Origin of the sequence: Kitasatospora cinereorecta, assembly GCF_024172095.1 — a bacterium.
Taxonomy (GTDB): Bacteria; Actinomycetota; Actinomycetes; order Streptomycetales; family Streptomycetaceae; genus Kitasatospora; species Kitasatospora cinereorecta.
In genome coordinates this window covers 335,378-448,379 of sequence record NZ_JAMZDX010000006.1, presented here as the reverse complement: position 1 = coordinate 448,379, position 113,002 = coordinate 335,378, and the positions used below count along the sequence as shown (strand labels likewise).

At 72.5% G+C, this 113,002-nt stretch carries 99 protein-coding genes, 4 tRNA genes and 2 pseudogenes (2 of these 105 cut by a window edge); 51 read left to right on the top strand and 54 right to left on the bottom strand.

The features are described 5' to 3' along the window. Positions 1 to 519: the 5' portion of an SLATT domain-containing protein gene (locus FHR36_RS31395; RefSeq protein WP_380232488.1), read on the bottom strand. The gene continues 267 nt to the left of window position 1, outside the view; the window shows 519 of its 786 coding nt (coding positions 1-519); its start codon is at positions 517 to 519; its stop codon lies beyond the left edge, outside the window. Between the two features lie 337 nt (positions 520 to 856). On the opposite strand from FHR36_RS31395, the gene purD reads away from it, so the two are divergent. From purD to FHR36_RS31375, 4 genes are all read left to right on the top strand, one after another. Continuing rightward, positions 857 to 2,101: a phosphoribosylamine--glycine ligase gene (gene purD, locus FHR36_RS31390; protein ID WP_253802690.1), complete on the top strand. Its 1,245-nt coding sequence runs from the start codon at positions 857 to 859 to the stop codon at positions 2,099 to 2,101. A 437-nt stretch (positions 2,102 to 2,538) separates the two neighbouring features. After that, positions 2,539 to 4,026, top strand: coding sequence for a hypothetical protein (locus FHR36_RS31385; RefSeq protein ID WP_253802688.1), 1,488 nt, complete (start codon positions 2,539 to 2,541; stop codon positions 4,024 to 4,026). A gap of 134 nt (positions 4,027 to 4,160) precedes the next feature. Then, positions 4,161 to 5,699 carry a N,N-dimethylformamidase beta subunit family domain-containing protein gene (locus FHR36_RS31380; RefSeq protein WP_253802685.1) on the top strand — a complete coding sequence of 513 codons (1,539 nt, stop codon included), beginning with the start codon at positions 4,161 to 4,163 and terminating at the stop codon, positions 5,697 to 5,699. Between the two features lie 59 nt (positions 5,700 to 5,758). Continuing rightward, on the top strand, positions 5,759 to 6,655 hold the full coding sequence (locus tag FHR36_RS31375; protein WP_253802683.1) for a phosphoribosylaminoimidazolesuccinocarboxamide synthase: 897 nt from the start codon (positions 5,759 to 5,761) through the stop codon (positions 6,653 to 6,655). A 106-nt stretch (positions 6,656 to 6,761) separates the two neighbouring features. Here FHR36_RS31375 and FHR36_RS31370 read toward each other — a convergent pair whose 3' ends face one another. The 7 genes from FHR36_RS31370 to FHR36_RS31340 all read right to left on the bottom strand — a co-directional run bounded on the left by FHR36_RS31370 (position 6,762) and on the right by FHR36_RS31340 (position 11,290). Continuing rightward, positions 6,762 to 7,376 (bottom strand): response regulator transcription factor, encoded by a 615-nt coding sequence (locus FHR36_RS31370; protein ID WP_253802681.1) that lies wholly within the window; start codon positions 7,374 to 7,376, stop codon positions 6,762 to 6,764. After that, positions 7,373 to 8,659, bottom strand: a complete 1,287-nt coding sequence (locus FHR36_RS31365; RefSeq protein WP_253802679.1) for a sensor histidine kinase — start codon at positions 8,657 to 8,659, stop codon at positions 7,373 to 7,375. Before FHR36_RS31365 ends, FHR36_RS31370 begins: the two co-directional genes overlap by 4 nt. Positions 8,660 to 8,752: 93 nt before the next feature. Then, complete coding sequence (locus FHR36_RS31360; protein WP_253802677.1) at positions 8,753 to 9,547, bottom strand: ABC transporter permease; 795 nt, start codon at positions 9,545 to 9,547, stop codon at positions 8,753 to 8,755. Beyond that, entirely contained in the window at positions 9,544 to 10,515 is a 972-nt protein-coding gene (locus tag FHR36_RS31355) for an ABC transporter ATP-binding protein (protein ID WP_253802676.1), read from the bottom strand. Before FHR36_RS31355 ends, FHR36_RS31360 begins: the two co-directional genes overlap by 4 nt. A gap of 148 nt (positions 10,516 to 10,663) precedes the next feature. Next, positions 10,664 to 10,736, bottom strand: a tRNA-Gly gene (locus tag FHR36_RS31350). Positions 10,737 to 10,773: 37 nt separating this feature from the next. Next, a tRNA-Gly gene (locus FHR36_RS31345) sits at positions 10,774 to 10,846 on the bottom strand. A 126-nt stretch (positions 10,847 to 10,972) separates the two neighbouring features. After that, positions 10,973 to 11,290: a histone-like nucleoid-structuring protein Lsr2 gene (locus FHR36_RS31340; RefSeq protein ID WP_253802674.1), complete on the bottom strand. Its 318-nt coding sequence runs from the start codon at positions 11,288 to 11,290 to the stop codon at positions 10,973 to 10,975. Positions 11,291 to 11,713: 423 nt separating this feature from the next. Here FHR36_RS31340 and purS point away from each other — a divergent pair, with 423 nt between their 5' ends. From purS to FHR36_RS31315, 5 genes are all read left to right on the top strand, one after another. Continuing rightward, entirely contained in the window at positions 11,714 to 11,968 is a 255-nt protein-coding gene (gene purS, locus FHR36_RS31335; RefSeq protein ID WP_253802672.1) for a phosphoribosylformylglycinamidine synthase subunit PurS, read from the top strand. Continuing rightward, complete coding sequence (gene purQ / locus FHR36_RS31330; RefSeq protein WP_253802669.1) at positions 11,965 to 12,642, top strand: phosphoribosylformylglycinamidine synthase subunit PurQ; 678 nt, start codon at positions 11,965 to 11,967, stop codon at positions 12,640 to 12,642. The genes purS and purQ overlap by 4 nt, the downstream gene beginning before the upstream one ends. Further along, on the top strand, positions 12,642 to 14,897 hold the full coding sequence (gene purL / locus FHR36_RS31325) for a phosphoribosylformylglycinamidine synthase subunit PurL (protein ID WP_253802667.1): 2,256 nt from the start codon (positions 12,642 to 12,644) through the stop codon (positions 14,895 to 14,897). The genes purQ and purL overlap by 1 nt, the downstream gene beginning before the upstream one ends. A gap of 107 nt (positions 14,898 to 15,004) precedes the next feature. After that, positions 15,005 to 15,805: a sterol carrier family protein gene (locus FHR36_RS31320; RefSeq protein ID WP_253802665.1), complete on the top strand. Its 801-nt coding sequence runs from the start codon at positions 15,005 to 15,007 to the stop codon at positions 15,803 to 15,805. 86 nt (positions 15,806 to 15,891) lie between these two features. Next, entirely contained in the window at positions 15,892 to 16,635 is a 744-nt protein-coding gene (locus FHR36_RS31315) for a maleylpyruvate isomerase N-terminal domain-containing protein (RefSeq protein ID WP_253802663.1), read from the top strand. Between the two features lie 20 nt (positions 16,636 to 16,655). Here the strand turns inward: FHR36_RS31315 and FHR36_RS31310 are convergent, their stop codons facing one another. From FHR36_RS31310 to FHR36_RS31290, 5 genes are all read right to left on the bottom strand, one after another. Then, on the bottom strand, positions 16,656 to 17,498 hold the full coding sequence (locus tag FHR36_RS31310) for a DUF3152 domain-containing protein (protein ID WP_253802660.1): 843 nt from the start codon (positions 17,496 to 17,498) through the stop codon (positions 16,656 to 16,658). Positions 17,499 to 17,639: 141 nt separating this feature from the next. After that, positions 17,640 to 18,509, bottom strand: a complete 870-nt coding sequence (locus FHR36_RS31305) for a nucleic acid/nucleotide deaminase domain-containing protein (RefSeq protein ID WP_253802658.1) — start codon at positions 18,507 to 18,509, stop codon at positions 17,640 to 17,642. Between the two features lie 16 nt (positions 18,510 to 18,525). Beyond that, positions 18,526 to 19,251, bottom strand: a complete 726-nt coding sequence (locus tag FHR36_RS31300; RefSeq protein ID WP_253802656.1) for an SUKH-4 family immunity protein — start codon at positions 19,249 to 19,251, stop codon at positions 18,526 to 18,528. Positions 19,252 to 19,291: 40 nt separating this feature from the next. Next, positions 19,292 to 20,230 (bottom strand): nucleic acid/nucleotide deaminase domain-containing protein, encoded by a 939-nt coding sequence (locus FHR36_RS31295; RefSeq protein WP_253802654.1) that lies wholly within the window; start codon positions 20,228 to 20,230, stop codon positions 19,292 to 19,294. Next, positions 20,227 to 21,132, bottom strand: coding sequence for a WXG100-like domain-containing protein (locus FHR36_RS31290; RefSeq protein ID WP_253802652.1), 906 nt, complete (start codon positions 21,130 to 21,132; stop codon positions 20,227 to 20,229). The genes FHR36_RS31295 and FHR36_RS31290 overlap by 4 nt, the downstream gene beginning before the upstream one ends. 125 nt (positions 21,133 to 21,257) lie before the next feature. On the opposite strand from FHR36_RS31290, the gene FHR36_RS31285 reads away from it, so the two are divergent. Beyond that, on the top strand, positions 21,258 to 23,033 hold the full coding sequence (locus FHR36_RS31285; RefSeq protein WP_253802650.1) for a WD40 repeat domain-containing protein: 1,776 nt from the start codon (positions 21,258 to 21,260) through the stop codon (positions 23,031 to 23,033). A 98-nt stretch (positions 23,034 to 23,131) separates the two neighbouring features. Here the strand turns inward: FHR36_RS31285 and FHR36_RS31280 are convergent, their stop codons facing one another. Together FHR36_RS31280 and fbaA are read right to left on the bottom strand one after the other, a co-directional pair. After that, positions 23,132 to 23,545: a DUF3151 domain-containing protein gene (locus FHR36_RS31280; protein ID WP_253802648.1), complete on the bottom strand. Its 414-nt coding sequence runs from the start codon at positions 23,543 to 23,545 to the stop codon at positions 23,132 to 23,134. Positions 23,546 to 23,631: 86 nt separating this feature from the next. Then, positions 23,632 to 24,654, bottom strand: a complete 1,023-nt coding sequence (fbaA, locus tag FHR36_RS31275; RefSeq protein ID WP_253802646.1) for a class II fructose-bisphosphate aldolase — start codon at positions 24,652 to 24,654, stop codon at positions 23,632 to 23,634. A gap of 290 nt (positions 24,655 to 24,944) precedes the next feature. Between fbaA and FHR36_RS31270 the strand changes: the two genes are divergently transcribed. Beyond that, the gene (locus FHR36_RS31270) at positions 24,945 to 25,655 is read left to right on the top strand and encodes a DedA family protein (RefSeq protein ID WP_253802643.1); all 711 of its coding nucleotides are present in this window, start codon (positions 24,945 to 24,947) and stop codon (positions 25,653 to 25,655) included. 72 nt (positions 25,656 to 25,727) lie between these two features. Here FHR36_RS31270 and pyrE read toward each other — a convergent pair whose 3' ends face one another. The 6 genes from pyrE to FHR36_RS31240 all read right to left on the bottom strand — a co-directional run bounded on the left by pyrE (position 25,728) and on the right by FHR36_RS31240 (position 32,256). Continuing rightward, positions 25,728 to 26,264 carry an orotate phosphoribosyltransferase gene (gene pyrE, locus FHR36_RS31265; protein WP_253802641.1) on the bottom strand — a complete coding sequence of 179 codons (537 nt, stop codon included), beginning with the start codon at positions 26,262 to 26,264 and terminating at the stop codon, positions 25,728 to 25,730. A gap of 21 nt (positions 26,265 to 26,285) precedes the next feature. Continuing rightward, positions 26,286 to 27,176 (bottom strand): SRPBCC domain-containing protein, encoded by an 891-nt coding sequence (locus FHR36_RS31260; protein ID WP_253802639.1) that lies wholly within the window; start codon positions 27,174 to 27,176, stop codon positions 26,286 to 26,288. A gap of 139 nt (positions 27,177 to 27,315) precedes the next feature. Beyond that, positions 27,316 to 28,998: a spermine/spermidine synthase domain-containing protein gene (locus FHR36_RS31255; protein ID WP_253802637.1), complete on the bottom strand. Its 1,683-nt coding sequence runs from the start codon at positions 28,996 to 28,998 to the stop codon at positions 27,316 to 27,318. Positions 28,999 to 29,077: 79 nt separating this feature from the next. Continuing rightward, on the bottom strand, positions 29,078 to 29,662 hold the full coding sequence (locus tag FHR36_RS31250) for a DUF2617 family protein (RefSeq protein WP_253802635.1): 585 nt from the start codon (positions 29,660 to 29,662) through the stop codon (positions 29,078 to 29,080). A gap of 354 nt (positions 29,663 to 30,016) precedes the next feature. Continuing rightward, the gene (locus FHR36_RS31245; protein ID WP_253802633.1) at positions 30,017 to 31,177 is read right to left on the bottom strand and encodes a pyridoxal phosphate-dependent aminotransferase; all 1,161 of its coding nucleotides are present in this window, start codon (positions 31,175 to 31,177) and stop codon (positions 30,017 to 30,019) included. Between the two features lie 239 nt (positions 31,178 to 31,416). After that, positions 31,417 to 32,256 (bottom strand): Eco29kI family restriction endonuclease, encoded by an 840-nt coding sequence (locus FHR36_RS31240; RefSeq protein ID WP_253802631.1) that lies wholly within the window; start codon positions 32,254 to 32,256, stop codon positions 31,417 to 31,419. Positions 32,257 to 32,627: 371 nt separating this feature from the next. Between FHR36_RS31240 and FHR36_RS31235 the strand changes: the two genes are divergently transcribed. The 3 genes from FHR36_RS31235 (at position 32,628) to FHR36_RS31225 (ending at position 35,632) form a co-directional block, all read left to right on the top strand. Beyond that, positions 32,628 to 33,722 carry a DNA cytosine methyltransferase gene (locus tag FHR36_RS31235; RefSeq protein WP_253802629.1) on the top strand — a complete coding sequence of 365 codons (1,095 nt, stop codon included), beginning with the start codon at positions 32,628 to 32,630 and terminating at the stop codon, positions 33,720 to 33,722. Between the two features lie 4 nt (positions 33,723 to 33,726). After that, positions 33,727 to 34,587: a very short patch repair endonuclease gene (locus FHR36_RS31230; RefSeq protein WP_253802628.1), complete on the top strand. Its 861-nt coding sequence runs from the start codon at positions 33,727 to 33,729 to the stop codon at positions 34,585 to 34,587. Between the two features lie 190 nt (positions 34,588 to 34,777). After that, complete coding sequence (locus FHR36_RS31225; protein WP_253802627.1) at positions 34,778 to 35,632, top strand: IS5 family transposase; 855 nt, start codon at positions 34,778 to 34,780, stop codon at positions 35,630 to 35,632. 37 nt (positions 35,633 to 35,669) lie between these two features. Here the strand turns inward: FHR36_RS31225 and FHR36_RS31220 are convergent, their stop codons facing one another. After that, on the bottom strand, positions 35,670 to 36,065 hold the full coding sequence (locus FHR36_RS31220; protein ID WP_253802625.1) for a contact-dependent growth inhibition system immunity protein: 396 nt from the start codon (positions 36,063 to 36,065) through the stop codon (positions 35,670 to 35,672). Between the two features lie 271 nt (positions 36,066 to 36,336). On the opposite strand from FHR36_RS31220, the pseudogene FHR36_RS31215 reads away from it, so the two are divergent. The 4 genes and pseudogenes from FHR36_RS31215 (at position 36,337) to FHR36_RS31200 (ending at position 41,998) form a co-directional block, all read left to right on the top strand. Beyond that, positions 36,337 to 37,175, top strand: a pseudogene (locus tag FHR36_RS31215) (IS5 family transposase). A 147-nt stretch (positions 37,176 to 37,322) separates the two neighbouring features. Continuing rightward, positions 37,323 to 39,725 (top strand): ATP-binding protein, encoded by a 2,403-nt coding sequence (locus FHR36_RS31210; RefSeq protein WP_253802623.1) that lies wholly within the window; start codon positions 37,323 to 37,325, stop codon positions 39,723 to 39,725. Between the two features lies 1 nt (position 39,726). Continuing rightward, positions 39,727 to 41,400: a DEAD/DEAH box helicase family protein gene (locus FHR36_RS31205; protein ID WP_253802621.1), complete on the top strand. Its 1,674-nt coding sequence runs from the start codon at positions 39,727 to 39,729 to the stop codon at positions 41,398 to 41,400. A gap of 7 nt (positions 41,401 to 41,407) precedes the next feature. Next, complete coding sequence (locus tag FHR36_RS31200) at positions 41,408 to 41,998, top strand: hypothetical protein (RefSeq protein ID WP_253802619.1); 591 nt, start codon at positions 41,408 to 41,410, stop codon at positions 41,996 to 41,998. 127 nt (positions 41,999 to 42,125) lie between these two features. Here the strand turns inward: FHR36_RS31200 and FHR36_RS31195 are convergent. The 4 genes and pseudogenes from FHR36_RS31195 to FHR36_RS31180 all read right to left on the bottom strand — a co-directional run. Beyond that, positions 42,126 to 42,881 (bottom strand): annotated as a pseudogene (locus FHR36_RS31195) (aminotransferase class I/II-fold pyridoxal phosphate-dependent enzyme); the annotation flags it as partial. 163 nt (positions 42,882 to 43,044) lie between these two features. Continuing rightward, a complete protein-coding gene (locus FHR36_RS31190; RefSeq protein WP_253802617.1) occupies positions 43,045 to 43,608 on the bottom strand; it encodes a type III secretion system chaperone family protein in 564 nt (187 codons plus the stop codon). Between the two features lie 151 nt (positions 43,609 to 43,759). After that, on the bottom strand, positions 43,760 to 46,363 hold the full coding sequence (gene clpB, locus FHR36_RS31185; protein WP_253802615.1) for an ATP-dependent chaperone ClpB: 2,604 nt from the start codon (positions 46,361 to 46,363) through the stop codon (positions 43,760 to 43,762). A gap of 117 nt (positions 46,364 to 46,480) precedes the next feature. Further along, entirely contained in the window at positions 46,481 to 47,386 is a 906-nt protein-coding gene (locus tag FHR36_RS31180) for a LysR family transcriptional regulator (protein ID WP_253802612.1), read from the bottom strand. Between the two features lie 70 nt (positions 47,387 to 47,456). On the opposite strand from FHR36_RS31180, the gene FHR36_RS31175 reads away from it, so the two are divergent. The 4 genes from FHR36_RS31175 to FHR36_RS31160 all read left to right on the top strand — a co-directional run bounded on the left by FHR36_RS31175 (position 47,457) and on the right by FHR36_RS31160 (position 52,459). Further along, positions 47,457 to 48,545, top strand: a complete 1,089-nt coding sequence (locus FHR36_RS31175) for a TDT family transporter (RefSeq protein ID WP_253802609.1) — start codon at positions 47,457 to 47,459, stop codon at positions 48,543 to 48,545. Between the two features lie 723 nt (positions 48,546 to 49,268). Further along, complete coding sequence (locus tag FHR36_RS31170; protein WP_253802607.1) at positions 49,269 to 50,246, top strand: LuxR C-terminal-related transcriptional regulator; 978 nt, start codon at positions 49,269 to 49,271, stop codon at positions 50,244 to 50,246. Between the two features lie 280 nt (positions 50,247 to 50,526). Beyond that, a complete protein-coding gene (locus FHR36_RS31165; RefSeq protein WP_253802605.1) occupies positions 50,527 to 51,486 on the top strand; it encodes a LuxR family transcriptional regulator in 960 nt (319 codons plus the stop codon). Beyond that, positions 51,479 to 52,459, top strand: coding sequence for a LuxR C-terminal-related transcriptional regulator (locus FHR36_RS31160; RefSeq protein WP_253802603.1), 981 nt, complete (start codon positions 51,479 to 51,481; stop codon positions 52,457 to 52,459). The genes FHR36_RS31165 and FHR36_RS31160 overlap by 8 nt, the downstream gene beginning before the upstream one ends. A 37-nt stretch (positions 52,460 to 52,496) precedes the next feature. Here FHR36_RS31160 and FHR36_RS31155 read toward each other — a convergent pair whose 3' ends face one another. Continuing rightward, positions 52,497 to 53,123 (bottom strand): TIR domain-containing protein, encoded by a 627-nt coding sequence (locus tag FHR36_RS31155; RefSeq protein WP_253802601.1) that lies wholly within the window; start codon positions 53,121 to 53,123, stop codon positions 52,497 to 52,499. Positions 53,124 to 53,503: 380 nt separating this feature from the next. Between FHR36_RS31155 and FHR36_RS31150 the strand changes: the two genes are divergently transcribed. Further along, a complete protein-coding gene (locus FHR36_RS31150; protein ID WP_253802599.1) occupies positions 53,504 to 53,641 on the top strand; it encodes a hypothetical protein in 138 nt (45 codons plus the stop codon). 103 nt (positions 53,642 to 53,744) lie between these two features. Here FHR36_RS31150 and FHR36_RS31145 read toward each other — a convergent pair whose 3' ends face one another. The 5 genes from FHR36_RS31145 to dnaK all read right to left on the bottom strand — a co-directional run bounded on the left by FHR36_RS31145 (position 53,745) and on the right by dnaK (position 59,149). Then, a complete protein-coding gene (locus FHR36_RS31145; RefSeq protein WP_253802596.1) occupies positions 53,745 to 54,737 on the bottom strand; it encodes a helix-turn-helix domain-containing protein in 993 nt (330 codons plus the stop codon). Between the two features lie 204 nt (positions 54,738 to 54,941). Continuing rightward, positions 54,942 to 55,445 carry a heat shock protein transcriptional repressor HspR gene (locus FHR36_RS31140; protein ID WP_253802594.1) on the bottom strand — a complete coding sequence of 168 codons (504 nt, stop codon included), beginning with the start codon at positions 55,443 to 55,445 and terminating at the stop codon, positions 54,942 to 54,944. 7 nt (positions 55,446 to 55,452) lie between these two features. Beyond that, positions 55,453 to 56,595 carry a molecular chaperone DnaJ gene (gene dnaJ / locus FHR36_RS31135; RefSeq protein WP_253802593.1) on the bottom strand — a complete coding sequence of 381 codons (1,143 nt, stop codon included), beginning with the start codon at positions 56,593 to 56,595 and terminating at the stop codon, positions 55,453 to 55,455. Positions 56,596 to 56,720: 125 nt separating this feature from the next. Beyond that, positions 56,721 to 57,308 carry a nucleotide exchange factor GrpE gene (gene grpE / locus FHR36_RS31130; protein ID WP_253802592.1) on the bottom strand — a complete coding sequence of 196 codons (588 nt, stop codon included), beginning with the start codon at positions 57,306 to 57,308 and terminating at the stop codon, positions 56,721 to 56,723. Then, on the bottom strand, positions 57,305 to 59,149 hold the full coding sequence (gene dnaK / locus FHR36_RS31125; protein ID WP_253802591.1) for a molecular chaperone DnaK: 1,845 nt from the start codon (positions 59,147 to 59,149) through the stop codon (positions 57,305 to 57,307). Before dnaK ends, grpE begins: the two co-directional genes overlap by 4 nt. 283 nt (positions 59,150 to 59,432) lie before the next feature. Between dnaK and FHR36_RS31120 the strand changes: the two genes are divergently transcribed. The 5 genes from FHR36_RS31120 to FHR36_RS31100 all read left to right on the top strand — a co-directional run bounded on the left by FHR36_RS31120 (position 59,433) and on the right by FHR36_RS31100 (position 66,472). Further along, positions 59,433 to 61,652, top strand: coding sequence for a (Fe-S)-binding protein (locus tag FHR36_RS31120; RefSeq protein WP_253802590.1), 2,220 nt, complete (start codon positions 59,433 to 59,435; stop codon positions 61,650 to 61,652). Between the two features lie 99 nt (positions 61,653 to 61,751). Beyond that, positions 61,752 to 62,879 carry a LamG domain-containing protein gene (locus tag FHR36_RS39640; RefSeq protein ID WP_301330886.1) on the top strand — a complete coding sequence of 376 codons (1,128 nt, stop codon included), beginning with the start codon at positions 61,752 to 61,754 and terminating at the stop codon, positions 62,877 to 62,879. 194 nt (positions 62,880 to 63,073) lie between these two features. Then, the gene (manB, locus tag FHR36_RS31110; protein ID WP_253802589.1) at positions 63,074 to 64,222 is read left to right on the top strand and encodes a mannose-1-phosphate guanylyltransferase; all 1,149 of its coding nucleotides are present in this window, start codon (positions 63,074 to 63,076) and stop codon (positions 64,220 to 64,222) included. Between the two features lie 221 nt (positions 64,223 to 64,443). Further along, positions 64,444 to 65,475: a Yip1 family protein gene (locus FHR36_RS40130; RefSeq protein ID WP_253802588.1), complete on the top strand. Its 1,032-nt coding sequence runs from the start codon at positions 64,444 to 64,446 to the stop codon at positions 65,473 to 65,475. A 106-nt stretch (positions 65,476 to 65,581) separates the two neighbouring features. Next, positions 65,582 to 66,472 carry an alanyl-tRNA editing protein gene (locus tag FHR36_RS31100; RefSeq protein ID WP_253802587.1) on the top strand — a complete coding sequence of 297 codons (891 nt, stop codon included), beginning with the start codon at positions 65,582 to 65,584 and terminating at the stop codon, positions 66,470 to 66,472. A gap of 119 nt (positions 66,473 to 66,591) precedes the next feature. Here the strand turns inward: FHR36_RS31100 and dcd are convergent, their stop codons facing one another. Continuing rightward, positions 66,592 to 67,167 carry a dCTP deaminase gene (gene dcd / locus FHR36_RS31095; protein WP_253802586.1) on the bottom strand — a complete coding sequence of 192 codons (576 nt, stop codon included), beginning with the start codon at positions 67,165 to 67,167 and terminating at the stop codon, positions 66,592 to 66,594. A gap of 93 nt (positions 67,168 to 67,260) precedes the next feature. Continuing rightward, on the bottom strand, positions 67,261 to 67,482 hold the full coding sequence (locus tag FHR36_RS31090) for a hypothetical protein (RefSeq protein ID WP_253802585.1): 222 nt from the start codon (positions 67,480 to 67,482) through the stop codon (positions 67,261 to 67,263). A 174-nt stretch (positions 67,483 to 67,656) separates the two neighbouring features. On the opposite strand from FHR36_RS31090, the gene FHR36_RS31085 reads away from it, so the two are divergent. Further along, a tRNA-Gly gene (locus tag FHR36_RS31085) sits at positions 67,657 to 67,730 on the top strand. Between the two features lie 110 nt (positions 67,731 to 67,840). On the opposite strand, the gene FHR36_RS31080 is transcribed toward FHR36_RS31085, so the two are convergent. Then, positions 67,841 to 69,244: a hypothetical protein gene (locus FHR36_RS31080; protein ID WP_253802584.1), complete on the bottom strand. Its 1,404-nt coding sequence runs from the start codon at positions 69,242 to 69,244 to the stop codon at positions 67,841 to 67,843. Positions 69,245 to 69,431: 187 nt separating this feature from the next. Further along, positions 69,432 to 70,598 (bottom strand): damage-control phosphatase ARMT1 family protein, encoded by a 1,167-nt coding sequence (locus tag FHR36_RS31075; protein ID WP_308199686.1) that lies wholly within the window; start codon positions 70,596 to 70,598, stop codon positions 69,432 to 69,434. A gap of 126 nt (positions 70,599 to 70,724) precedes the next feature. Here FHR36_RS31075 and FHR36_RS31070 point away from each other — a divergent pair, with 126 nt between their 5' ends. Next, on the top strand, positions 70,725 to 71,282 hold the full coding sequence (locus FHR36_RS31070; protein WP_253802582.1) for an SRPBCC family protein: 558 nt from the start codon (positions 70,725 to 70,727) through the stop codon (positions 71,280 to 71,282). Positions 71,283 to 71,297: 15 nt separating this feature from the next. Here the strand turns inward: FHR36_RS31070 and FHR36_RS31065 are convergent, their stop codons facing one another. After that, a complete protein-coding gene (locus FHR36_RS31065) occupies positions 71,298 to 73,421 on the bottom strand; it encodes a hypothetical protein (RefSeq protein ID WP_253802581.1) in 2,124 nt (707 codons plus the stop codon). A gap of 188 nt (positions 73,422 to 73,609) precedes the next feature. Here FHR36_RS31065 and FHR36_RS31060 point away from each other — a divergent pair, with 188 nt between their 5' ends. The 3 genes from FHR36_RS31060 to FHR36_RS31050 all read left to right on the top strand — a co-directional run bounded on the left by FHR36_RS31060 (position 73,610) and on the right by FHR36_RS31050 (position 77,313). Then, positions 73,610 to 74,347, top strand: a complete 738-nt coding sequence (locus tag FHR36_RS31060) for an ATP-binding cassette domain-containing protein (RefSeq protein WP_253802580.1) — start codon at positions 73,610 to 73,612, stop codon at positions 74,345 to 74,347. Next, complete coding sequence (locus FHR36_RS31055) at positions 74,334 to 76,664, top strand: YhgE/Pip family protein (RefSeq protein ID WP_253802579.1); 2,331 nt, start codon at positions 74,334 to 74,336, stop codon at positions 76,662 to 76,664. Before FHR36_RS31060 ends, FHR36_RS31055 begins: the two co-directional genes overlap by 14 nt. A 64-nt stretch (positions 76,665 to 76,728) precedes the next feature. After that, positions 76,729 to 77,313, top strand: coding sequence for a TetR/AcrR family transcriptional regulator (locus FHR36_RS31050; RefSeq protein WP_253802578.1), 585 nt, complete (start codon positions 76,729 to 76,731; stop codon positions 77,311 to 77,313). A gap of 33 nt (positions 77,314 to 77,346) precedes the next feature. On the opposite strand, the gene FHR36_RS31045 is transcribed toward FHR36_RS31050, so the two are convergent. Then, a complete protein-coding gene (locus FHR36_RS31045; protein WP_253802577.1) occupies positions 77,347 to 78,255 on the bottom strand; it encodes an oxidoreductase in 909 nt (302 codons plus the stop codon). Positions 78,256 to 78,324: 69 nt separating this feature from the next. Between FHR36_RS31045 and FHR36_RS31040 the strand changes: the two genes are divergently transcribed. The 4 genes from FHR36_RS31040 to FHR36_RS31025 all read left to right on the top strand — a co-directional run bounded on the left by FHR36_RS31040 (position 78,325) and on the right by FHR36_RS31025 (position 82,743). Next, the gene (locus tag FHR36_RS31040) at positions 78,325 to 79,347 is read left to right on the top strand and encodes an ArsR/SmtB family transcription factor (RefSeq protein ID WP_253802576.1); all 1,023 of its coding nucleotides are present in this window, start codon (positions 78,325 to 78,327) and stop codon (positions 79,345 to 79,347) included. Between the two features lie 140 nt (positions 79,348 to 79,487). Continuing rightward, positions 79,488 to 80,588 (top strand): sugar ABC transporter substrate-binding protein, encoded by a 1,101-nt coding sequence (locus FHR36_RS31035; RefSeq protein ID WP_253802575.1) that lies wholly within the window; start codon positions 79,488 to 79,490, stop codon positions 80,586 to 80,588. A 41-nt stretch (positions 80,589 to 80,629) separates the two neighbouring features. Beyond that, a complete protein-coding gene (locus tag FHR36_RS31030; RefSeq protein WP_253802574.1) occupies positions 80,630 to 81,415 on the top strand; it encodes an ATP-binding cassette domain-containing protein in 786 nt (261 codons plus the stop codon). Between the two features lie 59 nt (positions 81,416 to 81,474). Beyond that, complete coding sequence (locus tag FHR36_RS31025) at positions 81,475 to 82,743, top strand: sugar ABC transporter permease (RefSeq protein WP_253803222.1); 1,269 nt, start codon at positions 81,475 to 81,477, stop codon at positions 82,741 to 82,743. 59 nt (positions 82,744 to 82,802) lie between these two features. Here the strand turns inward: FHR36_RS31025 and FHR36_RS31020 are convergent, their stop codons facing one another. From FHR36_RS31020 to FHR36_RS31000, 5 genes are all read right to left on the bottom strand, one after another. Continuing rightward, a complete protein-coding gene (locus FHR36_RS31020; protein ID WP_253802573.1) occupies positions 82,803 to 83,468 on the bottom strand; it encodes an NAD(P)-dependent oxidoreductase in 666 nt (221 codons plus the stop codon). Between the two features lie 28 nt (positions 83,469 to 83,496). Continuing rightward, positions 83,497 to 84,408 carry an RNA polymerase sigma factor SigJ gene (gene sigJ / locus FHR36_RS31015; RefSeq protein ID WP_253802572.1) on the bottom strand — a complete coding sequence of 304 codons (912 nt, stop codon included), beginning with the start codon at positions 84,406 to 84,408 and terminating at the stop codon, positions 83,497 to 83,499. Positions 84,409 to 84,546: 138 nt separating this feature from the next. Continuing rightward, a complete protein-coding gene (locus FHR36_RS31010; RefSeq protein WP_253802571.1) occupies positions 84,547 to 85,278 on the bottom strand; it encodes a sulfite exporter TauE/SafE family protein in 732 nt (243 codons plus the stop codon). A gap of 82 nt (positions 85,279 to 85,360) precedes the next feature. Beyond that, positions 85,361 to 85,792 carry a nuclear transport factor 2 family protein gene (locus FHR36_RS31005; RefSeq protein WP_253802570.1) on the bottom strand — a complete coding sequence of 144 codons (432 nt, stop codon included), beginning with the start codon at positions 85,790 to 85,792 and terminating at the stop codon, positions 85,361 to 85,363. A gap of 161 nt (positions 85,793 to 85,953) precedes the next feature. Next, positions 85,954 to 86,745 carry a GNAT family N-acetyltransferase gene (locus tag FHR36_RS31000; RefSeq protein WP_253802569.1) on the bottom strand — a complete coding sequence of 264 codons (792 nt, stop codon included), beginning with the start codon at positions 86,743 to 86,745 and terminating at the stop codon, positions 85,954 to 85,956. A gap of 107 nt (positions 86,746 to 86,852) precedes the next feature. Between FHR36_RS31000 and FHR36_RS30995 the strand changes: the two genes are divergently transcribed. The 4 genes from FHR36_RS30995 (at position 86,853) to FHR36_RS30980 (ending at position 88,980) form a co-directional block, all read left to right on the top strand. Beyond that, positions 86,853 to 87,308 (top strand): MerR family transcriptional regulator, encoded by a 456-nt coding sequence (locus tag FHR36_RS30995; protein WP_253802568.1) that lies wholly within the window; start codon positions 86,853 to 86,855, stop codon positions 87,306 to 87,308. Between the two features lie 20 nt (positions 87,309 to 87,328). Beyond that, positions 87,329 to 87,655, top strand: a complete 327-nt coding sequence (gene trxA, locus FHR36_RS30990) for a thioredoxin (protein WP_301330885.1) — start codon at positions 87,329 to 87,331, stop codon at positions 87,653 to 87,655. Positions 87,656 to 87,717: 62 nt separating this feature from the next. Next, positions 87,718 to 88,269, top strand: a complete 552-nt coding sequence (locus FHR36_RS30985; protein ID WP_253802565.1) for a GNAT family N-acetyltransferase — start codon at positions 87,718 to 87,720, stop codon at positions 88,267 to 88,269. 93 nt (positions 88,270 to 88,362) lie between these two features. Next, positions 88,363 to 88,980, top strand: a complete 618-nt coding sequence (locus FHR36_RS30980) for a flavodoxin family protein (protein ID WP_253802563.1) — start codon at positions 88,363 to 88,365, stop codon at positions 88,978 to 88,980. A gap of 4 nt (positions 88,981 to 88,984) precedes the next feature. Here the strand turns inward: FHR36_RS30980 and FHR36_RS30975 are convergent, their stop codons facing one another. Beyond that, on the bottom strand, positions 88,985 to 89,725 hold the full coding sequence (locus tag FHR36_RS30975; protein ID WP_253802561.1) for an aquaporin: 741 nt from the start codon (positions 89,723 to 89,725) through the stop codon (positions 88,985 to 88,987). A gap of 175 nt (positions 89,726 to 89,900) precedes the next feature. Between FHR36_RS30975 and FHR36_RS30970 the strand changes: the two genes are divergently transcribed. Next, the gene (locus tag FHR36_RS30970; RefSeq protein ID WP_253802559.1) at positions 89,901 to 90,686 is read left to right on the top strand and encodes a MerR family transcriptional regulator; all 786 of its coding nucleotides are present in this window, start codon (positions 89,901 to 89,903) and stop codon (positions 90,684 to 90,686) included. Between the two features lie 40 nt (positions 90,687 to 90,726). On the opposite strand, the gene FHR36_RS40125 is transcribed toward FHR36_RS30970, so the two are convergent. Then, positions 90,727 to 91,704: a helix-turn-helix domain-containing protein gene (locus tag FHR36_RS40125; RefSeq protein ID WP_407660874.1), complete on the bottom strand. Its 978-nt coding sequence runs from the start codon at positions 91,702 to 91,704 to the stop codon at positions 90,727 to 90,729. 224 nt (positions 91,705 to 91,928) lie between these two features. Here FHR36_RS40125 and FHR36_RS30960 point away from each other — a divergent pair, with 224 nt between their 5' ends. The 4 genes from FHR36_RS30960 (at position 91,929) to FHR36_RS30945 (ending at position 96,667) form a co-directional block, all read left to right on the top strand. Further along, complete coding sequence (locus FHR36_RS30960; protein WP_253802555.1) at positions 91,929 to 93,215, top strand: hypothetical protein; 1,287 nt, start codon at positions 91,929 to 91,931, stop codon at positions 93,213 to 93,215. 208 nt (positions 93,216 to 93,423) lie between these two features. Continuing rightward, positions 93,424 to 94,086, top strand: a complete 663-nt coding sequence (locus FHR36_RS30955; protein ID WP_253802553.1) for an RNA polymerase sigma factor — start codon at positions 93,424 to 93,426, stop codon at positions 94,084 to 94,086. Continuing rightward, positions 94,083 to 95,408 carry a hypothetical protein gene (locus FHR36_RS30950; RefSeq protein ID WP_253802551.1) on the top strand — a complete coding sequence of 442 codons (1,326 nt, stop codon included), beginning with the start codon at positions 94,083 to 94,085 and terminating at the stop codon, positions 95,406 to 95,408. Before FHR36_RS30955 ends, FHR36_RS30950 begins: the two co-directional genes overlap by 4 nt. A 203-nt stretch (positions 95,409 to 95,611) precedes the next feature. Beyond that, positions 95,612 to 96,667, top strand: a complete 1,056-nt coding sequence (locus FHR36_RS30945) for a TolB family protein (RefSeq protein ID WP_253802549.1) — start codon at positions 95,612 to 95,614, stop codon at positions 96,665 to 96,667. A gap of 65 nt (positions 96,668 to 96,732) precedes the next feature. Here FHR36_RS30945 and FHR36_RS30940 read toward each other — a convergent pair whose 3' ends face one another. After that, complete coding sequence (locus FHR36_RS30940) at positions 96,733 to 98,226, bottom strand: aminopeptidase P family protein (protein ID WP_253802548.1); 1,494 nt, start codon at positions 98,224 to 98,226, stop codon at positions 96,733 to 96,735. Positions 98,227 to 98,364: 138 nt separating this feature from the next. Next, a complete protein-coding gene (locus FHR36_RS30935) occupies positions 98,365 to 99,714 on the bottom strand; it encodes a PP2C family protein-serine/threonine phosphatase (protein ID WP_253802547.1) in 1,350 nt (449 codons plus the stop codon). Between the two features lie 405 nt (positions 99,715 to 100,119). Between FHR36_RS30935 and FHR36_RS30930 the strand changes: the two genes are divergently transcribed. After that, positions 100,120 to 100,791: a bifunctional DNA primase/polymerase gene (locus tag FHR36_RS30930; protein ID WP_253802545.1), complete on the top strand. Its 672-nt coding sequence runs from the start codon at positions 100,120 to 100,122 to the stop codon at positions 100,789 to 100,791. Between the two features lie 164 nt (positions 100,792 to 100,955). Here the strand turns inward: FHR36_RS30930 and FHR36_RS30925 are convergent, their stop codons facing one another. The 4 genes from FHR36_RS30925 to FHR36_RS30910 all read right to left on the bottom strand — a co-directional run bounded on the left by FHR36_RS30925 (position 100,956) and on the right by FHR36_RS30910 (position 105,094). After that, complete coding sequence (locus FHR36_RS30925; RefSeq protein ID WP_253802543.1) at positions 100,956 to 101,936, bottom strand: DUF5926 family protein; 981 nt, start codon at positions 101,934 to 101,936, stop codon at positions 100,956 to 100,958. A 73-nt stretch (positions 101,937 to 102,009) separates the two neighbouring features. Then, the gene (locus tag FHR36_RS30920) at positions 102,010 to 102,501 is read right to left on the bottom strand and encodes an ATP-binding protein (protein ID WP_253803218.1); all 492 of its coding nucleotides are present in this window, start codon (positions 102,499 to 102,501) and stop codon (positions 102,010 to 102,012) included. Between the two features lie 357 nt (positions 102,502 to 102,858). Beyond that, positions 102,859 to 103,683, bottom strand: a complete 825-nt coding sequence (locus FHR36_RS30915; protein ID WP_253802541.1) for a glycerophosphodiester phosphodiesterase — start codon at positions 103,681 to 103,683, stop codon at positions 102,859 to 102,861. A 79-nt stretch (positions 103,684 to 103,762) separates the two neighbouring features. Then, a complete protein-coding gene (locus FHR36_RS30910) occupies positions 103,763 to 105,094 on the bottom strand; it encodes a purine-cytosine permease family protein (RefSeq protein WP_253802539.1) in 1,332 nt (443 codons plus the stop codon). Positions 105,095 to 105,503: 409 nt separating this feature from the next. Between FHR36_RS30910 and FHR36_RS30905 the strand changes: the two genes are divergently transcribed. After that, entirely contained in the window at positions 105,504 to 107,156 is a 1,653-nt protein-coding gene (locus FHR36_RS30905; RefSeq protein ID WP_253802537.1) for a S1C family serine protease, read from the top strand. Positions 107,157 to 107,239: 83 nt separating this feature from the next. Further along, a tRNA-Ser gene (locus FHR36_RS30900) sits at positions 107,240 to 107,328 on the top strand. 136 nt (positions 107,329 to 107,464) lie between these two features. Here FHR36_RS30900 and FHR36_RS40120 read toward each other — a convergent pair. Beyond that, positions 107,465 to 108,358: an SsgA family sporulation/cell division regulator gene (locus tag FHR36_RS40120; protein WP_253802536.1), complete on the bottom strand. Its 894-nt coding sequence runs from the start codon at positions 108,356 to 108,358 to the stop codon at positions 107,465 to 107,467. Continuing rightward, positions 108,355 to 109,245 carry an RNA polymerase sigma factor gene (locus FHR36_RS30890; protein ID WP_253802534.1) on the bottom strand — a complete coding sequence of 297 codons (891 nt, stop codon included), beginning with the start codon at positions 109,243 to 109,245 and terminating at the stop codon, positions 108,355 to 108,357. Before FHR36_RS30890 ends, FHR36_RS40120 begins: the two co-directional genes overlap by 4 nt. Before the next feature lie 493 nt (positions 109,246 to 109,738). Here FHR36_RS30890 and FHR36_RS30885 point away from each other — a divergent pair, with 493 nt between their 5' ends. Beyond that, the gene (locus FHR36_RS30885) at positions 109,739 to 111,103 is read left to right on the top strand and encodes an FAD-binding oxidoreductase (protein ID WP_253802532.1); all 1,365 of its coding nucleotides are present in this window, start codon (positions 109,739 to 109,741) and stop codon (positions 111,101 to 111,103) included. Positions 111,104 to 111,741: 638 nt separating this feature from the next. Here FHR36_RS30885 and FHR36_RS30880 read toward each other — a convergent pair. Further along, a complete protein-coding gene (locus tag FHR36_RS30880; RefSeq protein WP_253802530.1) occupies positions 111,742 to 112,695 on the bottom strand; it encodes an EamA family transporter in 954 nt (317 codons plus the stop codon). Between the two features lie 129 nt (positions 112,696 to 112,824). Here FHR36_RS30880 and FHR36_RS40115 point away from each other — a divergent pair, with 129 nt between their 5' ends. Next, positions 112,825 to 113,002, top strand: the 5' end (the start) of a protein-coding gene (locus FHR36_RS40115; RefSeq protein WP_253802528.1) for a DUF1906 domain-containing protein. 878 nt of this gene lie beyond the right edge of the window; only the first 178 of its 1,056 coding nucleotides appear in the window; its start codon is at positions 112,825 to 112,827; its stop codon lies beyond the right edge, outside the window.

Genomic DNA, 113,002 nt, shown 5'->3' with positions numbered 1-113,002 from the left:
GGGGCCGAGCACCTCGCGCACGCACTCCGAGGCCCAGTCGAACTGGAAGGCCTCCAGGCGCCGTTGCAGCGCCTGCGAGGTGGACACGTCCCGCATCCAGCCGGAGGTCAGCCCGAAGGCCCGGTCGGCCAGCAGGCAGGCCGCGGACAGCGCCAGCCCCGCGTAGCCGTACTCCAGCGCCCGGTCCAGCGTCCCGGTGAGGGCGACCAGCGGGCCGGCGACCCCGCCGACCGCGAAGACGGCCGAGCCGAAACGCAGCACCCGGGCCCACCGCCGCTTCCAGACCCGGTCCCTGCGGTACCACTCGATCGCCTCGACCGCCCGCTCCTCCGACCAGCGGTAGAGCTCCTCCAGCCGCTCGGCCGGCTCGCCCCAGTCGCCCAGCGGGAACTGGCGGGCGCTCAGGTCGGTGCGGCGACGGGTCGGGGTCCGTCCGGTGGCGGGCAGGACGGGCGGGTCGTCGTCCCCGACCTCCTTGCCCCAGGCACTTTCCTCGGGCTGCATTTCCGGCTGGCTCACCTGTGGCGCTCCCTGTGGCGGTGTGACGGCGGAGGCCCGGCGGTCACCGGGACTGACGGTAGAGGTTTCTGACTGTGTGTGGGGCTGACAGTGTGTCGAAGCACTTCTTACCGCCAAATGGCTGACCGTGGGGCCGCTTCCCCGGTGATCGTTATGGGAATTCACGTCCGGAACGCGAGGTGAGAGGGTTTCGGCGGGTGGCTGGATTTCACTCTTCCGAGCGAGGTGAAGTGCGGCCGCCAACCTGACTCCACGCGGGTCTTGGATGTTCCTCCAACTCCGGAGCGGGCATAGCGCCTGCTATTGGAGGTTCCACCAGCGACTACCCTTGCCAAGCGTGAAGGTCCTCGTCATCGGCGGCGGCGCCCGCGAACACGCCCTGTGCCGCTCCCTGTCCCAAGATCCCGACGTGACCGAGCTCCACTGCGCCCCGGGCAACGCCGGGATCGCGCAGGTGGCGACGGTCCACCCGGTCGACCAGCTGGACGGCGCGGCCGTCACCGAGCTGGCCCGGGAACTCGCCGCCGACCTGGTCGTGGTCGGCCCGGAGGCCCCGCTGGTGGCCGGCGTCGCCGACCCGCTGCGCGCGGCCGGCATCCCGGTCTTCGGCCCCTCCGCCGAGGCCGCCCAGCTGGAGGGCTCCAAGGCCTTCGCCAAGGACGTGATGGCCGGCGCCGGCGTCCCCACCGCCCGCTCCTACGTCTGCCTCACCGCCGAGGAGGCCGCCGAGGCCCTCGACGCCTTCGGCGCCCCCTATGTGGTGAAGGACGACGGCCTGGCCGCCGGCAAGGGCGTCGTGGTCACCTCCGACCGCGCGGCCGCCCTGGCCCACGCCGCGAGCTGCGACCGCGTGGTCATCGAGGAGTACCTCGACGGCCCCGAGGTCTCGCTGTTCGCGATCACCGACGGCACCACCGTGCTCCCGCTGGTCCCCGCCCAGGACTTCAAGCGCGCCCTGGACGGCGACGAGGGCCCCAACACCGGCGGCATGGGCGCCTACTCCCCGCTGCCCTGGGCCCCCGAGGGCCTGGTCCAGGAGGTGCTGGACACCGTCCTGCAGCCCACCGTGGACGAGCTGCGCCGTCGCGGTACTCCCTTCTCCGGCCTGCTGTACGCCGGCCTGGCACTGACCGGCCGCGGCACCCGGGTGATCGAGTTCAACGCCCGCTTCGGCGACCCGGAGACCCAGGTCGTGCTGGCCCGGCTGCGCACCCCGCTGGCCGGCGTCCTGCTCGCCGCCGCCAAGGGCACCCTGGCCGAGCTGGAGCCGCTGCGCTGGAGCGACGGCGCCGCCGTCACCGTGGTGATGGCCTCCGAGGGCTACCCCGCCGCGCCCCGCACCGGCGACCCGATCGACGGCCTCGCCGAGGCCGAGGCCGACGGCACCGCCTTCGTACTGCACGCCGGCACCCGGTTCGGCGCCGACGGCGAGGTGCTCACCGCGGGCGGCCGCGTCCTGTCGGTCACCGCGACCGGCGAGGACCTCGCCGAGGCCCGCGCCAAGGCCTACCGGGGGGTCGAGCGGATCTCCTTCAAGGGCGCCCAGCACCGCACCGACATCGCCGCCAAGGCCGCCGGCTGACCCGCCGCCGACCAGGCCTTTCGCGGGGCGCTGCGCCCGGACTACCCGTCCGGACGCAGCGCCCCGCGGCGTTCCCGGACCGGGCCCGCCGTCCCGGCCGGGGGAAGAATTCCAGTCCTTCGGGTGATGTCTTGGGGATCCGGCTGACGGGCCACCGGTACCGGTCGTAGGGTGCGCTGGGTCGCGATGGCCCGGGGTGGTGCCGTCGCCCCCGCCGCTCGTGGCGGGGCCGCACCGGGGGGATGCTGGGGACGCGGTGGCACCCGCGCCCGTCACCAGGACGGGTGGAATCCGCGGCGAACCGGAACACCGGTCCGCACGCGGGCGTCAAAACTGTCAGAAGTGCCACGCACCATGCATCAACGGGGGCGGTGATGGCCGTTTCCCGTACCGGTATTGATCGTTTCCCATCGGCTGCGAAGGGGGTGACGCGTCGGATGGCCGCTGTCGACGCCGCACGCGCACGTGCCCAGGCCGTTCTGCGGGTCCGCGGACGGGCCCTGGCCGCCGCCGTCCTGCCCGCCGCCGTCGCGGTGGTGCTCATAGCCGGGCGGTTCACCGGCCGGATCGGCGCGCCCGGATCCCCCGACGCCCCGGCCTGGGACGCCGTCCGCTGGGCGGTCGCCGCCGTCGCCGCCCTGGCGCTGCTCACCGCCGCCCTGGTGGCCCGCTCGCACCGCCGGGCCGTCCCCCCGGCCACCCCGACCGTCCCGCTGGACACCTCCTGCGCCCCCGAGCTGTACCGGCTGATCGGCGAACTCGCCGAACGGCTGGAGGTGCCCGCCCCCTCCGCCATCGCCCTCACCCCGGACTGCGACAGCTGGCTGGAGGAGCCGCCCGGCCCGGCCGACCGGCACCATCGGACGCCCGCACCGGTCCTGGTGATCGGCTCGCCCTTCCTGTGGTGGATGCGCGCCGGCGAGCTGCGCGCCCTGCTGGCCCCCGTGGTGGCCGGCACCGCCGCCGCGGCCGACCCCGAGATCGCCGCCGCCCGCCGCTTCCTGCGCAGCCTGGACGCCGCGATCGACGGCGGCCGCAAGGGCCCCGCCGCCCTGGTCGACCGGATCAACCGGGCCCTGCTGGCCGCCTGCCGCGAGCACGCCTCCGAACTGGAACGGGCCGCCGCGGCCTGGGCCTCCGAGCACGCCAGGGCCGTCGACTACGGCCTGCGGATCGCCGCCCAGGAACAGGTCGGCCTGGCCTACGCCGGCTGGGACCGCCTGCTCACCCGGGTCGCCCTGCCCGCCTGGCGGCTCGGCCGCCACCCCGCCCACCTCAACGCCGGCGTGGTCGCCGCCCTCACCGACCTCTCCCGCCGCGACCGGCTCGCCGACGGCTACGAGACCCGCCTCGGCGACCGGCCCGCCTGCGACCTGCTCGAGGAGCCCGGCGACATCGACGCCGCCGTCTCGCTGCTCGCCGCCGAGCTGCTGCACGAAGTCCCCGCCGCGGGCTGGCGCGCGCTCGACTGGACCGACTACCCGCGCGACGTGGTCGACCGCGGCTGGCGGGTCCAGGCCGCCGCCCTGCAGGCCGCCCTCGGCGACGACCGGGCCGCCCGGCCCACCCTCGCCCGGCTGCTGGCCCGGCTGGCGGCCGGCGAGGCCGAGCAGCTGGCCGCCGCACTGGCCGGCCAGGTGGCGCGCGCCGCCAAGGTCGCGCCCCCGCTGCCACCCGTGCGCAGCGGACGCGAGCTGCTGGTCGAACACGTCACCGCGACGGTCTGCTGCGCCGCGGTGGACGCCGGCTCCGCGACCCCCGGCCTGGACTGGCTGGACGGCCCGGTCCTGCTGCTGGACGGCCGCCGCGCCGACCTCGCGGCCGCCGTGGTCGGCGCGGTCGAACACGGCGAGGACAAACCCTTGCGCACTTGGCTGGAGCGGGCCGGGGTGCGGCTGGAACGCCCGGTACGGCTCTCCGGCTGACGACGGCGGTTGCCGAGTACCAGTTGCTACGGTGGGGTGACGCAGCGCCATCGGGGTGTGGTGTGCTGGACCACACGCACATCCGCGTGGCAATTGCCAACTCCCGGCGGATGGGCCAGTGGTGGGGAGGGCGCGTGGGGACGGAACGCAATCGGCGGTGGGAGTCCGGCACGCTGGCGCACGGCGTGTCCGACCCGTTCGGCCAGGGACCGCTGCCCTGGCTGCGCAGCCCGGACGCGTACCGGGCCGAGGGCGAGGCAGCCGTCCCCTGGTACGTCAGCGTGGACGCCCCCGGCCAGCACCCGCCGCCCGGCACCCGGCCCGCCCCGCCGGTCGGCACCCCCCGCAACTCCGACGACGTCGACCAGCAGATCAAGGGCTTCGCCTCGGCCGGAGTGATCCGCCCCGGCGGCGCGGTCGACCTCCGGGTCACCGTCAACCCGCCCCGCGAGTTCCAGGTCGACGTCTACCGGATCGGCCACGACGGCGGCGACGGCGCCCGCCAGGTGCACTCCAGCCCGCTGATCGCCGGCATGGCCCAGGCCGCCCCGCTGGTGGTAGGCCGCACCGTCTCCTGCCACCACTGGTGGCAGTCCTGGCGGCTGCAGATCCCCCCGGACTGGCGGCCGGGCGCCTACGTCGCCGTGCTCACCACCGCCGACGGCCGCGACCGCAGCCACATCCCGTTCACCGTCCGCGACCCCGCCGACCGGCTGCACGCCGCCGAACTCCTCCTGGTCATCCCCGACGTCACCTGGCAGGCCTACAACCTCTTCCCCGAGGACGGCCACCAGGGCGCCAGCCTCTACCACGCCTGGGACGGCACCGGCCGGCTGCTCGGTGAGGCCGAGGCCGCCGTCACCGTCTCCTTCGACCGCCCGCACGCCGGCGCCGGCCTGCCGCTGCACGTCGGCCACGCCTACGACTTCATCCGCTGGGCCGAGCGCTACGGCTACGACCTCGCCTACGCCACCGCCACCGACCTGCACGCCGGCCTGGTCGACCCGACCCGGCACAAGGCCCTGGTCTTCCCCGGCCACGACGAGTACTGGTCCGAGCCGATGCGCCGCGCCGTCGAACGCGCCCGCGACGGCGGCACCTCGCTGGTCTTCCTCTCCGCCAACACCATGTACTGGCGGGTCGACCTCACCCCCGGCGCCTCCGGCGAACCCCACCGGCTGCTCAACTGCCGCAAGCGCCAGAAGCTGCCCCCGGACAGCCCCGCCGCCGGCGCCCCCGGCAGCGCCAGCGCCCTGTGGCGCGACGCCGGCGAACCCGAGCAGCACCTGCTCGGCCTCCAGTACGCCGGCAGCGTCCCCTCGCCCGTCCCGCTGATCGCCCGCAACACCTCCCACTGGCTCTGGGAGGGCACCGGCCTGCACGACGGCGACCCGTTGCCCGGCCTGGTCGCCGGCGAGGCCGACCGCTACTTCCCCAAGGTCGCGCTCCCCGAGCACACCGAGCGGATCCTGCTCGCCCACTCCCCGTACCGCGACTCGGCCGGCCGCACCACCCACCAGGAGACCTCGCTCTACCGCGCCCCCAGCGGCGCGTATGTCTTCGCCGCCGGCACCTTCGCCTGGTCGCCCGCCCTGGACCGGCCCGGCCACACCGACGAGCGGATCCAGCGGGCCACCGCCAACCTGCTGGACCACCTCTGCAAGGAGGGCTGACCTGCGCCGTGAAAGACTCGGCCGCACAGCTCCCCTTCCTTTTCCCCTGAGGACTGACCTTGAGCGGATTTGTCACCAAGCCCGAGCCGGTCCAGGTGCCCGGCCTGGTCCACCTGCACACCGGCAAGGTGCGCGACCTGTACCGGGCCGAGAACGGCGACCTGGTGATGGTGGCCAGTGACCGGACCTCGGCCTTCGACTGGGTGCTGCCCAACGAGATCCCCGACAAGGGCCGGATCCTCACCCAGCTGTCGATGTGGTGGTTCGAGCGGATCGCCGACCTGGTCCCCAACCACGTGGTCTCCACCGACGTCCCGGCCGGCGCCCCCGCCGACTGGGCGGGCCGGACGATGATCTGCCGCAGCCTGGAGATGGTCCCGGTCGAGTGCGTCGCCCGCGGCTACCTCACCGGCTCCGGCCTCAAGGAGTACGAGGCCGACCGCACCGTCTGCGGCATCGCCCTCCCGGACGGCCTGGTGGACGGCTCCGAGCTGCCCGCGCCGATCTACACCCCGGCGCTGAAGGCCGAGGTCGGGGAGCACGACGAGAACGTCTCCTACGAGGAGACCGCCCGCCGGGTCGGCGCCGAACTGGCCGCCACCCTCCGGCAGACCACGCTCGCCGTCTACGGCCGCGCCCGGGACATCGCCCGTGAGCGGGGGCTCATCCTGGCCGACACCAAGTTCGAGTTCGGCCTGCTGGACGGCGAGCTGGTGATCGGCGACGAAGTGCTCACGCCGGACTCCTCGCGCTACTGGCCCGCCGACGAGTGGAAGCCGGGGCAGAGCCAGCCCTCCTTCGACAAGCAGATCATCCGCAACTGGCTCGCCTCGCCCGCCTCCGGCTGGGACCCCAAGGGCGAGCTGCCGCCGCCGGCCCTCCCGGCGGACGTCGTGGAGCACACCCGGGCGCGGTACATCGAGGCGTACGAGCGCCTCACCGGCCTCAGCTGGTAGGGGTAACCGAGTAGGGGCGCGAGGAACTGCGCGACCAGCCATCGCTCTTCCTGAGCTGTCGGCCGGTCGCGCAGTTCCTCGCGCCCCTGTTCGCTCGCCCGAACTCTCAGATCCAGCCGTGCTCGCGGGCGATCCGGACCGCCGCGTGCCGGTTCTCCGCGCCGAGTTTGGTGGCCGCCGAGGACAGGTAGTTGCGGACCGTCCCGGGGGAGAGCGCCGCCCGGGCGGCGATGTCCGCGATCGAGGTGCCGTGGGCGGCGAGCTCCAGGACGTCGGTCTCGCGCGGGGTGAGCGGGCTGTCGCCCGCGCTGATCGCGTCGGCGGCCAGCTCGGGGTCCACGTACCGCCCGCCGGCCCGGACGGTACGGATGATTCCGGCCAGATCCGACGCGGAGACGGTCTTCGGCAGGAAGCCGCGGACACCGACCTCCAGGGCGCGCTTGAGGTACCCGGGCCGCCCGTGCCCGGTGACGATCATCGTGCGGCACTCGGGCACCCGTCGCCGCAGCTCGGCGGCCACCTCGATGCCGTCCAGCCCGGGCATCTGCAGGTCGAGCACGGCGACGTCCGGCCGGTGGGCGGCGGCCATGGCGAGGGCCTCCGGCCCGGAGGCGGCCTCGGCGACCACCGTGATGTCGTCCTCCAGCGCGAGCAGGGCGGCCAGTGCGCCGCGGATCAGGTGCTCGTCGTCGGCCAGCAGCACACGGACGGGGTCGGTCATCGGGTCGGCACCTCCGGGGCCGGCAGGGCGGGCGGCAGGGCGAGCGGCAGGGTGGCGGTGACCTTGAAGGTGCCCGGGTCGGCGGCGGGGACGTCCAGCGCGCCGCCGTACGCGCAGAGCCGTTCCCGCAGGCCGGCCAGGCCGCTCCCACCCGGGTCGGCCCCGGTCGGGTCGGCCCCGCGCTGGGCGGGCACCGCCCGTACGCCGTCGTTCTCGACCTCCAGCACGACGGCCCCGTCGGCGGTCCGGAGCCGGATCGCGCAGCGGGCGGCCTCGCTGTGCCGCAGGACGTTGGTGGCGGCCTCGCGGACCACCCAGCCCAGCACCGACTGGACGGTGACGGGCAGCGCGGCGGGATCCGTGGTGAAGGCCAGCTCGCAGGCGACGTCGGCGGCGCGCAGCACCGCCCGGGCGCCTGTCACCTCGGCCTGGAGGTCGGCGCTGCGGTAGCCGCGCACCACCTCGCGCACCTCGCGGTGCGACTCCTGGGCGATCCGCTGCACCTCGGTCATCTGGTCGGCGGCCTCCGGGCGGCCCCGGCGGGCGAGTTGGACGGCCAGTTCGCTCTTCAGCGCGATCGTGGTGAGGTTGCGGCCGAGCACGTCGTGCAGGTCGCGGGAGAAGCGCAGCCGCTCCTCGGCGACGGCCAGCCGGGCCTGGGTCTCGCGGGCGGCGTCGAGCTCCCACACCACCCGGGCCATCCAGGCGGAGCTGCGGTAGGTGACGCCGCCGAGCAGCGCGCCGAGCGCGGAGCCGATCAGCAGGCCGAGCACGGCGAACGGTGACAGGCCGGCCACCAGCAGCGGGACGGCGGTCAGGGCCAGGCCCACCAGTCCGGTGGCCGCCGCGCGGGCCGGTGCGAGGCCCAGCGAGGCGGAGGCGAGCCAGAAGGACACGGTGACGGTCAGGACACCGGGGGAGAAGGCCGCCGGCCCGTCCGGACCGGGGTGCGGGCCGACCACCAGGGTGGCCGTACCGACCGCCAGCGCGAGCGCGCCGGCGGCGCAGATCCAGCCGGTCGGGCGGGCGCGGCGGCCCAGGTAGGCGGGCAGGGTGACCCGGAACAGCGCCACGTTGGCGGCGGCGGCCAGCACGCTGCCGAACACGGCCACCCGGACGGCGAGCGGCGAGATCTCGTTCCTGCCGACCAGGCCGCCCAGCAGGCTGAGCGTGACCAGCGGCTGGGCCACCGCCACCGAGTACAGCGACCAGCGGACCAGCAGCTCGGTGCGCTGCGGCTTGCCGGTGGCCCGCCAGCGGCGGACCGGTCGTGCCACGTCCACGTGCTCCCCTCCCGATCGGGCTCCTTCTTACCAGCCGGGCGTTACCAGCCGGGCGCCGCAGTACGGACCCGGCTGCCGCACCGAGCGCCCGGTTCAGCGCCGGGGCTCCCAGCGGAACCAGCGGTGGGCGGCCCAGACCGCGACCAGCGCCCACGCGGCGGCGAGCAGCAGCGCCGGGGCGGCGGCGGACCAGGTGCCGAGGAAGCCGGTGGCGGGCACCGAGCCGTCGCCGCCGAACCAGCCGATCCGGATCAGCCGCAGGGCCGGGGTGGTGGGCAGCAGCCGGCAGACGGTCGCCAGCCCGTCCGGCATGGTCTCCAGCGGGAACAGCACGCCCGAGCCGAACTGGGCGACCAGCAGCACCGGCAGCGTGGTGAGCCCGGCGCTCTCGACGGTCCTGGTGAAGGCGCTGGAGAGCGCCGCCAGCGGGATCAGCAGGGCGAGCGCCAGCACCAGTCCGGCCAGCAGCAGCACCGGGTTGACCGGCGCGGGCAGGTCCAGCAGCGCGGTGGAGGCCGCCCCGAGCACGGCCAGCTGCAGCACGGCGAGGACGACGGCGGGGACGGCGGTGCCGAGCAGGATCTCGCCGTCCCGGGCCTCGCCGGTGCGCAGCCGCTTGAGCACCAGCTCGCTGCGGCGGCCCACGTACGCGGCGGTGAGCGTGTAGTAGACGACGAACAGCAGGACGATCCCGGCCAGGCCGCCGACCAGGGCGGCGTGCAGGTCCAGCCCGGGGCTGGTGGCGCGCTGCTGGTCGAGGATCGGGCGCAGCGCGGCGAGCATCAGCGGCGGCATCAGCAGCGCGGTGAACAAGGCGGTGCGGTTGCGCAGCAGCAGGGCCGCCTCGGCCCGGCCGAGGGCCAGCAGGCGGCCGGTGACGGTGGTCATCGCGGGTCTCCGATCGGCAGGGGGGCGGCACCGGCCGCCTCGGCGGCGATGGCGAGGAAGGCCTCCTCCAGGGAGGCGCTGCGGGCGTCCAGCGCCCCGAGGGCGACCTGGTGGCGGGCCGCCCAGCCGAGCAGGTCGGTGAGGGTCTCCTGGAGCCGGGTGGTGCGGACGGTGACCCGGCGGCCGGTGGCGGTGACCTCGGCGGCGGGCAGCGGCGGCAGCGTGAGGTCCCCGTACGGGCCGCTGCGCTCGGGCAGTTCGAAGCTGATCCGGGACGGGCGGCCGGCGATCACCTCGGCGACGGTGCCGGAGACCACGGCCCGCCCCCGGTGCATGATCAGCAGCCGGTCGGCGAGCTCCTCGGCCTCCTCCAGGTAGTGCGTGGTGAGCAGCACGGTGGTGCCCTGCGCCCGCAGCTCGCGCACCAGCTGCCAGACGGCGGCCCGGGCCTCGGGGTCGAGTCCGGTGCTCGGCTCGTCCAGGAAGAGCAGTTCGGGCCGGCCGAGCAGGGCGACGGCGAGGTCGAGGCGGCGGCGCTCGCCGCCGGAGAGCTGCTTCACCCGGACCGTGCGCCGGTCCAGCAGGCCGACCAGGTCCAGGGCCTCGTCGGCGGGCCGGGCCCGACTGGTCAGCCCGACCCAGCAGCGGACGGCCTCGGCCACGGTGAGCTCGCCGGGGAAGCCGCTCTCCTGGAGCATGATCCCGATCCGCGGCCGGACCGCGGCCCGCTCCCGGTACGGGTCGTGGCCGAGCACCCGGATGCCGCCGGCGGTCGGCGCGGCGAGCCCTTCGAGCAGCTCCATGGTGGAGGTCTTGCCGGCGCCGTTGGTGCCGAGCAGGGCGAACAGCTCGCCCCGGTGGACGGTGAGGTCGAGGCCGCGGACGGCGTCGAAACCGGCGCCGTCGGCGGGCCCGTAGCGGCGGTGCAGGCCCACGGCCTCGACGGCGGGGCGGCTGGAGTCGGTCATGGATCCAGCGTTCCGCCGCTCCCCGCGCGGGGTCAGTGCGCGCCGTCACCGGCCTCCGGTGCGGATCCACGGGTCGGCGGTGACAAATGTCACCCGGGACCGGCAGCACGAAGAAGGGCCCCTCGATCGAGGGGCCCTTCTTCATCGGAGCGGACGACGAGATTCGAACTCGCGACCCTCACCTTGGCAAGGTGATGCTCTACCAACTGAGCCACGTCCGCACGACTATTCACTTGTGCTGCGCCTTTCGGCACTGCGAGCGGACGACGAGATTCGAACTCGCGACCCTCACCTTGGCAAGGTGATGCTCTACCAACTGAGCCACGTCCGCACGGCGCCTCGGCGCCGGCCGCTCCCGGGGTGTTCCCCTTGGCGACGAGAATTACTCTACAACATCGATCGGAGTGCTCGCCCCACCCTTCCGCGGCGGACCGGGTGGGGCGGCCCTCCGGACGGGTCAGTTCGCCTCGGCGAACGCCTCGTACACGTGCTTCGGGATCCGGCCGCGGGCCGGCAGCTCCATGCCGTTCGACTGGGCCCAGGCCCGGACCGCGGCGGGGTCGGGGGTCAGGGCGGTGCGGCGGAACGACTTCCCGCTGCGGCTCTGCCGACGTCCGGCGGCGACGAACGGGGCGAGGGCCTCCCGCAGCTTTTCCGCGTTGTCAGCGGACAGGTCGATCTCGTACGACTTCCCGTCAACACCGAAGTGGACGGTTTCCGCGGCGGCGCCGCCGTCCAGGTCGTCGGAGAGCGTGACGACTACACGCTGAGCCATGGGTGTCAATCCTCTCGGGCAATTCGGCCGACGGGTGTTCGGGTGCCCCGTCGGCCCGGTGTGCCGTGGTGCAGGCACATGCGGCAGGCGTGGGGGGCCATGCCGCTGCGCGGCGCGTCCGGCTGCCGGTCGCCCTATTCTGCACCCAAAGGGGGCGGAAATCGAAGAGTCTCGGATTCCTTTTTTCCGGATATTCACGTGCTTCCCCGAGCCTTCGATACCGGTCCGTTACGGAAGGGATTAAACCGACGAAATCGGATGCGGGCGCAGGGGGCCCGCGGGGTGGACCGGGAGCCCTGGAACCCTTGGGGCGTAAGGGGTGAAGGTCTACGCGCGTCGCGCCCCCGGGCCCGCAATCCGACCCGAAAGCCCAGGTAGGCTGAAGGTCCCCCCGCCTTCACGCAATCACCACCGGGAGTGCCAGTGGCACGCGTCGTAGTCGACGTCATGCTCAAGCCGGAGATCCTCGACCCCCAGGGACAGGCGGTGCAGCGTGCGCTGCCGCGTCTCGGTTTCGCCGGGATCGCCGACGTCCGCCAGGGCAAGCGTTTCGAGCTGGAACTGGAGGGGCCGGTGGACGACGCCGCGCTCGCCCGGATCCGCGAAGCCGCCGAGACCTTCCTCGCCAACACCGTGATCGAGGACTTCACCGTCCGCGTCGAGGAGGACGGCAAGTGACCACCCGAGTCGGCGTCGTCACTTTCCCCGGTTCCCTCGACGACCGCGACGCACAGCGCGCGGTCCGGCTGGCCGGCGCCGAGCCGGTCGCCCTCTGGCACCGCGACAAGGACCTCCACCAGGTCGACGCGGTCGTCCTGCCGGGCGGATTCTCCTACGGCGACTATCTGCGCTGCGGGGCCATCTCCCGCTTCTCCCCGGTGATGGAGACCATCATCGAGCAGGCGAAGCTGGGAATGCCGGTCCTCGGTATCTGCAACGGCTTCCAGGTGCTCTGCGAATCGCACCTGCTGCCCGGCGCGCTCACCCGCAACGACTCGCTGCACTTCATCTGCCGCGACCAGAAGCTGCGCATCGAGAACGCCGGTACCGCCTGGACCCGGGATTACTCGGCGGGCCAGGAAATCGTCGTCCCGCTGAAGAACGGCGAGGGCCGCTTCGTCGCCGACGAGCACGTGCTGGACGCGCTCGAGGCCGAGGGCCGCGTCGTCGCGCGCTACGTCGACGTGAACCCCAACGGCTCCTACCGCGACATCGCCGGCATCACCAACGCCGCCGGCAACGTGGTCGGCCTGATGCCGCACCCCGAGCACGCCGTGGAGCCGCTCACCGGCCCGACCACCGAGGGCCTGGGCTTCTTCACTTCCGTCCTCAAGCAGCTGGTGAACGCCTGATGACCCTCGACACCGTCAAGAACGCCGAGCAGACCCCGGACGCCGCCCAGCCCTGGGCCGAGCTCGGTCTGAAGGAAGACGAGTACAGCCGGATCCGCGAGATCCTCGGCCGCCGTCCCACCGGCGCCGAGCTGGCCATGTACTCCGTCATGTGGTCCGAGCACTGCTCGTACAAGAGCTCCAAGGTCCACCTGAAGCAGTTCGGCGAGAAGGCGCCCGAGAACGACGCCATGCTCGTCGGCATCGGCGAGAACGCCGGTGTGGTCGACGTCGGCCAGGGCTACGCGGTCACCTTCAAGGTCGAGTCGCACAACCACCCGTCGTACATCGAGCCCTACCAGGGCGCGGCCACCGGCATCGGCGGCATCGTCCGCGACATCCTGGCGATGGGCGCCCGCCCGGTCGCCGTGATGGACCCGCTGCGCTTCGGCGCCGCCGACCACCCCGACACCCGGCGCGTGCTGCCCGGCATCGTCGCGGGCATCGGCGGCTACGGCAACTGCCTGGGCCTGCCCAACATCGGCGGCGAGGTCGTCTTCGACTCCTGCTACCAGGGCAACCCGCTGGTCAACGCGCTGTGCGTCGGCGTGATGAAGCACGAGGACATCCACCTCGCCAAGGCCTCCGGCCCCGGCAACAAGGTCATCCTCTACGGCGCCCGCACCGGCGGCGACGGCATCGGCGGCGTCTCCGTGCTGGCCTCGGAGACCTTCGACGCCACCGGCCCGGCCAAGCGCCCCGCCGTCCAGGTCGGCGACCCCTTCCAGGAGAAGCTGCTCATCGAGTGCACCCTGGAGATCTTCAAGGAGGACCTGGTCGCGGGCATCCAGGACCTCGGCGGCGCCGGCCTGTCCTGTGCCACCTCGGAGCTGGCCTCGGCCGGCACCGGCGGCATGCGGATCGAGCTGGACACCGTGCCGCTGCGCGACAACACGCTCTCGCCGGAGGAGATCCTCATGAGCGAGTCGCAGGAGCGCATGTGCGCCATCGTCGAGCCCGGCAAGGTCGACCGCTTCCTGGAGATCTGCGAGAAGTGGGACGTCATCGCCACCGTCATCGGTGAGGTGACCGACGGCGAGCGCCTGGAGATCTTCTGGCACGGCGAGCAGGTCGTCGACGTGCCGCCGCGCACCGTCGCCCACGAGGGCCCGACCTACCAGCGCCCGTTCGCCCGCCCGAGCTGGCAGGACGCGCTGCAGGCCGACGCCCCGACCGCCGAGCGGCTGGTCCGCCCGACCACCGGTGAGGGCCTCAAGGCCGACCTGCTGAAGGTCGCCTCGCACCCGAACCAGGCCTCCAAGTCCTGGATCACCGACCAGTACGACCGCTACGTGCTCGGCAACACCGTGCTCTCGGTGGGCGAGGACTCCGGCATGATCCGGATCGACGAGGAGACCAACCTCGGCGTCTCGGTCGCCACCGACGGCAACGGCCGCTACACCAAGCTGGACCCGTACACCGGTGCCCAGCTGGCCCTCGCCGAGGCGTACCGCAACGTCGCGGCCGGCGGCGCCAAGCCGCTCGCCGTCTCCGACTGCCTCAACTTCGGCTCCCCCGAGGACCCGGACGTGATGTGGCAGTTCGCCGAGGCCACCCGCGGCCTGGCCGACGCCTGCCAGGTGCTCGGCACCCCGGTCACCGGCGGCAACGTCTCGCTCTACAACCAGACCGGCGAGGTCGCCATCCACCCGACCCCCGTGGTCGCGGTGCTCGGCGTCATCGACGACGTCACCCGCCGCACCCCGATCGGCTTCGCCGAGGAGGGCCAGCTGCTCTACCTGCTCGGTGACACCGCCGACGAGCTGGGCGGCTCCGCCTGGTCGCAGGTGGTCCACCAGCACCTGGGCGGCCTGCCGCCCAAGGTCGACCTGGAGCGCGAGCGGCTGCTGGGCGAGATCCTGATCGCGGGCTCCCGCGACGGCATGATCGACGCCGCGCACGACCTCTCCGACGGCGGCCTGGGCCAGGCGCTGGTGGAGAGCTGCCTCAAGGGCGGCAAGGGCGCCCGCGTGGTCGTCCCGGAGGGCCAGGACCCGTTCGTGTTCCTGTTCTCCGAGTCGGCCGGCCGCGCGGTGGTCTCCGTGCCGCGCAGCGAGGAGCTGCGGTTCAACGACATGTGCGGCGCGCGCGGCCTGCCGGCCACCCGCATCGGTGTCGTGGACGGCGACGTCCTGGACGTCCAGGGCCAGTTCGGCGTCTCGCTGGCGGAGCTGAAGGACGCCCACACCGGCGTCATCGAGGCCCTGCTCGCCTGACCCTGCTCGACCCCGCTCGACCTGGAGGGCGGTCCGCACACGGCGTGCGGACCGCCCTCCGGCGTACCCGGCCACTGTGCGGACGGCTTCGGCGTACGCTGCGGGGTATGGCGACCAAGACCCGCATGTACGACCCGGCGAAGGTGCGCGCCGCGCTGACCGGGCAGATCGAGGCGCTGCGCACGGCCGTCCACGGCCTGAGCGCCGAGCAGTTGGAGCGGCCCACCCGCCTCGGGGACTGGCGAGTGAGGGAGTTGGTGTCCCACCTGGGCATGGTGGTCAGCTGGGTGCCGGCCCACCTGGACGATCCGCTGCCCGCCGAGCCGGCCATCACGCCGCTGCACTGGGCTCGCAGGACCCGGACGGCCGCCGCCACCATCAACGACATCGCCGAGGAGCTGGCCGCCGGGCAGTTCGCCGGCCCGCCGGAGGAGGTCGCGGCCGAGTTCGACGGCTGCTGCGACGCGCTGCTCGCGGCGCTGCCCGCGGCCGAGGAGCCGGGCCGGCTGATCGCGATGCGGTTCGGCCCGATGCCGCTGGCCGACTTCCTGGTGACCCGGCTGGTGGAGACCGTGGTGCACGCGGACGACCTGGCCGCCGCCCTCGCGGTGGACTTCCCGCACGAGAAGCAGGCGGTGGCCGCTGCCGCCCGGCTGCTCGCCGACGCCTTCGCCGACCAGGTCCCGGGCGGGGCAGTGGAGTTGCGGGTGCCGCCGTACGCCGTGGTGCAGGCCGTGGAGGGGCCGAAGCACACCCGCGGCACCCCGCCGAACGTGGTGGAGGCCGACCCGCTGACCTGGATCCGGCTGGCCACCGGTCGGGTCGCCTGGGCCGAGGTGCTGGACGTCTCGCTGTCGGCGAGTGGGGAGCGCAGCGACCTCAGCGCCCTTCTGCCGGTGCTGGGTTGAGCTTTCCCGACCTGCTCTCCGAGCCGCGCCGTCCACGGGTCGGTCGGGGTGCGCGCGGGCGCCGGTCCGGGCGGTAGCCTCCGCCCATGCCGAACTCGCGCACCCTCGCCGAACCCCCGGTGGTCCGGGCCGCACTGGCCGCCCAGGCGCTGGCCCTGCGGGACGCCGTCCGAGCCCTCGACGAGGCCGAGTTGGCGCTGCCGACCCGCCTCGGCGACTGGCGGGTACGGGAGTTGGCGGCGCACCTGGCGATCCAGGTGGGCTGGGTGCCGCTGCACGTCGACGACCCGGCGCCGGACGGGCCGCTGCTCGGCCTGACCGCGTGGGTGGCGGCCGTGCGGAGCGCCGCGGACCTGCTGGACGAGGCCGCCCGGCGGCATGCGGCCGAGGTGTTCGCCGGGCCGACGGCGGCGGTCGCCGCGGCCTTCGACGAGGCGGTCGACCTGCTCACCGACTTCCTGGCCGGGCCGCGGGCGGCCGATGCCGGGCGCCGGTTCGGCCTGCGGTTCGGGCCGATCGCGCTCGGCGACATGCTGGTGACCCGGCTGGTCGAGACGGTTGTGCACGCGGACGACCTGGCGCACGCGCTCGGCCGCAGCCGGTTCCCGCACGACACCCGGGCGGTGGCGGCGGTCTCCGCGCTGTTGCTGGCCGCGCTCGCGGAGCGGGCGGCCGGGGCGGACGTCGTGGACGCGGTGGCCGCCGCCGACGTGGTGGACCGGGCCGAGAAGCTGGCCGCGGCGGACCCGTTGGCGTGGATCCGGGTGGCCACCGGCCGCGACCCGGTGCCCGCCGATCTGCCGGCCGGCCTGCTGCCCCTGCTGGGATGAGTGCCGGGATCCGGTGAGGCTCAGGGCGCCGCGGGACCGCTGATGTAGTGGCCGTCGGCGGTGTACGGCCAGGCGTTGGCCACGCAGCCGTTCAGGCCGTAGATCTGCTGCATCATGGCGGGCGCGGGCTTGCCCTTCCCGGGGCAGCTCTCGTGGCCGTGGCCGATCCGGTGGCCGACCTCGTGGTTGACGATCAGTGCCCGGTACTCGTCGAGCGGGCCCGAGAACTCCGGCGAACCCGTGTTCCAGCGCTTGGAGTTGACCATCACCTGGCTGCCGACGTCGCAGTTCACCTCGCCCTTGGTGTTGAGCCCGGCGGTGGCGCAGATCCGGTCGACGGTGTCCGGGGAGGCGATCCGTACGGTGAAGTCGTAGGTGCCGGAGGAGACCAGCTGGAAGCCGTCGACGCCGTCGGCCGTCCAGCCGCGCTTGTCGGCGAGGATCGCCTGGACCTGCGTCGCGACGGCCTTGGGGTCGATGCCGATGCCGTCCTCCACCTCGACCTTGTAGCGGCGGACGGTGCCCTTGCCGACCGCCTTGCCGTCGGCCTCGGCGGTGGTGAAGGTGCCCTTGCCGCTGGTCGGTCCGGCGGTGGGGGTCGGCGGGGTCGGGGCGGGTGTCGGAGTCGGGCTGGGCGTCGGGCTGGGAGCAGGCGTCGCGGTCTCCGGCGGGACGGCCCTGGCCTGGACGGTGGGCGCCCCGGCGGGCGGGCCGCCCATCGGCCGCATCACCACGGCGACGGCCCCGCCGGCCACCGCGAGGGAGGCGGCCAGCACCAGGGCGAGCCGCCGACGACGCACCCGCCGTCGGCGTCCGGCCCGGCGGGGGCTGCGGTCGGTGCTGGTGCTCCGGGGTGCTGACACTGCGAAGACTCCCTGCTCGGCTCTCCGGTAGGACTCCCGGGACGGGCCGGTCGGTTGCAGCGTGCCTATGCGGGTGGGGCAGGAGAGGCTCGGGAGGGCCCGTCGGCGGGGGCGCGGGCCCTCGATCGGGTGCCCGTTCGATCAGGCGCCCGGTCCCTCGGTGAGGGCCTGGGCGAGCTCGCGGATGCCGGCCTCCCGCTCGGCGGCGGTGTCGCCGTAGTCGTAGCTGTGGCTGAACTCGGCCGCCGGGAAGGTCCGGGCCATCCAGACGCTGCAGTAGTGGCCGGGCATGAAGCAGGCCTGCAGCTCGGTGTAGACCTCCAGCACGTCCGCCGGGTCGACGCCGGCCGCGGAGAGGCGGTGCCAGACCGCCTCCTCGGGGTGCAGGGCGAGCGAGCCGTCGGCGGTGACGATCTCGGGCTCGTCCTTGGCGCCGCGGTACTTGAAGGCCGCGTAGCCGGGGACGCCCCGGGTGTGCCGGACGTCCTCCAGGACGCGGGGCCACCACAGCTCGTCGGTCTCGAAGGCCCGCAGGTCCCTCGCGCGCATCCGGCTCTCCGTGCCGGAGAACAGCTGGAAGATCTCCTCCGGCCGCTCGGTGGCGGCCAACCGGCCCAGGGAGTCCTCGAGTTCGCAGAGGTTGCCGAGGAACGCCGCGAGGTCGGTGTCGACCAGGACGGACGGCTCGGAGAATGCGAGGTAGACCGCCCACACCTGGCCGCGGCCGTCGACGCACAGTTCGGCGCCGCGGTCGGTGCCGAGCCGGGCCCAGTCGGCCTCCGGCCGGTCGGCGGCGGCGATCCCGGCCCGCTCGGCGTGGTCGGCAAGGCGCAGCGGCTCGCCGGCGCCGGCGGTGAAGTACGGCCCCACCTGCAACGGGAGGCCGGCGGCGGCCAGCAGGGCGGCGGCCTCGGCGGGGACGATGGTGGCCGACAGCGCGTCCGCGGTCGGCCGGTGCAGGCCGCCGGGGCCGAAGCGGTCGAGCAGGCGCTGGGAGAGTTCTGCGGTCATGGCTCCGTCGTTCAGGTCAGTAGCCGTGGCGGAAGTTGTGGAGCACTTCCTGCCACACCGGCTGGTCGGTGATCCCGGGCTCGATCCGGCGCAGTGCGGCGGCGAGGCCGTCGAGGACCTCGTCGACGTCGGGCAACCGGGCGCGGAGCTCCTCCTCCTCGTCCTCGTCCAGGAAGAAGTCGTCCTCCTCCTCGTCGCGGACCGGGCAGAGCTCGGCGAACTCGGGGAAGTGCGCCCGGCACCAGTCGGCGGTGTCCGGGTCCATCAGGTCGGAGAGCAGCCACAGTTCCCGGCCGCCGAAGGCGAGCAGGCAGCGGGCCAGGGAGTGCAGGTCGCGGTGGGCCGGGCGGCCGTTGACCGCGGCGTCCTCGTGCGGGGCCAGTGCGTGGACCGCGCCCGAGCCGCCGTCGAGGACGAACAGGCCGGAGCCGTAGTGGCCCAGGACCACCATCGCGGCGCCGCCGCCGGGCAGGCCGGGGTACGCCTCGTCCGGCTTGCCCGGTGCGCAGTGCTCGGCGAGCAGGCGTGGGGCACCGGCGAGCAGCGCCTCGTCGGGGCGGACCACGGCGCCCGGGGCGGTGGGCAGGCCGATCGCGGTGAGGAAGGCCCGGGCGCCCGGGTCGGCGACCGCGGCAGGCACCCGCTCCGGCGCCACCCTCACCAGTCCGTCGGCGCCGTACACCCGCTCCAGCTCGGCGCGGGTGACGGGCTCGTTCGGGAGGTCCGGTTGGTCGGGCGTCATGGGCACAGCCTATCCGTGGCCCGTTCCGGCGGACCGGGCGTCACCGTTTGCGCCGGAAGATCTGGAAGTGCTTCTCCTTGAGGTCCTTCAGGTATTTGGAGTGCTCCTCGGTGCCCGGGTAGTCGATGCTGTGGCTGACGTCGGTGAGGTGCGGGAACTTCTCGTGCAGCCAGCTCCCGCAGTTGGACAGCTTGGAGTCGCAGGGGGCCCGCTCGCTGTAGAGCGCGCGGACGCCCGGGCCCTGCATCGCGTCCAGGATGGGGGCGCCGATCCGGCGCTCGGAGTGGGCGTTGTTCAGGAAGTCGCTGCGGGCGACCAGGATGAAGTTCCGCTGGCCGTCCTGGTAGTGCAGGGCGGCGTAGTTGGCGCGGGCCTGGCTGTCGGGGCCGTAGCTGCCGTAGTCCTTCTGCGCGAGCCGGGCGCGCTGGGTGGCCCGGGCCAGCTCGGAGCCGCCGGGGCGGACCTTGCGCGAGCCGGTCCGCGGCGCGTCCTGCGGGGGCACGTCCTCCTTGGTCACCCGGAACGGCTCCGACCGGCCGTTCGCGAAGAAGTCCTTGATGCCGGAGTCGTGCTCGTCGTCGATCTTCGTCTTGGTGCCGTCCGGGTGGACGCGGTGCACGTCGCCCTTGTGGTCGAGCAGGTAGACGGGCGTGGTGTCGTGGTCGGTGACGATCTTCTGGTACTTCTTGGCGAGCCGTTCTTCCAGGTCCTTGTGGTTCTGGCTCATCTTGCGGACGCCGCCGGCGGTGTCCTTGGCGTGCTGGGCGAGGCTGCCGAGGGCCTTCTCGATCGCGCCGAGCGCCCGATCGGCCATGTCGGAGACGATCTGGCCCATCGGGTCGCCGCCCCGGCCGCTGACCGCGCGGGTGCGGTTGCGGGTGGTGCGGGTGTGGTGCTCCCGCATCTTGTCGAAGTGACTGTCGAACTGGGCGGCGAGGGTCTCGGCCGCGTCGAAGTCGTGCTTGACGATGTCGTTCACCGGCCACCTCGCCGCGCGGTCGAGTGGTGCTGCTGCTGATGGTGCGGCTGCGCCTGGTGCTGCTGCGGGTGCTGCGGCTGCTCCTGGTGCGGCTGCTGTTGGGTGTGCTGCTGGTGCTCCTGGCCCTGCTGGTGCTGCTGCTGTTCCTGCTGCTCCTGCCGGTGGGCGTCGACGGCGCCGGTGACGGTGTTCTCGGCGAAGTCCTTCGCGGCGCCGAGCGGGTCGTCCGCGTAGCCCTTGACCTGGTCGACCGACTGCTGGACGCCGTCCTTGAAGCCGGACTTGCCGGCGTTGGCGGTCTGGCCCAGGTCGATGCCGTGCTGGACGCCGAGCGCGTTGCGGGCGAGCTGGACGATCAGGTCCTGGGCCATCGAGTCGAGCGCGGCGAAGATCGGGCCCTCGACCAGTGACATCAGTTGGGAGAGCAGCTGCTGCTCGGCCTCCTTGAGCAGCCGCTTGACGATCATCCGGGTGGCCTGGGTCGCACCGAGGGCGCCGGCCTCGGAGAGTCCGAAGGTGAACGGCGCGGCTGCCTGGGCGGCGATCACCTCCGCGGCCAGGATGCCGAGTTGGACCACTGCGGCGATCTTCGCGCCGGTGATCACCAGTGCGGCGCCGTCCAGCCCGGTGGCGAACAGGCCCAGGGCCTGCGCGACTTGGGGCATGTGGGTGCCGGCGACCTTGTCGAAGTGCGCCTTGAAGGCGTCGGCCGCCTCGCCCTGGTTGATCCCCAGGAAGTCCTCGGCGGCGCGGGCGATCAGGTCCCGGTCTGCGTTCAACGTCGAAGCGAGGTCGCGGAGTTCGTCCGCCATCTCGCGGTACTCGTCCTCGTCGACGTTGGGCCAGTTGATGCCGATCAGGTCGAGCACCCAGGCGAGCTCGTCGGGCAGTACGACGCCCATCTGTTCCCCTTCCCCCGTGTAGCTCGTATGACTATCAGTTCGGTGCGAGGTTTGGTCAACTCAGGGCCCTCCCGAACGCCGAACGATGGGTAGGCTCCTGCCGGAAAGCAGTTCGGAACGGGGGCATGACATTGGGGACCGACCGTCGAATACCGCCGCTGCGCGCCGGACGCCGCGCCGCCGGGGCGGCGCTGCTCGGCTGGCTGGACGACCCGCGGGCGCCGCGGCTGTGCCGGATCACCGGCAGCGCCGGAGCGGGCAAGAGCCACCTGCTGGCCTGGCTGGTGGCCGGCGGCACGGCACCCGACACCCCGTCGGCGCAGCGGATCAGCGCCGTCCTGCCGGCCGACGGACTGAGCGTCCGCGGCGCGGTCTGGCTGCTCGGCCTCCAGCTCGGCACCGGCGCCCGCACCCCGCAGGAACTGCTGGCCGCACTGGCCGCCGACGGGCGCCGTACGGTCGTCTGCGTCCCGGACCTCGACCGCGCCGCCGACCCGGCCCGGCTGATCGCCGAACTGCTCGACCCGATCCTCCAGGTGCCGCAGGTCAGGATGGTGGTCGAGTCGGCCTCCCCACTGGCCGCCGTCGCCGACCCGGCCGTCCTGGACCTGGACGACCCGCACTGGACCGACCGGGAGCGCTTCGAGGAGTGGTGCGCCCGCGAGGGCGCCGACCCCTCCGCCTACCCGAACCCGGGCCGCGCCCTCGGCGTCCGGCCGCCCGAGGACGCCGGGCTCTCCGAGCTGATCGCCCGGGTGCCCCTCGACCCGGCCGGGGACCTCGACCTCCCGGCCGCCGGCGAGGACCTGCTCACCGAGCTGTGGACCGCCGCCGCCCGGGAGGACGACCTCGGCCCGCTGGCCGCCGACCCGCTGCTGTACGCGCTGGCCCGGCCGGCCGCCGTCACCGCCGCGCTGGAGGGCCGCACCGGAGCGCTGCCCGAGGCCTGGGAGGCGGCCGGTCCGGCGCTGATCGACACCCCCGACGCGCCGAGCCGGGCCCACGTCCTGCGCGCCCGGCTGCTCGGCGCCCGGGGCGCGAGCCCGGCCGACGCCGCCGCGGTCGACCGCCTGGCCGACGCCCCGAGCGGCTGGTCCGCCCGCTGGGCCCGCTGGGAGCCCGGCACCGCGGCCGCCGCCGCGTCCGGCACCGGCCCGCACCGGGACGGCTGGCTGCTCGCGGACGCGACCGGGGCCGTCCGGGTGCTGTCCGCCGCCACCGGCGCGACGCTCGCCCGGATCGTCGTCCCCGGCCCCAAGCCGCTGCGCGCCCTGGCCGCGACCGCCGGCGGCAGCCTGCTGCTGCTGGACTCCTGGGGCGGCATCGAACTGGTCGCCCCGGCCCACCCGGCGCCCGGCCTGGAGCCGTACGCGCTGGACGAGGCGCTGGCCCGGCTGCGGGCCGCGGCGGGCGCCGAGCCGAGCGCGCTGGCCGCGGCCACCGCCCTGCCCGACGCCGCCCCCGCGCTGGGCGACACCGCGGGCGCCGTGCACTGGTACCAGGACGGCGAGGTGTGGAGCGAGCGGCTGCACACCGGGCCGGTGACCGCCCTGGCGGCGCTCGGCCTAGGCCCGGCCGGCGACGCCGGCGTCCCGCTGCTGGCCAGCGGCGGCTTCGACGGCGCGGTGCGGCTGTGGGGCCCGGGCGGCGAGCCGATGGCCGACCCGGCCGACCACCGGCCCAGCCCAGTGGCCGCGGTGGCGCTCGGCGACGGACCGGCCGGCCTGGTGGTGGCCGCCGCCTGGTCCGACGGGCTGATCCGGGTCCGCCGCCCCGAGCAGCCGGGCAGCCGGCTGGACCTCAGGCTCGGCTCCCAGGTCTGGGCGCTCAGCCTGGTCGGCGGCACCCTGCTGGCCGGCCTCGCCGACGGTGTGGTCGCCATCGACCTGCGGCAGAACTGACCCCTGCACCATCGGGTCCGGGAAGTACAGGCGCCGGGAACGGAAGGAACCGCCGCCCGGAAGCTCCGGGCGGCGGTTCGGGTCGGCGGCGGGTCGGCTCAGCCCAGCGTGTCGGCCGCGGTCGGCGAGGAGTCGCGCAGGAACTGCGTGCAGCGCTCCGCCTCGTCCTTCTCGTTGATCGCGCCGGCGGCCCGGCCGAGCGCGTGCAGCGCCCGCAGGAAGCCGCGGTTCGGCTCGTGCTCCCACGGCACCGGGCCGTGGCCCTTCCACCCGTTGCGGCGCAGCGCGTCCAGGCCGCGGTGGTAGCCGGTGCGGGCGTAGGCGTAGGACTCCACGGTCCGGCCGGCGGCGTACGCGTCGTCGGCCAGCTGCGCCCAGGCGAGCGAGGACGTCGGGTAGGCCGCCGCGACCTCCGCGGGGGTGGCACCAGAGGCCAGCAGCTCCAGCGGGCCGGGCTCGGCCGGCAGGTGGGTCGGCGGGGGCCCGCCGAGCAGGTTCTCGTGAATGCTCATGGGCCCAAGTCAACCACTGTCGGGCCGGGGCCCGCAGACGCCGGTGCCCCCGGACGGCGAACCGTCCGGGGGCACCGGGGCGCGACTCACTTCAGGCGGTTGCCCGCGGAACGCAGCTGCTGCGCGGCCTCGACCACGCGGCCGGCCATGCCGGCCTCGGCCAGCTTGCCCCAGGTGCGCGGGTCGTAGGTGTTCTTCTTGCCGACCTCGCCGTCGACCTTCAGCACACCGTCGTAGTTGCGGAACATGTGGTCCACGACCGGGCGGGTGAAGGCGTACTGGGTGTCGGTGTCGAGGTTCATCTTCACGACGCCGTTCGCCAGCGCGGTGGCGATCTCCTCCGCGGTCGAGCCGGAGCCGCCGTGGAAGACGAAGTCGAACGGGTCGGCCTTGCCGTACTGCTTGCCGATCTCGGCCTGGAGCTCCGCGAGCAGCTCCGGCTTCAGGACGACGTTGCCCGGCTTGTACACGCCGTGCACGTTGCCGAACGAGGCGGCCAGCAGGTAGCGGCCCTTCTCGCCCAGGCCCAGCGCCTCGGCGGTGCGCACGGCGTCGTTGACGGTGGTGTACAGCTCGTCGTTGATCTCGTGCGAGACGCCGTCCTCCTCGCCGCCGGTCGGGGTGATCTCGACCTCAAGGATGATCTTGGCGGCGGCGGCCTGGGCCAGCAGCTCCTGCGCGATGGCCAGGTTGTCGGCCAGGGTCTCGGCCGAGCCGTCCCACATGTGCGACTGGAACAGCGGGTTCAGGCCCTTGGCCACGCGCTCGGCGGAGACCGCGAGCAGCGGGCGGACGTAGCCGTCCAGCTTGTCCTTCGGGCAGTGGTCGGTGTGCAGCGCGACGGTGATGTCGTACTTGGCGGCCACGATGTGCGCGAACTCGGCGAGGGCGACCGCGCCGGTCACCATGTCCTTGTTGTGCTGGCCGCCGAGGAACTCCGCGCCGCCGGTGGAGATCTGGATGATGCCGTCGCTCTCGGCCTCGGCGAAGCCGCGCAGCGCGGCGTGCAGCGTCTGCGACGAGGTGACGTTGATCGCCGGGTAGGCGAACTTGCCCGCCTTGGCCCGGTCCAGCATCTCGTTGTAGACCTCGGGAGTTGCGATGGGCATGCGAATCCGCTCCTGTCGGTGTGGGGCGATCGGACGACGCTGTCCGATGCTCGATACGCCTCTGGTACACGGCGTGGATGCGGCGCGAGATGAGGGTGGTCCTCGACCGCCGGCCGGACACCGGTGTCATCTTCCCAGACTCGCCCCTCCGGCACACCCAGCGGCCCGCTCCTTGGGACGGATGACGTGCGGCGGTACGCGTGGGACGTCCGGCGGCCGGCCCCGGACGAGGCCCGGACCGGGTGTCCTGGCTCAGCCCGCCCGTAAGGCCGGGGCGCTATCCTGCGCCCGTGGACTACAACCAGCTCGCCGTCAACCTGCTTGACGCCAAATCGCTCGTCGCATCGGTCGGCGCCATCGGGATTCTCGCGATCATCTTCGCCGAGACCGGCCTGCTGATCGGGTTCTTCTTCCCCGGCGACTCCCTGCTCATCCTGGCCGGTGTGGCCGCCTCCAGCGCCGCCGAGAAGGTGCTCGGCGAGGGGGCCCGGATGCCCATCGCGATGCTGCTGATCGGTGCGCCGATCGCGGCGATCGCCGGCGCCCAGCTGGGCCACCTGATCGGGGCCAAGGTCGGCCCCCGGATGTTCGACAAGCCGGACTCGAAGATCTTCCGCCGCGACTTCGTGGTGAAGGCGGAGGAGTACTTCGACAAGTTCGGCCCGGCCAAGGCCGTGGTGATGGCCCGCTTCATCCCGGTGGTGCGGACCTTCCTCAACCCGGTGGCCGGCACCCTGGAGATGCCCGCCCGCACCTTCTTCGTCTGGAACGTGGTCGGCGCGGTGCTGTGGACCGAGACGATGCTGCTGATCGGCTACTTCTTCGGTGACGCCATGGCGCCGGTGATCGACAAGTACCTGCTGCCGGCGATGGCGCTGATCATCCTGATCTCGATCTCGCCGATCATCATCGAGGTGATCCGCGAGCGCCGGAAGAAGAAGGCGGGCGTCGCCGCCGACGAGCACGAGCCGGTGAGCAGCGGCCGCCACCGCAAGGGCTGACCCCCACCCGCGCCGAAACGACGGCGGCCGGTGTTTCACGTGAAACACCGGCCGCCGCTGCGTTCCGCGGGCTCAGAGGCCCAGGTCGTCCAGGGTGTACGCGGTGTAGTACGGCAGACCGGCCTCGGCGATCGCCGGGGCCGCGCCGCGCTCCACGATCACCGCGACGCCGACCACCTCGGCGCCCGCCTCGCGCAGCGCCTCGACGGCGGTCAGCACCGAGCCACCGGTGGTGGAGGTGTCCTCGACCGCCAGCACCCGGCGGCCCTTGACGTCCGGGCCCTCGATCCGGCGCTGCAGGCCGTGCGCCTTGCCCGCCTTGCGGACCACGAAGGCGTCCAGCGTGCGGCCGCGCGCGGCGGCGGCGTGCAGCATCGCGGCGGCGACCGGGTCGGCACCCAGGGTCAGGCCGCCCACGGCGTCGTACTCCAGGTCGGCGGTGGCGTCCAGCATCACCTTGCCGACCAGCGGCGCCGCCTCGGCGTCCAGCGTGATCCGGCGCAGGTCGACGTAGTAGTCGGCCTCCAGCCCGGAGGAGAGGGTGACCTTGCCGTGCACCACGGCCTTGGTCTTGATCTGCGCCAGCAGGGCGTCCCGGTCGTTGCTCATGAGCAGCCAGTCTACGGGCCGCTACCGCTTGCGCAGGGCCCGGACCAGCACCACCGCGCCGCCGATCAGCGCCACCCCGCCACCGATCACCCACGGCATCGCGCTGCGCTCCCCGGCGTGCCCGGACAGCAGCGTCGGCTCCACCCCGCCCCAGCGGGAGGCGGCTCTCGCCCGGGCGCTGTGCGCCGGCGGGCTCGGCGCGTACCGGCCGTGCGGCGGCGCGTGGTCCACCTCCTCGGCCGAGCGGCCCACGATCGACCGGCGGACCGGGCCGCCGGCCAGCGCCGGCTCCGGCTCGTACGGCAGCTCCGGCTGCGGCTCGGGCAGGTTCTCCTGCTCCCCGAACGGCAGCACCGGCTCGTCGTCGCCGAACGCGATCAGGTCGGACAGGTCGTCGTCCAGGTCCGGGCCGATCGCCCGGTCCTCCAGGTAGACCACGGTGGCCGACGGCTCGTCGCCGCCGTCCTCCTCGCCGTCCACGGTCAGCTCCTCGACCAGGGCCGCCGCGGCGCGGTCGATCAGCCGGCGGCCCACCGTCTCCCGGGTCTCGGCGTCGAAGGCGGCCAGCCGGCCGTCCGCCTCCACCGCGCAGTCCAGGCGCACCACCGTGCCGCCTGGCTGCTCGGCCAGCGTGATCCGCAGCTCGACGGCGACCGCGGCGCCGCCGCGGATCTCCTCGCCGGCCAGCCGGACCACCAGCTCGTCGCTCTCCCACTCCCGCCGGGTCAGCCGGCCGGCGTAGGTGATCGTGGAGCCGCCGATCCGCAGCCGCAGCCGGCCGCCCGTCTCGACCGGCGAGGACGCGTCGGCGACGGCGCTCAGACCGGGGACGCAGCGCGCCATCAGCTCCCGGTCCAGCAGGGCCTCCCGGACGACCTCGGCCGGCAGCGGGACGACAACCTCATGCTCCATGTCCGCGAGCCTACCGACCCGCGAGCCCGCTGCGGAGGCCTGCGGTCAGGTTGGGTCCGCGTGGCCGCCCGTACGGGCCAGCCGGCCGGGCCGGCCGCCGCCGCGGGCCGTCCGCTCAGCCGATCAGCGGGCCGCCCGCTCAGCCGATCAGGTCGTGCGCGACCGGCGGCCCGCCGGGGCGCTCGGCGGCCAGCCGGGCGGCCGAGGCGCGCAGCGCCTCCACCGTGAGCGACCGGGGCCGCGGGGCGTCCTCGGCCAGCGCCAGGGCGGGCCGGTCGCGCCCGGCCAGCACGAAGGCGGGCCGCTGCGTCCGGCCGCCGCAGCCGCCGGCCGAGTCCGCGCCCTGGTAGGGCACGGTCCGCAGGCCCGCCGCGGCCAGGCCGGCCTCGGCCGACCACAGGCCGGTCCCGACCGGGCCGGTGCGGACCGCGATCCGGCCCTCGGGCGCCAGCCGCCGGGCGGCCAGGCCGAGGAACTCCCGGGAGCGGTACTTGCCCCCGTGCGCCGCCCCGTCCAGGTCCGAGACGATCACGTCGAACTCCGGCCCCGGCGTGCGCAGCCACTCCAGCGGGTCGGCGTTGACCAGCCTCACCCGCGGGTCCTCGTACGGGTGCCCGCCGAGCGCGGCCAGCGCCGGGTCGCGGCGGGCCAGGTCGCTCAGCGCCGGGTCGAGCTCGACCACCTGGACGGAGCGCACCGCCGGGTGCCGCAGCACCTCGCGCAGCGCCAGTCCGTCGCCGCCGAGCACCAGGACGCGTCCGCTGGGGGCGGCGGCCAGCGCGGGCCGCACCAGGGCCTCGTGCTCGCGGTACTCGTCCGCGCCACAGACGGCCAGCCGGCCGTCCAGGAACAGTTCCAGCGGCAGGGCGGCCCGCTGCTCGGGCACCCGGGCGGCCTGGTCCGCCGTGCCGGTCCGGGTGGCCGCGGCGGCGCGCGGGGCGGGGGAGCCGCCGGAGAGCACGATCTCCTGGTAGCGGCTCTGCATCGCGAACCGGACCGGCCCGCCGTACAGGGCCTGCCGGGCGGCCCGCTCGATCGCGCCGGTGAAGGCGGCGGCGACGGCCAGCACCGCCAGCACCAGGCCGCAGCCGGTCCACAGCAGCAGCCGGGCGCGCGGCGCGGGCTCCGACCGGAACAGCCAGAGCACCACGGCCGCCCCGGCCACCGCGTTGACCGCGCCGGTCAGCAGCGCTCCGGCGGCCTGGCCGACGGCGGGCAGCAGCAGGAAGGGGAAGGCCAGGCCGCCGATCAGCGCGCCCACGTAGTCGGCGGCGAAGAGGTCGGCGGCGGCCCGGCCCGCGTGCTCCTGGCGGATCCGCTGGATCAGTGTCATCAGCAGCGGGATCTCGGCCCCGATCAGCAGACCGACCAGGAAGGTGGTGGCGACCAGGCCGGCCATCGCGGCGCCGTGGCCCTCGAGCCAGGCCCAGACCGAGTAGAGGGCGAGTACCGACAGCCCGCCGACCAGGGCCAGGCCGCACTCGACCAGGGCGAAGGAGGTGGCGGGGCGGCGCGTCAGCCCCTTGGCGAGCAGCGAGCCGATGCCCATCGCGAAGACCATCACGGAGAGCACCACGGAGGTCTGCGTCACCGAGTCGCCCAGCAAGTACCCGCCGAGGGCGACCAGTTCGAGTTCGTACACCAGGCCGCAGGCCGCGCAGAGGAACGCGGCCAGCAGCACCAGCAGGCGGGCCGGCCGGGGCCGGAGCGGGATGGGTATGGCGCCGCCGGCCCGGACCGCGCCGGCTGGGGGCGCGGTGGGCGGATCCGCGGGACTGTCGATATCCGGGTGTGCGGGTGGTCCGGCCGGATGGCTGATCATGAATGAACGCTAGGGGAGAACGTGTGTCGATATCTGCACCCATTGGAGTGACAATGCGGCAGGGCGCTTTGACGTTTCATCACCAGATTCCGGCAGGATCGCTTTCTTCCCCACTGCCGCGCAGCACCAGCGCGGAGCGGGTGCAGACCAGTCGGCCCTCCTGCGGGTAGGCGTGCCAGGTGCGCCAGAGCACCCGTCGCTCCTCGCAGTGTGCCACCAGCGCGGTGAACGCGCTCGGGTCGCCCGGGAAGATCCCGGCCAGCCCGCGCGGGTGCCCCTCCACCAGCGCCAGCAACTCCTGGGCGCGGGCGGCGAAGACGTGCGGCGGCAACTCCTCGATGCGGGCCGCGAACTCGTACTCCCAGCCGGCCACCTGCTCGGCCACCCGGGCCGGCAGCGGTGTTCGGCGGCCCGGCAGGCAGGCCACCGTCTCCAGGCAGTCGCCGGGGCCCGCGGCCAGCACGACCTGGTGGGAGGCGCCCAGCAGGCGCAGTTGCATGGTGCCGCGGATGTGCCCGGCGGCGGGGCCCTCGTCCGGGCCGCCGCCGGGACCGTCCAGTCTCAGGTCGCGTACGGCCAGTGCGGGCAGTGGTTCTCCGCCCAACTGCCAGGCCAGGTCGCCGGCGCGGGTGTCCGTGTAGGAGGTCTGCAGTGTGGTGAGCATGCTCGGCTCCGCGTTTCAGCTCCGTGCACGCCCTGAGGGGTGCAGCGTCCGACTCGGCCGATCCGAGGTTGTTCGATGCTGTCCGGTCCAGGGCGCGGCCGACCGTGGAAGGAAGGATTCCGGCTGGAGATTCAGCAGCAGAGAAGCACGAATTCTCCGGGTCCGTCAGGGATTTACCCATCTTTGTCGAGCATTCACCGGTCTGGGCGCAGGGTCCGACTGGGTGTGATCATCGCGGGCATCGAGTCTGTTCGCCGCGCGCCCGGCCCCGGGCGTACGCGCCGTGCGCGCGGGTCGTACGCCCCCACGCGCCGGTCGAGCTTCCGGACCGTCAGCCCCGCCGGACGGGGGGTCTCACAGCCGCCCGAGCCGGGCGACCGCCTCCTCCAGGACGCTGTCCTGCTTGCAGAAGGTGAACCGCACCAGGCTGCGGCCGGCCTCGGTGTTGTCGTAGAAGACCACGTTCGGGATGGCCACCACGCCGCAGCGCTCGGGCAGGGCGCGGCAGAACTCCAGGCCGTCCTTCTCGCCGAGCGGCGTGATGTCGGTGGTGATGAAGTACGTGCCCTGCGGGTTGAACACCCGGAAACCCGCGGCCGTCAGGCCGTCGGCGAGCAGGTCCCGCTTGCGCCGCAGATCCGCCCGGAAGGACGCGAAGTACTCGTCGGGCAGGCGCAGCGCCTCGGCGACGGCGTACTGGAAGGGGCCGGCGCTGACGTAGGTGAGGTACTGCTTGGCGGTGCGGACGGCGGCGACCAGCTCGGGGGCGGCGGTCACCCAGCCGACCTTCCAGCCGGTGAAGGAGAAGGTCTTGCCGGCGGAGGAGATGGCGACGGTGCGCTCGAACATCCCGGGCAGGGCGGCCAGCGGGTGGTGCCCGCCGCTGAACACCAGGTGCTCGTACACCTCGTCGGTGACCACCAGCAGGTCGTGCTCGACGGCGAGCCGGGCGATCCCGGCGAGCTCGTCGGGGGTCAGCACCAGCCCGGTCGGGTTGTGCGGGGTGTTGATCAGCAGCAGCCGGGTGCGCGGGGTGATCAGGGCGCGCAGCTCGTCCAGGTCGGGGCGGAAGTCCGGCGCGCGCAGGGTGAGCGGGCGGCGGACGGCGCCGGCCATCGCGATGCACGCCGCGTAGGAGTCGTAGAAGGGCTCGAAGGCGATCACCTCGTCGCCGGGCTCGAGCAGGGCGAGCAGGGCGGCCGCGATCGCCTCGGTGGCGCCGGCGGTGACCAGCACCTCGGTGTCGGGGTCGTACGTCAGGCCGTGGAAGCGCTGCTGGTGCTCGGCGATCGCCTGCCGCAGCTCGGGGACGCCGGGGCCGGGCGGGTACTGGTTGCCGCGGCCCTCGCGCAGCGCCCGGACCGCCGCCTCGCGGACCTCCGCGGGTCCGTCGGTGTCCGGGAAACCCTGTCCGAGGTTGATCGAACCGGTGGCCGTGGCCAGCGCCGACATCTCGGCGAAAATCGTTGTTCCCATGCTCGCCAAGCGGCGGTTCAACAGCGGCCTCGCACCCATCGGCGGCTCCTCACGGCTCGTAGTCAGGGCAATCCTCTGACGGCCATGAGTCATAGACAAGCTCTCGTGTCCAGCGTTGAGCTGCGCCGGGTGAGGAGGTCCAGAGCGAGACGCCTGTCTTGAGGGCGGGGGTGCCAGCTGGGACGTGACCCTATCCCCACCACGGCGGCCCACCCCAGCCGGGGGAGGGCGCCCGCTCAAAGCGTTTGGCACGCTGCCCCAGCCTCACGCCATGAGTGTCATTCGTCGGCGTTGACATCATCGTCCGCGCTCATCTCCTCGGAAGAAGCCTCTGGCACTGCGGGGATGGCTTCGCCTGAGCGGTAGTAGCGAATCGCGCTCTTGTACTCAGACGGAGCATCCGGGTACATGATCACGTAGCCCATGAGGGCCGTGACCTGCCATGTCTCCGGGAACGCTGCGGAAACGAGCCGGAACGCCTCGTCTGCGGCGAGTTCGCCCGGGGGCACGCTCATCATGGTGAGCTTCGACTGCGGCGGCTCGGCGTACCGGAAGTTGTAGTGGAGGCCGCTCTTGAGCGCCTTGAGGAAGGCATGGAGTGTGCTCTCGCCGGGTGCGAGCCCCTTCACGGGCAGGTCAAGGTTGATCTTGTACTGGACGTCGAAGTGATTCTTCTTGAGGATCGTGTTGTCGCGCTGGCGCCCGGGGTCCTTGTTGCCGAAGCCGTTGTTGTTCCAGGGAATGTCGCCCTTCTCCTTATGGTGACTGATGAGCAACTGCTCCGGCGCGAGCGCGGAGAAGTCCTCGTCGACGTACAGGCAGGAGAAGGCGACGTCGGCGAGGTCGATGTCGCGCCGACCCGAGATCTTGTCCAGGTGGTTTCGGAGCCGACCGGGCAGGGTCTTGTCGGCCTTGCCGACGTAGACGAACTTCTCATTGAGGTAGAGCTGGTAGACGCCGGGCCGTTCGTCGAGTGCCTTGAGGTGCTGCTCATCTAGCGGGGCCCGGCCCAGCTTCTCCAGCGCGGCTGCCAGCTGATCACCGAGGGCCTTGGTGATGCTCAGCCGGAAGTCGTCGTGGTAGGGGCCTCGGCCGTCCGGCCCGGCGGCCTGCATCATTCGCCTACTCCTTGTGCGGCATTGACCACCACGAACCCTATGGTTTTGCTCACTCCCAGGCGACTCGTTCGAGTGAAATCGCCCCATGATCACCAACTCCGCGGTATGGTTCTCCCATGGTTGAACAGCCTGAAGACAAGAAGAAGCCCCGCACCAGTGTCGAGCTATTCGCCGGCGGCGGCGGCTTGGCCATGGCGGTGCACCGGGCGGGCTTCCGTCCACTGCTGTTCAACGAGTTCAACAACCGGGCTTGCGAGACGCTGGTTGCCAGCGCGCGAAAGACCCTTGGCGTCGACGGCTTGCTCCGTGTCGACGGGACGAAGCCGGAGCCCCCGGAGCCAGGCCAGCCGGCTCCCCTCTATCCGGGAGACGTGCGCGACCTCGACATGAGCGCCCTTGAGGGCAAGGTGGACGTCCTCGCGGGAGGGCCACCGTGCCAGCCGTTCAGCGCCGGGGGCGTGGCGAAGGGCGACGAGGACAAGCGCAACATGTTCCCCGCCATGTTCAAGGCCGTCCGCGAGATCCGGCCGAAGGCCGTCATCTGCGAGAACGTCCGCGGACTCCTGCGGCCCTCGTTCGCCGACTACTTCAAGTACATCCAGAACGAACTGCGCCTGCCGTTCGAGAAGCGCGACAACGAGGCGAGGTGGCAGGACCACGACGCCCACCTGTCCGGCATCCTTCGAGGACTGTCCCCCGAGGACAGCGACCCCGACCACTACAAGGTCGTGATGGTGCCGGTCAACGCCGCGAACTACGGCGTCCCCCAGGTGCGGAACCGTGTCGTCATCGTGGCCTTCCGGGCCGACCTCGGCGTCGACATCGAGGCATTCACGAAGTACGTGGAGACCCCGAAGTTCTCCGAGGACGCACTGTGGCGCTCCATGCGGGACGAGGACGGCCCGTACTGGCAACGTCACCAGGTGCCGGGGCACGTGCGGGACCGGGTCCGGGCCAACCTGCCCAAGAAGATCAAGGAGGACGACTACCTGCCTTGGCGTACGCTGCGCGACGCCATCGCCGGCTTCGGCACTGACGCGGAACTCCCCGCTCTGCCGGAGGTCGACCTCAGTCGCCTTGAGGAGAAGCACGACTTCGGTAAGAAGGTCGGAATCGTCGACCACATCGGCTGGCCCGGGGCGCGAATCTACAAGGGACATACCCCGAACGAACTCGACCGCCCCGCGAAGACGGTCAAGGCCGGCGTGCACGGAGTGCCTGGCGGCGAGTCCGTGATGCTTCTGGACGAGCGGTTCCGTGACCCCGGGGCGCCCGACGGGTGGACCTATCGGCACCGCTACATGACGGTCCGCGAGACCGCCCGGGTGATGACCTTCCCCGACGAGTGGCTCGGGTCCGGCCCTCGGGGCGAGCAGATGCGCCAACTGGGCAACGCCGTCCCGGTTGTGCTCGGCGAGTTCTTCGCCAACGCCGTCGCCGACGCACTGGCCGCAGCGGGACACTGACGACATGCCACGGAATGAGAGCCAGGGCCACCGCTGGAAGGAGCAGATGCCTCCCGAGCGGGCGTACAAGCGGCGCGCGGGTGCCGTGGCGCCAGCGGTGGAACAGGACCGAGCCGCAGGTGGTCACAACCGGCGGAGTGTCGCCCTCGGAGATGGACGCTTCGCTCGGGCCTCGATCAGCCTTCGGCTGTACCGGAGCACCCGGCGGATCCGTGCCTACCTTCGTTGGTCGCAAGATGGTAAGACCCAGGAACGGTACGTCTGCGAGGTCGAGCACGACTCCCGGGGACAGAACCTGGCTGCGGCTTGGCAGCAGGCATGGGATAAGGGGCTTCTCGCCGAGGAGCCGCTGCCTGCGGGTTCGACAGCGTCTTCTTTGGAGGTGCGTGCCTCGATGCGTGCCAACCGAGGCAAGAACACCCGACCGGAGCTGGCTCTGCGCAAGCTGCTCTACCAGCGCGGGTTGCGCTACCGAGTGGACGCCAAGCCGCTTGCCGAGATCCGGCGCAAGGCCGACGTGGTCTTCCCCGGTGACCGAGTGGCGGTTTTCATCGACGGCTGCTTCTGGCACGGGTGTCCAGAGCACTACCGCCCCGCAGTCAAGAACGCGGACTTCTGGCGCGAGAAGATCGAGGGCAATCGGGCCCGGGACACCGAGACCAACGAAAAGCTGATCGACTCCGGCTGGAGAGTCATCCGGGTCTGGGAGCACGAGGACCCCGTCCTAGCGGCCGAGCGAATCAGCCGGGAGTTGCGGGCGCTACGCGCCGGGACGCGACGGCCGTCGGCCGTTCAGCAGGTCGGCGATGGCGTCGTTGAGACGACGGAGAACGGTCCTTCCATCGCCGCCGCTGGAAGCCTGTAGCGTCTCCTTTCGACGAGGACACCATGGGCAGTGCGACCATGCCGTTGCTGTCGATGACCACTTCGGAAGGCGAAGACGTCATCGGGTGACTCTCCGTAGTCGTGGTCAGCCGCGCGGGCGCTTGCCGCGTTGCTCAGACCGTGTTTGAGATCTACCGTGTCCCGTTGCTGAGGCGTTCGTTGAGCTCGCTGTGAGCGGTGTTGGGGGCGGATATCCGTCTGACCTGACGGACGAGCAGTGGGCACTGGTGGAGCCGTTGCTCCCGCCGGCGCGGGTGGGGCCGAAGGGTGGGCGTCGGGAGAAGCATCCGCGGCGGCGGATCGTGGACGCGATCTTCCACGTGGCGCGGACGGGGTGTGCCTGGCGGCAGCTGCCGAAGGACTTCGCGCCCTGGCCGACGGTTTACTGGTACTTCACGTGGTGGCACGACGACGGCACCGTCGAGCGCATCCACGATGCCCTGCGCGGCAAGGTCCGTGAAGCCGACGGCCGCGACGTGGAGCCGAGCGCGGGCCTGATCGATTCGCAGTCCGTCCGCACCGGCGACACCGTCCCGGTGGCGACCAGGGGCTTCGACGCGGGCAAGAAGGTGAAGGGTCGCAAGCGGTTCATCGTCACCGACACCCTCGGCCTGCTCCTGGCCGTCCACGTCGTCGCGGCGAGCATCCAGGACCGCGACGGCGCGAAGCGGCCGTTGCTGTGGACCAGGCTCGACCACCCCAGCGTCAAGAAGGTCTGGGCCGACCAGGGCTTCGCCGGCCGCCTGGTCGAGTGGGCCGCCAAGATCCTCGGCCGCGACCTGGAGATCGTCCGCAAGGATCCTGGCCAGCGCGGCTTCCAGGTCCAGCCCAAGCGGTGGGCGGTGGAGCGGACCTTCTCGTGGCTCACCGCCCACCGGCGCCTCGCCCGGGACTACGAGACCAGCCCGAAGCACTCGGAGACGATGATCCGCTGGGCCATGATCGGCGTCATGGTCCGCCGGCTCACCCGGGGCCGTGCTGCGACGCGTCCCGGCCCACGACCGCTCGTGCGGCAACCCTCGTAGACAGCCTCCCTCGCCGACGGCAGCTGCTGTCGGCGAGCTACAGAGCCAAGAACCCCTCAACCTCGCGCTTCAGGCCAGGCGGCACGTCGGCCAACTCGGAGACGATCAGGCGGACCTCCCGCCCGAGTTCGGGGGACTCGCTCCAGATTTCCGGACTCCGGGTGAGCACGGCAGCCAGCAGATCGCCCTCGTACATGTCGCCTTCCGCCAGCGGGTCGCCCCGGAGGACCTCCACCGCCAGGGGCAGGAGATGGGCAAGGCCCACGTCTTGCCTGATCAGCAGCCGCATGTCCTCGACCGTCAGGTCGCCGAGCGGCTTACGCCGAAGCTCGCGCACGGTCGCCATCAGCCGCGTTTCGCCGCCCGACGGGGCCGACCAGCGGTCTCGCTCAAGCTCCTCAAGAGAGCGGTCACGGTTCACGAGTCGAATCACCGACCGATCGTCCCATGTCAGATCTCAAACGCGGTCTCACTGGGCGTTTCGCCCGTAAGCAGGTGGGTTGGGCCCGGTTTCTGGGGCGCCCAGGCTGCATACGTCTGGTGGCGCTTGGGGCTCTGGTGTCAGGTGGGCCGCCGTGGCGCGAATGTCCGCTGGAACTGTGTGCTTCCTCCTGTCTCATCCCTGGAAGCCGGGCCTGAACGTGTTCGTCTGTCGAAAGCCGCAAGCCCTGGGCAGCGTGGCGATCCCGCAGTATGCCGTCATCATGACGGATCGTCGACCGCATCCGAGCGACCTTTCAGACGCCCGCTGGGCCCTGGTCGAGCCCACCCTCACCGCCTGGCGACAGGCCCGAACCGAACGCGCCCTCGCATTCGGCCGGCCGCCCGAGCACGAACTGCGAGATCTGCTGGACGCGATCCTCTACGTGGACCGCACCGGCATCCCCTGGCGCTACCTCCCGCACGACTACCCGCCCTGGGAGACCGTATACGCCTACTTCGCCCGCTGGCAGAAGGAGGGACTGTTCGAGCAGCTCAACGGCCTCCTGCGTCGCCTGGTCCGCACCCGCGAGGGCCGCGATCCCGAGCCCACGGCCTGCATCATCGACTCGCAGAGCGTGAAGACCTCCACCAACGTCCCCGCCAGTTCGCAGGGCGTCGATGTCGGGAAAAAGATCGTGGGAAGGAAGCGGAACATCGTCACCGACACGATCGGGCTGCTGCTCGTGGTGCTGGTCACCGCCGCGAGCGTGCAGGACGGCACCGCCGGCCGACAGCTCCTGACCGCAGTCGCGGCGGAGTACCCCACGGTCGGCAAGGCCTGGGCCGACATGGGGTACAAGACCGCCGTCGTCGAGCACGGCGCCACGCTCGGAATCGACGTCGAGATCGTCCGCCGCGACCCTGCTACCAGGGGATTCGTCGTCCACCCCGACGCTGGGTCGTCGAGCGGACCTTCGGCTGGCTCATGAACCACCGCCGCCTCGCCCGCGACTACGAAGCCTTACCGGCCCGCGCCGAAGCCATGGTTCACGTCGCGATGATCAGCCTCATGACCCGCCGACTCACCGGCGAAACCACCCCGACCTGGCGCGGAACATGAGCCCGAGGCTCAGGGACGAAACGCCCAGTCAGGCATGGACCAGTGCACCACCCATGGTGCTGAGCTCAGTTGTCGGTGGTGTGCTGTATCTCTTGGCCGGGACAGAGATCAAAACCGTAGCAACCATCTCAGACGGGAGTAGCAGCCTTGTCGAGCGACACCGAGGGGCCTTCGTTCGAGGAAGTCGACCTCACGCCTTCTCCGCAACTGCTGGAAGCTCTTGGGGACATCCCCTACAAGCCTTGGCAGTGCCTGGCCGAGTTGATCGACAACTCCTTCGACGACTTCCTCGCGGACCCGGATCCGACCGAGCGGCAGGAGGTTTGGATCACCCTGCCGAAGCCCACCGACGATGATCCGATCGTCAGCCTGCTCGACAACGGCCGCGGCATGAGCCTGGAGATGCTGCAGAACGCACTGAAGGCCGGGTACAGCGGCAAACGACGCTACGGCAGTCTGGGCTTGTTCGGCATGGGGTTCAACATCGCCACGGCCCGGCTGGGCAACCGCACCGAGGTGCGTACGACGCGCGCGGGCGATCCCGAGTGGCTGGTCGTGGAGATCGACTTGCGCCGACTTTCGCAGAACGACACCTTCAAGACGCCGCTTCGACGGGAACCCAAGCAGGATGTGTCCGAGCATGGCACCGAAGTGATCGTTCGTCGGCTGCGCGCCGAGATCGCCGAAGACCTCAGGAAGACCAATCGGCACAACCAGATCCGGGGAGATCTGGGTCGCGTCTATTCCTACCTGCTGCGTGGCGAGAATCCTGTCCCGGGTGTCCCGGACGGTCCGATGGCTGGACGGGGCTTCCGGTTGAAGGTCAACAACAAGACCGTCTCGCCGAGGCTGCCCTGTGTCTGGTCGGCGTCCAGGACGGTTACCAAGCAGGGACGGGAAATCCCGGCCGTCAAGCCGGTGGACATTCGGCTGGCCTCGGCGTTGGCCTGCATGAAGTGCGGCCACTGGCAGAACCCTGACCTCGACCTGGACCGCTGCGCGCAGTGCGACAGCGAGGACATGCAACTCCGCGAACGCCGCATCCACGGCTGGATCGGTGTCCAGCGGTATCTGGACGAGACCAACTACGGCATCGACTTCCTGCGCAACGGCAGGAAGATCCGGATCGGGGACCGCTCCCTGTTCTCCTGGGAGAACCCCGAGGACGGGACTCAGATCCCCGAGTACCCGGTCGAGATCCCCGCGACTCAGGGTCGCATCGTGGGCGAGATCCACCTCGACCATGTCCCGGTGGGATACCAGAAGACCGACTTCACCCGGGAGAGCCGCGACTGGCGCCAGGCAGTTATCGCGCTGCGCGGCGAAGGGCCCATGCGCCCGAAAAAGGCCGCCGCTCTGGGCTACCCCGCGAACTCTTCCATCCTCGGAGAGATCTTCAAGGGCTACCAGGAGAACCGGCCAGGCGCGGGCTGCCTGATTCCCGGCAACGGGAGTACGGCCATCCACGACACGGCTCGCGAGTGGGGCGCGAAGTTCCACTCGGGCCGCCACCCCGAGTACCTCTCCGACGAGATCTGGTACCAGGCGGTCCTTGCCCACGACGAGGCCCGAGACAATGACGCGGCGGGTACGGGACCCAGGCCGACAGGCGCCGGCGAGCCCACACTGGCCGGGCGCACCGGCTTGAGCCCAGTGGGTGTACCGACCGCAGGACGCGGGTCCGGCCGCGAGACCCCGGCGCCACCAGCTGCCCCGTCACCTGCCCCGGAGTCGGTGGAGACCGAGGAGCAGCGCTTCGAGCGGTACCGCGCCGACGCGCGCCAGGTCTTCGACCTGACCGGCGAGGTCACCCTCCCCCGTTTGGGCCGCAGGGCAGTGACGGTATTCGACACACGGACCCAGCTGCTCGATGACCAAGGGCGACCGGTTCCCTCACTGACACGCATGGGCCGGGGCGTCAACCTGGAGGTCTTCGTCCATGGCGAACACCCAGTATTCCGTGAGTACGGTCGTGATCCGCGGGACTACGCGCTGATGGAGATCGCGCAGACCCTGCACGCCTTCGAGCCGGACGGGCAGAAGGTGACGACAGTCGCCGCCGAGGTCACGCGCCAATTCCCGGATCAGCGGGTGACCGAGTCCGCACTGCGCGACCGCGCCGACTCCCTGCTTGGCCGAGTACGCGAGCTGATGGCGCCGATTGTCGCGCCGATGGCCGCCGAGCTGTGGGAACCGCTCCCAGAGCAGGTGAAGCTGCGTGCGGAGCGAGACGCCGGTCGAGCGGACGCGTCTCTGGACTGGCCCGCCGTCGTCAAGGACGGGGGCTTCGTCGCTCACCTCGACGCCTCTGGCATCGCGGCCGTCGTCCGGGCGCGCCCTGGAGACTTCCTGGACGGGGCAGTGTTCAAGACGTCCTGGAGCGGCTGGTCGGACCCGGCGGTCAAGGAGAGGCAAGTCGCGCAGACAGTAAGGCCGCTGGAGGTCGTCGGAGAGTTCCTGGCCGAGCTGGGAACGAAGACGCGACTCGAACTGGCCCTGGCACGGATCACCTTCGACATGCTTGACCACAGCGTTGCCGGGCCGGTGTGAGATGAGCACCGCGTTCACGGCGCCGGAGTTCCTCCGGGCGGTCGGCCCCTTCGGCTTTACTCGCCAGGTGGAGCGCCTCGCGCTCCACCTGGGGTTCACCGATGTCACGAACATCGACGGCGCGAACGACCAAGGCGGTGACATTCTCGCCACCCGGGAGGGGCGCCTCTGGGTGTTCCAGGCCAAGTGGAAGGCGGGAGCGGCGGTGCCGCCGTCCGCAGTCGACGAGGTGCTGGAAGCCAAAGCCCACTACGGTGCGGACCACGCGGTAGTCGTCACTAACAGCCGCTTCGGGCCGACGACTCGAAAGCGCCGGGACAGCCTTGCCGCAGTCGGCATGAGAGTCGAGTTGTGGTCCGGCCAGGAGCTGGCAGACCTCTACGCCGACGACCAGTTCACAATGGACAGGTTGCCGGCTCGCTCGCTGCGTCCCTACCAATACCAGGCCCTGCAGGGGATCCTCGGCGACTTGGACAGCGCTGACCGTGCTTTGCTCGTCTTGGCCACCGGCCTCGGAAAGACCGTGGTCGGCGGCGAAGCCATCGACCACCACCTGCGTGACAATCCCCAGGACAAGGTCTTGGTCGTCGCCCCGGCCAAAGACTTGGTGGACCAGCTCGAACGGGCGCTATGGCACCACCTGCCCAAGACGGTGCGTACGCAGCTCCTGACCGGCGACCACCGCCCCGACGACCTGCGCGGCGTCACCTGCGCCACCATCGCCAGCGCCCTCGCGTACGCCCGCGCCGGCTACCGCCCCGCGCTGGTCATGGTCGACGAGGCGCACCATGTCGCCGAGGACGGCCAACTTGCCGAACTCCTCGACGTGCTCCACGCCAGCCGGCAGTTCGGGGTCACCGCCACGCCCTGGCGTGGCGACCGCTTCGACATCCGCAAGCGGTTCGGAGAGCCCAGCTTCACGCTAGGCATCGAGGACGGTATGAAGTTGGGCTACCTCTCCGAGGTCCGCTACCGCCTCTACGCAGACAACGTCGACTGGGACTTCGTCCGGGGCGCCAGCGACCACAGCTACTCGATCAAGGACCTCAACGCCCGACTCTTCCTCCCTGAGCGCGACGAAGCCGTACGCGAGCAACTGAAGGAAGTCTGGGCTCGCACCCAGCAACCTCGTGCGGTCGTGTTCTGCCGCACCATCGAACACTCCGAGCGCTTGGCCGCGCTGCTCGCAGAAGTACCGCAGTGGCGAGGCGCGCTGGCCGTACACGCCGGCCTGAACAAGCGCGAGCGTCAGGCCCGCCTGATGGCCTTCCGCAGCGGAAAGACACCCATCCTAACTGCCGTCGACATCCTCAACGAAGGCGTCGACGTCCCGGACGTGAACATCCTCTGCTTCGCCCGGGTGACACACAGCCGCCGCATCTTCGTCCAACAGCTCGGACGCGGCCTGCGCCTCCGACCCGGAAAGTCGCACGTCGAAGTCCTGGACTTCGTAAGCGACATCCGCCGTGTCGCCGCTATCTTGAACATCCGCCAACAAATCGCTGCAGACGAGGTTGAGACCCTGCGCCTAGCAGAACGTGGTACGACCTTTGAGTTCTCCGATCAGCGTGCGGAGAGCCTGATGCGCGAATGGATCAAGGACGCCGCGAGCCTGGAGACGTCACTGGAGGAGAGTCGCCTCCAGTTCCCTGACCCAGCCGCCTTTGGGGGATGAGATAGCAATGAGCATCATCGATGAGGACATCCGTCGGGAAGTGATCGCCGAGGTCTATCGGCAGGTTGACGAGCTCGACTGGGACGGCATGTCCCAACGGGAACGGGCGGATCGCTACGTCAACTGGATCGACGACCCACTCGTCGGCGGCAAGCTGACTCGCTTCATCGCCCGCGATCGAGTCCGCGTGTGGATCAAGGACGGCCCGATCAAGGAGCTACCAAGGGCGCGGTTCGGAATCGGCCCGTACGCCCGATTCGTAGTGAGCCGCTACCCAGAGATGGAGGAGATTGCTCGTCAAGCTTTTGGCATCGATTGGGTGGCGGACCGCCGAACGCTGGGTGTAAAGCCCAACCGCTGCCTGGTGCGCGGCCCCGGCCCCGACATCCTGATGATCTGGGGTCCGGACACCAGTCTTGCCGAGCTCACGTGGGGTGGCATCAACGCCCGAGTCGACCGTGGGGCCGAGCCCATCATCGTCGTGACCACGCCGCAGGGAACCCGACTCAGTGAGGGTGAGAAGCACCGGCATCGACTCCTCGCTGGGGTCGCAGGCATTGAGTTGCGGCACCTCACTCTTCGACTCGTTCGCGTTTGACGCCGATTGACAGGGCAAGTCGCACTCGGGTCACTTGTACCGTGCCTTGAAGTCGAGACTGCTGATTGGTCCGAGCCGTGCCCGGCGCGAGAAAGGCAGTCTCTCCTCAGCACGCCAGCGAATAGGTAGGCGAACAGGGCTTGACCCAGCCGACCTTCCAGCCGGTGAAGGAGAAGGTCTTGCCGGCGGAGGAGATGGCGACGGTGCGCTCGCGCATCCCGGGCAGGGCGGCCAGCGGGTGGTGCCCGCCGCTGAACACCAGGTGCTCGTACACCTCGTCGGTGACCACCAGCAGGTCGTGCTCGACGGCGAGCCGGGCGATCCCGGCGAGCTCGTCGGGGGTCAGCACCAGCCCGGTCGGATTGTGCGGGGTGTTGATCAGCAGCAGCCGGGTGCGCGGGGTGATCAGGGCGCGCAGCTCGTCCAGGTCGGGGCGGAAGTCCGGCGCGCGCAGAGTGAGCGGGCGGCGGACGGCGCCGGCCATCGCGATGCACGCCGCGTAGGAGTCGTAGAAGGGCTCGAAGGCGATCACCTCGTCGCCGGGCTCGAGCAGGGCGAGCAGGGCGGCCGCGATCGCCTCGGTGGCGCCGGCGGTGACCAGCACCTCGGTGTCGGGGTCGTACGTCAGGCCGTGGAAGCGCTGCTGGTGCTCGGCGATCGCCTGCCGCAGCTCGGGGACGCCGGGGCCGGGCGGGTACTGGTTGCCGCGGCCCTCGCGCAGCGCCCGGACCGCCGCCTCGCGGACCTCCGCGGGTCCGTCGGTGTCCGGGAAGCCCTGTCCGAGGTTGATCGAACCGGTGGCCGTGGCCAGGGCGCTCATCTCCGCGAAGATGGTCGTCCCCAGGCCCGCCAACCGGCGGTTCAGCAGCGGCCTTGCACCCATCACAGCTCCTCGGAGTCGTCGTCGCCGCCATCCTCCGGCCCGGCGGCGGCCGACGACAAGTAGCACGCCGACGGGCCCGTCCCCTGCTCGGGGGACGGGCCCGTTCGGTGGTGCGTGGGAGGTTCGGACCTCGCGCGGGAGGCTCGTGCCTCGGGTCGGAGGCTCAGGCCTCCTCGTCGGTGGGGGCCTCGCCCTCACCCTCCTCGCCCTCGATGTCCTTCTGCAGGCCGAGGCGCTCGACGATCCACTGCTCGAAGCCGACCGACGCCTGGGTCCAGTTGGCGGTGGTGGTCACGAAGTAGTCGAGGTTCACGCCGGCGCCGACGATCATCTGGGACTCGCCGATCAGGCGGACCACGCCGTCCTCGTGGGTGTGGGTGTAGACCTTCGGCCAGAGGGTCTCGCGGTTCCACTCGTCGATCAGGTCGAGGATCTCGTGCTTCTGCTCCAGCGGGTACGCCCGGTCGTAGAAGGCGCGGACCGCGAACAGCTCCTTCTGCTCGCCGCGGAACATGAAGTAGACGCGGAAGCCCTCCCAGGGGGCGGTGAGGTCGCCCTCCTCGTCCACGACGTGCTTGAGCTGCATCTGGTCCAGCAGCTGGGCGACCAGGTTCTGGTCCGGGACGACCACCGGCGGCGGGCCGGACGGAGCGCCACCGGGCTGGCCACCACCCTGCGGCTTCTGCGGCATGCCGAAGGACGGGATGGACGACGGGTCGATGCTCACGGGGGTCCCTTTCAGGGGTGCGCAAGGGTGGCTGACATGTGGAGGGGCCGCCCTACGGGTCTCCCTCCATCCTGCCTCATTCGTGGCCTGCGGCACAGAGACCGCAGGCCACCGTGATCACCATGTTCACCTCAGCGCCGACCGGCCCGCCTCACTTGACCAGCGAGGGCTTCGGACCGACGCCGAGCCCGTTGTGCTGCTCGTCCCGGTCGACCAGGACGGTGTCGCCGTCGTGGACCCGGCCGGAGAGGATCTCCTTGGCCAGCTGGTCGCCGATGGCCGACTGCACCAGCCGCCGCAGCGGCCGCGCGCCGTACGCCGGGTCGTACCCGGTGAGCGCCAGCCAGTCGCGGGCCGCCGGGGTGACCTCCAGGGTGAGCCGCCGCTCGTGCAGCCGCTTGGCCAGGGCCGCCACCTGGAGGTCGACGATCCGGCTGAGCTCCTCGGTGCCCAGCGGGTCGAAGACCACGAGGTCGTCCAGCCGGTTGAGGAACTCCGGCTTGAAGGCGGTCCGGACGGTGTCCAGCACCAGCTGCTTCTTGCGCTCCTCCGGGATGGTCGGGTCGACCAGGAACTGGCTGCCCAGGTTGGAGGTGAGGATCACGATGGCGTTGCGGAAGTCCACCGTCCGGCCCTGCCCGTCGGTGAGCCGGCCGTCGTCCAGCACCTGCAGCAGCACGTCGAAGACCTCGGGGTGGGCCTTCTCCACCTCGTCCAGCAGCACCACGCTGTACGGGCGGCGCCGCACGGCCTCGGTGAGCTGGCCGCCCTCCTCGTAGCCGACGTACCCGGGCGGGGCGCCGACCAGGCGGGAGACGGAGTGCTTCTCGCCGTACTCGCTCATGTCGATCCGGACCATCGCCCGCTCGTCGTCGAACAGGAAGTCGGCGAGCGCCTTGGCCAGCTCGGTCTTGCCGACACCGGTCGGGCCGAGGAACAGGAAGGAACCGGTCGGGCGGTCCGGGTCGGCGATGCCGGACCGGGTGCGGCGCACCGCGTCCGAGACCGCGCGGACCGCCGCCGCCTGGCCGATCAGGCGCCGGCCCAGCTCGTCCTCCATCCGCAGCAGCTTGGCGCTCTCGCCCTCCAGCAGGCGGCCGGCCGGGATGCCGGTCCAGGAGGCGACCACGTCGGCCACGTCGTCGGCGCCGACCTGCTCCTTGACCATGGTGGCGCCGCGCTCGTCGGCGGCGCGGGCCTGCGCCTCGGTGAGCTCCTGCTCGGCGGCCGGGATCTCGGCGTACATCAGCTTGGAGGCGCGCTCGAAGTCGCCGTCCCGCTGGGCGCGCTCCAGCGCCCCGCGCAGGTCGTCCAGGCGCTCCTTGAGCTCGCCGACCCGGTTGAGCGACTTCTTCTCCTGCTCCCACCGGGCGTTCAGGGTGCTCAGGTGCTCCTGCCTGTCGGCCAGGTCGCGCCGCAGCCGGCCGAGCCGCTCGACCGAGGCCGGGTCGGACTCCTTCTCCAGCGCCAGCTCCTCCATCCGCAGCCGGTCGACGACGCGCTGCAGCTCGTCGATCTCCACCGGGGAGGAGTCGATCTCCATCCGGAGCCGGGAGGCGGCCTCGTCCACCAGGTCGATGGCCTTGTCGGGCAGGAAGCGGGCGGTGATGTACCGGTTGGACAGGGTGGCGGCGGCGACCAGTGCGGCGTCGGTGATCTCCACCTTGTGGTGCGCCTCGTAGCGGCCCTTGAGGCCGCGCAGGATCGCGATGGTGTCCTCGACGCTGGGCTCGCCGACCAGCACCTGCTGGAACCGGCGCTCCAGCGCCGGGTCCTTCTCGATCCGCTCGCGGTACTCGTCCAGCGTGGTGGCGCCGACCATCCGCAGCTCGCCGCGGGCCAGCATCGGCTTCAGCATGTTGCCGGCGTCCATCGCCGAGTCGCCGCCGGCGCCCGCGCCGACCATGGTGTGCAGCTCGTCGATGAAGGTGATGACCTGGCCGTCGGAGGCCTTGATGTCGTTCAGGACGGACTTCAGCCGCTCCTCGAACTCGCCGCGGTACTTGGCACCGGCCACCATCGCCGCCAGGTCGAGCGCGACCAGGCGCTTGCCGCGCAGCGACTCCGGCACGTCGCCGGCCACGATCCGCTGGGCCAGGCCCTCGACCACGGCGGTCTTGCCGACGCCGGGCTCGCCGATCAGCACCGGGTTGTTCTTGGTCCGGCGCGACAGCACCTGGACCACCCGGCGGATCTCCTGGTCGCGGCCGATCACCGGGTCGAGCTTGCCGTCGCGGGCGGCCTGGGTGAGGTCGGAGCCGTACTTCTCCAGCGCCTTGTAGGTGCCCTCGGGGTCGGGGGAGGTGACCCGGGCGCTGCCCCGGACGTCCTTGAAGGCGGCCAGCAGCGCCTTGGCGGTGGCGCCGTTCTGCTTGAGCAGGTCGGCGACGGCGCCGCCCTCGGCGGCCAGGCCCACCATCAGGTGCTCGGTGGAGATGTACTGGTCGTCCAGGTCGGCGGCGCGCCGGCCGGCCTCCTCCAGGACCGCCAGGGTGTCGCGGGCCAGCTGGGGCGCGGCCACGGTCGAACCCTGGGCGGCGGGCAGCGCGGCGGCCTGCTGCCGGGCGGCGGTCGCGATCCGGGCGGGATCGGCGCCGCCCGCCTCCAGCAGCGGGCGGGCCAGGCCCTCCGGCTGCTCGAACAGCGCCAGCAGGATGTGCACCGGCTTGACGTCCGGGTTTCCTGCGGCGCTGGCCTGCCGGATCGCGGCGGACAGGGCGTCCTGCGTCTTGCTGGTGAACTTGCTGGCATCCACTGCTGGCGTGCCCCTCTCTGTGGTATCACTCGGTCTGCCATGTACAGCATGCACTAAGTTGAGTCTATTCCGCTCAACTTTCGGCTGAACGTTCGCGAAAGACTTCGAGGGGCGCCCTCAGCGGGGGGCGCGGGTCAGTCCGAGCAGCACCCGGGCCGGGCCCGCGGGGCGCTGCCCGGACGGCCAGACCGCCCGCAGCGGGCGGTGCAGGTCCAGCCCGGCCAGCGGGACGGCCACCAGGCGGCGGGTGGCGAGCTCCTCGGTCACCGCCAGCTCGCTGAGGCACACCGGTCCGGCGCCGGTCATCGCCGCCGCCTTCAGCGCGGTCGAGGAGGCCAGCTCCAGCCGCGGCGGCGCCGCGCCGCCGTACGGGGCCAGGGCACCCTCCAGCACCTCCCGGGTGCCGGAGCCCGTCTCGCGCAGCACCAGCGGGGTGGCCGCCAGCTCCTCGCCGGTCACCGGGGTGCGGCGGCGGGCCCAGCGGTGCTCGGGTGCCACCACGACCACCAGCCGGTCGGCCGCGACCACTGCGCCGTCCAGCCCCGGCGGCGTACCGGTGCCCTCGACGAACCCCAGGTCCGCGTCGCCCGCCAGGACGTGCGCCGCCACGTCGGCCGAGTTGGCGGTGCGCAGGATGACCGCCGTGCCGGGGCTGGCCTCGTGCAGCGCCAGCAGCCAGCCGGGCATCAGGTACTCGGCCACCGTCAGGCTGGCCACCACCCGCAGGCGGGCGTCGCGGCGCCCGCGCAGCGCGTCGATGCCGGCGTCCATCGCCTGTGCGGCCTCCACCACCTGCCGGGCCCACTCGACCACCAGCCGGCCCGCCTCGGTGGGCCGCGAGCCGCGCGGCGAGCGTTCCAGCAGGGGGACGCCGATCTGCCGCTCCATGCCCTTGATCCGGGCGCTGGCGGCCGGCTGGCTGACGCCGAGCTCCGCCGCCGCCCGCCCGACGCTGCCGAGCCGGGCCACCGCCAGCAGCAGCTCCAGGGCGCCGAGCTCGGGGACGTGCGAGGAGAGAGCCATAGGGTCAGGCTATGTCCTCATAGCGCGGCGGGTGCTACCGGCACGGATCGTCCCCGGGCACGGTGGGGCCATGGCAACGCTCCTCGCTCCGCGCACCCGGCTCGCCGGTCCCGATCTCGCCCGGCTCGGCCCCAACTGGTACGCGGCGGTGATGGGCACCGCGATCGTCGCCAACGGCGCGGCGGCGCTGCCGGTCGACGTCCCCGGCCGGACCGGCTTCGCCCAGGCGGTGTGGGCGCTGTCGGCGCTCCTGCTGGTGGTGCTGGTGGGCGCCCGCGCGGTCCACCTGCGGCGCCACCGGGCGGAGGCCCGCCGGCAGCTGCTGGACGACCCGGCCACCGCGGTCTTCTACGGCTGTCCGCCGATGGCCCTGCTGGCGGTCGGCTTCGGCACCCTGTCGATCGGCGCGCCGCTGATCGGCGCCGGACCGGCGCTCGGCGCCGACCTGGTGCTGTGGAGCGTCGGCACCCTCTACGCCGTCGCGGTCGCGATCGGCATCCCGCTGCTGATGATCACCCGGCACCGGCTCTCCGTCCTGGCGGCGAACCCGACCTGGCTGCTGCCGGTGGTGGCGCCGATGGTGGCCGCCTCGCTCGGCCCCGCCCTGGTGCCGCACCTGCCGGCCGGCGGGGCCCGGGTCGCCCTGCTGTACGGCTGCTACGCGCTGTTCGGCGCCAGCCTGCTGGCCACCCTGCTGATCCTGCCGCTGGTCTTCGCCGGCCTGGTGCACGGCAAGCTGCCCGCGCTGGTGCTGACCCCCACCCTGTTCCTGGTGCTCGGCCCGCTCGGCCAGTCCACCACCGCGGTCAACCAGCTCGCCGACGCCGCGCGCACCGCCGCCCCGGCGCTGGCCGGACCGGCGACCGCCTTCGCGGTGCTGTACGGCGTCGCGGTGATGGGCTTCGCGATGCTCTGGCTGGCGCTCGCCCTGGCGGCCAACCTGCGGGCGCTGAAGGCCGAGATGCCGTTCGCGATGACCTGGTGGGCCTTCACCTTCCCCGTCGGCACCCTGGTCACCGGTGCGGCGGCGCTCTCCCGGCACACCGGATTCGGCGGCTTCACCGGACTGGCGGCCGGTCTGTACGTCCTGCTGCTGGGGGCCTGGGCGGTCGCCGCGGTGCGCACCGCCGCGGGGGTGGTCGGCGGCCGGCTGCTCTGAGCCGAATCGGTGGACGGCCGCGCCGCACCGAAATCGGTCCCGGTGTTTCCGGTTCCGGATCCGGGGATTCTGCGAAGAATCGGAGAATTCCCGGTTTTCCGGCGCCGGGCGTGATCCGGCCGAGCGGCTGCTCGGCGGTGACGCCGCAGGTCGGCCGGGGGATCATGATTGTCCAGGACATGCCCAGATGGGTAGAGGCAGCCCGCCCCGACCCGCAGCCGAATGACCGTTCGGCGGTGGGGGAAATCCGCGCGAGGCGGGCAATTCCCGCAGGTCGCGGAGAACGTCCGCTGCAGGTTCCTGCACTTGCGGGAACCTGCAGTCGGGGATCCCTTGTCCGGCAGCCGCCGCCCTGTGAAGGTGGTGTCACGCCAGGTCGTCCGGGCCGCCGCAGCCCGAGATCGGCAACTTGCTCTTCGCGTGGGTGTGAGAGGTGCGTCCGCACCTGCGAACCGGGGGGAAGAGCGCCGGCCGGGTGCCATGTGTGGTGATGGCTCCCGGACCCGGAGTCGGTGAGGCGTTGCTGCTCCGCCTCGCCGAAAGGTGCCAAGACGCCGGCGTGACACGAGCGGGTTCCCCGGGGCCCGGAGTGCGAAAGCGCTCCGGCCCCGGGGAACACGCCCGTCACCGGGCTTCCACGTGACTCCCCGCAGGGGCCTGCTCGAGATCATGAACAGACCGGTCGTGCACGGAACGGCCGGGACCAGGCGGGGAGAGTTCGACGTGGCCGCGGAAGGCATCACCGGACCGGGCGACGGACTGCCCGACGACGAGGCCGCCCGGCTCTACCTCTCCGTCGTCACCGAGGGCGGCCGGCTCCCGCTCGCCCACCTCGACCAGGCCGACCGCCCCGCCATGGACCGCCTGGAGGCCATCGGCCTCGTCGTCGTCAACCGCATCGACGGCGCCTACCTCGCCGTCAGCCCGCGCGCCGTCGGCGACCGGCTCGGCTCCGAGATGCGCCGCCGCGCCACCCGCCTGCTCCGCGACGCCGAACGGCTCCCCGACGCCCTGGCCACCCTCACCCGCGCCTACGAGGCGCTGCCCCGCGAACAGCTCGACGCCCACCGCGCCGTCTACGTCGACGGCCGCGACCGGATCCGCCACCGGATCGCCGAACTCGTCTCCGAGGCCACCGACGAACTGCTCACCGCCCAACCCGGGCCGCGGCTCCCCGAGACCATGGAACTCGCCCGCCGCCAGGACCTCGGCCTGCTGGACCGCGGCGGCCACCTGCGCATCCTCTACCAGCCGGTGGTGCTCACCCAGCCCGCCGTCCTCACGTATGCCGGCGAACTCACCGAGCACGGCGCCGATCTGCGGGTCCTCGACGAACCCTTCCAGCGGATGATCATCGTCGACCGCAAGGTGGCGATCATCCCGGCCGCCGACGACCACAGCCGCGCCGCCTTCCTCTCCGACCCCGCCGCCGTCGCCTTCCTGGCCGGGATGTTCGAGCGCGACTGGGCCCGGTCCGAGGCCGTCCAGTGGCGCGAGGTCGACGGCCCGCGGATCGCCCGCTCCGTCGCCGACCGGGTCGGCCGCCTGCTCGCCGCCGGCCTCACCCAGCGCGGCGTCGCCAGCCGTCTCGGCCTGAGCGAACGCACCGTCGCCGGCCACATCTCCCGCCTGCGCGACCGCTACGGCGCCCAAACCCTTTTCCAACTCGGCTGGCTGATGCGCGGAGGGCGCCGTGAGTGACCCGCTCGCCGAGACCCCCGCCCCGCTCCCGGACGCCGCCGCCCGCCAATCCCACCTGCCCGGTCACCCGGACCGACGACTCCCACCGCGCCGTCGGCACACGCGCCGTCAGCGGCCGGCTCGGCGCCGAACTGCCCACCGCCGCCAGGATGCCGGTCCGGGCCCACCCTGCTCCACGGCCTCACCCGCGCCTACGACGACTCGACCCCGCCGGGTCGCGTGACAAATTCCGCGCACGGACGCTGTTCCCAGTGGGACGGTCGAGACGAGGTGGTGCAGGGTGAGCGGTCCGGCGGCAGGTCCGCTGCCCGGTGACGCCGAACGCGCGCTCTACCTGGAGATCCTGGCGCAGGGCGGCCGGGTGGGCTTCGTCGAGGCCGCCCGGCAGGATCCCGGCGCGGTGGTGCGCCTGATCGGGCTCGGCCTGCTGGTCCCGCACGGCACCGCCGACCAGCTGACCGCGGTGAGCCCCCGTGCGGTGGCCGGCCGGATCGGCGCCGGGCTGCGCACCGAGGCGACCAGGATGCTGGTGCGGGCGGAGCGGATGCCCGAGGCACTGGCGGAGCTGGTCGAGGCGTACGAGGCGGCGGTGCCCGAGGCCGAGCGCTCGGCGGAGGTGGAGCACGTCGACGAGATGGAGCAGATCCGCCACCGGATCCTCCAGATCGAGGCGGACTACCGCGAGGAGGGCCTGTCCGCCCAGCCGGGCCGCCGACCGCCCGAGCACCTGGCCGACGACTCCCGCAGCCGCGCGGCCCTGGAGCGCGGGGTGGAGATCAGGGTGCTCTACCAGCCGGTCTCCAGGGACGATCCCGCCACCGCCGCCTACGTTGCCAGGGCGACCGGCTGGGGTATGCGGTTCCGGGTGCTTGACGAGGCGTTCACCCGGATGATCATCTTCGACCGCCGGGTCGCCGTGATCCCGGCGGCGGCGGACAACCGCAGCGCGGCCTTCGTCGAGGACCCCGCCGTGGTCGCGGTCCTGGCCGCCGGCTTCCTGCGCGACTGGGAGCGCGCGGAGCGGATCCGCTGGGAGGTACCCGACCGGACGACGGAGGCACCGGTGCACGACATGGTCGGAACGCTGCTGGCCCAAGGCCTCACGCAGCGGGCGATCGCCGGCCGGATGGGGCTGAGCGAGCGGACCGTCGCCGGGCACATCGCACGACTGCGTGACCTTTACGACGCGGAGACACTGTTTCAGCTCGGGTGGCTGATGCGAGGTGGAGTGGATGAGTGATCTGGTGCCGGGTTCGCTGCCGAGCGACCCCGAGCGGAAGCTGTACTTCACGGTTCTGGAGCAGGGCGGCCGGGTGAGCTTCCGCGAGGCGGTGGAGCAGGACTCGGCGGCGGTGCTCCGGCTGATGGAGCTCGGACTGCTGGTCCACCACAGCGAGGACGCCTCGCTGACCGCGGTCAACCCGCGGACGGTGGGCGAGCGGATCAGCTCCGAACTGCGCTCGGCCGGGACGCGGATGCTGGTCCAGGCCGAGGAGATGCCCTCGCTGCTGGGCGAACTGACGGACGCGTACGACGCCCGGCCGCGGCGGGTCGACCGCTCCAGCGAGGTGCAGCACGTCGACGACTTCCGGGAGATCCGGCACCGGATCCTCCAGGTGGAGTCGGAGTGCCGGGAGGAGACCCTGGCCGCCCAGCCCGGCGGGGCACGCCCGGCCGAGCACCTCAAGCAGTCCCTGGAGCGCACCCGGGGCTTCCTGGCCGAGGGCCGCTCGCTGCGCACCATCTACCAGCCCGGCGCCCGGCTCGACGAGGCGACCGTCCGGTACGCGGCGGCGGTGACCGCGCTGGGGGAGAAGATCCGGGTGCTCAGCGAGCCCTACACCCGGATGATCGTCTTCGACCGCCGGGTGGCGGTCATCCCCGCCTCGGCCGACAACAGCAGCGCCGCGTTCATCGAGGATCCGGCCGTGGTCAGCTTCCTGGTCGGGGTGTTCGAGCGGGACTGGGAGCGGGCCGAGCGGGTGGCCTGGGGCGCGGTGCACCACGACGAGGTCGAGGGGGCGCCGGTGCACGAGCAGGTCGGCCGGCTGCTCGCCCAGGGCCTGACCCAGCGGACCATCGCGGGCCGGCTCGGCCTGAGCGAGCGCACCGTGGCCGGCCACATCTCCCGTCTGCGCGAACTCCACGACGCCGAGACGCTGTTCCAGCTGGGCTGGCAGATGCGGGGCGCCGAACGGACGCCGGCCCCCTGAGCGGGCGGCCCACCCCTCCCGGGTGAGCCGACGCCGGTCAGCCGGTGGCGACCTCGGGCGACCAGAAGCCGTACGGCCCGGTGGCGGGCCGCTCCTGACGGGGGCGCGGGAACTGGTCGCCCGGCGCGGTCCAGAAGCCGCCGCGCAGGGAGAGCGCCATCCCGGCCCAGTCGAGCGCGGTCTCCACGGTGTGGTGCAGGGCGTCCTGCGACCAGGTGTCGTCGAAGACCAGCGGCAGCACCGGCGAGACCTGCTCGATGGTGGCGATCAGCGGGTTGTGGGTGATCGCCTCGTCGACCAGCAGCACGATCGGCTTGCGCAGCGCCGAGGCCCAGCCCAGCTCCAGGCTGACCCCGGCCGACAGCGGCGCGCCGACGTAGGCGAACACCAGGTCGGCGGTCTGCAGCGCACGGAAGTCGGAGGGCACCCGCGGCTCCGGCGCGCGGCCGGCCACCGTCCAGGCGTCGCTGTGGTGCGCGCTGTACACCGCGGCGCCGCTGCGCAGCAGCGTGGTCCGCAGGGTGGTCAGACGGGTGCGGCTGGCCAGCGTCACCACACTGTCCGCCGGGCCGGTGAGCCGCATCAGCGGCGCGGCCAGGAAGACCCGTGCGCGCCGGCCCTCGGGGTTCTGGGCGGCGCGATGACGCAGGTTGGACTCACTCATGTCGACTCCGGGGGAATGGCCGACCGGGAGGGGATGGTGCCGGAAGGCGCTTTGGACGATGGCTGCTCAAGCGGACGAGCGGTGTGTGACATGTGGTTTGTTGAGGACGCAATTGAAGGGACATCGGCAAGTGTGGTGACCTTGTCGAGCCCATCGAGAGCGAACTGATCGTCCATCGAACATCGCTCTCACGTCCAGGTTTGCGAGGTGTCATCTGGATGCCTGGCAGGGAGATGACGCACTGCTGATGGAGGGCGGCGTGACATGGGTACACATTGTGCGGCACCATGAGCGCAACCGTTCTAAAGCGGTGTATTGGTTCGATTCGTAAGGTTGAGGGAAGGGGTGGGCGCATGTCTCGCATGCACCGGTATGTCCGTATGGCAGTTCTTCCGCTTGCCGCCGGCGTAGCGGCGCTGGTGGTCGCCTGCTTCGGTGTGGGCGGAGACCAGAAGGCCGTGGCCGACGAGGTGACGGCGGCCGTGCCGCTCTCGGCGAACGACATCTACTGGACGTGACCTTCACGGTCAACGCGTCCCTGTCACTCCCGGACGCGGGGACGTCTCCGGCCGCACGGCAGCTGGGGACGCCGGGGGTGCGGTCCGTCGGAGCGGCTCCCGGCTAGCCCGGAGGGCTCTGTGACGCCCGCCCCAGGACGTAGCCGAGCTGGAACAGCGAGTCGACGTTGTGGTCCTCGCGCATCTCGGCGATATGCCGGGCCAGGGTTCGCTCACTGATGCCCAGGCGACGGGCGATGACGCGGTGGTTGGTGCCCGCCAGCAGCAGATCGATGATCGTCTGTCGCAGCCGGGAAACCACCTCCTGCGGGACGGTTCGGTCCCCGTCGAATTCCAGTGCCCGGCCCCAGTTCCGCTCGAAAACCTCCTCGACCAGGAATTTGATGACCGACTGGTCGTGGATGAACGCCGCGTGGCTCATGTCCTCGACGACCGGCATCACCGCGATTCTGCGGTCGATGATGATGAGTCGGGTGTACGGCTCGTCGAGCGTGCGGAACTGCCATCCGGCCGAGGCCAGGGTGGCCACGTAGTCGCGGGTCGGCTGGTGGTAGCGCGTGCTGGCGTGGTAGATCGTCCGCATCGTGGCGCCCCGGCGGAGGATGTCCAGGTCTCCCTCGACGCCGGCGGCGAGTACTTCCGGCGGGCGCGGACCGCCCGGTTGCATGGCCAGCGCCTCCTCCATTTCGGTGGCGAATTGTTGGAGGCGTTGATTTATCAGTGCTTTCCCGCGGACATACTCGATCTGTCCGCCGCTCTGGCCGGGCGAGTGAAATGCCTCGGCCAATTCGCTCAGGTCCGTCGGAAGTGTGACCGCGCGGGCGAGCAGATCCAGTGCCTGGCGTTGCCATGCCGAGCTGAGACTGGCCGATAGCTGTGCGGGATCCACCGCGACGAACACTTCCGGCTCGTCCGCGTCGGGGACCAGGAGGCCGAGTGACAGCAACTCGTCAAGAGCGTCGGCCGTTATTTGATCATCGTCCTTCCGGAGTGATCTCCCTTCCTGGCGGATGACGGCCAGGTAGAGCGAACGGGCCTCGGCCGACAGGCTGCGTTGCCAGCCAGACACGGACCCTGACTGCTCTCGCACGTTCATCCCTCGGCTCCTTGTCGTCGACCGGACAAATGGCCAACCAAGACTCGGTGTCTGCTCTCCGCGATCTTAATTGGAGACCGATGTGGGGCAGTTGAGATTTGCCGACCGGACGGATCCGGCCCATCCATCGAGTCGCACTCTCTCATCAACACCGAGCCGCCGGCACCCCCCGATCAGTGGGAGATACCGGCGGCTCGGTGGCTTTCAGCGCTTGGGGCGCCAGACGACGAGGGCGCTCGACTGCTGGACCTGCTGGTAGGGGACGAGGTCGCGGCGGTAGGACGCGTGAATGGTGGCCTCGCGCTGCTGCAGGGTGGCGGCGGCGCCGTCCAGGGCATCGGCCAGTTCGGCGACGCGGGACTGGAGGGCGGCGACCTGGTTCTCCAGCTCGATGATCCGCTTGATGCCCGCGAGGTTGATCCCCTCGTCCTGGGAGAGCCGCTGGACCTCGCGCAGCTGCTGGATGTCCCGGGACGAGTAGCGGCGGCCGCGGCCGGCCGTGCGGTCCGGACAGACCAGGCCGAGCCGGTCGTACTGGCGCAGGGTCTGCGGGTGCAGGCCGGAGAGCTCGGCGGCCACCGAGATGACGTAGACCGGGGTGTCCTCGGTGAGCACGTACGGGTTGGCGTTCACGCGCGGGCGCGACGCGGAGCCGGGCAGGCCCTCGCCGAGTCCGGGGCCGATGGGGGTGTCGGGCGTCGGGGTCATCTGCGGGTCACGCTCCCTCCGCCGCCTGGAAGAGGGCGGCTCGCGGGTCGTCCGAGGCGGTGGCCTCGCGGTACTGCTCCAGTGCCGTCAGCGCGTCGCCGGTGACGTGCTTGGGCACCATGACCTCCACGGTGACCAGCAGGTCGCCGCGGGTGCCGTCCTTGCGGGTGGCACCCTTGCCGCGGGCCCGCATGGTGAGCCCGTTGGCGCTGCCGGCGGGCAGCTTGAGCTTCACGGCGGGGCCGTTCAGCGTCGGCACCTCGATGGTGCCGCCAAGAGCCGCTTCGGGGAAGGTCACCGGCACGGTGACGGTCAGGTTGTCGCCCTTGCGCCCGAAGACCGGGTGGGTGTCGACGTGCACGGTGACGTAGAGGTCGCCGGGTTGGCCGCCCCGCTCGCCCTGGGCGCCCTTGCCCTTGAGCCGGATCCGCTGGCTGTCCTGGACCCCGGCCGGGATGCGGACCTGCATGGTCCGGGCCGAGGAGGCGCGGCCGCTGCCGTGGCAGACGGTGCACGGGTCGTCGACGATCATGCCGCGGCCCTTGCAGTCGCGGCAGGGCTCGGACAGCGCGAAGGCGCCCTGGCCCCGGCTGACCGTGCCGGCGCCGACGCAGGTCGGGCAGACCCGGGGCGTGGTGCCGGTCTTGGCGCCGGTGCCGGCGCAGGAGCGGCACGGGGCCTGGCTGGTCATCCGCAGCGGTACGGTCGCGCCGTCCACCGCCTCCTCGAAGCTGAGGGTCACCTCGGTCTCGACGTCGGCGCCGCGCCGCGGCTGGGCCTGCCGGCCGCCGCGGTTGAACAGGCCGCCGAACACGTCGCCGAGGCCGCCGCTCCCGGCGCCCGCGGTGTTGCCGAACAGGTCGCCGAAGTCGAAGGAGCCGCCGCCGGGACCGCCGGGGCGGAACCCGCCCGAGCCGAACAGCGAGCGGGCCTCGTCGTACTCCTTGCGGCGCTTGTCGTCCGAGAGGACGTCGTACGCCTCGGAGATGTCCTTGAACCGCTCCTCCGCCTTGGCGTCACCCTTGTTGGCGTCCGGGTGGAACTCCCGCGCGAGCTTGCGGTAGGTCTTCTTGATCTCGGCGGCGGTGGCGTCCTTGGGCACGCCGAGGACCTTGTAGTAGTCCTTCTCCACGTAGTCCTTGGCACTCATGGCCTTTTACCGCCACCTCCCGAAGAGTTGTCACTGGTATCGCATACGGCGCTGCGGAGCCGGCCGCCGTACTGGACGACGTACGACTCCGCAGCGCACAAGGTTGTCAGTTGCCGGCCGTGCCGTCAGCTGTCGGTGCCGTCGGCCTTGTCGGCGTCGGGCTCGGCGGTGGTCTGGGTGCCCGGCTGGGGCTCCGCGACCGCGACCATCGCCGGGCGGATGATCCGCTCGCCGATCCGGTAGCCCGGCTGGAGGATCTGCACACAGGTGTCCTCGGTGACCTCCGAGGAGTAGCTGTGCATCAGCGCCTCGTGCAGCGTCGGGTCGAAGGGCTCGCCCTCCTTGCCGAACTGCTGCAGGCCCAGCTTGGCCACCACGGTCTCCAGCGACTCGGCGACGGACTTGAAGCCGCCCGTCACCTCGCCGTGGTCGCGCGCCCGGCCGATGTCGTCCAGCACCGGGATCAGCGACTCCAGGATGTTGGAGATCGCGATCTCGCGCACCGTCAGCCGGTCCCGCTCCACCCGCTTGCGGTAGTTCTGGTACTCGGCCTGGAGTCGCTGCAGGTCGGCGGTGCGTTCGGAGGCCTCGCGCTTGGCGGCTGCCACCTCGTCACCGGCCGCACCCGCGACGGCCTCCTCGGCGGCCTTGAGAACGGCCTCCTCGGCGGCGGAGTCGTCGCCGGGCTGCTCGCCCTGCGGCTTCTCCGTCATGCGGCACCACCCTTGGGCTTCTCGTCATCGACGATCTCGGCGTCGACCACGTCGTCCTCCTTGGCGCCCGCGGCGTCACCCGCGCCGGCTCCAGCGGCACCCGCGGCGTCGGCCTGCGCGTAGAGCGCGGCGCCGAGCTTCTGGGCGGTGGTGGAGACCTTCTCGGTCGCCTCGCGGATCGCCGGGATGTCCTCGCCCTTCAGCGCCTCCTTGAGCTCGCCGATCGCGGTCTCGACCTCGGTCTTGACGTCGGCGGGGAGCTTGTCGGCGTTGTCGGCGATGAACTTCTCGGTCGAGTAGACGAGCTGCTCGCCCTGGTTGCGGGTCTCCACGGCCTCGCGGCGCTTGTGGTCCTCGTCCGCGTACTGCTCGGCCTCGCGGCGCATGCGGTCGACCTCGTCCTTCGGCAGCGAGGAGCCGCCGGTGACGGTCATCTTCTGCTCCTTGCCGGTGCCGAGGTCCTTCGCGGCCACGTGCATGATGCCGTTGGCGTCGATGTCGAAGGTGACCTCGATCTGCGGCAGGCCGCGCGGCGCCGGCGGCAGGCCGGTCAGCTCGAACATGCCGAGCTTCTTGTTGTACGCCGCGATCTCGCGCTCGCCCTGGTAGACCTGGATCTGCACGGACGGCTGGTTGTCCTCGGCCGTGGTGAAGATCTCGGAGCGCTTGGTCGGGATCGTGGTGTTGCGCTCGATCAGCTTGGTCATGATGCCGCCCTTGGTCTCGATGCCGAGGGACAGCGGGGTGACGTCGAGCAGCAGGACGTCCTTGACCTCGCCCTTGAGGACACCGGCCTGCAGGGACGCGCCGATGGCGACGACCTCGTCCGGGTTGACGCCCTTGTTGGCGTCCTTGCCGCCGGTCAGCTCCTTGACGAGCTCGGCGACGGCCGGCATACGGGTCGAGCCGCCGACCAGGACCACGTGGTCGATCTCGGACAGCGCGATGCCGGCGTCCTTGATGACGTTGTGGAACGGGTGCTTGCAGCGCTCGAGCAGGTCGGCGGTCAGCTGCTGGAACTGGGCCCGGGTGAGCTTCTCGTCCAGGTGCAGCGGGCCCTCGGCGGAGGCCGTGATGTAGGGCAGGTTGATCGAGGTCTCCGAGGAGGAGGACAGCTCGATCTTGGCCTTCTCGGCCGCCTCGCGCAGACGCTGGACGGCCATCTTGTCCTTGGACAGGTCGACGCCGTGACCGGACTGGAAGACCTTCACCAGGTGGTCGACGACGCGCTGGTCCCAGTCGTCGCCACCGAGGTGGTTGTCACCGTTGGTGGCCTTCACCTCGACGACGCCGTCGCCGATCTCCAGCAGCGAGACGTCGAAGGTGCCGCCACCGAGGTCGAAGACCAGGATGGTCTGGTCGTCCTTGTCCAGGCCGTAGGCCAGGGCGGCCGCGGTCGGCTCGTTGACGATGCGCAGGACGTTCAGGCCCGCGATCTCGCCGGCCTCCTTGGTCGCCTGGCGCTCGGAGTCGTTGAAGTAGGCCGGGACGGTGATGACGGCGTCGGTGACCGTCTCGCCCAGGTAGGACTCGGCGTCCCGCTTGAGCTTCTGCAGGACGAAGGCGGAGATCTGCTGCGGCGTGAAGTCCTTGCCGTCGATGCCGATCTTCCAGTCGGTGCCCATGTGGCGCTTGACCGAGCGGATGGTGCGGTCGACGTTGGTGACCGCCTGCCGCTTGGCCACCTCGCCGACCAGAACCTCGCCGTTCTTGGCGAAGGCGACGACGGACGGCGTGGTCCGAGCGCCCTCGGCGTTGGTGATGACCGTGGGCTCACCGCCCTCAAGAACGCTGACGACGGAGTTCGTCGTACCGAGGTCGATGCCGACCGCGCGTGCCATCGTGTGTACCTCCGGGGAGAAGTTGAGCTGTACGGGCTCAAGGATGCACGACGGATCGGACAGCGTCAACAGCCATGAGTCCATGTCGCTCAACTTTACTGAGCGCTTATCCTGAGACTGTCCGTCGAACGGGTGAGTCTGGCCTTAGTGACTGCCGCCATACCTTGAACATCTTCTGGGCGGGTGTTAACGCGCGGTAATGTCCGGCGCGTCGACTCGGAAAGTTACCGATGAGTACACTTGCCGGGAGACCCGAAACAAAGCCGCTGGAGACGGAGAGCCGATGCAGCTAGCAGCGATCGTCATCTCGCTGGTCACCACTGTGATCGGCACCGCGCTCGCCGCCCGGGCGGCCGCGTACATCTACAAGGTGGTGAGGACCGGTTCGGCCGACTCCACCAGGTTCGGCGCACCCGCGCAGCGGGTGAAGACGGTGGCGGTCGAGTTCCTCGGCCACACCCGGATGAACCGCTGGGGGGTCGTCGGCGTCGCGCACTGGTTCGTCGCGGTCGGCTTCTTCTCCCTGGTGCTCACCCTGGTCAACGCGTTCGGCCAGCTCTTCGACGCCGAGTTCGTGCTGCCGGTCATCGGTGACTGGCTGCCCTGGAACATCTTCGTCGAGCTGATCGGCACCCTGACCACGCTGGGCATCGCGACCCTGATCGTGATCCGGCTGCTCAGCCTGCCCTCCCGGGCCGGCCGCAAGTCCCGGTTCGCCGGCTCGATCGCCTGGCAGGCGTTCTACGTCGAGTACACGATCCTCGGCATCGGCCTGTGCATCATGATGCTGCGCGGCCTGGAGGGCGCCCTCGAGGGCGTCGACTCCTACGACCCGACCTACCTGATCTCGTACCCGATCGTCGTCGCGTTCAGCGGCGTTGCCCACGGCACGCTGGTCAACCTGATCTACGTCTTCGCGATGCTGAAGATCTGCATCTCCTTCGCGTGGGCCATCACCATCGGCATCAACCCGTCGATGGGTGTCGCCTGGCACCGCTTCCTGGCGTTCTTCAACATCTACTTCAAGCGGGCCGAGGACGGCTCCACCGCGCTCGGCGCGCTCCGTCCGATGACCAGCAACGGCGAGGCGATCGACTTCGAGGACCCGGCCGACGACGCCGTCTTCGGCGTCTCCCAGGTCGAGCACTTCTCCTGGAAGGGCATCCTCGACTTCTCCACCTGCACCGAGTGCGGCCGCTGCCAGTCGCAGTGCCCGGCCTGGAACACCGGCAAGCCGCTCTCCCCGAAGCTGCTCATCATGAGCCTGCGGGAGCACGCCTTCGCCAAGGCGCCGTACCTGCTGGCCGGCGGCGGCAAGGACATGGAGGGCGAGGAGAAGGCCACCTCCGAGCAGCTGAAGGACGTCCCCGCCGCGGCGCTCGCGGAGGCCGAGCGGCCGCTGATCGGCACCGCCGAGGAGAACGGCGTCATCGACCCGGACGTGCTGTGGTCCTGCACCACCTGCGGCGCCTGCGTCGAGCAGTGCCCGGTGGACATCGAGCACGTCGACCACATCGTCGACATGCGCCGCTACCAGGTCATGATCGAGAGCAACTTCCCGACCGAGGCCGGGACCATGCTCAAGAACCTGGAGAACAAGGGCAACCCGTGGGGCCTGGCCACCAAGGCGCGCCTGGACTGGGTCAAGGAGCTCAAGAAGGAGACCGGCATCGAGGTGCCGGTGATCGGCGAGGACATCGACCCCGCCGAGGTCGAGTACCTCTACTGGGTCGGCTGCGCCGGCGCCCTGGAGGACCGCGCCAAGAAGACCACCAAGGCCTTCGCCGAGCTGCTGCACACCGCGGGCGTCAAGTTCGCGATCCTCGGCAAGGAGGAGACCTGCACCGGTGACTCCCCGCGCCGCCTGGGCAACGAGTTCCTGTTCCAGATGCTCGGCGCGCAGAACGTCGAGACCCTGAACGCCGCGCTCGAGGACGCCCCGACCAAGCGGATCGTGGCCACCTGCCCGCACTGCTTCAACACCATCGCCAACGAGTACCCGCAGCTGGGCGGCCACTTCGAGGTCATCCACCACACCCAGCTGCTGCAGCACCTGATCGACGAGGGCAAGCTGCTGCCGGTCAACCCGGTCGAGGGCCTGATCACCTACCACGACCCGTGCTACCTGGGCCGCCACAACAAGGTCTACACGCCGCCGCGCGAGATCATCGAGAAGGTGCCCGGTCTGCGCAACGAGGAGATGCACCGCCACAAGGAGCGGGGCTTCTGCTGCGGCGCCGGCGGCGCGCGGATGTGGATGGAGGAGCGGATCGGCAAGCGCATCAACACCGAGCGCGTGGACGAGGCGCTGTCCCTCAACCCGGACATCGTCTCCACCGCCTGCCCGTTCTGCCTGGTGATGCTCTCCGACTCGGTCAACGGCAAGAAGAACGAGGGCGCGGCCAAGGAGCACCTGAAGGTGGTCGACGTCGCCCAGCTGCTGCTGGAGTCGGTCAAGGCCGCCCCGGCCGCCGACCCGGAGCAGGAGCCGGTCGACGCCTGAACCCCGGCGCCGCCGCGTACTTGAGGCCCCGTTCACCGCTCCGTGCGGTGGGCGGGGCCTCGTCCTTCACTCGATCGGGTGATGCCCTAGCATCGGCCCATGAACATCGGCGGGGGAGCCAACACACAGTCGGAAACGGGCGGGCCGCAGGGCCCCGGGGCGCCGCAGACACCGCCCGGCCAGGGCTGGGGAGCGCCCGCCTACCTGCCTCCGGTGACCAGCGCGGCGCCCGACTGGGCGGCGCTGGCCGCGGAGAACGAGCGGCAGCACAAGCGGCGCAGGATGCTGCGGATCGGCGGCGCGGCCGCCGCCGTGGTCGTCGTCGGCGCCCTGGTGGCCACGGCGATCGCGGTCGCCGGCCCGGACCACGGCAAGCCCGTCGCCGGCCCCTCGGTCGACCGGTCCGCCAACCCGGACGGCCCGGCCACCCCCGACCCCGGCGCGGCGAGCCCCGCGGCGTCCGCGTCCGCCTCCGGCTCGCCCTCGGCCTCGCCCACCGGGACGCCCGACGCCTCGGCCTCCGGCAAGCCCACCGCCGGCAAGCCCGGCTCGTCCGCCACCCCGGGCGCCGGCGCCCAGCCCGCCCCCGGCCTGCCCGGCCTCACCCTGGCCAACGGCGCCGCCGTGGGCCCCACCGACGGCCACACCGGCCCCACCCTGATCACCCGCGCCGCCAACGGCGACGGCTACGCGCAGAGCCCCGGGCCGCTGGTCGACACCAGCAAGTCCTTCACCGTCTCCGCCGTGGTCCGCAACAACGCCCCGAGCGGCGGCCGGGCGATCATCACCCAGGGCAGCGAGGGCTACTACTCCTTCTACCTCGGCCGCGACTACTGGGACACCCACAACCAGTGGGTCTTCAAAATCCAGAGCGCCGCCGGCAACGACGACCACAACGTCCGCCAGGCCTTCTCCACCGCCCCCGCCACCACCGGCCAGTGGCTGCTGCTCACCGGCGTGTACGACGCCACCGCCAAGAAAATCTCCCTGTACGTCAACGGCGTTCTGCAGCAGACCACTTCGATCCCCGGGATCTGGCAGACCAACGGTCCGACCCAGATCGGCCGCACCAAGTACAAGGGCACCTGGACGGACTACTGGGACGGCTCGATCGCCGACGTGCAGATCTGGAACCAGGCCCTCCCGGCCGGCTCCGTCTCCCAGCTGCAGGCCAGCGGCGGCGCCTCGGCCGGCACCCCCGCCGCCCACTCCTGGCTGCTGCCCTGACCCCTGGCCGCCTGCCGGACCGCACCCGGATCCCGCGACCGGACGACGCACCTCCACCCCCGGCTGACCGGGGTGCGTACCGGGGGGAAATAGAGTAGGCGCCGGACGCGCGACCTGCGGGTCCGCCGACACCGCGGGGAGGCCGCCGACCAGGGGCCACCCGCCGGCACCGCAGCACAGGGGAGACGTACACCATGCCCGAGGCGATCATGCTGGTCGGTGGCAAGGGCACCAGGCTGCGCCCGCTGACCACCCACACGCCCAAGCCGATGCTGCCGGTCGCGGGAGTCCCGTTCATCGCCCACCAGCTGGCCCGCGCCGCCGCGGCTGGCGTCACCCGGGTGGTGCTGGCCACCTCGTACCTGGCCGAGGTCTTCGAGGACCACTTCCAGGACGGCAGCCCGTACGGCATCGAGCTGGTCTACCTCACCGAGAAGGAGCCGCTCGGCACCGGCGGCGCCATCCGCAACGCCGCCTCCGGCCTGACCTGCGGCCCCGACGAGCCGGTCCTGGTCTTCAACGGCGACATCCTCTCCGGCGTCGACATCGCCGCCCTGCGCGACAGCCACGTCGCCACCGGCGCCGACGTCACCCTGCACCTCACCCGGGTCGAGGACCCCCGCGCCTTCGGCCTGGTGCCCACCGACGACAGTGGCCGGGTGCTGGAGTTCCTGGAGAAGCCGGAGACGCCCGAGCAGATCGTCACCGACCAGATCAACGCCGGCTGCTACGTCTTCACCCGCTCGGTGATCGACCGGATCCCGGCCGGCCGCGAGGTGTCCGTCGAGCGCGAGACCTTCCCCGAGCTGCTGGCCAGCGGCGCACTGCTGCGCGGTGTCGTCGACACCTCGTACTGGCTCGACCTCGGCACCCCCGGCGCCTTCGTCCGCGGCTCCGCCGACCTGGTGCTCGGCAAGGTCGACTCCCCGGCCGTCCCCGGCCCGACCGGCGAGGCCCTGCTGCTGCCCGGCGCCCAGGTCGACCGCTCCGCGGTCCTCTCCTCCGGCACCGTCGTCTCCGAGGACGCCGTCGTGGGGGCCGGTGCGATCGTCGAGGGCAGCGTGATCCTGCCCGGCGCCGAGATCGGCCCCGACGCGTACATCAAGGACTCGATCGTCGGCGCCTTCTCGGTGATCGGCGAGCGCTGCTCGCTGAACGGCGCGGTGATCGGCGACGGCGCCGTCCTGGAGCCCGACAACGAGCTGCCGCCCGGCCTGCGGATCGCCTGCGGCACCCTGCTGCCGATCGGCGCCGTCCGGCTGACCGCCGGCCCCGGCGGCTGCCCCGCCGGCGCCAGCGCGGCCGCGACGGTCCACGGGCCCGGCATCCGGGTCTCCAGCTAGTTCGGCTCTCCGGCTGGTTCGGCTCCTCAGGTGGGGGCCGTCCGGTCGCACCGGTGGGCGTACGGCCCCTCGACGGCCTCCGCGGACCCCCGCCCAGCGGCGGGGTCCGCAGACCACAGCGGTCGGCGGCGCCCGCCGGGACCGTCACAGGACGGCTGCAAACCGGCTGCGGGCCCATGATCAACCGACGGGCGGTCAGCGCCAGCGGGTACCGTCGAAGCGTGGCTGGCAATCGACACGACAACGGGCAGGGCGCCGACCCCCGGCAGAGCTGGGCGGCGTCCGGCGGTCCCGCACCGCAGCACGGCGGTCCGACGGGGCAGCCCGAGTACTTCACCGCGCCGATCCCAGGCGTGCCCACCGGCGGCCCCGGCGACCAGCCGGGCCACACCCGCGCCTTCGCCGTCGGCCAGGAGCCGTACGGGCCGCAGGACCCCTACGGCCGGCCGCAGGGCGGCTACCCGGGCTCCCCCGGCCCCGAGGGCTACGACCAGGGCGGCTACGGCCCCGAGGGCGGCTATGGGCCCGACGGGTACGGCCCCGGCGGCTACGACCAGGGCGCCTACCAGCAGGGCGGCTACGACGGCCAGGACGGGTACGACGCTCAGGGCGGGTACGGCGGCCAGGGCGGGTACGACGGCGGCTACCCGGGCGAGGACAACGTCGCCACCTACCGGGCCGGCGGACAGTCCGCGCCGCACCAGAGCGGCCCCCGGCTGCCCTGGCGGGCCCTGCTGGCCGGCATGTACCGCGAGCCCTCCCGGACCTTCGACCGGATGCGCGACCACCAGGTCTGGCTGCCCGCGCTCTGCGTCTCGCTGCTCTACGGCGTGCTCGCCGTCTTCGGCATGGGCAGCACCCGCAACGACGTCGTCGACTCCACCTTCTCGGTCGCCCTCTGGGCCATCGTGGCCGCCGCGATCACCTTCAGTGTGGCCGGCGCCATGCTCGGCGCCGTCACCCACGGCCTGGCCCGCCAGCTCGGCGGCGACGGGCCCTGGCAGTCCACGGTCGGCCTCGCGATCCTGATCAGCTGGACCACGGACGCCCCGCGCCTGCTGCTCGCCCTCTTCCTGCCCGCGTCCAACACGGTGGTCCAGATCGTCGGCTGGGCGACCTGGCTGGTCTGCGGCGCCCTCCTGACCACCATGGTCCGCCGGATCCACGACCTGCCCTGGGGCAAGGCGCTGGGGGCGGCGTCGGTGCAGCTGCTGGCCCTGCTCGTCCTGATCAAGCTCCCCACCCTGGGCTGATCCGGCCGCAGGCTCCTGGTTTCCGGGCATCCGCTGTCCGGATGGTGGGATTTTGTAGGCTGGGGTGTTCGACCCCGCCCTCAACCACGTGTCCCGGAGCCAGCGCATGCCCCTCCCCACCACCCACGTCAGCTTCCCGGCCGGCGCGGTGACCGGTACGTCGCCGATCCTCGCCGTCCACCCGCTCGCCGACGGCCGCCGGGCCGTGGTCACCGAGGCCACCCCGTTCCACCCGCTCGACCACACCTGGCCGGACCAGCCCGCCGACCTCGGCGTCCTCACCGTGGACGGCGTGGAGTACCCCGTCGTCGACTGCGTGACCGGCGCGGAGGGCCCCGCCGGGGACGGCCTGCACGTCGGTGCCGACATCCCGGTCCGCCGCGGCGACGAGGAGTGGTCCTGGCTGGTCCTCCACGTCGTGGAGACCATCCCCGACGAGGTGGTCGGCAAGGCCGCCGAGCTGTCCGTCGACGCCGAGCGCCGCGCCCTGCTCTCCGCCTCGCACACCGGTTGCCACCTGCTGGCCCTCGCCCTGAACGCCGCGCTCGCCCCCCGCTGGCGCAAGGACCCGGGCCGCGCCGACGCCTTCGGCAACCCGGACTTCGACAGCCTCGCGATGGCCTCCTCGGTCATGGACACAGAGGCCAGCACCGACACCTACCGGCTCGGCAAGTCGCTCCGCAAGAAGGGCTTCACCGCCGAGGCGGCCGACGAGCTGCCGTCCCTCGCCGACGCCCTGCCCGCCCTCACCGACGCGGTCAACGCCCAGCTCGCCGCCTGGGTCACCGCCGACGCCCCGGTCCGGATCGAGGTGCCCGGCCCGGAGCTCACCGCCCGCCGCCGCTGGCACTGCGAGCTGCCGGCCGGTGCCGCCGAGATCTTCTGCGGCGGCACCCACCTCCACCACCTGGGCGAACTCGCCGAGCTGCGCACCGAGTTGCGCCTCTCCGAGGACGGCAGCGAACTGGTCGCGATCACCCGCCCCAAGCGCGCCTGACGCCCCCCGGCGACCGGGCCGACTGACGCGCCCGGAACGACGAAGGCGCCCCGAACGACGAACGCGGCCGGCACCCCGCAGTGGGGTGGCCGGCCGCCTTCGGTGCGCTGCGCCGTCTCTCAGACGTCGGTGCGGTGGAAGTTCAGGAACGAGCGGGACGCCGTCGGACCGCGCTGCCCCTGGTAGCGCGAGCCGTACCGCTCGGAGCCGTACGGGTGCTCGGCGGGCGAGCTGAGCCGGAACAGGCACAGCTGGCCGATCTTCATGCCCGGGTAGAGCTTGATCGGCAGCGTGGCGACGTTCGACAGCTCCAGGGTCACGTGACCGCTGAAGCCCGGGTCGATGAAACCGGCAGTGGAGTGCGTCAGCAGGCCGAGCCGGCCCAGGCTGGACTTGCCCTCCAGGCGCGCGGCCACATCGTCCGGCAGCGTGATCACCTCGTAGGTGGACGCCAGCACGAACTCGCCCGGGTGCAGGATGAACGGCTCGTCGCCCTCCGGCTCCACCAGCCGGGTCAGGTCCGGCTGCTCCTCGGAGGGGTCGATGAACGGGTAGCGGTGGTTCTCGAACACCCGGAAGAACCGGTCCAGCCGGACGTCGATGCTCGACGGCTGGACCATGGCCGGGTCGAACGGGTCGATGACGACCCGCTCCTTGTCGATCTCGGTTCGAATGTCCTTGTCAGAGAGCAGCACGCCCCCGAGGTTACGTGCACCGGCGGGCCGCCGCCCAATCGCGACCGGCCCGCCGGACGACGCTCCCACCGTGTCCCGCCCCCGGGCCGGGCCTCAGGCCAGCGACTCGACGGCCTCCAGCCGCAGCGCACGGGCCAGTTGCGCCCCCGACAGCTGCGCCGGGTCGGCCGGCACCGAGCTCCGCAGCCGTCCGCACTGCGGACACCGGATCAACCGGCCCGGACCGAGCCGGCCCTCCAGCAGGTTCTGCATCGGAAACGTCGCGGTGCTGAACACGTGCCCCTCGGCACAACGAACGACGGTGCGCTGCTCCATCGATCCCCTTCCCTCACACTCTCCTGCGGCCTGCGCCCAGGCGGCAGCGTCACATTAGGGGATCTTCCGGACATCGCGCCCGACGGCTCGCCGCCGCTCCCACGACGCTCACGGCACCTGGAGCGATGGGGTACAGTGGAGCTTGATCGGGCAGTCCCTGACTTCCCGTCAGATGCGGGCGTAGTTTAATGGTAGAACATGAGCTTCCCAAGCTTAGAGCGCGAGTTCGATTCTCGTCGCCCGCTCCAGCGCAAAGCCGCAGGTCACTGACCTGCGGCTTTTGCATTTCCGGGACGGCATCCCCGGTGTGCCGGAGGGGCGCAGGTGGTGGCCTGCGCCCCTCGGGACCCGTGACGGGTCAGTTGACGACGAAGAAGTAGTCGGCCGGAGCCGTCTGGGCCCCGTCCTTGGTGGTGCCGTAGACCTCCAGGGCGTACCAGCCGCTGTCGGTCGGGGTCCAGGAGATCTGCGCCTCGCCGTGGGGGCCGGCCTTCACGGTGGTGCCCTCGCCCCAGTTGATGGAGTAGGTGTAGCTGACCGCGCCCTTGATCTTCGGGGTGAAGGTGAAGGTGCCGGGCACGCCCGCGCCGCCGCCCGAGCCGTTCTCCGGGTAGACGTCCGAGGTCACGGTCGGAGAGGTGTCGCCGCCGGTGCTCCACCACTGCTGCTGGCTCACCCAGCCGTTCGCGCTGGTGGAGGTGACGAGCAGGATGTCGCTGTACGGGTCGTCCAGCGTGACCTTCAGCTCGGCGATGCCGCTCGCGGACGCCTTGACGGTGGTCTCCGACTGGCTCTGCCCGAGGTGCTTGACGGTGTAGCTGACCACGGGGCTCGCCGCCTGGAGGCCCGGGTCGGGGGTGAGCTTGAAGGTCGCGTCCTTGCCGTACTGCGGCGAGTTGGAGACCTTGGTGACCGTCGGCGCGTCCGGCTTGACCGAGATGTAGTAGGTCGTGGGCTGGGACATGTTGAACGCCCGGTCCAGGCTGGCCACTCGCAGCACCAGGTACCCGCTGTCGTTCGGCGGGATCAGGTTCACCGTGGCCGAGCCGCCGAGCGAGTCCGCCCGGGCGAAGTAGTTCGGGCTGGTGACGTACGGGTCGTGGTACTCGGGGATGCCGTGCTCCCCGACCGACGAGACCCCGCCGACCGGGAAGGTGCCGAACCAGGTGAACTCGTAGCCGGCGACGTCGCTCACACCGTTGGCGCCGAAGGTGAGCTTGATCGGGGCGCCGCCCTGGTTCTGCTGCCCCTCCGGGTAGTTGGACGAGCTGACGGTCGGCGCCGCGCTCGGGAAGGTGTCGTCCGTGGTCACGTAGCACGACGCCGACCAGTCGGAGGCGGCACCGCTGTCCGCGTCCACGGTCCGCGCCTGCCAGGCGTAGGTCTCACCGTTGAGCAGCGGGGCGTTGAGTCCGCCCAGGGTGGTCGCCGCCTCGTTGCCCACGGAGGCGTACCCCCGCTCGCCGGTGATGACCTGCGACGGGTCGGAGAGCGGCCAGGCCCGGAACTGCTCGGTGACCCAGCGGACGCCGGCATCGGTGTGGCCCGGGATGCCCTCCACGACAAGACCGTCGCGCCCCGCGACGTACAGCGGCTTGGCCTGGTCGGTGGAGCACGCCTGGTACTCGTTGTACAGGTCGGTCGGTGTCGTCGGGGTACCGCCGGTCGCGTGCGCGGGCGTGGCGACGACGAGCAGCGCGAGGCCGGCCGCGGCGACCGGGGCGAGGGCCGCACGGATGCGTGCGGCCGAGGTTCTGTTCACGTGGTTCCCCTTGAGGTCTCCGCCGGCCTGGTTCCGGTCGAACGCCGCTCGGCGGGCGCGGGGAATGCTAGTGCACACGTACGAACAACTGAACGGGTTATCCGCGCGGGTGGTGATAGGGGGTCACGAGCGTCCACGTGTCGTTTCCGATGACGACGGACTGCGGGGAACCGGCGCTTCGAGGAGCCTAGTTGCGGAGGGCGACCTGGATGACGGCGTGGCGGCCGGTGGTGCGCCAGGGGGTGTGGGTGCGGTCGAGGCGGGCGACGGTGGTGGGGGAGAGGCCGGTGATCACGTCGGACTTGAGGGTGCGCAGAGCGGCGACGGACGACGGGAAGTGGCGGGCGGCGTCGGCGAAGGGGGTGGTCGGCGGCCACAGCCGGTCGCCGACCAGGCGGCGGTAGTTGAGGTCGCCCTTGAGGACGGTCAGGGTGGCGCCGGTGAACTCGGCCCGGAGGTCGGCGGGCAGGTCGTGGAACGGCAGTGGCGCGCAGAAGAACGGGTGTGTGCGGACGGTGAGTTCGCCGCTGCCGAGGGCGTGCCACAGGCGCCTGCCGATTGCCGCGGCGGCGTCCGTGGGTGCGCTGCGGAGGCGTTCGACGGTGGCGAGGACGTCGGCCGTCGTCGCGTCGGAGACGAAGTACGGCCGGGGCTTGACGTAGAGGTCGACCTGGGTGGCGGAGCCGCGGGTGAGGAGGTGGTCGATCAGGACCAGGTCGGGCAGCAGTTCCCGGGCCGCGTTGTCCGCGAGGACGCAGATCCGTCCGCCCCTGGTGCGGTCGAGTTCGGCCCACAGGAGTGGGCTGTCGTCGGCGAGCAGGTCGGAGTCGGTCGACCCGCCCTCCTCCGAGGTCATCGCGAAGCTGAGGTCGGCGCGGTTGCCCCAGAGCGCGGACGAGAGCAGGGCCGCGTCGCGGCGGGCGGGCGCCAGGTCGTCGAGGTCGCTCAGGGCGGCCAGTTCGTCGTCCACCGCCGCCCCGGCCAGCTCGGCGTTCTTGAACGGGGCGAACGGGTCGATGCCCTGCCAGGTGCCGGGCCGGAAGTATCCGATGGCGTCCAGCAGCCGGTGGTAGAACCAGCTCTCCGCCCACAGGAACGGCGCCTCGCCCCACGGTCGGCCCCACAGGCCCTCGCCCCAGGCCAGCCACTGGGCCCGGTCGTGGGCGTCCTCGGCCGGCGGTTCGAGGACGCCGGTGACGCTCTCGGCGAGCAGCCGCTGCACCGCCGCCCGTTCGGCCGGTCCGTACGGCAGGGCGTCGAGCACCTGCCGGACGAGTTCGGGGTGGCGTTCGTGGAACACGCTCCGGGCGAAGGAGCCGGGGACGTCGCTGCGGATGACCGGTGCGGTGGGCACGTACGGGCTCATTTCTCTCAGCGCCTGTGGCTGCGTCGGTGGGGCGGTCGGGTCGCCCGCGGTTGCCGACGGGCCGTCGGGGAGACTGGGTTCGCACCTTGGTTTGTACCGCGAAGGGGGAATGGCGTGCGTTACTCCGACGGACCGGTGGTCCAGTGCGAGATCCGGGTCGAGGCTCCGGTGGAGCGGGTGTGGGAGTTGGTGGCCGACATCGGGCTGCCGGCCCGGCTGAGCCCGGAGTTGCAGCGGGTGGAGTGGGTGGGCGGGGCCGACCGGCCGGCGCTGGGGGCACGGTTCGAGGGGTACAACCGGCATCCGGTGGGCGGTGAGTGGCGGACGCTGTCGCAGGTGGTCGAGCTGGAGGCCGGGCGGGTCCTCGGCTGGGCGGTGATGGACGTGGACGGCCTGTTCGGGGAGGCGACCGAGGATCCGGCGCACCGGCTGGCCGCCTGGCGGTTCGAGGTGGAGCCCGAGGACGGCGGCACCCGGCTGCGGCAGTCGGTGCAGATCGGTCCTGGCCGCTCCGGGGTGAGCCCGTGGATCGACCGGATGCCGGAGCGGGAGGAGCAGGTGGTGGCCACGCGGCTGAAGGAGCTGCGGGCCGGCATCGAGGCGACGCTCGGCGGCATCAAGGCGCTCGCGGAGGAGGGCCGCGCCGAAGAGGGCGGCGCCGACCGGGCGTAGCCATGGTGCAGGCCTTCAGCCGTCGTCGGGCAGCAGCCCGAGCCGGCGGAAGGCCTCCGCCACCCGCGAGGGCGGGCCGACGTCGGCCGCCTCGACGGCAGCCGGGCCGAGGACGGCCGGGCCGCCGAGGAGGGCAGGGCCGCCGATGACAGCCGGGCCGCCGATGACAGCCGGGCCGCCGATGACAGCAGGGCCGGCCAGGGCGCGCAGTCGGGCGGCGGCCTCGGGCAGGTGGTGGGCGCCGCCGCCGAGGGCGACCCAGCGGCCGACGTCGGGGTGGAGGACCAGCGCGGCGTCGCGGTTCTCGGCGTCCGAGACGGGCCGGTCGACCCAGAGGTCGCAGCTGCCGGTCACCGCGACCGGTACGCCGTCGGCCGACCATGCGAGGGTCACGGTGAGGGTGTGGCGGCCGGGGCGTTCGAGGGCGAAGCCGTCGGAGCTCCAGAACACCCGGTGCTCGGCCCGGAGCGAGGCGCCGGGGGCGAGCGGGGCGAGCGAGGCGTTGTCGCAGCTGATGACGGTGGGGCGGATCGGCCGTTCCCGGCCGCTGCCGTCGACATCGGACAGGGTGGCGAACAGTGCCTCCGGGCGGAGGTCGGTGGGGACCGGCAGCGCCGTGTCGGAGGTGTTGGTCAGCGTCCAGGCGACGGTGACGGGCGCGCCGAGCGGTACCCGCTCCGCCTCGGCGGTGACGTCGAGGCGCAGTTCATCCGGGCGGAAGGTTTCGCGGTCGGCGGCCTGCGGCGCGCCGGCCCGGTACCAGGCCTCGAACGGCCAGCCGCCGGGGCGCACCACGGGGTCGGGCATGTGGGCCAGGTGGTTGCGGACGGTGGGGTTGAAGCCGAGGGCGATCCCGTCGGGGAAAGCACCGGCGCCGGCCGCAGCGGCCTTGGCCAGGACCTTGGCGACGTCCGGGGTGGTGCTCATGATCGAGTTGTCGGCCACCGTCTCGATGTTCTGGTGGATCTGGTTGAAGGCGTGGGTCACCTCGTGGAGCGCCGAGCGGAGGTAGGCGCGGGGGACGTCGCGCTGGCGCCGGTCCTCCGCCGTCCCGTAGACGGGGGCGCCGTCGCTGCGGTAGCCGTCGTCGCTGAAGGTCGCCGCCCCTTCGCGCGGGGCGCCGAACGCGATGTCGTACATCACCCCACGCTCGCAGCCCATCGTGGCGGGGACGACGACGAGGTGGGTGCGCCACTCGGCGTCCAGGTCGGTGCCGGCCTTGCGCACGCTCGCCATCAGGGCGTGCAGGTCGGTGCGCCGCCAGCAGGCGTGGGCGTCGATGCCCGGTGGGACGGGGACGTCGACCTGGGACTCGGCGTGGTCGACGGTCAGCTCCCACCCGGCGGTCGCGTAGACGGTGTCGAACCACTCGGTCCCGGTGCCGGTCGGGTCGGGGACCGGCCGGGGTGCGACGGCGCCCTGGAGGGTGTCGATCTCCAGGACGGCGCGGCGCAGGAAGCCGGACACCCGGGTGAGCGTGACGGACCCCCGGTCGGTGTCGCCGTCCAGGACGCGGCCCTCGAACCGCGGGCCGGGCTCGGCGGGTGAGCCGGTCGGGACCTGGTGGAGGAAGAGCCGCAGGGCGCGGCTGCGCGAGGTGGGGAAGGTGCCCTTGAAGGCGTCCCCGACGGGCTGGGTGTAGTCGAACTCGTCGAGGTCGAGGGTGACGTGGCGGCGTCCGCCGGGTGCGGCCGGCCGTGACACCGCGAGCCGGGTGCCCTTGAGGTACGAGCGGTAGCGGCCGCGCGGGAAGACCGGGATGCCCGGGCTCGGGGGGAGCGGCGGTTCGGGCGGCTCCGCGCGGCTCGCCGCGGCCGCCGGGGAGGTGCCGGACGCGCCGCCCGCGGCAGGGTCGCCCGTCACTACGGACAGCGGCCGGCGGTAGAGGTCGCCGCTGACGATCAGTCCGTCCGGCCCGGCGTCGGGTGCCGCCCGGTCGATCCGCAGGGTGCCGACGACCAGGAACCGGCTGTCGCGCGGACGGATCGTCACCAGGTAGCAGCCGTGCCGTACGTCGGGGTCGAGCACGGTCGGCGGCGGGAACGGTGCCCCCGCGCCGTCCTCGGCGGTGATGGCGGTGGCGATCGGGAGGCCGGGCGGCGGGAAGTCGGTGCGGTCGGCCCGCGGGTGCTGGTCCACAGGTGACAACCCAAGCAACGGGCCGCGCCCGCCGCCAGCGCGGAAGGCCGGACAGGTGAGCCTTCGCCGGTTCTGGCCGGGCGCCGTAAGGCATCTCACACCCCGTCGAGTGCCAGGACGGCCGGACCCGCTTCGGCGCGGGCCTATATTTGAACTGACTGGTCAGTTCAAAAACGGGAGGGTCCATCATGATCGAGCGGCGAGGCGGAGCGGCCGTCACGGCGGCAGGGCTGTCACTGGGCGGCGCCCGCGGGTGGGTGTACCGCGACATCGGCTTCCGCACCGAGCCGGGCAGCCTGGTCGCCATCGAGGGCCCGGCCGGCTCCGGGCGGACCTCCCTGCTGCTCACGCTCGCCGGGCGGATGCGTCCCACCGCCGGCACCGCCGAGGTGGACGGCCTGCCGCTGCCGGCCGCCGCCGCGCAGGTGCGCACCATCGCCGCACTCGGCCCGATGGCCGGGGTCAACGACCTGGACGACGCGCTGAGCGTCAGCGCCCACCTGCGCGAGCAGGAGCAGCTGCACGCCCCGCTGGTCGGCATCGGCCTGCCGGCCCGCCGCGAGTCCTTCGCCCGGGCCCACGCCGCGCTCGCCGCCACCGGTCTGGTGGTCGAGCGGCTGCGCTCCGGCATGCGCACCCCGGCCGGGGAGCTGAACCACCTGGACCGGTTCCGGCTCGGCGTCGCGCTGGCGATGCTCGGCAAGCCGCGGCTGGTCTGCGTGGACGACGTCGACGAACGCCTGCACACCACCGACCGGCTGACCGCCTGGCAGCTGCTGCGCCAGGTCGCCGACTCGGGCGTCACCGTGCTCGCCTCCACCACCGACGCCGGCCACGCCGCCCGCTCCTTCGCCCACCAGACGGTCCACATGTTCGGCCAGGGGGACCCGCAGAGCGTCGAGGGGCTGGCCGATGCGCGCGTTTAGCCTCGCCGGGCTGGAGCTGCGCCGTTTCACCCGCGGGCGGCTGCCCCGCGCCGCGGTGGTCGCGCTGCTGCTGGTGCCGCTGCTGTATGGCGCGCTCTACCTCAAGTCCTTCTGGGACCCGTACGGCAAGCTCGACAAGCTGCCGGTGGCCCTGGTCAACCAGGACCGCGCGGTCACCGCGGACGGGACCAAGGTCGACGCCGGGCACGACCTGGTCGAGTCGCTGAAGGAGAGCAAGACCTTCGGCTGGCAGGTGACCAGCGCGGACGAGGCCGCCAAGGGCGTCGCGTCCGGCCGCTACTACCTGTCGCTGACCATCCCCGAGGACTTCAGCGCCAACATCGTCGGCAGCAACAGCGACCACCCGGAGCGCGGTTCGCTCAAGGTGGAGACCAACGACTCCAACAACTACCTGGTCGGCTCGATCTCCCGCTCGGTCCTCACCCAGGTCCGGGCCGCGGCCTCGGCGAAGGCCTCCGCCGGGTTCTACGACCGGATCTTCATCGGCTTCGCCGACCTGCACGACAAGACCGGGCAGGCCGCCGCCGGCGCCGACCAGCTCGGCAACGGCGCGGCCCAGGCCGGCCAGGGCGCGGCCGCCCTCGCCGACGGCAGCCGCAACGCCCAGGACGCGGCCGGGCAGCTCGCCCGGGGTTCCGCCGCCGCCGAGCAGGGCGCGGCCCGGCTCGCCGACGGCAGCAGCACCGCCGGTGGCGCGGCCGGACAGCTGGCCGCCGGCCTCGACCAGGCCAAGCAGGGCAGCGGCGAACTCAGCGCCGGCCTCGCCCGGATCGACGACAGCCTCGCCCAGCTCTCCGACGGCGCCGCCCAGGTGGCCGACGGCACCCGGCAGCTCACCGACCGGATCGGCCCGGACGCCGCGAAGATCTCGCCGCTGCTGCACACCTACCCGCAGCAGATCCAGACCGCCGCCGAGGCCGCCGCCAAGGCCGCCCACGACGTGTCCACCGGCCTGAAGGACCTGCCGGGCCGCAGCGCGAAGATCCTCGCCGACGCCCGCTCCGTCTCCGCCGCCGTCGACGCCGCCTACGCCGAGCGCTGCCCCGCCGTGTCCGCCGACACCGCGCAGTGCCGCCTCGACGCCCAACTGGTCGCGCTCGGGCACCGCCTGCTCGCCAGTGCCGAGCAGCTCGACGCCGTGGTCCAGGAGAACGTCCCCAAGCTCGACGGCTGGGCCGCGGACGCCGCCACCGTCGAGCAGCTCGCCCGTCAGCTGGCCCAGCCGGGCCTCGCCGACTCCTTCGACGCCAGTGTGGCGAAGATCCGTCAGCTGGACGCCGGCGCCCACCAACTCGCCGACGGCGCCGCCCGGCTCAAGCAGGGCACCGCGCAGGCCCTCACCGGCATCCGCACCCTCGACAGCGGCCTCGGCCGGCTCGACGACGGCGCCCACAGCCTCTCCGGCGGCCTCTACCAGCTGTCCAGCGGCGCCCGCACCCTGGACGCCGGCCTCGGCCGGGTCGCCGACGGCAACGGCCGACTCGCCGACGGCCTCGGCGGCCTCACCGACGGAGCCCGCAAGCTCGACGACGGCCTCGGCCAACTCACCGACGGCAGCCGCGAACTGGCCTCCCGCCTGCACGAGGGCGCGGGCCAGATCCCGGCCTGGACCGAGGACCAGCGCAAGGCCCGCACCGTCGCCATGAGCGACCCGATCGAGCTGGCCAAGCAGGAGCTCAACAAGGCGCCCAACTACGGCACCGGCTTCGCGCCGTACTTCGTCCCGCTCGCCCTGTGGGTCGGCGCGATGGTCGCCTTCATGCTGCTGCGCCCGCTCAGCCCGCGCGGCCTCGCGGCCAACGCCCCCGCCTGGCGGGTCGCGCTGGCCGGCTGGCTGCCCGCCGCCGCGGTCAGCCTCGCACAGGCCGGCCTGCTGCTGGCGGTGCTGCACTGGGCGATCGGCCTGGAGATGGTCCGCACCGCCGGGGTGATCGGCTACCTCGCCCTCACCGTGCTCGCCTTCACCGCCCTGATGCAGTGGATCAGCGCCCGGTTCGGCCCGGCCGGACGCCTGCTCGCGCTGGCCCTGCTGATGCTCCAGCTCACCTCGGCCGGCGGCACCTACCCGATCGAGACCAGCCCGCTGTTCTTCCGCGCGATCAGCCCGTTCCTGCCGATGACCTACGTCATCGCGGGCCTGCGCCGCCTGATCAGCGGCGGCGACACGGCGATCGTCTGGCAGGGCTGCGCGGTGCTCGCCGCGTACTGGCTCGGCTCGCTGGCGCTGACCGTGCTCACCGCCCGCGGCAAGCAGATGTGGTCGATGTCGCGTCTGCACCCCGAGCTGTCGCTCTGACCCCCGCCGGGCGCGCGGTACGATCCGCGCGCCCGGCCCCACCTCCACCACCCTGGGATGCACCATGAGCGACCGCCGCCGCGCGACCCGGCAGAAGCTGTACGAGGCCGCCGTCACCCTCATCGCCGAGCAGGGCTTCTCCGCCACCACGGTCGAGGAGATCGCCGAGCGCGCGCAGGTGGCCAAGGGCACCGTCTACTACAACTTCGCCAGCAAGACCGAGCTGTTCGAGGGCCTGCTGCGGCACGGCACCGAGCTGCTCACCGACTCGCTGCGGAGAGCCGCCGCGGACCGTCCGCCGATCGAGGGCCTGGACGCGATGATCCGGGCCGGGCTGGAGTTCATCGCCGCCTACCCGGCGTTTGCCCAGCTCATCGTCGCCGAGACCTGGCGGACCAACCGGTCCTGGCACGAGACGCTCCGCCTGATGCGGGACAGCGCGGTTGCCGTGGTGGTGGAGATCCTGGACGAGGCGGTCCGCCGGGGCGAGCTCTCCGCCGACCTGGACACCCAGCTCACCGCCGCCGCGCTGCACGGCATGGTGCTGGTCGTCGCCCTGGACTGGCTGGCCTTCCAGCCGGAGCGCAGCCTCGACGACGTGCACGCCGCCCTGGTCCGGCTGGTCCACGGCCGGATCACCCCCGCCTGACGCACGGCCCGGGCCGCCAAGGCGCAACCGCCGTCAGGCCGACCGCCGGTGGACGGTCTCCAGCAGCGTCAGCTCCTCCGCGGACAGGCGCAGCGCGCCGGCCGCCACGTTGTCGGTCAGGTGCCCCGGGTCGCCGGTGCCGGGGATGGCCAGCACGTGGGCGCCGCGGTGCAGGGTCCACGCCAGCCGGATCTGCGCCGGGCTCGCCCCGTGCGCGCGGGCGACGGCCAGCACCTGCGGGTCCTCCTGCCCGGTGGCGCCGCCCTCGCGGCCGGTGCCGGCGATCGAGTAGAACGGCACGAACGCCACCCCCTGCTCCCCGCAGTCGGCGACGAAGTCGTCGTACTCCGGCCGCACGCCCAGGCCGTACATGTTCTGGACGCACACCACGGGCGCGACGGTGCGGGCCTCGGCCAGCTGGTGCGGGTGGACGTTGGACAGGCCCAGGTGGCGGATCAGCCCGGCCTGCCGGAGTTCGGCCAGCGCGCCGAACCGTTCGGCGACCGAGTCGGTGCCGACGATGCGCAGGTTGACCACGTCGAGGTGGTCGCGGCCGAGCTGGCGCAGGTTCTCCTCGACCTGGCCGCGCAGCTGCCCCGGGGTGGCGTGCGGGATCCACCGGCCGGACGGGTCGCGGCCCGGCCCGACCTTGGTGGTGATCACCAGGTGGTCGGGGTAGGGCGCCAGGGCGCGGTGGATCAACTGGTTGGCGGAGCGCAGCCGGGAGAAGTAGAAGGCCGCCGTGTCGAGGTGGTCGACGCCGAGTTCGACGGCGCGCCGCAGCACGGCGACCGCCTGCGCGGGGTCGCGCGGGGGAGCGTCGGGGTCGAAGGCGGCGCCGGTCTGCGGCAGCCGCATGGTGCCGAAGCCGATCCGGTTGATCCGCAGGTCGCCGAGGGTCCAGGTGCCCGCGGCCGCGGCGGTGACGGTCGTTGAGGTCATGCCGGAATGGTCGGATCCGCGGTACGGTGCCGACCATTGATTAAGGCTTGGCTTAATCGGGGGCTCGTCATGGGGGAACTGGCGTTCTCGGTCCGCGACCTGGCACAGATGCGGTTCGCGGTGTCGCCGATGTGGCAGGTCGGCGGCGGCCTGCGGCTGCTGGCCTCCGGCGCCGCCGACCCGGTCCACCGCCGCTGGCTGGAACAGGTGCGCCCGCGACTGGCGGCGGCCGGCCTGGACCGGGGCTGGCTGGCCGAACTCGTCCCGGCCGCCGGGTACGTCCCGGACTTCCTCAACCCGGCGCCGGCCGGACCGGCGCCCACCCTGGCCGAGGAGCTGGCGGCGATCGCCGCCACCCCGGCCGACCGGGTCCGCCGGGACCTCGACCACCTCGCCCGGCACGGCGCCGGGCTGGGGCCGCGGGCCCGCTCGCTGCACGCCGACCCGCCGCGCCGCCTGCCCCGGGTGCTGGCCGAGATCGAGGCGTACTGGGAGCTGGCGCTCGGGCCGTACTGGTCGCGGATCCGGGCGCTGCTCGACGCGGACGTCTTCCACCGGGCCCGGCTGGCGGCCGAGCGCGGCGCGGGCCGGCTGCTCGACGACCTGCACCCCTCGCTCCAGTGGGACGAGGACCTGCTGCGGCTGGTCCGCCGGCAGAAGCTCGGCCGGCAGGAGGCCGGCCCCGGGCTGGTGCTGATCCCCTCGGCGTTCAAGGGCCCCGGCCTGGCCAGTCGGGTGGCGCCACCGGACCCGCCGCAGCTCGCCTACCGGGCCCGCGGGGTCGGCGCCCTCTGGGAGCCCCGCCCGGCGTCCGGCGCCGACGCGCTCACGGCCGTGCTCGGCCGGGCCCGCACCCTGCTGCTCACCGAGCTGGACACCCCGGCCTCCACCACCGAGCTGGCCGGGCGGATCGGCATCTCGGTGCCCGGCACCTCCCAGCACTTGACGGCGCTGCGCGACGCCGGCCTGGTCAGCGCCCACCGGGCGGGCCGGTCGGTGCTCTACGCGCGCACCGCGCCGGCCGACGCCCTGCTCGCCGCGGGCGCCTCCCGACCCTTCGGCCGGACCGGCGGTGATCAGGTCAGTTCCTGACCGGATCGGCGCGCTGCTCGGCCGGTTCGGGGATTTCCTTACCCGTTCGGACCAACCCGGTTCGTGACGGTGGGCGACGGTTCTCACACTCGTCTCACACTCGGTGGCGGGGGGTGGAGACAACCTGGAGAGGCGTCCTCATGAATATCGGTCTTCGCCGAATCGTCGTGGCCACCGCGGTGGCCTCCCTCGGACTGACGCTCGCCTCGTGCGGCAGCGCGAAACAGTCCACCAGTTCCTCGGCATCGGGCTCGGCGGCGGGGACGGTGAAGATCGGCCTGCTGCTGCCCGAGACCAAGACGACGCGGTACGAGCAGTTCGACCGCCCGCTGATCGAGGCGCGGATCAAGTCGCTGGTCCCCGACGCCCAGATCGACTACTACAACGCCAACCAGGACGCCACCACGCAGCAGACCCAGGTCGACACCGCCCTCACCAAGGGCGACAAGGTGCTGATCCTGGACGCGGTCGACGCCAAGTCGATCCAGTCCTCGGTGCAGAAGGCGCACGACGCGGGCGTCAAGGTTGTCGCCTACGACCGCCTGGCGCAGGGCCCGGTCGACGCGTACGTGTCGTTCGACAACCACAAGGTCGGCGAGCTGCAGGGCCAGGCCCTGGTGGCGGCCGTCGGCGGCAAGTCCGGCAGCGGCCAGATCATCATGATCAACGGCTCGCCCACCGACCCCAACGCGGCCGAGTTCAAGGCCGGCGCGCACAGCGCGATCGACGGCAAGCTGAAGGTCGGCAAGGAGTACGACACCCCCAACTGGGACCCGAACAACGCCAACCAGGAGGCCGCCGCGGCCATCACCGCGATCGGCGCGCCCAACGTGGTCGGCGTCTACTCGGCCAACGACGGCATGGCCGCCGGTATCGCCACCGCGCTGAAGGCGTCCAACCTGAGCGTCCCGCTGACCGGCCAGGACGCCCAGCTCGACGCCGTCCAGCGGATCCTGGCGGGCACCCAGACCATGTCGATCTACAAGCCGTACAAGCCGGAGGCCGACGCCGCGGGCTCGATGGCGGTGCGCTTCGCCCAGGGCCAGAACCTGGAGCCCTCGCTCTCGCCGACCACCTCCAAGAACGGCAGCGGCGCCACCGTGCCCTCCCTGCTGATCGCCCCGACCGTGCTCACCAAGGACAACATCAAGACCACCGTGGTGGCCGACGGCCTCTACACCGTTCCCCAGATCTGCACCCCGGACTACGCCTCCGCCTGTGCCGCGGCCGGACTCCAGTAACAACCGCTCGACAGGAACCCGGTCGGGGAGAGGAGTTGCACATGGTGACGGGTGAGCCGGTACTCGCGCTCCGCGGCGTCTCCAAGCGGTTCGGCGCCGTCCAGGCGCTGACCGACGTGGAGATGGAGGTCCACGCGGGCGAGGTGGTGGCGCTGGTCGGGGACAACGGCGCCGGCAAGTCGACGCTGGTGAAGTCGATCGCCGGCGTCCACCAGCCGGACGACGGCGACATCGAGTGGGGCGGGCGGGCGGTGACCATCCACCGCCCGCAGGACGCCCAGCACCTGGGGATCGCGACCGTCTACCAGGACCTCGCGCTCTGCGACAACCTCGACGTGGTCGGCAACCTCTTCCTCGGCCGGGAGATCAGGCACTTCGGCGTGGTCCTCGACGAGGTCGCCATGGAGAGGCGCTCCCGGGAGCTGCTGGACACGCTCTCGATCCGCATCCCGAGCGTCCGCATCCCGATCGCCTCGCTCTCCGGCGGCCAGCGCCAGGTGGTGGCGATCGCCCGCGCGCTGATCGGCTCGCCCAAGGTGGTCATGCTCGACGAGCCGACCGCCGCCCTCGGCGTCGAGCAGACCGCGCAGGTCCTGGACCTGGTCGAGCGACTGCGCGACCAGGGCCTCGGGGTGATCCTGATCAGCCACAACATGGCCGATGTGATGGCCGTGGCGGACACCGTCGTGGTGCTCCGCCTCGGCCGCAACAACGGGGTGTTCGACAAGAGTTCGACCAACCAGGAACAGATCATCTCGGCCATCACCGGCGCCACGGACAACGCCGTGACCCGCCGTCAGGCCCGTGGCACGGAGGGCCCGCAATGACGGACCAGACCCCGAACGGCGGCGAAGAACGCCACCACCGCCCGCTGCCCGAGGACACCATGCCCAAGGGCGGCGTCAACGCGCCGGTGCCGGTGGCCGCGGAGGCGACCCCGGCCGTCGACCCGCGGCTGATCGTCCGGCAGGAGGGCGTCAAGGGCTACCTCGGCGAGTTCAAGCGGCGCCTGAGCAGCGGCGAACTCGGCTCGGTGCCGGTGGTGCTGGCGCTGATCGTGATCTGGGCCGTCTTCGGCAGCCTGAACAGCAGCTTCCTGTCCGCCCAGAACCTCTCCAACCTCTCCCAGCAGATCGTCGGCACCGGCATGATCGCCATCGGCGTGGTGTTCGTGCTGCTGCTCGGCGAGATCGACCTGTCAGTCGGCTCGGTCAGTGGTCTGTGCGCCGCCATCTACGCGGTCCTGAGCGTCACCCACGGCGTCAACCAGGGGGTCGCGCTGCTCTGCGCACTCGTCGGCGGCGCCGTGGTCGGCTTGATCCAGGGCTTCTTCTTCGCCAAGGTCGGCGTCCCGGCCTTCGTGGTCACCCTGGCCGGCAACCTCGGCTGGAACGGCCTGATGCTGCAGATCCTCGGCAGCCAGGGCACCGTCAACCTCCCCGGCACGGACGTCGTCTCCAAGCTCTACAGCACCTTCTACGGACAGCAGATCGCCGCGTACGGCGCCGCCTTCTTCGGGGTGGCGCTGTTCCTGGCCGCCTCCCTCTTCGACGCCCAGCGCCGCAGGGCGGCCGGCATCCCGTCCCGACCGCTCGCCGACATCGTGCTGCGCACCGTCCTGCTGGCGATCGTGGCCTTCCTGGCGGCGTACACCCTCAACCAGTACAAGGGCCTGCCGCTGGCCCTGCTGATCTTCCTGATCTTCATCGTGGTGCTCGAGTACATGCTGCGGCGCACCGCCTACGGTCGGAAGATCTTCGCGCTGGGCGGCAACATCGAGGGCGCCCGCCGGGCCGGTATCAGCGTGCCGACCATCCGGATCACCGTCTTCATGATCTGTTCCACCATGGCGGCGGTCGGCGGTCTCTTCCTCGCGGCCCAGATCCAGTCCGCCAGCCAGACCTCCGGCGGCGGCAACCTGCTGATGAACGCCATCGCCGCGGCGGTCATCGGCGGCACCAGCCTCTTCGGCGGCCGCGGCTCCACCTGGTCGGCGCTGCTGGGCGCGCTGGTGATCGGCTCGATCCAGTCGGGCATGAACATCGAGGGCCTGAGCAACGCCATCCAGTTCATGATCACCGGTGCGGTGCTGCTGGCCGCGGTGGTCATCGACTCCCTGGCCCGCCGCACCCAGAAGGCGGCCGGCCGCGCCTGAGCGGTCCCCGGCGCTCCCCCGCACCGGCCGGTGCGGGGGAGCGCCGCTGTCTGGCCGGGTCAGTTGCCGACGCCGACGGTGTGGCCGACGGTCTCCGGCCGGTCCAGCACCCGGAGCATCAGGTGCGCCACGTCGGCGCGGGAGACCGTCGTACCGCCCCGGACGTTGCGGTCCAGCGCCGTCCGGTAGTCGCCGGTGACCGGGCGGTCGGTCAGCCGGGGCGGCCGGACGGAGGTCCAGTCCAGGCCGCTGGCGGCCAGCGCGTCCTCCATCAGCGCCAGGTCGGCGTACCGCTTGCGCAGCACGGTCTTGATCAGCGGCCCGGCCAGGTAGCGGATCAGCGGGCCGTCGCCCGGGTCGTGGCGCGGCGGGTGCGGCCGGCGCGGCGAGGGTACGGTGCCGATCGGCGCGGCGCTGACCACGACCAGCCGCCGGGCACCGGTGGCGTCCATCGCCTCGATGACCGCCCGGGTGCCGCGGACCACCACCCCGATGTCGCTCCCGGTCCGGGCCCCGAGGCCGGACAGCACGGCGTCGGCCCCGTCGACCGCCGCCTCCAGCGCCGCCCGGTCGGGCCGCGCCAGGTCGACCCGGACGGTGCGGACCGGCGCCGGTACGGCCCCCGGATCGCGGACCGCGGCGGTGACCTCGTGGCCGGCGGCCAGGGCCTGGTTGAGGATCTCGCGGCCGATGCCTCCGGTCGCCGCGATGACGGTGATGCGCATGGCGTCCTCCAGGGACAGGGCCCGCCGGTCAGACCGGGCGGACCAGGTGAGAGAGCTTGTCGGGGTTGGTCACGAAGTAGATGCCGGCCACCTCGCCGCCTCGGGGCGCCAGGTCCAGCACCAGCACCGCGAACGGCTCCTCGCCGCGGTACAGCACCGCGGAGGGGTCGCCGTTGATCGACGCGAAGCGGACCTCCAGGCCCTCGGGCGCGGTGAACCGGCCGCGCAACAGCGCCCGGGAGACCCGCTCCCGGCCGTGCAGCGGCCGCGGTCCGGCCGCGGTCGCCTTGCCGCCGCCGTCCGCCCACAGCGTCACGTCCGGTGCCAGCAGCCGCAGCAGCGCCGACAGGTCGCCGCCGGCCACCGCAGCCGCGAACCGCTCGGTCACCTCGCGGCGCTGCCGCGGATCGGTCCGGAAGCGCGGACGTCGGGCCCGGACGTGCTCGCGGGCCCGGTGGGCGAGCTGGCGGACGGCGGCGGGGGAACGGCCGACGATCCGGGCGGTCTCGGTGTGCGGGTAGCCGAACACCTCGTGCAGCACGAACACCGCCCGCTCCAGCGGGGTCAGCGTCTCAAGCACCACCATCAGCGCCATCGACAGCGACTCGGCGTGCTCCGCCGCCGCCGCCCCGTCGGCCGGCTCCGGTCCTTCCACCTCCCGGGCGGTGGCCAGCGGCTCGGGCAGCCACGGGCCGATGTACGTCTCCCGGCGGCGCAGCATCGCCGCCTGCCGGGCCAGCGCCTTGTGGACGGCGACCCGCACCAGGTACGCGCGCGGGCTGTCGACCGGCTCCGCCCCCGGATCGCCGGTGCGGGCCGCCCAGGCCAGCCAGGTCTCCTGCAGCACGTCCTCGGTGTCGGCGACACTGCCGAGCATGGTGTAGACGATCGAGAACAGCAGCTCCCGGTGGTCGACGTACACCCCGGTGGGATCGGTCATCGTGCGCCTCCTGTCGCGGTTGCAACCTGAGAGCAGCACAGCGGGCCGGAGTGTGACATCACCCCGCGCCGATGTGACGCGGGTCTCCTCGCGGCCGGAGGTCGGCGGGTGTCCGCGCGGCCGGAGGACCGGCGGGTGTCAGAACTGGGAGAGGCCCTTGAGGGCGGTGGCGAGGCCGCCGCCGAGGGCGAGCAGCAGCACGATCCGGCGGGCCGGGCCCTCCGGGGTGCGGGCCGCCAGGAAGCGGCCGACCACGCTGCCGGCCGCGATCCCGGCACCGGAGAGCAGCCACGCCGGGGCGGCCAGGTGCGGCGGACCCTTCACGGCGACCGAGAACAGGTTGACCAGCAGGCCGTAGAACTGTGCGTTCGGCACGAACTCCCGGACCGTCCAGCCCGCGTTCACCGCGTACAGCGAGATCGCCGGACCGCCGACCCCGGCCGAGGCGTTCATGAAGCCGCTGGCCGCCCCGGCGGTGAACGCCCCGCCCCGCCCGCGCAGCGCCGGCACCCGGGTGCCGCACATCACCAGCAGCACGGCCGCGCTCACCAGCACGCCCATCGACGCCAGCAGCACCGGCGGCGGCAGCCGTCCGGCCACCCACGCCCCCAGCGGCACCGTCGCCGTGGCCGCCAGTACCAGCGGCAGCATCGCGCCCAGCCGGATCCGGCGCCACGCGGTGACCAGGCCGATCGCGCTGATCACCCCGGCCGCGCAGTTGCACAGGGCCACCCCGTCGGCCGGCGGCAGCACCATCACCAGGGCCGGCGCCGACACCAGGGCGAAGCCGATCCCGGCCATCCGCTGCACCGACGAGCCGACCAGCACGATCGCGCCCAGTACGGCGGCGGCCGTCCAGCTGTCGGTCATGCGCGGCGCTCCGATGGCCTGCCTGCGGGGTCCGGGCCACCTTAGGGCCTGTCCGACGATTCCCGCCGGGACCGGGCCCGGGTCAGGGGTGGCGCGGGCCGTCGATGGTGCGCTCGGCGGCCTCGATCCGCAGGTCGTTGATGCTGGCCTCACGGCGTCGCATCAGGCCGTCCCCGTCGAACTCCCACAGCTCGTTGCCGTAGCTGCGCCACCACTGGCCGGTCGCGTCGCGCCACTCGTAGCGGAACCGGACCGCGATCCGGTCGTCGGTCCACGACCACAGCTCCTTGCGCAGCGCGTAGTCGAGTTCCCGTTCCCACTTGCGGGTGAGGAAGGCCTCGATCTCCTCCCGGCCGGTGAGGAACTCGTCGCGGTTGCGCCACACCGAGTCGGGTGTGTACGCGAGCGCGACCCGTCGCGGGTCGCGGGTGTTCCAGGCGTCCTCCGCGGCCTGGACCTTGGCGCGGGCGCTCTCGGCGGTGAACGGGGGCAGCGGTGGGCGGGCCTGGCTCATGGCGTCTCCGGAGGTGCGATCGGATCTAACCGTTCAATCATGGAGTAAGGGTTAGATGGAGCGCAAGACGGGCCCATGACGCGGAACGGGCCGCCGAGGCCGGTGATCGACCGGTCGGCGGCCCGTACGGAGCCGTGCTGACGGAGGGTGGAGCGGACCGCTCAGACGGTCGGGGGCGTCCAGATGTACGGGGTCGTGGTGGTGACCGCGTGCATGCCCAGGCGCCGCAGGATCGGGGCGCTGTCGGCGGAGGCGTCCACCTGGAGGTAGCGGACGCCGCGGGCGACCGCCTCGGTGGCCCGGGCGGCGACCAGGGCCCGGTAGATGCCCCGCCCGCGCCACTCGGCCAGGGTGGAGCCGCCCCACAGGCCGGCGAACTCGGTACCGGGCCGCACCGCCATCCAGGCGGCGGAGACCACCTGCCCGTCCGCCTCGGCGACCAGGATCCGCAGCTCCTCGGGGTCGGCGGCGAGGCGGGCGATCAACTCCTCGGCCAGCCAGTCGAACTCGATGCCCCAGACGACGGTCTCCATCGCGGCGATCCGCCGGACGTCCTCGTCCGCCGTCACCCACCGCAGCTCCACGCCCTCGGGAACCAGCGGCTCGGCCGCCAGCTCCTCGGCGCGGCCGACCATCACGGTCTCCACCTCCTCCGGGACGAACCCGGCGGCGCGCAGCCGGTCGGTGAGGTCGGACGGGCGGTCGTGGCCGCGGACCTTCCACTCCACCGCCTCGCCGCGGGCGGCGAAGAAGTCGCGCTGGCGGGCGATCAGCGCGTCCAGCTCCCCCTCGGCCACACCCAGCTCGGCCGGGCCGCTGACGAAGCCCCGGAACTGGCCGACCACCCGGACCAGCGGGCCGTCCTGCTGGTGGGTCACCCCGGGCGGCGGGTTGGGCGTCACGCCCCTCATCTGCTCGTCATAGGCCGCGAGCAGGGCCGTCGTGTCGATCATCCCTCGGACTGTACGGACCCGGCGGGCGGCTGTCCCCGGCAATAGCGCAGCGGTTGTGCTGACGTCGCGCTGGCGTTGACGTCGGGGTCAAGGTCTACCGTCGAGCCATGCGGATCGGCGAGCTGGCGGCGCGGGCGGGGACCACCACCCGCACCCTGCGGTACTACGAGTCGCGGGGGCTGCTGCCCGCGCGGCGGGGCAGCAACGGCCACCGGGCCTACGACGAGGAGGACCTGCGGCTGCTGCGGCAGATCAGGATGCTGCAGGACTTCGGGTTCGAACTGGAGGAGACCCGGCCGTTCGTGGAGTGCCTGCAGGCCGGACACCCGGCCGGCGACTCCTGCCCGGCCTCGCTGGAGGTCTACCGGGCCAAGCTCGCCGAGCTGGACGCGTGCATCGAGCGGCTGAACGGCATCCGCGACCAGGTCGCCGGCCAGCTCGACCGGGCGGAACGCGAACGGGCCGACCTGGCCCGCGCGGCGGACGCCCCCGACGCGGCGGCGCCGCGCTGCGAGCTCTCCGCGCACCCGGCGCAGCAGCCCGCGCGACACAACCACGGATGAACAACAGGGAGGAGAGGACGATGGGGGCAGGACTGCAGGCGGTCACCGACGACACCTTCACCGCGGAGGTGCTCGCGGCCGACGGACCGGTACTGGTCGACTTCACGGCGGACTGGTGCCCGCCCTGCCGGATGATCGCGCCGGTGCTGGCCGAGGTCGCGGCCGAGCAGGCCGGGCGGCTGAAGGTGGTCCGGCTCGACGTGGACGCCAACCCGGAGAGCCAGGCGGCGTACGGGGTGCTGTCGATGCCGACGCTGATGCTGTTCAAGGACGGGGAGCCGGTGCGCACGCTGGTGGGCGCGCGGGCCAAGGCACGGCTGCTGCGCGAGCTGGACGACCTGCTGTAGCGCGCCGCCGGCCGCCCGAATAACCCGGTGAACGGCCCGAACCCGAGATCTACGATCACCGGATGAGCGACTTCGGCGAGCCCTTCCATCTGCTGACCGACCGTCTCGAACTGCGCGCCGTGGGCCCGCACGACCTCGACGACCTCTTCCGGATCAACACCGACCCGCGCACCTGGGCCCACCTCCCCGAGGGCCGGCACGCCTCCCGCGCCACCACCGCCGCCTGGATCGAACGGGCCGCCGCCCGCTGGGACACCGACCGCCTCAGCTACTGGACGGCCCGGCTGCGCACCACCGGCGACGTGGTCGGCATCGGCGGCGCCCAGCGCCACGACCCGGGCTTCTGGAACCTCTACTACCGCCTCGACCCGGTCCACTGGGGCCACGGCTACGCCACCGAACTGTCCCGCGCCGCCCTCGCCGCGGCCGCTGCCCACAGCCTCGAACTGCCGTTCATCGCCTGGATCCACGCCCACAACACCGCCTCCCGCGCGGTCGCCGGGCGGCTCGGCCTCACCGACCTCGGCCTGCGGCCCGACCCGGCGAACGGCGACCCGATGCACTGCTACGCCGACCGCGAGGTCGGAGTGCTGACCCGGCGCACCGTCGGCTGACCGCGGCGGCATCCGACCGCGATACGGGAATGCGGCGGGCTCGGACGGACTTCCTCCCAGTGCCCGCCCGTTCCGCCCGTTCCGGAGAACCCGATGACCCAGAGCGCCCCCGCCGACCCCGCCCAGCGCCGCTTCCTCTTCCTGCTCGGCTCCACCCGGCGCGAGGGCAACTCGGAGCTGCTCGCCCGGCGCGCCGCCGAACACCTCCCGGCCGGCGCCGAACAGCGCTGGCTGCGCCTCGCCGACCTGCCGGTCCCCACCTTCGTCGACCAGCGCCACGACGGCGGCCACCCCGAGCCCACCGGCAACCTGCGCACCCTGCTGGACGCCACCCTGGACGCCACCGACCTGGTCGTGGTCTCCCCGCTCTACTGGTACAGCGTCACCACCGGCGTCAAGCAGTACCTCGACCACTGGTCGGGCTGGCTGCGCCTGCCCGAGGCCGACTTCAAGCGCCGGATGGCCGGTCGCACGATGTGGGCCGTCACCGCCATGGCCGACCGCGACCCGGCCCGCGCCGAACCGCTCGCCGGCACTCTGCGGATCTCCGCCGACTACCTCGCCATGCGCTGGGGCGGCGTGCTGCTCGGCAACGGCAGCCGTCCCGGCGACGTGCTCACCGACACGGACGCCCTGCGGCGCGCCGAGACCTTCTTCACCGCCGACGCCCCGGAGGCCGCCCGACCCGCGCCCGCCTGGGCCACCGTCTGAGCGGTCAGGTGACGACCGGGGCCGCCACCGCCTGGGCGCTGTCCCGCCCGGCGGCCGCGGCGGGCAGCGGGGCGCCGAACAGCAGCGTCGCCAGGGCCAGGCCGATGGTCGCACCGGCGGTCTGGGCGAGCACGAAGCCGGGCACCGAACCCGGGGCGATCCCGGTGTAGCTGTCGCTGAGCGCCCGGCCGAAGGTCAGCGCCGGGTTGGCGAAACTGCCGGAGGAGGTGCCCCAGCAGGCCGCGCCGATCCAGGCGGCCACCGCCACCGGCGCGTACCGGCCGCGCCCGCTCCGCAGCAGGCCGAGGACCAGCAGGATCAGCACCCCGGTGGCCACCCCCTCGGCCAGCCACAGGTGCCCGGAGGAGCGCTGCTGCGAGGCCAGCTGGACGAAGGGCCGCTCGAACATCGCATTGGCCAGGCCCACCCCCGCGGCCGCGCCGCCCAGCTGCGCCAGCACGTACAGGCCGAGCTCCCGGGCGCTCGGGCCGGCGGGGTCGTGCCGCCGGCTCCACCAGTCCGCGGCCGACACCAGCGGGTTGAAGTGGGCGCCGGAGACCGGTGCGAGCAGCGCGATCAGTACCGCCAGCGCCAGCACCGAGGCCAGCACGTTGGCCAGGAACCGCACCCCGCCGTCCGGGCTGAGCCCGGACGCCTGGATGCCGGAACCGACCAGCACCGCGGCCAGCACGGCGGTGCCGACCGCCTCGGCGGCCAGCCGCCTGGGCAGGGGAGTCGTCATCATGCCGTCATGGTGGGGTCGGGCCGCGCGGCCCGACAATTGGTCGGTGTGCCCAGATACGGCCCGCCCGGCCCGCCTCCGACTCGGAGACTCGTACGGCGCACGCCCGCGCGGAAATCCGGCTTGACCCTCACGCAGCGTGAGAGCGGAGGCTGAAGCCCGAGAGAAAGGGGACGCGGTGAGCGGCTACTCGGTGGGACACGTGGCCAAGGTCGCCAAGGTGACCGTGCGCACGCTGCACCACTACGACGAGATCGGGCTGCTGTCGCCCGGCGAGCGCACCCCGGCCGGCTACCGCCGGTACGGGGACGGCGACCTCGACCGGCTGCAGCAGATCCTGTTCTACCGCGAGCTCGGGTTCCCCCTCGACCAGATCGCGACCATCCTGGACGACCGCTCGGTCACCCCGACCGAGCACCTGCGCCGCCAGCACGAGCTGATCGGCGACCGGATCAGGCACCTCCAGGACCTGGCCGCAGCCGTCGAACGAGCAATGGAGGCAAAGAGGATGGGCATGCAGCTGACGCCGCAGGAGAAGTTCGAGGTGTTCGGCTCCGACTACCAGGAGAGCTGGGAGGACGAGGCCCAGCAGCGGTGGGGCGAGACCGAGGCCTGGAAGGAGTCGCAGCGCCGCACCGCCGGCTACACCAAGGCGGACTGGGAGCGCATCAAGGCCGAGAGCGACGCGCTCAACTCCCGGCTGGTGGCCGCGATCACCGCCGGGGTGGCGGCCGACAGCGGGGAGGCGATGGACCTCGCCGAGGTGCACCGGCAGCACCTGGAGGAGTTCTTCTACGACTGCCCGCCGACCATGCACCGCTGCCTCGGCGAAATGTACGTCGCCGACCCGCGGTTCACGGCCACCTACGAGAACCTTGCCCCGGGCCTGGCCCACTGGCTGCGGGACGCGATCCTGGCCAACGCCGACCGGATCGAGCGGACCGAGCAGGCCGAGCAGGCCTGAGCTGGGGGCCCCGGCCGACTCGGGGGTCTCCAGGGGCCGTTCAGGCCGCGGTGCGGCCGAAGGCGCGGCGGTAGGCGGTGGGGGAGGTGCGCATGCCGCGGCCGAAGTGGTGGCGGAAGGTCGCCGCGCTCTCGAAGCCGACCGCCGCGGCGATCTCCTCCACCGTGCCGTCCGGGGCCTCCAGCAGCGGCAGGCTGGCCGCGATGCGCTGGGAGACCACCCAGCGCATCGGGCTGGTGCCGTTGCGCGCGGTGAAGTGCCGCAGGTAGGAGCGGTCGGACATGCGGGCCACACCGGCCAGCAGCGGGACGGTGATCGGCTCGGCGAGGTGGTCCAGCGCCCAGCGCATCGACCGGCCGATGCCGTCGTCCTCCTCCTCGACCGGACGGACCGCCGCCTCGATGAACTGGGCCTGCCCGCCGTCCCGGTGCGGCGGGACGACGAAGCGGCGGGCGACCGCGTTGGCGACCCTGGCGCCGTGGTCCAGCCGGACCAGGTGCAGGCACAGGTCGATCCCGGCGGCGCTGCCCGCGCTGGTGAGCACCGGGCCGTTGTCGACGTACAGCACGTCGGGGTTGACCCGGACCGCCGGGTGGCGCTGCTGGAGCAGTCCGGCGTACCGCCAGTGGGTGGTGGCCGTCAGCCCGTCCAGCAGGCCGGCGGCGGCGAGGGCGAAGGCGCCGGAGCAGATCGAGACGATCCGGGCGCCCCGTTCGTGGGCGGTGCGCAGCGCGGCGACCAGACCCGGGGAGACCCGGCCGCCGAACGGGTCGGGGACGCCGACCACCATCACGGTGTCGGCGGCGGCCAGGTCGTCCAGGCCGTGGCGGGTGGTGAGCTGGAAGCCGCCGACCGCGTTCAGCGGGGCGTCGGGCCGCTCGGCGCAGACCTTGACCTCGTACCAGGGGGCCGTCAGCAGTTCGGCGAGTTCGGGGCGGGCCAGGCCGAAGACCTCGACCACCACGCCGAGTTCGAACGGCGCCATGCCGTCGAAGGCGTACACCGCGACGGTGTGCACCGGCGCGGGGCGGGACTGGACGGTGACAGCCACGGGTGCGGACACGGGTGCGGCGACGGGTGCGGACACGGGGACTCCCGGCGGGACGGAAAAAGATTTCTCGAAACTACCTGCAACCCCCCGGGGGGATGGACGTCCATCAGGGTGAGAGCAACGGGACCGGCGCGAGGGCCGGGGGGACTCTCGACCGAATCCGACACATCCGCTCCTTGGGGGGTTGCGCCATGAACGCGTCCGTTATCAGCCGTTTTGCAAAGAACATCACCATCGTTCGCGCCTCGGGCTGGGAGCGTCGCGGACGCCGTCTCGCGCTGGCCGTCCCGCTGGCGGCGGTGGTCGCGGTCGGCGCGGTGGCCTGCGACGGCCCGAAGGACCCGGTTTCCGCCGCGGGTGCGGTCGCCTCCGGTACGGCGACGGACGCCCCCGGGCAGCCGGCCCCCTCGGCGCCCGTCGCGTCCCCGTCCGCGGCCACCCCGTCCGCCGACGCCACCGACGGGACCACCCCGGGCCAGGCGGCCAGCACCGACGCCGCCGCGAAGCCGACCGCCGCGTCCGCCGCGTCCGCCGCGGGCCAGGCCCACGCAGGGACGGGCAGCACCGGGACGGACGGCCTGACCGTCCGCTTCGACGGGCTCGCCGACGGCCGCGCGGTGGAGGCCGGCGGCGTCTCGGTCTCCTTCTCGGTCACCTGGGCCAACCACACCGGCAAGCGCGCCGAGCACGTCGTCCCGGTGGTGGCCTCGACGTTCTACCCGGGCGCCCGCTGCAGCGTCATCGCGCCGATGGCGGACGGCACGCTGGAGCGCAAGGACGGCGACCACTGGACCGAGCTGCCGCTCTCCGAGGGCACCGGCATGGACTACGCGATCGTCGCCGAGCCCGCCGCGTTCGACCTCGCGCCGGGCGCCGAGCACACCGTCCAGTACCGCATGCGGATCACCGCGGACAACGGCCCGGGCCTGCTGCCGATCGAGGCCGAGGCCTACACCTCGCCGGTCGGCAGCGGCCGGAAGCTCGCCCACACCGAGGTCTCCGTCCAGGTGGTCGACCACCACCGCCCGACCGCAGACCTGGCGGCGAAGCTGCCCGGCTCCGTCACGCCCGGCGGCGACCCGGTCGTCGTGGAGGCGCAGATCGCCAACCGGACCGCCGGCGGCTTCACCGCGGCCGCACCCGAGATCTCGCTGCTCGACGTGCAGACCAAGCAGTTCGAGGCGGTCGAGCTGCTGAGCCCCGCCGACGTCAGGGCCGAGGTGCTCTGGAAGGGCGAGTGGCGGGAGCTGAAGACCACCCCGACCTGCGTCGGCGCCACCGGCGGACTGCTGCTGGACACCGACTTCATGAACGGTCGGCTCGCCGCCGGCTCCACCGACAAGGCCACCTTCCGCTTCTCCCTCGCGCCGAACGCCGACCCGCGGCTGACCGCCCTGACCGTGGCGGTCGGGGCCCACGCCGACGGCCACCACGCCGAGCCGGTCACCCGCCTCGTCCAGGTCCGCCGAAACGGCTGAGGACCCGTCACGGGACGCCGCCGAAGAAATCTCGGAACCACCTGCAACCTCCCGCCGGGATGAACGTCTGTACGGACGACCGGTCCCGCCACCGCCCCTGACCCGGTGAAAGGGCCAGGTGGCACAATCGCCCGATCATCGACCTTGATCACTACCGACAGGTCCCGTACCCGGGGCCCGTCCGGGGGGAAAGCGAAAACAGATGTCCATGGCGATCGCGCCGACCGCCGGATCCTCCTCGTGGGGCGGACTCCGGGGAGCACTTCGGCTGCTGTTCGGTCTGTCGGGGGCGGCCGAGGAGTCCGCTCCGCCGGCCGGCCGCTCCGCGGCCGAACGCCGCTCCGGCCTGCGCCTGCTGCGCGGCGGCCGTCCGGCCGACGAGGAGCGTCCGACCCTCACCGAGCTCTACCACGCCCACCGCCTGGGCCTGGTCCGGATGGCCGTCCTGCTGGTCGACCACCAGGACATCGCCGAGGACGTGGTGCAGGAGGCGTTCACCGCCCTCTACTCCAAGCACGGCGAGCAGTTGGACGACCTCGACAACGCGCTGGGCTACCTGCGGACGTCGGTGGTCAACGGTGCCCGGTCCGTGCTGCGGCGCCGCAAGACCGCCCGCGAGTACGTGCCGCCGCACGAGGCGGACGCGCCCTCGGCCGAGGACCACGCCGTCCTGAACGACGAGCACCGCCGCGTCCTGGTCGCCCTCAACGAGCTGACCCAGCGCCAGCGCGAGGTGCTGGTGCTGCGCTACTGGTCGGACATGTCCGAGGCACAGATCGCCGAGACCCTGGGACTGTCCCGGGGCGCCGTGAAATCCACCGCGAGCCGGGCCCTGGACGCCCTGGAGAAGCACCTGGAGAAGGTCCGATGAGCGACAAGCACCCCGCGGACGAGACACCCACCGAACGCCTGTTGCGGGAGGCACTGAACGCCAGGGCCTCCCTGGTCACCGCGCAGAGCCTTCGCCCCGCGGCCCCGCCGAAGACCCGGCTGCGCCGGCTGAAGCCGGTGTACGCGGTCGCCGTCCCGCTGTTCGGCCTCGCCGCCGGTGTCCTCGGCTACTTCACCGTCCACGCGACGCCGACCGCGATGAAGCACGACTCCGGACCGGCCGCCAGCGTCAGCGCCTCGCCGACCGAGGGCGTGCAGATCCCGGCCGACCCCAGCCCGTCCCCGTCGGCGAGCACCTCCCCGACCAGCATCCCGGCGATCGCACAGGACTACCTTCCCAGCGCCCTCACGGCGACGGTCGACGGCCTGGCCAAGGGAACCAAGCTGACGGCCGGCGGGGACCCGGTGTCGTTCACGGTGACCTGGACCAACACCACGGAGGTCCGCTTCGACGCCGTGGTGCCGCTGATCTCCGAGCAGTGGCAGGGCGGCGACTGCCGACCGGACGGCCTGACCAGGTTCCAGAGCGACAGCGGCAGCGGCTGGAAGGACGCCGTCCAGCCCGACCCCGACCCGACCCCCCAGGTCCGGCGGGCCGACGGTGTCTTCGCCCTGGAACCCGGGGCCAGCCACACGGTGAAGTACCGCGTCCAGCCGGGCGCGGTGCACGGGGTCGGTACGGCCACCGTCGTCGCCTCCGCCTACGGCATGGTGGACGGCCACGCCGGCCAGCTCGGGACGGTGCAGACCGAGGCCTCGGTGGTCGACGACCACCGCCCCACCGCCGCGCTGGCCGCCGGCCCGAGCGAGTTCGTGGCCGGACGCACCCTGACCGAACTGGACCTGGCGGTCAGCAACGGCACGGGCACCGCGATGTCCGCCGTGGCCCCCGCGGTCACCGTGCACGACGAGTCGGTGTTCCCCGGCGGCGGCTACCGGCTGCGGGCCGCCCGGGTGACCGCCGAGGTCAAGGTCGGCGACCAGTGGCGGAAGGTGGCCACCACCGACGACTCCTGCCGCAAGCTGGTGCTGGTGGACACCTCCTCCCTGCAGCAGACGCTGGCGCCCGGAGCCTCGGCCCGGTTCACCTTCCGCTTCGGCTACACCATGGACAACAGCGACATGTCCACCTCGTCCTGGGTGTTCGGCCTGGGGGCGACCGCCGGCGGGCACGCCGCGGACACCGTCGAGGCGCGGCCGAAGATGACCGTCGCGATGGCCAACTGGACGCCGCCGCCGAGCCCTTCGCCGAGCGCGAGCGCCACCACGGGCGCGGCCGCGGGTGGCACCGCGGGCCAGTGACGCGGTACGTGTCTCCATGCCGCCCCGCCGGGCCGACCCGGCGGGGCGGCGTCGTGTCCGGGCCCGGAAGAAATTCTTCAAAACCACCTGCAACCCCCTGGGGGGATGGACGTCCATGGAGATGAGAGCCAGGGAGAACGGGGACGAAGAACCCGCCGGGGCCGCTCGTCCATCCACCTACGTCCGTTCCTCGGGGGTTCGCCATGCGCGTGTCCGTTGTCAACCGTTTCGCGAAGAGCACCACCGCCGCTCGCGCCCGTCGGCTCGCGCTGGCCGTCCCGCTGGCCGCGGTGGTCGCCGTCGGCCTCAGCGCCTGCGCCGACCCCAAGCACGGCTCCGCGGCTCAGCCCGCGCCCGCCGACACCGCCACGGCCTCCGCCGCGAGCCCGGCCGCCACCGCCTCCGCGACCCCGACCGCCGCCCCGAGCGCGTCGCCGACCCTGCTCAACGGCACCGCCGACAACGGACTGACCATCAGCAACGGCACCCGGTTCGTGGTCATGAACGGCACCACCGTCGACTTCGGTACCCCCGTGCACGACCTCGCCTGGTCCCCGGACGGCAAGAAGGCCGCGTTCGTCGACGGCTCGGGCAACCTGGTGGTCGCGGCACCCGACGGCAGCGGCCAGCTCACCGTCGCCAAGAACCCCGGCGGCCAGACCTGGTCCCACCCCGCCTGGCAGGTCGCCGCCGCCGACCAGAACACCCCCGAGGCCCGCAACAACCTCTTCTTCACCGCCGAGCAGAGCAACGTGCTGCGCCTGATGGGCGTACCGGCCACCGCCGCGGGCGGCACCCCGAAGCCGCTGTCGTTGGGCACCGAGTCCGGCGACAACGTCACCCCGCTGCCGCAGACCGGCAACCAGTGGCCGAACACCGGCGGCAAGGTCGGCCGCGGGGTCTACGCCAACCGCAACACCGGTGAGGTCTACGTCCGCGACGAGTACCTCCGCCAGACCGGCTACTCGCTCGCCAAGGGTTCGGAGCCGACCCTGTCGCCCGACGGCAACGACGTCGTCTTCGTCCGCTCGGTGGACGGCCACAGCCACCTCTTCGCGCAGCACGCCAACGAGAAGACGGCGAAGGACCTCACCCCCGGCGCCACCGCCGACTACAGCGAGCCGGTCTACTCCGCCGACGGCAAGACCATCGCGGCTCGCACCGAGCAGGGCGTCGTCACCCTCCCGGCCAACGGCTCCGCCGCGCCGACCCTGGTCTCCGGCTACACCGGGCTGCCCGCCTTCCGCCCCGGGAAGTGACCGCCGAATGCCCGAAGGCCGGACCCCGCAGAAGGGGGTCCGGCCTTCGGGCATTCGGGCGGGCATCAGCCGGACAGGCCGGCCATCCAGGACTCGACCTCGTCGGAGCGGCGCGGCAGGCCGGCCGAGAGGTTCTCGTTGCCGTCGGCGGTGACCAGGATGTCGTCCTCGATCCGGACGCCGATGCCGCGGTACTCCTCCGGGACGGTCAGGTCGTCCTGCTGGAAGTACAGGCCGGGCTCGACGGTCAGCACCATGCCGGGCTCCAGCACCGCGTCCACGTAGTTCTCGCGGCGGGCGTGCGCGCAGTCGTGCACGTCGAGGCCGAGCATGTGGCCGGTGCCGTGCAGGGTCCAGCGCCGCTGCAGGCCGAGCTCCAGCACCTTCTCCACGTCGTACACCGCCGGGTCGAGCAGGCCCCAGGCGAGCAGGCGCTCGGCCAGCACGCGCTGGGCGGCGTCGTGGAAGTCGCGGAAGCGGCCGCCCGGCTTCACCGCGGCGATGCCGGCCTCCTGCGCGTCGTACACCGCGTCGTAGATCTTGCGCTGCAGCTCGGAGAAGCGGCCGTTGATCGGCAGGGTGCGGGTGACGTCCGCGGTGTAGAGGTTGCGGGTCTCCACGCCGGCGTCCAGCAGCAGCAGCTCGCCCGGGCGGACGTCGCCGTCGTTGCGGACCCAGTGCAGGGTGGTGGCGTGCGGGCCGGCGGCGGCGATGGAGCCGTAGCCGACGTCGTTGCCCTCGACCCGGGCGCGGCGCCAGAACGTGCCCTCGATCCAGCGCTCGGAGGTGGCGACCGCCTGGCCGAGCTCGCGCACCACGTCGGTGAAGCCCTTGACGGTGGCGTCGCAGGCGGCGCGCAGCTCCTCGACCTCCCAGGCGTCCTTGACCAGGCGCAGGCCGGACAGGAAGACCTTGAGCTCGTCGTCCTTCTCCTCGTCCAGCTGACCGGCGAGGGCGGACTCCAGCGCGGCGTCGTAGCCACGCACGATCCGGGTCAAGGCGGTGGCGGCGGCCAGCTCCTCGGCGGCCTGGCGCACGTCGCGGGTGGGCAGGCCGTACAGCTCGGCGGCCTCGGTCAGGCTGTGGCGGCGGCCGACCCACAGCTCGCCGTAGCCGTCCAGCCAGAACTCGCCGTTCTCCCGGTCGGAGCGCGGGCGCAGGTACAGCGCGAAGGTGTGGCCCTCGGCGCCGGACGGCTCGGCGACCAGCACCGCGTCCTCGCTCTGGTCGCCGCACAGGTGCACGTACTCGCTGGCGGCGCGGAAGCTGTAGTCGGTGTCGTTGGCCCGCACCCGAAGGTTGCCGGCCGGGATCACCAGGCGCTCGCCCGGGAAGGCCGCCGACAGCTTCGCGCGGCGCTCGGCGGCGAAGGCCGCCTGCGGGATCGGCTGCAGGCCGTGCAGCTCGGTGTCGGCCCAGCCGGACTTCATCGACGCCGCGAGCTCGTCGGAGACCTCGCCGTAGAGCCCGTTCTTACGGCTCTTGATCGGCTGCTCCTCGTCCTCCGCGGTTGCTCCCTCGGGGTTCTCGGACACCGCGGGGGTACGGTCCTCGGTCACGTACGTCGCCTCCTTGCGCGTGGTGCCGCCACGAGCACCTCGGATCGCGAGGGGCATGGGCAGCCGTGCCGCCCATGGTACAAAACAGCCGTTCGGTACCGGGGGGGTGCTCCCGAAAGTACGCCCGAAGGCCGGTGCTCAGCCGAACCGGACCGCCAGCAGGACCAGGTCGTCGCGGCGCGGCCCGTCGCCCACCTGGGCGAGCAGGTGGTCGCAGAGCGCGCCGGGGTCGAGCCGCACGTCCCGGGGCGCGTCCGCGGCGGCCCGGCGCAGCGCCGCCTGGCCGGCGTGCAGGGTCGGCCCCAGGCAGCGGGCCAGGCCCTCGGTGTAGAGCACCAGGACGTCGCCCGGCTCGGCGGTGAAGTCCACCCCGGGCGCCTCCCAGCAGCTGAGCATGCCCAGCGGGGCGGACAGCGAGGTCTCCACGAAGTCGGCGCCGTACCGGTTGACCAGCACCGGCGGGCAGTGCCCGGCCCCGGCCAGCGAGACCTGCCGGTCCTCGGGGCTCACGCAGGCGTAGACCGCCGTCGCCGAGCGGGTCGGCTCGGTGGTCTTCAGCAGCAGCTCCAGGTCGCCGAGGACGGAGACCGGGTCCTCGCCCTCCAGCACCGCGTACGCGCGCAGCGCCGCCCGCACCCGCCCCATCGCGGCGGCCGCGCCCGGCGCGGAGCCCGGGTGGGCGCCCGGGCCGTCGCCGAGCACGCTGCCCACGGTCACACCGAGGGTGCCGTCGGGCAGCGCGACCGCGTCGTACCAGTCGCTGCCGGCCGAGCGCTCGAGCGCGGCCGGGCGGCAGCGGGCGGCGAGCCGCAGGCCGTCCACGGCGGGCAGGTGGTCCGGCAGCAGGCCGCGGCGCAGCGCCTCGGTGGAGCGCACCGCGGTGTCCGCCTCCAGCTGCCGGGCCAGCAGCGGGGCGGCGAACTCGCAGAACCGGCGTGCCAGGTTCTGGCGCCGCTCGTCGGGCCGGCCGGGCTCGTCGTAGAACCAGGCGGCGGCGGCCAGCGCCCCGTCCCGGTCGGTGGCCAGCGGCAGCGCGTAGCAGGCGCCGAGGCCGAGCTGCCCGGCCACCTCGCGGAAGCGCGGGCCGACCGACGGGTCACCGGCCAGGTCGTCGATCAGCAGCCGGCCGTTCTCGGCGGGGTGGCTGAGCAGCCCGGCGAACGGGCCGTGCTCGGCCGGGACGGTCTCCAGAGCGCCGAGCATCGACCGGTCCAGGCCGAGGCCGACCGGCCGGCCGAGGGTGCGGGCCGGGCCGGGCCGGAACGTGACGATCACCCCGCGGCGGGCGCCGAGCAGGGCCGCGCCGGAGTCCAGCACCGCGTCCAGGGTCTCGTCCAGGCCGTGGGCGCGGGCCAGCAGCTCGGTGTGCTCCTGCAGACTGGTGAAATCGGACAGCCATCCGGCCAAACGGTCCTGCAGGTCGGCGGAGGGCTCCTCGCCGAGGCAGGGCAGCACCGTCTCCGACAGCAGCGGCTGGACGTCGGTCATGTCGCAACTCCCCACAATCCTGAACATGCCACGCAGGACCCCCGAGACCGACCTAAACGGCTTCCTCACTCACTACTCGGCAGGAATCCACCACTTGTACACAGGCCGATCGGGGCATGTCCAGAATCGGGACAGGATCCGTACAGGCCTCTCGGCCCGGGCGCCGGGCCGCCGGCGGGGGCGCCGGGACCACCCGGAACGCTGACGGGAGATCAAGTCGATTCCGGGATCGTAGGCTTCGCCCGCCGACTGCCCTCCCCCGCCGGGTTTCCCTCACTCGTACGGTGGAACCAGGGGCCGCGGGGGCGCGTCCATCCGGACGTATGAGGGATTCTCGTTCCAGGGCCCGAACGTGCGGCGGCCCCCTCCCTCGCTCACTCCGGTCGCGGAAAGGAACGAGCCTCCATGCGTCGTACGCACCCAGGCACCACCTCCCGGTCGACCGCCCGCCTGTGGTGGCCCACGCCCCGGCGCCGGGCCCGGATCGCCGCCCTGGCGGCCGCGCTGGACGCGGCGGTGGGCCGGGGCTGGCCCGTGGTCCCCGGCGCCCGCGCGGTGCGCGGCGAGAACGGCCCCTGCGCCTGCGCCGACCCGCTCTGCCCGGCCCCCGGCGAACACCCGCAGGACCCGCCGCTGGAGGCGGCCACCGCCGATCCCCGGATGGTCCGCTGGTGGTGGGAGGAGCGGGCGCCGGGCGCGCCCGTGCTGCTGGCCACCGGCCGCGTGGTGTGCGCGGTGAGCCTGCCGCGGCCGGCCGGCCCCTGGCTGCTGAGCCACCTGGCCGAGACCGGCGTCCCGCACGGCCCGGTGCTGGCCACCACCGAGCGGTACGTGCTGCTCACCGCCCCGTACACGCTCGACGAGTTGGGCGGGATGCTGGCCGACCGGCCCTGGGTGCCGGGAGCGCTGCGCTACCACGGTCCGGGCGGCTACCTGGTGCTGCCGCCGTCGCGGACCGGTGCGGGTCAGGTGCACTGGGTGCGCCGTCCACTGGCCGGTGAACCGTGGCTTCCCCAGGTCGGCACGCTGCTGGGCGGGTTGATCACGGCCAGCGCCGTGGCCCTGCCGCACGGCTGAGAAAAAAGATCCGACCGCTGGCGACGGGGGATGCACCAGCGGTCGGACTATTCAAACAGTAACAAAGATCCGCGTCCGCGCCAATTTGTCCACGCCGCGCGGGTCTTGGGATTCTTCGTGATTCGGCCGAAATGTGATGCACATCACCTCCGGCTCAGTTTCCGTCAGTTCAGGGTGATCTGACGGCTCACCAGGTTGGCGCGGGCGCGGCGCTCGTCCGCGGTCAGCGGACGCGGGTCGGCGAGGGTCTCGGCCAGGCGCGCGGCGAACTCGACGGCCGGCTTCTCGCACTCCTCGGCGGTCATCTCCAGCGGCAGGTCCCACACCGGCACGGTCAGGCCGTGCGCGCGGAAGGACCCGACCAGCCTGGTGTCCTCGCCCAGCGAGGACAGCCCCGCGGCGGACAGCCGGGCGAGCGCGTCCAGCAGCTGCTCCTCCGGCACGGTCATCACCCAGCGCAGGTGGTTCTTGTCCGGAGTGCCGCACCAGTACGCCGAGTCCACCCCGGCCAGCTTCTCGGTCGGGATCGCCGAGGCGTTGGCGCGCTCCAGCGAGGCGGCCACGTCGCCGGTCGCCGACTCCGCGTCCTCCAGCCAGAATTCGAAACCGGTGTGCACGGCGGGCGTGAACGGGGCCGAGGTGTCCAGCAGTTCCTGCAGGCGGCGGCCGCCCGGGGCGGTCCGGCGGGCCGGCACCGGGCTGCCCGGCTCGGTGGCCAGCGCCAGCTCCAGCGCCTCCGCCAGGTCACGGCTCAGGTCGCCCGAGGAGGACTGGGTCTGCAGGCCCAGCATGATCGAACCGTCCGGGCGGCGCAGCGCCGGCCAGGCCAGCGGCAGCACGGTCGCCAGCGTCACCGACGGGACCTCGCCCACCGCGCCCTCCGCCACCCCGGCGGCCAGCGTCAGCGGAACGGTCGCGGCCGGCACCAGCTCGCGCAGCGCCACCCAGTCCGCCTCGCCGGGCAGACCCTCGAACGGGCGGTGCACCAACTCCTGCACCGCGTGGGCGGCCTGGCGGCCGTGGCAGGCCTTGTACCGGCGGCCGGAGCCGCACGGGCACGCCTCGCGCGCACCGACGACCGGGACCTCGCCCTCGACGACGGCGGTGGACTGACCGGACTGCTTCTTGGCGGCCTTCTTGGCCATGGTGCGGCTCTCCCGGGGACGGCGACGTTGCTCCCGGCAGCCTACTTCCAGCGGCGCCCCACGGCGTCTGCGCTCAGGCGCTGCGCGCCTCGGGGCCTGCGGCGACCTGCCCGAACGGGGAGAGCTCGGCCCACACCGTCACCTGACCGGGTGCGTGGCGCACCCCCCAGTCCCTGGCCAGCCGGCTCACGATGCTCAACCCCCGGCCGCCGTGCGCCGTCACCGACGGGCTGGCCGGGACGGGTCTGGTGGTCGCCCCGCCGTCCGTCACCTCCAGCACCAGCGGACCGTCCGCAAGCATCCGCCAACGGACCAGAACGGCACCGGTGTCGTCCGAATCCGACTGATCGGGGCGCAGCGCCAGCGGTCGCGCGTACCGACAGGAATTGCTGAGCAGTTCGGAGAGGATCAGTACCGCGTCGTCAATCACCGCATCCGGTATCGCGTGATCGCCGAGCTCGCTCCGCAGCCTGCGCCGCGCCACGCCGACACTGGCCGCACCGTGCGGAACGGCCATGGCCGATGACGTCGGCCCGGCCTCGATTGGCACAGCTCGCGCCACCATCAACGCCACCCCCGGACCTCCTTCAGGCTCCTGCCGAGGGATGGATGCCCCCTGGGAATGCACCGGAAACGGACGTTCGACGATCGCGCACGGCCATTCCGCGCCATCGCAACGCTCGGTCAGCAAAAGGTGATGAACACCTCACGGTCCGTCGTGAAACCCAGGCGAAATACCGATTTCGCGCTTCGCGACCCGACGCGCGCCCCCACTTCACGCCCGCGCACGACCGACATTCCGGCCGGCCCGTCGGGGGCGTGCCGGGATCGTCCGGCCGAGGCGTGCCGGGACCGTCCGCCCGGGCGTGCCGGGATCGTCCGGCCGAGGCGTGCCGGGACCGTCCGCCCGGGCGTGCCGGGATCACCGGCCGAGCTGCGCCAGCACCTGCGCCGGACGGTTGGTGATCAGCGCCTCCACGCCCAGCTCCAGGCAGAGTTCGACGTCGGCCGGCTCGTCCACCGTCCACACGTGCACCCGGTGCCCGGCCCGCCGCAGCGCCGCCACCAGACCCGGATCGCGCCGCACCAACTCGATGCCCGGACCGGCGATCCGGGCCCCGCCCGGCAGCGCCCTGGTCCGACCCAGCACCGGCAGCCGGCGCTCCAGCAGGTACACCGTCGGCAGCCCCGGCGCCGCCCGCCGCACCCGGTGCAGCGACAGCTCCGAGAAACTCATGATCCGCACCGGGGAACCGGCCGGATCCTCCGACCCCTCCTTCGGCAGCAGCCCGTAGCGGTCCAGCAGCCGCAGCAGCTCCGCCTCGGTGCGGCCCGCGTACCGGGTCGGGTGCTTGGTCTCGATCGCCAGCTCCACCCGCCGCCCGGCGTCCGCCACCAGCTCCAGCAACTGCGCCAGCGTGAGGACCGAGGCCGGCCGCGGGTCCTCGGGCGACTTCCACGAACCGAAGTCCAGCTCGGACAGCTGCGCCAGGGTCATCGCCGACACCGTGCCGCGTCCGTCCGAGGTCCGCCGCACCGTGCGGTCGTGCACGCACACCAGCTGCCCGTCCGCGGTCAGCCGGACGTCGCACTCGAGGCCGTCCGCGCCCTCCTCGATCGCCCGGCGGTACGCCTCGGCGGTGTGCTCGGGAAGGGCGGCCGAGGAGCCGCGGTGCGCGATGACCTTCACTGCCGACCGGTCCAGCGGCGGCTGACCAGCGGCGGCGGGGAGGGGCTGGGTGTCCACGTCAGCCACCCTACGCGGGGCCCCGTGACGGAGTGACACCGGCACGGGGAACCTGCGGTGAACAGCGCACCGGGGCGCGTCAGTGCCGGTCGGCGGGGGTGGTGGTGGCCTTGGTGCCGCCGGAGGAACCGGACGTCACCGCCGCCACCGCCGCGGTGACCGCGGCCGCCACCAGGAAGGAGAACAGCGACGCCGAGGTCCACGCCTGCGGCGTGAAGTGCACCGCCTCCTGCGCCTTCGTCCAGAACTCCGTCCACCAGTCCGCGACCGCCGTCGGCGCCAGGAACTGGTACGTCGCGAAGCCCAGCACCCACGGCAGCAGCATCGACCAGCGGGCCGGCGCATCCTGCGCCAGGTTCCAGCCGCGGCGGCCGGCGCCGAAGAAGTAGTCCACCGCCAGCACCGCGAACAGCGGCACGAACACCGAGCCGATCAGCCCGAGGAAGGCGTAGTACGAGGCCGTGAACTCCTGGATCCGCAGCGCCAGCAGCGTCACCACCACGCCGATCCCGCCGGTCAGCACCCGGCGGTCCACCCGCGGCAGCAGGTTGTGCACCGACATCGCGGTCGAGTACACGTTCGCGAACGACTGGTCGGTCTCCCGCAGCACCAGCACCAGCAGGAACGCCCAGCCCGCCGCCACCCCGGTGAACGAGGAGAAGATCTTGTCGGCGTCGCCGCCCGACTGCAGCAGCGCGATCAGGCCCAGCACGTAGCACCACACCTGGGCGACCGTGTACCCCGAGAAGGTGCCCCAGAACGACGCCGAGGAGCTGCGCGCGTGCCGGGTGTAGTCCGCGGCCAGCGGGACGAACGAGATCGACACCGCGATGATCGCGTCGGTCGCCTGCAGGAAGCCGTCCCAGTTTCCCGCACCCGGGTCCGGGAAGCCCTGACGGCCCAGCTGGACGGTGAAGTACACCATCGCCACGCCGACCGCCACCGCCACGTACTTGCGCAGCACCGCGATCGCGCCCAGCGGCCAGATGGTCAGCGCCGTGGTCAGCGCACCCGCCGCCACCACGAACAGCCAGCGCCACCCCTCGGTGCCCGCCACCGTCTGCGCACCCCAGGCGATCACCGTCAGCTCGTACACGCCCCAGCCGATGCACTGCAGGATGTTCAGCACCGTCGGCAGGTACGACAGCCGGGTGCCGAACAGGCCGCGCAGCACCGCCATCGCCGGCGCACCCGTCCGCGCGCCGATCAGGGCCGCGACACCCAGCATCGCGGTACCGATCGCGGTACCGGCCACGATCGCCGTCACGGCGGCCGTGAAGCCCAGCTCCTTGCCCGGCTGGCCCAGCACCGTCGCGGCGCTGGTGAAGCCGATCAGACTGACCCCGAGGTTGGCCCACAGCGCGAACAGCGCCCGGAAGTCGAGCGTGCGGGGCGGTGCCGTGTCCAGCACCAGCGGGGCCTCGACGCGCGACGACCGCGCGTCCTCGGAAATTGGTGCAGGCGAAACAGCCGTCATGGCCGATACTCCCTACGCCGGCATTACCCGGACAGGTTCCGGCGGTCAGCGCCCCCTCGACCGCCACGGCGACACCGCCATGGCATACGGTCGAACCGGCGCACTCTCAGCCTGGCTGGCCCAAGCTCCCGCGATTCTTCGGTTTACAGGAGCGACAGGCTAACGGCAGGCGGGGCGAACGCCAAGGCCAGGGGGGTGAGCCGTCCGCATCGCGGGACCGCGGGACGGACTCGTCAGGAGCGCCTAAGCCTTCTCATGATTTCTTCAGGAGGCGGCTTACGGCATCCGAATCCGGCATGAGAAAAACTATGGCCCAAGGTCCTGTCAGCTATGGAGGTCGTCCGTGAGCAGCGAGCACGCGAGTGGTTCCACCGGGCCGGAGGAAGCCAAGCCCTCCGCCGGTGCAGAGGCGGTTGCTCCGGCTCCCGACGCCGCGCCGGGCACCGCGCCGACGTACATCGACGCGCCGCCGCCGGTCGTCGAGCCCGCACCCACGCTTGCGCTCGGCAAGGTGAGCAGCCCCGAGACTCCCGAGGCCCCCGCGCCGGCCGCCCCGGCCGCGCCCGCGGCCCCCGTCGCCGACCCGTACGCGGCGGCCCCTGTCGCCGACCCGTACGCGGCCCCTGCGGGCTCGCCGTACGCGGCTCCGGCCGCCTCCTCGCCTCCCGCCCCCGAGAACCCGTTCGCCGCGCCGCCGGTCGTCCCCGGCGGTGAGCCCGCCGCCCACGGCCAGGACGCCGCCGGGCAGCCGCACCACCCGTTCGGCGCCGGCCACCCCCTCGGCGGCTGGGGCAACCCGTCCGGTGGAGCGCCCGGTGGCCCCGGCGGCCCGACCGAGTGGGGCACCCCCGGTGCGTCCGCCCCCCAGCCCGGCCGCAAGCGCGGCGGACTGATCGCCCTGGTCGCCGCCGTCGCCCTGATCGCCGGCCTGGTCGGCGGCGCGATCGGCGCCGGCGTCTCCGGCAGCGACAGCGGCTCCACCAGCGGCTCCAGCCACAACAGCACCACCGTCACCGTCGGCGACAACCAGAAGAACGTCGAGCGCGCCCCCGGCTCGGTCGCCGGCATCGCCGCCAAGGCACTGCCCAGCACCGTCACCATCAAGGCCCAGGGCTCCAGCGAGTCCGGCACCGGCACCGGCTTCGTCTTCGACACCGAGGGCCACATCCTCACCAACAACCACGTGGTCGCCCCCGCCGCCGACGGCGGCAAGCTCACCGTCAAGTTCTCCGACGGCTCCTCCTACAACGCCTCGGTGATCGGCCGCGCCCAGGGCTACGACGTCGCCGTCATCAAGCTCGACAACCCGCCCAAGGACAAGCTCAACCCGCTGCCCCTCGGCGACTCCGACAAGGTCGCCATCGGCGACGCCACCATCGCCATCGGCGCCCCGTACGGCCTCGAAGGCACCGTCACCACCGGCATCATCAGCGCCAAGGACCGCCCCGTCGCCTCCGGCGACGAGACCAGCGCCGTCGCCTCCTACATGAACGCCCTGCAGACCGACGCCTCCATCAACCCCGGCAACTCCGGCGGCCCGCTGCTCAACGGCTCGGGCGAGGTCATCGGCATCAACTCGGCGATCCAGTCCAACAGCAGCGGCAACGGCCGGGCCGGCTCCATCGGCCTCGGCTTCGCCATCCCGATCAACCAGGCCAAGTGGGTCGCCCAGACCCTGATCAAGGACGGCACCCCCGTCTACGCGATCCTCGGCGTGCTGCGCAACGACGACTACAAGGGCGACGGCGCCCAGATCCAGACCGCCGCCGTCAAGGGCACCCCGCCCGTCACCCCCGGCGGCCCCGCCGACCAGGCCGGCCTCAAGGCCGGCGACGTCATCACCAAGCTCGGCGGCATCTCCATCGACAGCGGCCCGACCCTGGTCAGCGAGATCTGGACCCACAAGCCCGGCGAGAAGGTCGACGTCGAGTACACCCGCGACGGCAAGGCCGCCAAGACCACCGTCACCCTCGGCGAGCGCAAGGGCGACAGCTGACCCACCCGGTCACCGACCGGAACGGCGTGCACCGAAACGGTGTGCACCGAACCCCCCGGAACCCGTTAGGCTGGCCTCCTTCAGGAGGGTTGCCCGAGCGGCCTAAGGGAACAGTCTTGAAAACTGTCGTGGCCTCGCGCCACCGTGGGTTCAAATCCCACACCCTCCGCCACAGCGGATGAACCGCCAGCTCAGGGCGGGTACCGGCACCAGTCGGTACCCGCCCTTCGCTCTGTCGGCCCCTGGGACATTGGCGCCCTGCCCTGGCGGATGTCGAGCCAGAACCGGCGGGCTGGCCGACCGTCAGGTCATGACGGGCTCCGTGGGTTGCGGCGCTGGTTCAGTTGCTCCGCGAAGTCATCGGCCGAGCTGCCCCGTGGTCCGGTGAGCTCCGCACCGAACGGGATCTCCGCCTGGGTCTTCCGGAGGAACGCCCGGAGCGCGCTGCGCTCGGTCCGCAGTAGTGCGTCACCTTCGGGCGAGCTGAGGAGGATGAAGATGTGGGGCGCTCGACGACGCTCCCGCGGTGCCGGGTCGGGGACGAAGTCGATCACGCCGCCCTCGTCGCTCGTCAGCGGTGGGGCGTCGAACCCGGGCCAGATCCTGACGTCCCCGCATCCTGCGGCCTTGCGGAGGCCGGCGAACAGCAGCCCTCGGCCGAACACCCAGTCGACCGTCTCGCCTGCCCCGACGTGCATGCTCACATGGACGGCGAACGGGTCGTCGGAGCGGTACGTCAGCGACGCGGGGACCGGGTAGGTGCGGTCTCCGGCCTCCAGCCGCATGATCACCTCGCCTCGGACGGTGCTGAGCCCGGACTCGCGATCGGTGTCCCACTGGTGTCGGGATGGTCCTCCCCGCGCCCGGACGCTTCCGTCGCCGCCGCTCTTGCCGGCAGCCGCGAGCAGTGCGTGATGACGGGCGAGGCGCCCCCGCGCCCGGGCGCCGGTACGCGCGCGCAGTGCCTGTGCGCCGGCCGTACCGAGCGAGCTGTCCTCGATATCGGCGAGGAGGCCGAAGAGTTCGAGCGCGGTCGAGCTGACCAGGGGTTCCTCCGCCGGATCGATGCGGAGCACCCGACGAACGCGGCGCAGTTCGGTGAGGGTCTCCGTCAGCTCGGAAGAGCTGGAGTGCGTTCGCATGTCCTCGAGCCGGGAGATCGCGCGTTCCACGACGTCGAGATTGATCTTCGGCACGTTCACTTCCCCTCCCTTCGGATGGTCCCGTCGGCGTCGTCCGAGGCCGCCGCCGGGCCCGTGGCACGCTGTCGGCGCAGCCGCGAGAGCCTCATGGCAACCGCACCGGCCGACATGTTCAGGTGCTCTCCGATTTCCTTGTTGCTGTAGTCGTGAATGACGAGGAAGGCGGCGGTCCGGGTCGTCGCATCCTCGATGTCGGCCAGGGCTCGGTCGATGAAGTCCCGGCTGGCCGCCTTCACTTCGGGCTGTTCGGGCTCCGGGGTGCGCAGGTCGGCGAGATCTTCGTGGCCACCGGCTGCGATCGGCGGCCGCCTGGACCGCTCTCCCGCCCACCTTTCGAAGACTCCACCGAACTCCATGAGCACCGCACCGACGAAGAACGTCTTGAGTGATGCTCCGCCCTCGGGATTCCACTTGCCCTTGATCAGCGCGTACTCGCGGAAGGTCCGCAGCCCGCGGGCGACCGCCTCGCAGGCGAGTTCCTCACGCTCGTCGCGATCCCCCCGCAGGGCCGCGAGATCGCCAGGAACGCGGGATTTCACCGGGCGGCCTTTCGCGGCGCACCGGCTGAAGATCTCGCCCGTGTAGAGCCAGTTCATGATGATCGGCAGGGCGTAGGCGGCGAGGGCGTCCGCGAACAGGTCCCACGCCATGCCCTTGAACCCGGCAGCGCTGAGCCGGTCGTACAGCGCGCGATCGCTCTCGCCGCGCTCCCGGTCCGTGGCCTCGGCCGAGCGCTGCGCGTGGCTGAGCCGGTCGGTGTCGGGTGTGAGGCGGAGGTGGAACAAGTGGTGCGGCTCGCGTGCCGCGTCGCCGTCCGTGTCGAAGGTCGTCTCGTGACTCCGCGACACCGACGGCGGCGGAGGCACCCCGGGCTGGTCGTCGCGCATGCATCTCCTCTGGCAGGTCGGCCTGACGGCAGGTCATCCGGGACCTAAGGGGTCGCCTCGCGGAGGTGTCACGCATCAGTTGGGAATTCCCACCATCGCCCGAGACGCGTGACGAAGTGCGCCGGTCCCCCCTATGTCCGAGTCGAGCGTTCGTCGGGAGCGATGAGTGGAACTCCGGAGGCGGGCTCCGCCCGGAGATGTTCGAAAGGGAATTCGGTCATGGACTTGTCGGCGGTTGTCATCAGTGCCGTGGGGACTCTCATCGCTGTCATCTGCGCTGCGGAGCGTCTTCCCGCTGCCGCGACGAGGCTGGTCGTCGCCTGCATTCCCCTGGTGCACGCGATCCGAGCGCTGCTCCGCGCTTGCAGGACCGGTGCCCCCGCCGACGACTCGCGCGACTTCACCTGAGCAGGAGGTGGGCACACCTGGTTGCCCGGGAGGTGGGGTGGGAGGAGAGTGCCAAGCGGACAGGTGCGCGGGAGTGGAGGCCGGTGTGGGTGGACTGGTGGAGCGGCTGCGGCGGGGGTTGCCGGAGGGTGCCGTGGCGGTGGATCCGGATGTGATGGCGGCGTACGCGCATGACATGGCGGGCTTCTGCGAGGCGGGGGAGCCGGCGGTGGTGGTGTTCCCGGAGACGGTGGCGCAGGTGCAGCACGTGCTGCGGACCGCGACCGAGCTGCGGGTGCCGGTGGTGCCGCAGGGGGCGCGGACCGGTTTGTCCGGCGGGGCGAACGCGGTGGACGGCTGCGTGGTGCTGTCGATGGTGCGGATGAACCGGATCGTGGCGGTGGATCCGGTGGACCGGATCGCCGTGGTGCAGCCGGGTGTGGTGAACGCGGAGCTGTCCCGGGCGGCGGCGAAGCACGGGCTGGTGTACCCGCCGGACCCGTCCAGCTGGGAGTCCTGCACGATCGGCGGCAACATCGGCACCGGCGCCGGCGGGCTGTGCTGCGTGAAGTACGGAGTGACCAGCGAGTACGTGCTCGGTCTCGAGGTGGTGCTGGCGGACGGCCGGCTGCTGCGGACCGGGCGGCGGACGGCGAAGGGGGTGGCCGGGTACGACCTGACCCGGCTGTTGGTGGGGTCGGAGGGGACGCTCGGCGTGGTGGTCGAGGCGGTGGTGGCGCTGCGGCCCGCGCCGGAGCCGCAGCTGGTGCTGGCGGCGGAGTTCGGCAGTGTGGACGCGGCGGGGGCGGCGGTGTGCGAGGTGATGGCGCGCGGTTGCACGCCCTCGCTGATGGAGCTGATGGACGCGACGACCGTGCGGGCGGTCAACGCGATGGCGCAGATGGGGCTGCCGGAGTCGACCAGGGCGCTGCTGCTGGTGGCGTTCGACGGGCCGGACCGGCGGGAGCGGCTGGCCGAGGTGGCCGAGGTGTGCGCCGGGGCGGGGGCGACCGAGGTGGTGCCGGCCGAGGACCAGGCCGAGTCCGACCTGCTGCTCCAGGCACGGCGGCTGTCGCTGCCGGCGATGGAGCGGATGGGCACCACGATGATCGACGACGTGGCGGTGCCGCGTTCGCGGCTGGCGGACATGTTGAACGGGGTGGCGGAGATCGCGGAGCGGCAGCGGCTGACCATCGGGGTGGTCTCGCACGCGGGGGACGGCAACACCCACCCGGTGGTGATCTTCGATTCGCGTGATCCGGACGAGACGGGGCGGGCCCGGGAGTCGTTCGACGAGATCATGGCGCTCGGCCTGGAGCTGGGCGGGACGGTGACCGGGGAGCACGGGGTCGGCCTGCTGAAGCGGGAGTGGCTGGCCCGGGAGCTGGGGCCGGTGGGGCTGGAGCTGCAGCGGCAGATCAAGGCGGTCTTCGATCCGCTGGGAATTCTCAACCCGGGTAAGACCTTCTGACGTCACACCTTCCGACCGTCATTTGATGATGGTCGAAATTCGGCTGGAATTGTCGACAGGGTTGGCTGATTCGACCCTGAGGGGGGCGTGCAGGTGGTCGGCGTGCGCCCGGGGTGGTGTCGGGTCGGGTGCGGACTGCTCCGTCCGTGCGGTCCTCGGGTGGGGGCGGGTGGTCGACGTGCGCCGCCGTCCGGGGGAAACGTGCAGGTGGGATGCGGTGTGTCGGTCGGCGGATCGAAACGCGGCGGATTATGCGCAGGCGCCGCGACATCACGCTTACGGGCGAAATGGTGCTCCGGTGCTGGTGCTTTGTCGATTTGTTGCGGAAGCCTGTGTCCCGGCATCGCGGTCCGCAGGGTTCGTCTGGCCACGAATCCCGGCGCCGCGCAGTCGAGACTTCCAACCCCCAACCCCCACGGAGGAATCTCATGACGTGCTTCCGCACCAGTCGCCCGTCCGGCCTGTCGGAGGCCGGCTCCTAGGCGCACGGGAGCCAGGTGCCAGGCGCTGTGTCGCCGCCCTCAGGAGTGGAAAGGGTCACCGCATCCGGGGCGGTACGAGGAGGAAGGGCGCGGGGAGTCGGGCTCCCCGCGCCCTTCCGCGCGCGACGTCGCATCGAGAATCGAGAGCGGCAGCGGTCAGCGCCGCGAGGTCAGTGTCGCGCCGACGCTGGCCAGCACCACGCACCCGATGCCCAGCACCTGCGGCAGTCCCAGCAGCTGGCCGAGCACCACCAGGCCGACGGTGGCGCTGACCGCCGGGTCGAGGCTGACGATCACGCTGAACACCCGCTGCTCCATCCGCCGGAGCGCGGTCATCTCCAGGGCGTACGGCAGCACGGGGAAGAGCAGGGCCACGCCGGCGACGGCGAGCAGCAGCAGCCAGGGGGTGTCGGCGGTGGCGAGTCCGTGCCAGGCCTCGGCCGCGCCGAACGGGGCGAGGGCGACGGTCGCGATGGTGAAGGAGACCGCGAGGCCCTCGAAGCCCTTGAAGACCGCGCCGACCTTGTCGGTGAACAGGATGTACCCGGCGTAGCAGGCGGCCGCGCCGAAGGCGTACGCGAGGCCGACCGGGTCGAGGCCGGCGCCGTTCGGGCCGTCCGTGCCGAACAGGGTGAGCAGGGCGACGCCGCAGCCGGCCAGCAGGGCCCACAGGACGTGGCCGGCGCGGCGGGCGAAGATCAGCGCGACGGCGAGCGGGCCGAGGAACTCGATGGTGGCCGCGGTGCCCATCGGCAGCCGGTCGACGGCTCCGGCGAACAGGGCGGTCATGCCGGCGGAGGCCACGCCGAGCAGTCCGGCCAGGCCGAGGTCGCGGCGGCTGCGGCCGCGCAGCCGGGGCCGGGTGACGGCCAGCAGGACGGCGGCGGCGAAGAACAGCCGCAGGAAGGTCGCCCCGGCCACCCCGAGCACGCCGAACAGCGGCTTGGACGCGGCGATGCCCAGCTGCACCGCCACCATCGACACCACGCACAGCACCGGGGCCGGCACGCCGCGGGCGCGGCGGCGGACGTCCACCACCGGACGGGCGGCGGCGCGGACGGTCGTGGTGGGGATGGTGGTCACGGGGGATGCGGTGGTGGTGCCGGACATGGAGACGAGTCTGACGTAAGGAGTGCAACAGGTCAAAGCCGGTTACCACCTGCGGCCGGGAGGGTGACCGGAATCACGTGTTCCGCGTGTCCCGCGTCCGATCTGATGAACGGTCAGTAGCTCTGGAGGGTGCGCTTCCTCGGCCCGGCGGCCCTGACGGCCGCCTCCCTCGTCCTGCTCCTCGCCACCGACGGCAGCGTGGCGGACCTCGGCAGCGCGCTCGACGCGGCCCCCGATCCCGCCCGCGCCGCCGCCGTCGCGACCCTCGGCGGCCGCCCCGCCGGCGACCCGGGTGCCGTCCCGGGTG

Coding starts and splice junctions, on each gene's coding strand:
- FHR36_RS31360 (WP_253802677.1), bottom strand. CDS start 9,547: ATGACCACCGTCACCGGCCGCCTGCTGGCCCTCGGCCGGGCCGAGGCG.
- sigJ (WP_253802572.1), bottom strand. CDS start 84,408: ATGACCGATCCCACCGGGGTGTACGTCGACCACCGGGAGCTGCTGTTC.
- FHR36_RS31060 (WP_253802580.1), top strand. CDS start 73,610: ATGATCGAGCGGCGAGGCGGAGCGGCCGTCACGGCGGCAGGGCTGTCA.
- FHR36_RS31160 (WP_253802603.1), top strand. CDS start 51,479: ATGAGTGATCTGGTGCCGGGTTCGCTGCCGAGCGACCCCGAGCGGAAG.
- FHR36_RS30950 (WP_253802551.1), top strand. CDS start 94,083: ATGAGCGACAAGCACCCCGCGGACGAGACACCCACCGAACGCCTGTTG.
- pyrE (WP_253802641.1), bottom strand. CDS start 26,264: ATGAGCAACGACCGGGACGCCCTGCTGGCGCAGATCAAGACCAAGGCC.
- FHR36_RS30960 (WP_253802555.1), top strand. CDS start 91,929: ATGAACGCGTCCGTTATCAGCCGTTTTGCAAAGAACATCACCATCGTT.
- FHR36_RS31245 (WP_253802633.1), bottom strand. CDS start 31,177: ATGGGTGCGAGGCCGCTGTTGAACCGCCGCTTGGCGAGCATGGGAACA.
- FHR36_RS31150 (WP_253802599.1), top strand. CDS start 53,504: ATGGCAGTTCTTCCGCTTGCCGCCGGCGTAGCGGCGCTGGTGGTCGCC.
- FHR36_RS31180 (WP_253802612.1), bottom strand. CDS start 47,386: ATGGCTCTCTCCTCGCACGTCCCCGAGCTCGGCGCCCTGGAGCTGCTG.
- FHR36_RS31315 (WP_253802663.1), top strand. CDS start 15,892: ATGCCGAACTCGCGCACCCTCGCCGAACCCCCGGTGGTCCGGGCCGCA.
- FHR36_RS30985 (WP_253802565.1), top strand. CDS start 87,718: ATGAGCGACTTCGGCGAGCCCTTCCATCTGCTGACCGACCGTCTCGAA.
- FHR36_RS31290 (WP_253802652.1), bottom strand. CDS start 21,132: ATGGGCGTCGTACTGCCCGACGAGCTCGCCTGGGTGCTCGACCTGATC.
- FHR36_RS31285 (WP_253802650.1), top strand. CDS start 21,258: ATGACATTGGGGACCGACCGTCGAATACCGCCGCTGCGCGCCGGACGC.
- FHR36_RS31010 (WP_253802571.1), bottom strand. CDS start 85,278: ATGACCGACAGCTGGACGGCCGCCGCCGTACTGGGCGCGATCGTGCTG.
- FHR36_RS31045 (WP_253802577.1), bottom strand. CDS start 78,255: ATGACCTCAACGACCGTCACCGCCGCGGCCGCGGGCACCTGGACCCTC.
- FHR36_RS31140 (WP_253802594.1), bottom strand. CDS start 55,445: ATGACCCCGACGCCCGACACCCCCATCGGCCCCGGACTCGGCGAGGGC.
- grpE (WP_253802592.1), bottom strand. CDS start 57,308: ATGACGGAGAAGCCGCAGGGCGAGCAGCCCGGCGACGACTCCGCCGCC.
- FHR36_RS30955 (WP_253802553.1), top strand. CDS start 93,424: ATGGCGATCGCGCCGACCGCCGGATCCTCCTCGTGGGGCGGACTCCGG.
- dnaJ (WP_253802593.1), bottom strand. CDS start 56,595: ATGAGTGCCAAGGACTACGTGGAGAAGGACTACTACAAGGTCCTCGGC.
- FHR36_RS31035 (WP_253802575.1), top strand. CDS start 79,488: ATGAATATCGGTCTTCGCCGAATCGTCGTGGCCACCGCGGTGGCCTCC.
- FHR36_RS31020 (WP_253802573.1), bottom strand. CDS start 83,468: ATGCGCATCACCGTCATCGCGGCGACCGGAGGCATCGGCCGCGAGATC.
- FHR36_RS31100 (WP_253802587.1), top strand. CDS start 65,582: ATGCCCCTCCCCACCACCCACGTCAGCTTCCCGGCCGGCGCGGTGACC.
- FHR36_RS31300 (WP_253802656.1), bottom strand. CDS start 19,251: ATGACGCCCGACCAACCGGACCTCCCGAACGAGCCCGTCACCCGCGCC.
- FHR36_RS31305 (WP_253802658.1), bottom strand. CDS start 18,509: ATGACCGCAGAACTCTCCCAGCGCCTGCTCGACCGCTTCGGCCCCGGC.
- FHR36_RS30935 (WP_253802547.1), bottom strand. CDS start 99,714: ATGACCGACGTCCAGCCGCTGCTGTCGGAGACGGTGCTGCCCTGCCTC.
- FHR36_RS31050 (WP_253802578.1), top strand. CDS start 76,729: ATGAGCGACCGCCGCCGCGCGACCCGGCAGAAGCTGTACGAGGCCGCC.
- FHR36_RS30880 (WP_253802530.1), bottom strand. CDS start 112,695: ATGTCCGGCACCACCACCGCATCCCCCGTGACCACCATCCCCACCACG.
- FHR36_RS30995 (WP_253802568.1), top strand. CDS start 86,853: ATGCGGATCGGCGAGCTGGCGGCGCGGGCGGGGACCACCACCCGCACC.
- FHR36_RS31280 (WP_253802648.1), bottom strand. CDS start 23,545: ATGAGCATTCACGAGAACCTGCTCGGCGGGCCCCCGCCGACCCACCTG.
- FHR36_RS30920 (WP_253803218.1), bottom strand. CDS start 102,501: ATGGTGGCGCGAGCTGTGCCAATCGAGGCCGGGCCGACGTCATCGGCC.
- FHR36_RS30930 (WP_253802545.1), top strand. CDS start 100,120: ATGCGTCGTACGCACCCAGGCACCACCTCCCGGTCGACCGCCCGCCTG.
- FHR36_RS31055 (WP_253802579.1), top strand. CDS start 74,334: ATGCGCGCGTTTAGCCTCGCCGGGCTGGAGCTGCGCCGTTTCACCCGC.
- FHR36_RS31000 (WP_253802569.1), bottom strand. CDS start 86,745: ATGATCGACACGACGGCCCTGCTCGCGGCCTATGACGAGCAGATGAGG.
- FHR36_RS31250 (WP_253802635.1), bottom strand. CDS start 29,662: ATGCTCACCACACTGCAGACCTCCTACACGGACACCCGCGCCGGCGAC.
- FHR36_RS31025 (WP_253803222.1), top strand. CDS start 81,475: ATGCCCAAGGGCGGCGTCAACGCGCCGGTGCCGGTGGCCGCGGAGGCG.
- fbaA (WP_253802646.1), bottom strand. CDS start 24,654: ATGCCCATCGCAACTCCCGAGGTCTACAACGAGATGCTGGACCGGGCC.
- FHR36_RS31260 (WP_253802639.1), bottom strand. CDS start 27,176: ATGGAGCATGAGGTTGTCGTCCCGCTGCCGGCCGAGGTCGTCCGGGAG.
- FHR36_RS31385 (WP_253802688.1), top strand. CDS start 2,539: ATGGCCGCTGTCGACGCCGCACGCGCACGTGCCCAGGCCGTTCTGCGG.
- FHR36_RS31145 (WP_253802596.1), bottom strand. CDS start 54,737: ATGAACGTGCGAGAGCAGTCAGGGTCCGTGTCTGGCTGGCAACGCAGC.
- FHR36_RS30980 (WP_253802563.1), top strand. CDS start 88,363: ATGACCCAGAGCGCCCCCGCCGACCCCGCCCAGCGCCGCTTCCTCTTC.
- purL (WP_253802667.1), top strand. CDS start 12,642: ATGACCCTCGACACCGTCAAGAACGCCGAGCAGACCCCGGACGCCGCC.
- FHR36_RS31030 (WP_253802574.1), top strand. CDS start 80,630: ATGGTGACGGGTGAGCCGGTACTCGCGCTCCGCGGCGTCTCCAAGCGG.
- FHR36_RS39640 (WP_301330886.1), top strand. CDS start 61,752: ATGAACATCGGCGGGGGAGCCAACACACAGTCGGAAACGGGCGGGCCG.
- FHR36_RS31205 (WP_253802621.1), top strand. CDS start 39,727: ATGAGCACCGCGTTCACGGCGCCGGAGTTCCTCCGGGCGGTCGGCCCC.
- FHR36_RS31040 (WP_253802576.1), top strand. CDS start 78,325: ATGGGGGAACTGGCGTTCTCGGTCCGCGACCTGGCACAGATGCGGTTC.
- dnaK (WP_253802591.1), bottom strand. CDS start 59,149: ATGGCACGCGCGGTCGGCATCGACCTCGGTACGACGAACTCCGTCGTC.
- FHR36_RS31200 (WP_253802619.1), top strand. CDS start 41,408: ATGAGCATCATCGATGAGGACATCCGTCGGGAAGTGATCGCCGAGGTC.
- FHR36_RS30945 (WP_253802549.1), top strand. CDS start 95,612: ATGCGCGTGTCCGTTGTCAACCGTTTCGCGAAGAGCACCACCGCCGCT.
- FHR36_RS30975 (WP_253802561.1), bottom strand. CDS start 89,725: ATGATGACGACTCCCCTGCCCAGGCGGCTGGCCGCCGAGGCGGTCGGC.
- FHR36_RS31320 (WP_253802665.1), top strand. CDS start 15,005: ATGGCGACCAAGACCCGCATGTACGACCCGGCGAAGGTGCGCGCCGCG.
- FHR36_RS31090 (WP_253802585.1), bottom strand. CDS start 67,482: ATGGAGCAGCGCACCGTCGTTCGTTGTGCCGAGGGGCACGTGTTCAGC.
- FHR36_RS31355 (WP_253802676.1), bottom strand. CDS start 10,515: ATGACCGACTCCAGCCGCCCCGCCGTCGAGGCCGTGGGCCTGCACCGC.
- FHR36_RS31240 (WP_253802631.1), bottom strand. CDS start 32,256: ATGATGCAGGCCGCCGGGCCGGACGGCCGAGGCCCCTACCACGACGAC.
- FHR36_RS31175 (WP_253802609.1), top strand. CDS start 47,457: ATGGCAACGCTCCTCGCTCCGCGCACCCGGCTCGCCGGTCCCGATCTC.
- FHR36_RS31155 (WP_253802601.1), bottom strand. CDS start 53,123: ATGAGTGAGTCCAACCTGCGTCATCGCGCCGCCCAGAACCCCGAGGGC.
- trxA (WP_301330885.1), top strand. CDS start 87,329: ATGGGGGCAGGACTGCAGGCGGTCACCGACGACACCTTCACCGCGGAG.
- manB (WP_253802589.1), top strand. CDS start 63,074: ATGCCCGAGGCGATCATGCTGGTCGGTGGCAAGGGCACCAGGCTGCGC.
- FHR36_RS31370 (WP_253802681.1), bottom strand. CDS start 7,376: ATGACCGACCCCGTCCGTGTGCTGCTGGCCGACGACGAGCACCTGATC.
- FHR36_RS31120 (WP_253802590.1), top strand. CDS start 59,433: ATGCAGCTAGCAGCGATCGTCATCTCGCTGGTCACCACTGTGATCGGC.
- FHR36_RS31230 (WP_253802628.1), top strand. CDS start 33,727: ATGCCACGGAATGAGAGCCAGGGCCACCGCTGGAAGGAGCAGATGCCT.
- FHR36_RS30890 (WP_253802534.1), bottom strand. CDS start 109,245: ATGCGCGACGACCAGCCCGGGGTGCCTCCGCCGCCGTCGGTGTCGCGG.
- FHR36_RS31340 (WP_253802674.1), bottom strand. CDS start 11,290: ATGGCTCAGCGTGTAGTCGTCACGCTCTCCGACGACCTGGACGGCGGC.
- FHR36_RS31005 (WP_253802570.1), bottom strand. CDS start 85,792: ATGAGCCAGGCCCGCCCACCGCTGCCCCCGTTCACCGCCGAGAGCGCC.
- FHR36_RS30925 (WP_253802543.1), bottom strand. CDS start 101,936: ATGGCCAAGAAGGCCGCCAAGAAGCAGTCCGGTCAGTCCACCGCCGTC.
- FHR36_RS31255 (WP_253802637.1), bottom strand. CDS start 28,998: ATGATCAGCCATCCGGCCGGACCACCCGCACACCCGGATATCGACAGT.